Raw genomic sequence first — 113,576 nt, forward strand, 5'->3', positions numbered from 1 at the left:
GTGGTCGCGGTGGCGGTGATCGTCCTCATCGTCCGGGTCGTCACCTGACGCGGAGCGGCCCCGGAACGAGCGGGTCGTTCCAGGGCCGCGACCGGGGTCAGCGGGGGCCGGGGGAGCCGGGGCCCTTGTAGTCGTCCATGGCCTCCTTCGCGCGCTGCTGCTGGATGCCCAGCTCGTGGGCGAGGGTCCGCAGCTGCCCGGCGAAGCCGTTGGCGATCTTGTCGAGGGAGGCGAGGGCCTTGCCGGGGTCGAGGGCCTTCTCCGGGTCGTCCGGCATGTCGAACATGGCGGTGCTCGCCTCGCGGGCCTTCGTCTGGAAGTCCTGCGCGGCGGCGTTGACCGCGGTGCGGATCTCCTCGCTGAGCTCCACGGCCGGCAGCCGCAGCGCGCGGGGGTCGAGGTCCAGCTTGGTCAGGCCGCCCTCCGCCTGGTACTCGGCGACGACGCGCCCGTCGGCGGCCTCGCCGCGGCCGACGGCGGCCCGGATGGACTCCTGCATCTTGGCGAAGTCGCCCATCTGCTGCTGCATGTCGCGCTGGTAGCGCTCGAACTCCGGCCCGAGGCTGAACTCGGCCATCGGTTCCTCCTACTCCTGGTGTGCGGTCTGGATGAGGCGGGTGCCGTTGCGGCGGTTGATGAAGTAGCCGCGGCCGACCGGCAGCGAGTGCCCCTTGATGTTGCCGAGCACGACCCCCTCGTCCTTGTTACCGGACATCAGCAGGCCGGGTGAGCCCATCTCCTTGATCCGCTGCAGCACCGGGTCGTACATCGCGCGGCCGGCGCCGCCGAACGCGCGGGACACGATCACGTGCAGCCCGATGTCGCGGGCCTGCGGCAGCAGCTCGGCCAGCTGGACGACGGGGTTGTTGGACGTGGCGACCAGGTCGTAGTCGTCGATGATGAGGTAGAGGTCGGCGCCCGTCCACCACGACCGGTCCCGCAGCTGCTCGGGGGTGAGGTCGGCCGGTGGGAGCCGCGCCTGCAGCGCCCCGACGATGTCCTTGACGAGGCTCTGCGCGGCGGCCGAGGACGCGGCGTAGCCGATGCGGTGCTCGGTCTCGGCCGCGTCCAGCAGGGACCGCCGGTAGTCGATGAAGATCATCCGCGCCTGGTCGGGCGTGTACCGCTCGATGATCCCGCTGGTGATCATCCGCATCAGGTTCGACTTGCCGCACTCGGTGTCGCCGATGACGAGGAAGTGCGACTCGGACGCGAAGTCCAGGAAGACCGGCGACAGCGACTCCTCGTCGATGCCGATCGGGATCCGCGAGCCGCTCTCCTGCGCGCTCGGCAGCGACGAGACCGGCAGCACCGACGGGAGCATCCGCACCTTCGGCGCGGACGGCCCGCTCCAGTTCGCCGCGATCGCGTTCACCAGCTTCTTGACGCCCTCGGCGAGGGTGGAGTCGTCGGACTCCCCGTCCAGGCGCGGCAGCGCCGTCAGGCAGTGGTGGCCGTCCCGGGTCAGGCCGCGGCCCGGCTTGCCCTCCGGGACGTTCCCGGCGAGCTTCCGGTCGATCTCCGACTCGTACGGGTCGCCGAGCTTCAACTCCAGCTTCGTGCCGAAGAGGTCCCGGACGTTCATCCGGAACTCCGACCACTTGTTGACCGTCGCGACCACGTGGATGCCGTAGCCGAGGCCGCGCGCGACCAGGTCGGTGATGACGGGTTCGAGGTTCTCGTAGTCCTGCCGGAGCGTCATCCAGCCGTCCACGACGAGGAACACGTCGCCGTAGCCGTCCCCGGTGATCTCGCCGGACGCGCGCATCCGCCGGTAGGTGGGCATCGAGTCGATGCCGCGCTCGGCGAACTCGCGCTCGCGCTGCTCCAGCAGCGAGGTGACCTCGGCGACGGTGCGGCGGACGCGGTCGGCGTCCAGCCGGTTGGCGACGCCGCCGACGTGCGGCATGTCCGACAGCGCGGCGAGCGTGCCGCCGCCGAAGTCGAGGCAGTAGAACTGCACCTGCTGCGGCGTGTGCGTGATCGCGAGGGACGCGATGAGCGTCCGCAGCATCGTGGACTTGCCGGTCTGCGGGGAGCCCGCGATGCCGGCGTTGCCGGCCGCGCTGGACAGGTCGACGTACATGGGGTCGCGGCGCTGGTCGAACGGCTTGTCGACGACGCCGACGATCGCGTGCAGCCGGTTCCGCCAGCCGTCGTGCTGCGTCGTCAGGCCGAGGCCCTGGACGACGGCGAGGGACGGCAGCAGCTCGTCCAGCGTGGGCGGCGCGTCCAGCGGCGGCAGCCAGATCGGGTGCGCGGGCGGCCCGTGGTTCTCCAGCTGCCTGACCACGACGTCGAACAGCGTCGCCTGCGACTCGTTCTCCGGGCCCTGCTGCTGGTCCTGCTGGGACTCGATGACGTGCGGGCGGATGTAGTCCGGGATGTAGGGGACGATCTGCCGGACGACCTGCGGCCCGGCCTTCTCCTTGGGCTGCAGGTCCTCGCTGGCGGGCCCGGACACGTACGCGGCGCGGAACCGCGTCATCGACTCGGTGCCGAACTTCATGTAGCCGTGGCCGGGTGCGGACGGCAGCTCGTAGGCGTCCGGGACGCCCAGCACGACGCGGGACTCCTGCGCGGAGAACGTCCGGAGGCCGATCCGGTACGACAGGTGGGTGTCCAGGCCGCGCAGCTTGCCCTCCTCCAGGCGCTGCGAGGCGAGCAGGATGTGCACGCCCAGCGACCGCCCCAGCCGTCCGATCATGACGAACAGGTCGGCGAACTCGGGCTTGGCCGACAGCAGCTCGGAGAACTCGTCCAGCACCAGGAACAGCGTCGGCATCGGCTGCAGGTCGGCGCCCTGCTCGCGGGCCTTCTCGTAGTCGCGCAGCGAGGCGTAGTTTCCCTGCGCGCGCAGGTACTCCTGGCGGCGGACCATCTCGCCGTGCAGCGCGTCGTACATGCGGTCGACCAGGGGGAGCTCGTCCTCCAGGTTCGTGATGATCGCGGAGACGTGCCGGAGGTTCTCCATCCCGAGGAAGGTCGCGCCGCCCTTGAAGTCGACGAGGACGAAGTTGAGCACCTCCGACGAGTGCGTCAGCGCGAGGCCCAGCACCAGCGTCCGCAGCGCCTCCGACTTACCGGAGCCGGTGGCGCCGATGCACAGCCCGTGCGGTCCCATGCCGCCCTGCGCGGACTCCTTGATGTCGAGGTGGACGGGACGTCCCTCGGTGTCGACGCCGATGGGGACCCGCAGCCGGTTGCGCGGCGCCCGCGGCCGCCACGTCTCGGCGGGGTCGACGCGGAACGGGTTCTCGACGCCCAGCAGCGAGGTGACCGTGGTGGCGCCGGACAGGGCGTCCTCCATCGGGCCGGACGCGGCGCTGGCGCGCAGCGGGGCGAGCTGGCGGGCCAGCGCCTCGGCCTGCTGAAGGGTGATCGAGTCGGGCTTGCCGATGCGGGTGGCGACGTCCTTGCCCGTGCGGTCCTTACTGAGCCGGCCGACCTGCTCCTTGGTGACGGCCAGGCGGAGCATCGTCGGCTCCGGCGTCGGCGCGACGGAACCGGTCAGGTCGATGATGCAGACGCCCTCGACGCCGTCGGCGGCCAGCTGGGAGTCGTAGGACGCCTGGCCGCCGTCCATGATCACGATGTGGTAGGGCAGGTCGTCCTGGGAGAGGCCCGGCTGGAACCGGGGGCGGTCCTTCACCTGCTGGCCGAACATGGCCTCCAGCGTCGTCATGCTCTCGGCCATGAGCCGCACCGCGCCGGCCGCGTCGTGCTCGGTGGGGTGCAGGTTGTGCGGCAGCCACTTCACCCACTGCCACCACGGCATCCGCTCCCGCGACGCGCACACCGTGATGCGCACGTCGTCGGGGGAGTGGAACGTCGCGATCTGCGCGACGAGCGCGCGGACCATCCCGTACACGGCCTCCGGGTCGCCGGTCGGGACGATCCGGGAGAACGACCGCAGCGACAGCGAGATCGGCAGGTTCGGCACGTTCGCGTGGGTGCGCATGAAGCGGCGCAGCGCGCCGGCGGTCATGGGCTCCAGGTCCTCGATCGGCTTCGTCTCCGGCGCGATCAGCTGCACGGCGAGCTTCTGCGCGCCGCTCGCCACCCGGACCTGGATGAAGTCCTCGTCGGACGGCCGGCGCTCCCACAACCGGGCGCTCATCGCCAGCGACCAGAGCGACCCCGGATCGGGGCTGGCCCACTCCAGCGCCTCGCGCTGCTGCCGCGCCGCCTTCCGGACCTTCTTGCGGACCTGCCCCAGGTAGCGGAGGTAGTCGCGCCGCTCGTTGTTGAGCTTGACCTTGCGCTCGCCGCTGTTGCGCCCGACCTGGCCGAGCATCATGCCGAACATGGACACGGCGAACATGCCGCCCGCCACGTACTGCATCGTCCCGCCGCCGCGGCCCGCCATCATGAAGACCATGGCCCCCGACCCCGCCAGCATCGGCAGGTAGGTCAGGACCGCCTGGAATCCCTGCGGAATCAGCTCCGGCAGCTCCGGCGGCGACTCGAGCAGGATCTCCCCCCGCGGCATCGGCGGGGGCTTGCGCCGTTCTCTCCGCCGGACGATGTCCGTGCTCACGCTAACCGTCCTTCCATCGCGGCGGGCCCATCGTCCGGACCTGCCGCATCAGGCCATGGATCAGGCCGTCGCACCAGGCGGGGAGCGCGCCGGTCACCGGCGCCCTGCTGCGGGCCGCATCACGTGATCATGCCGTGACTGAACCGTACGAATCGTAGAGGCATCGGATGTGGCGTGCGAGCCGCATCTATCTCACCGGTGACACTTCCGGTACACGCCGGACGCACCAGACATTAGGGTTGGCGGGTTCACATGACCATGAGGCACGTGCATCACCCCGCGTCCGAGGCGACCGGCATGGCACCATGCTGGGTGCTTCCCCCCGTCCGCACACCGGAAGATTTGCGAGGAAGTCGTGAGTGCGCTCCCAGGAGCTGACCTGTGCCGGGTCACGGTCGTCGGACCGAGCCGCCGGGTCGACATCGCGCTGCCGTCCGACGCGACCTTCGCCGAGCTCTACCCCACGATGCTGCGCTACGCCGGCCAGAACCTCGCCGACTCCGGCCTGGCGCACGGCGGCTGGGTGCTGCAGAAGCTCGACGAGGCGCCGTTCGATCCCGCCAGCACGCCCTCCCAGGCGGGTCTCCGCGACGGCGACCTGATCTACCTGCGTCCCCGGATGGCGCAGATCCCCGACATGGTGTTCGACGACGTCCCGGACGTCGTCGCGACCGGAGTCAAGGAGCGGCCGGGACGCTGGCGCCAGGACGCCACCCGCAGGTTCGCCCTCGGCTGGGGCGTCGCCGGGCTCGTCGTCGGGGCGCTGACCCTGCTGCTGGCCGGCCCGTCCTGGATCGCCCCGGCCATCGCCGCCGGCGCGGTCGCGCTGCTGCTGCTCGTCGCCGCGGTCGCGCTGTCCCGGGCGCTCGGCGACGCCGGGGCCGGCGCGGCGCTCGGCTACGCGGCGCTGCCGTACGCGTTCCTCGCCGGGCTGCTCGGCCCGGCGGGCGACGACCCGCTGCGGGACGTCGGCGCGCTGCACCTCGTCGCCGGGTTCGGCGCGGTGGTGCTGGCCGCGACCATCGCCGGGTTCGCCATCGCGGACGGGCTGCCGGTCTTCTACGGCGTCGCGGTCGCCGCGCTGCTGGGCGCCGCGAACAGCGCCGTCTCGCTGGGCTTCGACATGGACGCCGCCGGGATCGCCGCCATCACCGTCACGGTGGCCCTCGCGCTGACCCCGCTGCTGCCGGGCGTCGCCTTCAAGATGGCGCGGGTGCAGTTGCCGCCGGTGCCGGGCAGCGCGGAGGACCTGCGCAGCGACACGCTGATGGTGGACGGGCAGGCCCTGCTGAGCCGGACGGCGGTCGCCGACCGGTTCGTGACCGGGGGCGTGTCGGCGATCGGCCTGGTCGTCCTCGGCGCGGTGGTCCCGCTTGCCTTCGACGGCGGCTGGGTGAGCCCGGTGATGTGCGTCGTCCTCGCGTTCACGGTGCTGCTGCGGGCGCGGATCTTCCGGTCCAGGGCGCAGAAGCTGTGGCTGCTCGTCCCGGGCGTGACGGCGCTCGCCGCGCTCGCCGCCGCGACCGCGCTGGACGCCGACTCGCAGGTCCTGCTGCTGACCGGCGTGCTGCTGCCGACGCTGGTGGTGTCGGGCATCGCGACCGGCGTCGGGATGTGGCTGCCCGGCAACCGGCTGACCCCGTTCTGGGGCCGGGCCGGCGACATCCTGGAGATCATCCTGGTGGTGGCGCTGGTGCCGCTCGCGCTCGGCGTCGCCGGGGTCTTCGAGTACGTCCGCGGCGTGGTGGGTTGACAGGGAAGGAGACGCGATGCAGACCAAGAGGGATCTGCTTCAGGCGCACCGCCTGATGACCCACCGGGCGTCCCAGGCGCTGATCCTGGCCGAGCCGGACTACCCCGAGCAGCCGCTCCGCAAGATCAACGTCGGGACCTTCGCGGGCGTGATGGTCGGGATACTGGTCGCCGCGGGCTTCGGCATCGCCGGGCTGCTCGTCGGCGGCGGCGGCAGCGGGCTGGCGGAGAAGGGCACCGTCCTCATCGAGAAGGACAGCGGCGCGCTCTACGTGTGGTGCACTCCGCAGGGCGCCCAGAAGGACGTGCTGTGCCCGGTCGCCAACTACACCTCGGCCAAGCTCGCCGCCTCGCTTGCGGGCGGCGGCAGCGGCGGCGCGCCCGCGCAGAAGTCCGTCTCCGCCAAGTCGCTGGCGAAGTTCCCGCGCGGCCCGATGATCGGCATCCCCGGCGCGCCGGACTCCGTGCCCGCCGCCGGCCGGCTGGTCGGCGGCCCGTGGTCGGTCTGCGTGCGGCAGAACCCGCAGGGCGGCACCGGGAGCTCCGTCGTGTCGCTGGTCGGCGGGCGCGACGTCGGCGGGGAGGTCCTCGACCCGTCCGTCGGCGTGGTCGTCAGCACGGGCGCGAACAGCAACTGGCTGATCTGGAAGAACCAGCGCATGCGGCTGTCGCCGGCCGGTCTCACCGTGCTCAGCGCGTCCGCGCCCGCGGCGGTGTCGCCCGGGTTCGTCAACGCGCTGCCCGCCGGTCCCGACTTCGCCCCGCCGAACATCCCCGGCGCCGGCGGCAAACCGCAGTTCGCCGGCGCGAACGGCCGGATCGGCCAGGTCTTCATGGTCAAGGGCGTCGGAGGCGGCGACCAGCCCTACGTCCTGATGGCGGACGGGTACGCGCCGATCAGCCCGCTGCAGGCCGCCCTCATCCAGAACTCGGCGGCGTACCGGCTGCCCAAGGACTCGCCCCTGGACGGCGCGGCGGTCACCACGCACCGGTCGAACCAGCGGGTCATCGACGAGGGCCTGCCCCAGTCGCAGATCAAGGTCCGCCCGTACGACGCGAAGGAGTCCCTCTGCGTCGTGTACCCGGACGCCGGCAAGGGCTCCAAGGATGCGCGGCTCACCGTCGGCGGCGGGACGGACCTGCCGATGCCCGCGCGGGCGTCCGGGGCGGGCGTCGACAACGTGGTGCTGCCGCCGGGGAGCGCGATCCTCGCCGGGGTGCTGCCGGCGTCGGGATCGGTCGACGCGATCAACACCTACGCCCTCGTGGCGGACGACGGCCGGAGGTACGCGCTGAAGTCGGCGGAGACCGCCAAGGCGCTCGGCTACACGATCTCCGCAGACGGCAACGACGCCGTTCCGGTCCCCGCGAATCTGCTCAACCTGGTGCCGAAGGGGCCGACCCTGGACCCGCAGCAGGCGCTGCAGCCCATTCAGCAGGGCGGTGCAGGCTCGTGATCAGCAAAAAGGTGCGAATTTCCCCTGCTGTCACACGATTTTGATACGATCACCGCTCGTCACAGTCAGCACGGGGAGGTGTCATGAGTCAGGCCTTCAGTACGGACTATGTCACGATGAAGCAGGCCCAGTCGCTGTTCCAGTCGAAGCATCGCGAGATGGTCGAACTGCTGGACGCGCTCGAGGCCGATCTGCAGAGTGGCCTGGGTCGCTGGGAGGACGACGCCCGCGACGCGTACTTCGAGGCCAAGGGAAGGTGGGACAAGGTCGCGCGCCAGCAGGCGCAGACCGTGAAGGAGTTCAGTGGCGCGGTCGGCACCGCCCACGACAACTACAAGTCCGCCGAGGGGTCCAACACCCAGATGTGGGCCTGATGACCTGCGGGTGAACCTTCGGTACACCCTTCGCTCCTGATCTCCAACGGCCCGATCATCGATCATGTCCGTTGCCAGTATCGGCTCCCTGTATCAGAATGTGACGAGCTTTACGAGGATGTGCGTTGTGCCCGACCATGGTGTTCAAAGTCGATTGGGTCGGCAGTGGAACCAACGGGGGCTCGCGCCGAGTCGAACCACAGGTAGTACCTAGTCGGGAAGGTGTGACTGATGAGCCAGAAGTCTTCGGTCGACAGAGCAGAAATGGCCCAGGCGGCCCAGCGCGTCGAGCAGGCCGCGCAGGACCTGCGCAAGATCCAGGGCGACCTCGGCCAGGAGCAGTCCCAGCTGTCCGGCCGCTGGATCGGTGAGGCCGGCAGTGCCTTCACCAAGGTCTACAACGAGTTCAACGGCGAGCTGGGCAAGGTCCTCGAGGTCCTGAACAACCTCCACGAGAAGCTCGTCCAGGTCAAGATCAACTACGAGGGCAGCGAGCAGCAGCAGACCGAAGCGGTCAACCGCGTCGCCGGCCTGCTCAACGGCTGATCGCCCCACCCGGATCTCAGGACGACACGGAGGAACAATGAGCTACAGCTCGATGGACTTCGGCGCGATGCAGCAGGCGTACGCCGCGTTCCAGCAGAAGTACAACCAGATGAACTCCGAGCTCGACGACCTCGCCAAGAGCGTCGAGAGCAAGCTCGGCCAGTGGGAGGACGGCGCCCGCGACGCCTACTTCGACGCCAAGCGCCAGTGGGAGGCCTCGGCCGCGGACATCGCCCGCATCGTGCAGCAACTCGGCGCGGTCATCCAGTCCTCGGGTGAGACGGGCCAGACCACGGTCAAGAACAACGTCAGCATCATCGGCGGCTGACGACCGGCCTGATCGGCCGGCCGCCGGGAGACGGGCGGCCGGCCGCGCCGCTCGTCATCTTCACCACCGTCCACACGAAAGCCGAAACGGGGAGCGGGCGCTTCCGGCCCGCCGGAGGCTCACATGGGTGATCAGAAGAGCGAGATCGACCGCGACGAGGTCAGAAGAATCCTCAAGATTCTCAAAGAGAACTACGACGACTTCAGCAAGGACAAGGGCACCGTCAACGACATTACGACGAACTGCGACATCACGAAGTCGGATCTGGGAAACTACCCGGCGGTGACCGGCTTGTCGATGTCGTCGTCGCAGGCCTACACGCAGATCAAGGGCCAGTACAACTCCTTCTTGCAGAGCTATCAGGGCGTGATCGAGGCGCTGGAGAGCATGGTCGGCAACCATGAGAAGAAGGAGCAGGAGAACACTGCCGCGGCCAACCGGGCGATGAACGGTTCCGGCGGCTCGCCGAACACGGGGAACACGGGCGCGTACTAGTCGGTGCGAGTAAGCAGGTGCGAGTAGGCAGGATCGATAACTCATGACTTATCCCCAGCAGGGTGGCGGGGGTTCCATCCCTTTCCAGGGCACCATTCGCTCCCAGGTCGGCGGTCCCACCGGTGAGTGGGACGGCGGCATCGACGAGATGAACGCGATCCTCGACGCCACCAACGCGCAGCGTGTCATCGACGCAGGTGGATATTACGAGGCGGCCGCGCAGAAGTTCCAGCACGCCGTGGGCGTGCTGCGGGCGCAGAAGTCCGCGCTGGCCGGCGTCTGGAAGGGCGACGACTCGGAGGCCACCATCAAGCAGATGGGGCGTCTGGAGACCAGTGCGCAGGACATCCAGCGTGTTGCCGACAAGACCGGCAAGGCGCTGACCGATCACGGTCAGAAGCTGGACTGGTACGTGAAGAACCGTCCCGGCAAGGGCTTCATGGGCAACATCTCCTACGACGACGCCGGTGTCGTCGCGGCGGGCACCGTGGTCGCGGGCCCGGCCGGCGGGGCGATCGCCCTCGGCGGCAAGAAGCTCGGTGAAGCCTTCGGGCTCATCGACAGCGCCGAGAAGAAGGCCGCCAAGCAGCACATGAACAAGCTTGGTGCCCGGACGGCGGAGGCCAACGACCAGTTCCCCGCGGACATCTCCACCAACCTGCCGCAGACGCAGGTCACGTCCAGGGTCCCTCAGAACGAATACCCGGGCGGCGGCGGGGCCAAAATTCCCGGTGGCGGCGGTGGCGGCGGCAGCATTCCCGGTGGCGGGAGCATTCCCGGCGGCGGAGGCGGCCATATCCCCGGCGGCGGAGGTGGCCACGTCCCCGGCGGTGGCGGCGGCCACGTCCCCGGCGGCGGGAACATTCCGGGCGGCGGTGGCGGCATCCCCGGCGGTGGCGGCGGCATCCCCGGTGGCGGCAGCATCCCCGGCGGGGGGAGCGACCTTGCCGGTCTGCCCGGACCGGGCGGTGGCGGCGGAGGCCTCGACCCGTTCGGGCGCAGCGGTCTCGGCGGCGGCGGCCTCCCCGGCGGTGGCGGCGGCAGCATTCCCGGCGGTGGCGGCGGTATCCCGGGTGGCGGTGCCGGCGGTCTCGCGGGCGGCATGCCCGGAGGGCTCGGCGCGGGTGCCGGCAAGGGCGGCCTCGCCGGCGGCGCGGGTGCGGGCAAGCCCGGTGCGGGCGGGCGCGGCATGATGGGCGGCGCGCCCATGTCGGGCCGCGGCGGAGGCGGCGGTGGCGAGGACGAGCACGATCGCACCACCTGGCTCATGGAAGACGAGGACGTGTGGGGCGGAAACGATGATGACACCGCCCCGCCCGTGATTGGCTGACCGAGACTCGGTCACCAGAAGATGCAGGAGACGGCGTGAGCAGATTCCAATCCTGGGAGCTGCTCACGCCGTGTTCGTGTAGTGAGGGTGCGTTGTGCGACGGATGACTCGATGGCTCGCCGCGATCGGAGCGACCTCGGCTCTGGTTTTGACGACGGCCGCTCCGGCCGGCGCGGTCCCAGGCCCGCGTACTGACCAGTGGTGGTTCTCGGCGTGGGAGATCCAGCAAAAAGTCTGGCCCGTCACCAAGGGGGCGGGTGTCACCGTCGCGGTCATCGACAACGGTGTCAACGGTCAGATTCCCGACCTGCGGGGCGCCTTGGTCCAGGGCACCAACCTGGTGTCGGGCGGTGGGGACGGCCAGGTCGGTCCCACCCAGGACCTAGAGGACTCGCACGGTACCGGGATGGCCGCCCTCATCGCGAGCAACGGCAGCGGCACGGGTTATGTCGGTGTGGCGCCCGAAGCGAAGATCATGTCGGTGGCGTCCAACCTGGTCAACTGGGACAAGGCGATTCGCTTCGCCGCCGACCACGGCGCCAAGGTCATCAATATTTCGCAGGCTTTCGCGGCCGTCAACGGCTGCCGTCCCGAAATGCAGCAGGCCGTCTCCTACGCCCTGCAGAAGGACGTCGTGGTCGTGGCGGGAGCCGGCAACAGCGGCACGGAGGGCAATCCGTCCATGGAGCCGGCGAACTGCGCGGGCGTCTTGGCGGTCGGTGCCGTGGACAACAAGAAGGCCGCCTGGGAGAAGACCGAGCGGCAGCCGTACGTCACCGTCGCGGCGCCCGGCTTCCTGGTGAACACGGTCCTCGCCAACGGCAGGGTCACCGACCACGTGGCGGGGACGAGCCAGGCATCGGCGCTGACCTCCGCGGTGGTGGCACTGATGAGGTCGAAGCACCCGCAGATGCCGGCGCGTGAGATCGTCCAGCGGATCATCAACACCACCAAGGACGCCGGCCCTCCCGGCAAGGACAACATGACCGGGTACGGGGTCGTCATTCCGGCGGCGGCGCTGACGGCGAAGGTGCCGCAGAACGCGCCGAATCCCGTGTTCGCGGCGTACGACAAGTGGGTGCAGGACAACCCGCAGGCGGCGCCGAAGGGCAAGCCCGGCGCGACCAAGGTGCCCAAGTCCGAGGCCACGAAGAAGGCCGACCAGGCCGATCGCGTCTTCCTGTACCTGCTGATCGGCGTCGCCGCGGTCGTGGTGATCGGCGGGATCGCGGTGTTCGCCCTCAGCAGGCGCAACAAGAAGAGGGGCGCCGGCCAGGGCCCGCCGCAGGGCGGGGGCTCGGGTCCGCCGCCCGGGTGGGGCGGCCACGAGGCGCCTCCGTACGGCGGGCAGCAGGTGCCCCCGCAGGGCGGTCCGTCGGGCCCGCCGGCCGGATGGGGCGGTCCGCAGGGGCCGCCGCCGGGCGGCCCGCAGGGCGGCCGGCCGTACCTGCCTCCGCAGGGCGGCCCCGGGGGTTCCCGCCCCCACAACTAGCTCGCTTCTCTCATCGCGGCCGTCCGCCTGCTCGACGTCGTGCGCGTGGACGGCCGTACCTCTGGTGTGCGACCAAGCCGACAGAAAGAACGGTCATGAAGAACCTCCTCGTCATTCCCGCCGCCATCGCGCTGACGCTGAGCCTCAGCGCCTGCGGCGACTCCAAGGACGACGCCGGCGGCGGTTCGGCGTCGCCGTCCGCCGGGACGAGCGCGCCCGCGACCCCCTCGGGCGGCGGTGGCGGCGGCACCATCACCGGCAACGGCGGCGGGACCGCCACGAACGGCGGCGGTGGCGGCGGCGGTGGCGGCAGCCTCACCCCGGCGCAGCGCGAGTCGCTGGGCAAGCTCCGCGCGTGCATGATCAAGAAGGGCTACGACATGCCCGAGATCGACCCGAACAACCCGGTCATGGCGCCGAAGAACACCAATGGCAAGAGCAACGAGCAGGTCAACAAGGACGCCGCCGAGTGCGCGACGCAGTCGCAGGGCGGGTGACGCGCGCCCGCTGACGGGCGGGCGGGCGCGGCCGGCGCCCCGGCCTCGTAAGCTGGCGTCGGACGAAAGGAGGCCGGGTGCCGGACTCGAGCTGGCAGCATTCGGTGTTGCGCGATCTGGGCGTGGCCCGGCGCGGCCTCGTGACGACAGGGCCCGTGCCGCCGGCCCGCGTCCCCGCCGGCTGGGGCACCGGACCGGCTCAGCAGCCCGCTGCGCTGCCGGGCATCCCGGAGGCTCCGGCACCCGCGCCGCCCGCTGCCGTCGCGGCAGAGGCCATGACACCGGCCCCCGTGCCCATCCCCGTCGTGCCCGCCCCGGACGCGCCGGAGCCCGTCGCGCCGGAGCCCGTCGCGCCGGAGCCGGCGGTCCCCGCGGAGGCCGACGAGTCCCAGCCGTACGACCCGTTCCCCGATCCGCCGCGACCGGCCCCCGCCGAGGCGGAGGAGCCGGAGGAGTCGCAGTCGTACGACCCGTTCCCCGACCCGCCGAAGCCGAGCGCGCCCGAACCCCAGAGCACCCCCGAACCCGCGAACGCGCCCGAGCCCGAGCCCGAGCCGGTGCAGGCCGTCCACGACACCGCCTCGCCCCCTGAGCACGAGGTGCCGCTCGTCAACGACGAGTTCAGCTGGGAGGCGGCGATCTCCCCGGTCGGGGGAACCGCGCCGCAGGCGCCCGGCCTTCCGCAGGCTCCGGGGGTCGAGGAGGCGCAGGGCGGCGCGGAACCGGAGAGCGCGGCGCCGTCCCCGGCGTCGGCCCCGGCACCGTCCGCCCCGGCTTGGCCGTCCCCCGCGCCGGCGCCGCCTCAGCAGCACGGCGCGGGCGCGGTCCCGGCGGCGGACGAGTTCCTCAGCAAGAACCAGCACGGCGACGCGCTGGTCCGCCGGATGGGGCGGGGCATGCGCAAGGCCGTCGGCGCGTCCGGCCAGATCCGCACCCGCGCGGAGATCTCCGACTACCTGCGCCGTCCCGTCAGCGGCTTCCGGCAGATCACGGTGGTCAGCGTGCGCGGCGGCGCCGGGAAGACCACCGTGGCGGCGCTGGTCGCCACCGAACTGGCGCGGCACCGTCCCGACCGGGTGCTCGCGATGGACGCCGACGCCGAGCTCGGGTCGCTGCCGCTGCGCCTCGGCGTCCGGTCCGAGCTGTCGCTGTTCGACCTCGCCGCGCAGCAGCCGCGGACGTTCGAGGAGGCCGCGCGGTACATGCAGCAGACCCGCGAGGGGCTGTGGGTGCTCGCCGCCACCCGGGGCGGCCGGATCACCGGCGAGTTCGACTTCGACACGTTCCAGGCGGCGTTCAGCGCGGTGAGCCGCTACATCTCCACCGCGGTGACGGACTGCAGCGCCGGCATCCTCACCGATCTGCACCGGGGCATCCTCGGGCAGTCGCACAGCGTGGTGCTGGTCACGCCCGGCACGGTCGACGGCGCGCTGAGCGCGCGCGGGGCGCTGGAGTGGTTCTCCCAGGGCGGCCAGCAGCGGCTGCTGCCCCGCACGGTCATCGCGATGGTGTCGCACGCCCCGCAGATCGGCGCGGACCTGAACCGCGCGACGCAGATGCTCACCGCGTGGGGGACGCCCGTCGTGCACGTCCCCTACGACCGGCATGTGGCCGCGGGGGCCGCGGTCGACATGTCGCGGCTCGGCGAGGGCACCCAGGCGGCCGTCGGCCGGATCGCCTACGAGGCGTTCGCCCGCTCGCTCGGCGACCCGGCGCCGGGCCACTGAGCCGCGGCGGCCCGGCGGCCCGGCGGCCCGGCGCGGACGCGGTGCCCTGGACGGCGGGTCAGCCGGTCCAGATGAGGGTGTTGGTGACCTCCACGCCGAGTTCGCCGGCGGTGGCGAAGACGCTGCCGGTGCGGCCGCCGGTGGCGGCGCCCGACGACCAGTAGGACTGGGCGTAGATGACGCGCGAGCCCTGCGACCACGACCGCGTCCAGTAGGCGGGGTCGGAGCGGGGCTGCGGCAGGCCGCTGGAGTCGGACGGGGTGAGCAGCAGCGGCCAGCCCTTGTCGGACGTGACCCGGTTGACGCTGCTCGCCGCCGACGGGCCGGACACCGTCAGGATCGACACCGACGTGATGATCTTCTTGGACGGGCTGGCGTACACCGCCGAGTACATCGGCCCGGTGCACGGGTGTGCGCGCAGCGCCGTGCGCAGCCGGTCGTTGGCGCGGCTGGTGCACGACTGGGTGCGGGTGCCGGCCCGGGTGAAGGTGTTGCCCTTCGCCGTCCGGATGGTCGCCGACAGAACCTCGGACGGGTTCCCCGGCGTCCCGGCCGCTGAGCTGGTCGGAGTGGGCTCGGGCGAGTAGGGGGAGTAGGCGGGCGTCGGGGGCGTGTACGAGGGGAGTGCGGTCGTCCGGCCCGGGTCGTCGTCGCCGCCGACGACGAGGAACGCGCCGACTCCGACCACGGCGAGAACCGCCACCACGCCGATGATCAGTAGCGGGACCAGGGCTCCGCCGCCGCCGCGCGGCGGCGGGGGGAAGCCGGGAGGACCGCCGTAGGGGCCGGGAGGTCCCGGCGGCGGCGGGAATCCGGGTCCGCCGGGCGGCCCGCCCGGCGGCTGAGGGGGATACATGATCGCTCCATGCCGATGCTCGTGCGGGGTGGCGGAAGGATCGCACCAGAGTAGCGGGCGGAACATGGCGGTATCACGGCGAATGGTAGGTATGTCGGGCCAGGCGGGATCGTCCCGTGGGCAGCGCGCGCGGATCTCTCCTAAAGTTGCGGGGGAGAGGGGAGGCAGGTGACCGATGAGCAGTGACCTCGTGGCGCTGGTGCGCCGCACCCCGGACGTGCACGCCGTGGCCGACGGAATGATCGCCATGGGCGAGCCGCTGGAGCTGCGCGGCGGGGAACCGGAGCCGACCTTGCTGTACGACGCCGAGGGGCGGCTGCTCGTCTCCATCGAGGACGCCGTGCAGGTCTCGGCGCAGAGCGAGATCCGGCGGCTGCTCGGCGCCGAGTTCGCCGACCGGGTCGGCGTGCCGGTGTGGTGGGTGGACGTCCGCGCGGTCGCCGACGTCCCGGAGGCGGCGCGGGTCGCCCGCGCGTTCGCCGACTCGCTCGTCCGCTGGCTCGGCGGGACCGTCTACCCGGACGGCGCGAGCGAGGCCCCGGCGCGCAGCTGGCGGGCGTCCGGCCAGGGCGACGACCCCGTCGGCAGCGCCCCGGCGCCGGGCGACGCCTACCAGGGCGGCGTGATCCGCTGATCCACCGCTGAGTCGCTGAGTCGCAGCTGGGCCGCAGCCGGGCCGCAGCCGGGCCGCCGGGCCGTCAGGCCCAGTCGCGGGTCAGGTCCAGGTCCCACGGGACGAGGTTCCACGGGCTGCGGGGCTCGTTGTGGAGCTCCTCGACGAGCCGTTCGTACTCGGCCTGCGCCTTCCCGCCGCCGCCCGACCAGAGCAGCCGCCCCTGCAGGTAGCAGGTGGACATGTCCCGCCAGGACGAGTACCGCCGCTGGATGTCGATCGCCAGCGGCAGCATCCGCTCCCAGCAGTACTCCTCGGTCAGCCACTCCACCATGCGGCCCCAGCGGTACAGCATCAGCGCGCGCCCGTAGTCCCAGATGAGGAAGCGGCCCACGTTGGCGCGCAGCGCCGGGTCGGCGAGGACCTTCAGCCGGTGCAGCTCCTCGGCCGCGTGGCTCCGGTCGTTGAACAGCTGGTGGAGGAACTGCGCCAGCTCGGCGCCCTCCTCGCTCGCGTCCGCGCCGGGCTCGTCGCGCAGCAGCGCCGGGACGAGCCGCGCGTACGAGCCGCCCTCGTCCCCGTACCGGACCCGGACCAGCTCGATGAGCCGCTCCACGAACGGCGGTTCGAGCTGGTCGCCGGCGATGAGGCCGTCGACCTCGCGCAGCAGCGTCCCGTACTCCTCCTGCGCGGCGGGGGGCCGGGCGGCGAGGTGGGCGTCCCGGCCGAAGTCGGCGCGGTGCCCGTCCTGGACGAGCCAGTTGACGGCGGCGAGCAGCTGTTCGAGGTCGTAGGCGCCCCACGGGTCGCGCAGCAGGTCCTGCGCGGCGCGGCGGTCCGCGGCCGCGGCGGACTCGCCCGGGGCGGTGCCGAGCCGGTCCACCCGGAACCCGTTGACGGCGCCGTAGGGGGCGCCCGCCGCGACGATCCAGCGCTGCACCGGGGTGAGGTCGCTGCCGTGGACGAGGACGGCCGGCAGGTCGGGCGCGGAGATCAGCTCCCAGAGCCGCCGCTGGAACTCCGCGGCCTGCCGCTCCTCGCCGCCGAAGAACCCGGCGAGCTGCTTGCGCAGCGACGGATGCCGGACGTAGAGCCGCCGGAAGAACGGCCCGGTCCGCCACACCAGGTGCTCGGGCCGCAGGTCGCCGAACGGTATCCGGGTCCGCCGGTGCACGATGGCCTGCTCGCCGAACCGGAGCTCCAGGTCCGACCACAGCCCGGCGAGGGGGGTGAAGCGCCACAGCAGCAGGAAGCAGGCGACGGCGCCGAGGAGCCCCGCGCCGGGTGCGAGCGCCCACCGCGCCTCGTCCGGCAGCCCGGCGAGGGACAGCACGGCGCCGGCGAGCAGCAGCACCACGCCGCCCGCGCCGAACCCGAGGAACCAGCCGGTGGTGTGGACGAGCGACCCCTCGATCCGCAGGACCGCCGCGTCGCCGTCGAACTCGAACGACCCCTCGGCGAGCGTCCCCTCGACGGCCCGCTCAAGCGCGTCGAGCTGACCGGCCATCCCCATGGGCAGGACCGTACATCATCCCTTCCGGGTAGATCATCCGGCCGAGTGGCGGCGTGCGGCGGGTCGTCCCGGCCTGTCCGGATCAGGGCGCCTGGAGGTGCTGCATGAGCATGCTGTGCCGCTGCCAGCCGTCCGGGGAGCGGCCGTCGCCGAGCTGGAAGAACGTCAGCGGGGCGCGCGGCGGCCCCACCTGCCGGCCGGGGATGGCCGGCGGGCCGGTCACGGTGCCCGTGACGGCCAGCGCGACGGGGGCGGGCGCGCCCGTCCAGCGCGGTTCGGTGGTGAGGTCTGCGCGGCCCGGGGTGAGCTGGACGAACAGCGACGCGATCGGCTGGTCGGCGCCGAACGCGCCGACGAGCGTCGGGAGGTGCTGGAGGGGCGGCGGGTCCTCGGGGGCGTAGCCGACGGTGACGGTGGTGGTCTCGGCGACGGCGCCGCCCTCGCCCGCCGCGTAGTCGCAGATGGCCTGGGCGGGGCGCGGCCCGTCCCCGCCGACGACGATCCGCACGGTGGAGCGTCCGCGCGCGTACTCGGTGAGCCGGTCGCGGCGCCACGGGTGCTCCAGCGGCTCGGCGGGGCCGAGCCCGGCCGGGTACTTGCCGGTGAGCAGCTGGAGGAGGCGCTCGGCCGGCCCGGCGATGTCGCCCTCGGCGCCGTGCCTGATCCGGTAGACGAGGGTGAGCTGCGAGCCGACCGGCGCGGCCGGGCGGGTGGTGAACCCGGGCGCGTAGTCGCGGGCCTCCGGGACGGGGACGAACGTCCGCCCGCCCCACTTCATCGGCCGTCCGGTCAGGCCCTCGTAGTAGCCGTCGCCGTGGCGCACGATCCACTGCACGGTGTCGCCGGCCGCGGCGGTGCGCAGCGGGAGCGTCAGCCGGGACTCCAGCGGCGTGACGAGCTGCAGGGTGCGGCCGGTCTCGGCGCAGTCGCCGAGGGCCCTGTTCAGCCAGGCGCTCAGCGGCACGACCGGCCGGTCCTGGAGGACGACCATCGCTTGGTCGGTCAGCGCGTCTACGGTGCTCATCTCGTCCGGGAGTCTAGTCACCGGGGACGGGCCCGCGGCCGGGCGGCCGGGCGGGGAGGAGGAGTTTCCGGTGGCCCCCGTGACCCATGTCCAATCTGTGCTGAAATGTTACGGATGCAGCGAGCCGCCGCGCCTCCCGGCGTGTACTACGCGGACAACGCCCCGCCGCCACCGGAGCCGCCGGTGCGGGGGCGTCTGTGGCGCGTGCTCGGCGTCCTGTCGGTCGTCCTGTCGGTCGTGCTGGTGGCCGGCAGCCTCACCGCCTACGGCTTCTGGCGGCGGCTGGACGGCCAGATCGACCGCGAGCACGTCGACGGCCGGCTCGGCGAGAACCGCCCGCCCAAGCTGAACGGCTCGCTGAACATCCTGCTGATGGGGTCCGACAGCCGCGCCGGGGAGAACGCCCGCTACGGCGTCGAGGCCGGGCAGCGCTCCGACACCACGATCCTGCTGCACATCTCGCCCGGCGGGGAGAGCGCCATCGGCATCAGCTTCCCGCGCGACTCGATGGTGCAGATGCCGCCGTGCAAGCGGAAGAACGGCACGGCCGTCCCGGCCCAGTTCGGAATGATCAACGCGGCGTTCTCCAACGGCGGCCCGGCCTGCACCTGGCGCACGATCGAGTCGCTCACCAAGATCCACATCGACCACTACGTCGAGGTCGACTTCGCCGGCTTCAAGCGCGTCGTGGACGCGCTCGGCGGCGTCGAGATCTGCGTGCCCAAGCGCATCGACGACCCGAAGGCCGAACTGCACCTGCGCGCGGGCAAGCAGGTCGTCCACGGCGACCAGGCGCTCGGCTACGTCCGCACCCGGTACGTGCTCGGCGACGGCTCCGACCTCGACCGGATCAAGCGGCAGCAGGCGTTCATGGCCTCGGTCGTCAAGAAGGCGACCGACAAGGGCATGCTGACCGACCCCGGCCGCACCTACGACTTCCTCTCCGCCGCCGCCAAGTCCATCAAGGCGGACGACCGGCTCACGCTGTCGGTGATGCAGAAGCTCGCCGCGTCGCTGCGCGGGATGAGCGCCGGGAAGGTCCGGTTCGTCACCGTCCCGGTGCAGGCGTACCCGCAGGACAAGAACCGGGTCCAGTTCAACCAGGTTCTCGCCGAGCCGCTGTTCCGGGCCGTCCGGGAGGACAACGAGCTCCCCGACCCCACCCCGGCGCCGGTGCCCGCGCAGAACAAGGTGCAGCCCGTCCCGCCCGCGCAGGTGAGGGTCGGCGTCTACAACGCGTCCTCCGCCCAGGGCCTCGCGGGGCGGACCGCCGGGCAACTCGCCGAACGCGGCTTCAAGGTCGTCAAGGTCGGCACCAGCAAGAAGAAGTACGCCCGCACCCAGATCCTGTACGGCGCGGGCGCCGAACGGCAGGCCGCGCGCCTCGCGATCGCGGTCCCGGGGCACCCGCCGCGCGCCTGGCGGTCCGCGAAGCCCGGCTACGTGTACCTCGTCATCGGCAACGACGGCGCCCGGCTGCGGGGGCTGACGCCGACGGTGCCCAAACTGGCGGGTGAGATCCGTGCCGACCGCGACATCTGCGCCCAGACCTGATGCGGCCGCGCAACACCGGTATCTTGTCCCGCGCAAACCAAAGACCGCCGCAAAGCGTCCCTAGTAGGACGGCCTAGATGACTCCCCCCCGACCTCGGCCCGACGAGCCGCCCCCCGCACAGGGCTCTGCCGGCCGCTTACGCTCCCCCTGGAACGGACGCATGCAGCCCGAACCCTTCACCCTGCTGATGACCGTCTACGGCGGTGACCAGGCGGAGCATGTCCGGGACGCGTTCCGCAGCGCCGTCCAGCTGCAGACCCTGCGCCCCGACCAGGTGGTCCTCGTCCAGGACGGCCCCGTCCCGCCCGCCATGGCGGACTGCCTGCGCGAACTCGTCGCGGGCAGCCCCGTCAAGGTCGAGTACGTCCACCTGGAGCACAACCGCGGCCTCGGCCCCGCCCTCGACGCCGGCCTGCACGCCGCCGGGCACGACATCGTCGCCCGCATGGACGCCGACGACGTCGCCATGCCGCACCGCTTCCAGACCCAGGTCCCGCTCGTCCGCGCCGGCGCCGACCTCGTGGGCGCCGGCCTCCTGGAGTTCGGCACCGACATCACCGACGTCGTCGGCCGCCGCATCCCGCCGAGCGACCCCGCCGACATCGCCCGCTACTCGCGCCTCCACGACCCGTTCAACCACCCCACGGTCGTCTACCGGCGCAGCGCCGTCGTCGCCGCGGGCGGCTACGGCGACCTGCCCCTCATGGAGGACTACTGGCTGTTCGTCCGCATGATCGCGAACGGCGCGCGGATGGTGAACGTCGCCGAACCCCTCGTCTACTACCGCGTCGGTGAGGGCGCCTACGAGCGCCGCGGCGGCCGCGACCTGCTCCGCTCCGAAATGCGGCTGCAGCGCGAGATGCTCCGCGAGGGCTTCATCTCCCAGCCGCAGTACTGGCGCAACGTCATGGTCCGCGGCGGCTACCGCCTCGTCCCCACCATGATCCGCAAGCCGTTCTACCGCGCCGTCGTCGCCAACTACGGCGCCCGCCGCAACCGCTTCCGCGACCGCGTCGACGACGGCACCCCGGCCGGCGCCCTCTCCTACATCCCCCGCCACGCCCGCCGCCCGGACGGCGGCGACGCGGTCAGCGCCGCCACAAAACGGGCTGCTCGCCGGACTCGCTGACGGTCGCGCCGACGCCGAGGACGGTGGTCTTGAACGGCGCCAGGCCGGTGATCTCCTGCTCCCCGGGGCCGGCGAGCGCGGCACCGCCGGGCGTCTTCGCCTCCCAGGTCGCGCCGTCCGCGGACGTCCACGAGACGACGTCGGACCCGGCGGTGCCGGCCACCACGAAGCCGTCGGGCGCCGCCGTCACGGCCGTGACCCGGACGATCGACTCCGAGTCGGGCGCCGGGAGCTTCGTCTCCCGCCACGTCTTGCCGCCGTCGGCGGAGACGTAGCCGAGCGTGACCAGCCCGCGCGTGCCCACGGCGTCGCCCGCCGCGACGAGAACGCCGCCCTTGGCGGCGACGTAGGTGAGCGATCCCTGCGACAGCCCGTTGGGCAGCTGGAGCTGCTGCAGCCGCCACTTCTTGCCGTCGGCCGACGTCCAGACCGCGGGCCGCCGGGCGCCGCCGGCCTTCGGGTCCAGCATGCCGCCGGCCGCGACGAAGCCGAACGACCCGCCGGCGGCCGAGCGGACCCAGCGGTTGCCGTTCCTCTCGGCGGTGAGGTCGTTGCGGTGCTCGCCGCCGCCCCGCTGCCACGTCCGCAGATCGGGGGAGAACCAGATCGCGCCGGACGGCCCGTCGTCGCCGACGACGACGTAGCCGGACGGTCCCGCCGCCGCGCCGTAGGTGGCGAGGGTCTGGTCGTCCTTCCGCTCGAACACGGGATCGGTGTCGGCGGGCTTCCAGACGTTGCCGTCCGCGGACGTCAGCACCAGCGGGCCGCGCAGCGGGCCGCCGCCGCCGTCGCCCACCACGAGCCAGCCGCCGCCACCGCTCGTCACCGAGGTGAGCCGCTGCAGTGCGGGACGGGAGATCCCGCCGGAGAAGCGCGCCCGGTTCCAGGCCGAGCCGTCCGACGACGTCCAGATCGCGGCGTCGCCGCCGGTGCTGCCGACCGCGACCGCCTGGGCGCCCTTCGCCGCCACGCCGGCGACCGCCTGGTCCTTGCGGAACGCGCCCGGGATCTTGAGCGGGTCGACCGGAACCTCGGTGCCGCCCTGGTCCAGGACGGTCAGCAGCGCGTTCAGGTCGCCGTTGCCCGGGTCCCTGCCGACCAGCACGGTCTGGCCGCCGCCGGCGGCGGCGCCGAGCAGGCTCCGGCCGGACGCGGTGGGGAGCGTGCCGGCCTCCTTCCACGACCGGCCGTCCGCCGAGCGGGAGACCAGCACGTCGCGGCCCCGCTGGACGATGCCCGCGTATCCGGCGTCGGTGCCGATCAGCTGCTGGACCTGCCGGTAGCCGGACGGCTGGATCCTGCCGCCCTTCGACCAGTCCGCGGCGTCCTTGGAGGTGTAGACCTGGCCGTAGGCGGACTTGCCGGACTTGACCTCGCGGACGGCCACCAGCCCGGACTGCCCGCCGCCGACCATCAGCCCGCGGGTGCCCTTCGGCGCGGGGATCTTCGCGGGTGACCAGGTGCGGCCACCGTCGGTGGAGCGCCAGGCGCGGCGGAACGACGCCTTGCCCGGCTTCGGGGTGTGGGCGCTCTCCATCAGGATCACGTTGCCGCTCGCCGCGACCTCCTCCAGCACGACCTTGCCGCGGATCTGGATGCCGACCTGCCCGCCGGTCAGCGCGTCCCACTGCCGGCCGTCGGACGACACCCAGGTGGCGGGCACCGAGTCGGTGAAGTCGCGCTTGCGGGAGTGCTCGCCGATGGCGAGGTACCCCTTGTCGGTGCGGATGACCCGGGTCACCCGGTTGCCGGGGCCGAAGACGTCGCCGGCCGCGTCGGGCTGCCGCTGCCAGCTCGCGCCGTCCTGGCTCGTCCACACGACGCCGCCGCCCGGCCGGGTGCCGATCGCGACCCAGCCGCCCTGGCCGCCGGCGACCACCCTCGGCACCTCGGTGGCGCCGGGCTCACCGCCGTCCGCCCCTTCGACGCGGGCGGCCTTGAACGTGCGGCCGCCGTCGGCGGACACCAGGAACACGCCGCGATAGTGGCCGGGATCGGCCTCGCCGCCCACGGCGACCACCGTGGAGCCGGACGCGGCGACCCCGGTCAGCTCCTGGTCGCGGCCGTCGGAGCGGGCAGCCGGGTCGGCCGGGAACAGCGCACCGGCGAGCTTCGCGCCCCCGCCGCCGGCATCGGAGCCGCCGCCGCGGCCGAGCAGCACGACGACGCCGCCCGCGACCAGCGCGGCTGCGGCCACGCCGCCGGCGACGCCGAAGAGGATCTTCTTGTTGACGCCCTTGCCCTTGCGCTTGGGCGCGGACGCGTTGCGCCACGGCTCGTCGACCGCAGGCGGCGGCACGGCGGGCGGCGGCGTGGCGGACAGGGCGCCGGGCGGCGGCGGGCCGCCGGCCGCTCCAGGGCCGGGGACCTCCTGCGCCCACGGGAACGGCGGGGGAGCCGGCGCCGGGGACGCGGCCGGGCTCTGCCCGGGGATCTCCTGCGCCCAGGGGAACGGTTCCGGGGCGGCGGGCTCCGGGGCGGCCGGTCTCGGCGTCTCCGGGATCTCCTGCGCCCACGGGAACGGCTCCGGCGCGGGCCGCGGCGCCGGAAGCTGCGGTGCCTGCGGTGCGGGCAGTTGGGGCGGTTGCGGTGCCGGGGGCTGGGGAGCGGGAGCTTGAGGTGCGGGAGGCTGCGGTGCGGGAGGCTGCGGTGCAGGAGGCTGGGGTGCGGGAAGCTGCGGGACGGGAGGCTGCGGCGCCTCGGGGACCTGCTGCGCCCACGGAGGCGGCGGAAGCGGCTGGAGCCGCGGGTCCGGTGCCGCGGAGGCGCTCGGAGCGGGCTGGACGCGGGTCCGGTCCGCGCCCCCGTCCTCGTCGTCCGAGTCGTCCGCCGGGTCGTCCGCCGGCTCGTCCTTCGCGGCACCGGCGGCGCCTTCGAGCGCCGTCGACCGCGAGAAGTCGGACATCGTCATGTCCGCGATCCCGCCGACGGGCTGCGCCGGCTGCGGCGCGTCCCGGGAGAAGATCTGCGTCCGGTCGGCCAGGTCCTCCTCTGACGGGTCGTCCCTGTGCTCGCCGTCCGGCGTCCCCTTCGGAGTCACACCCGCTCTCCCCTTGGCGTTCGCGTCGGCCCTGCGTGGTCTGCGTCGTCAGGGATCATATCGACGCATCGCGGCCGAAATGACTTCCTCGGTCGGGCGGGGCCGCCGCCGCAGGCCGTCCCGCACGCCCTCCCGCAGCCCCTTGCGCAGGGTGGCCCGGTCCTGCGAGCGGAGGTAGGTGCGCGCCCACCGCCGGGCGGACGATCCGGCGTACAGGACGCGTTCGGCCGGGGCGAGCCCGCGGCTGCGCGTGAACAGCCAGAGCTTGTTGCGGACCTCGTAGTAGAAGCGGTCGCCGGGGTCGGCGTCGGTGCCGCCGAACGTCCGGGTCTTGTGGACGACGACGCTCGCGGGGCAGTAGAGCCCGGTCCGCCCGCGCAGCAGCCGGGTGGTGAACTCGAAGTCGTCGTTCCACAGGAAGTAGTCGGCGACCGGCAGACCCCGCTCCCGCACCGCCGCCGCGTCGAGCAGCACGGACACGAACGACGCCGACCGGACGGGCCGGCATCCGATCTCCGCCGCGGCGGCCAGTTCGGCGCGGGACGCCCCGGGCTTGACGCGCGGGGTGTTCATCGGGTGGTCGCGGCCGTCGGTCCACACGACCCGGCTGGCGATGAGCGCGGGCTCCGCGGACGCCCGGTCGCGCGCGTCCAGCAGCGCGGCGAGCGCGCCGGGCTCGGGCACGGTGTCGTCGTCCATCAGCCAGAGCAGGCCGGTTCCCGGTGCGTCCAGCGCGCGGGCGATCCCGGCTGCGAAGCCGCCGGCGCCGCCGGTGTTGACGCCGAGGACGAGAAGCTCGGCGCCGGGGAACCGCTCGCGGACGAGGCCGGCGGTGCCGTCGGTGGAGGCGTTGTCCACGACGATCACCGCGTCCGGTGGCCGGGTCTGCGCGGCGAGCGCCGCCAGCGCCTCGGTCAGCAGCTCGCGCCGGTTGTGGGTGACGACGACGGCGGTGACCCGCGTGCCCGCGCTCATCGCGGCGCGGTCCGGCGGGACAGGACGGTGCCGGGCTCCTCGTTTTCGTCCTCGGTGACCCCGGCATCCGGCTCGGGTGGCGGTTCGATGCCCCTGAGCCGCTCGACCAGATGCCAGTAGCCCACCCGCACCTTCCATACGGCCTGGTTGCGTTCGCTGAGATGGCGGGCCATCAGCTTGGGAAGCGCCGTCTCGTGCTGCTCCTGGCGCTCCTCGCGCAGCGTCTCGATCTCTCCGCGGAGCATCTCGATCCGGTCCAGGAGGCCGAGGACGGTGTGCGCGGCGGCGTCCAGCAGCTCCGCCTCGCCGGGCGCGCCGCCGGGCGCCTCCTCGCGGGCCGGTTCCCGGGGGAGCAGCTCGTCCAGGTCCCCGGCCACGTCGTACCCGGCGGAACGGACCGCGTCCACCAGCTCGCCCGCCTTCTTCTCCGCCCATGCGCGGCGCTCGGGCGGCAGCGGCACCCGGCCGGGTTCGCCTCGGCCGGGGAGCACCTTCAGCGCGAGCACGTCGGTGACCAGCCGGTGGTACAGCCACATGGGGGCGTCCTCGTCGACGGCGTGGTTGACCCTGCGCAGCAGCTCGGTCTCCGTCCAGCTCAGCGAGGAGTTCGCGCGCGTCTCGGTGAGGTCCGCCACGGCGGGATCGACGCCGAGCAGCCCGGCGAAGCGCTCCCAGAGCAGGTCGCGCGGCGCGTCGCGGCCCGGCATGGTGAGCACGTGCACGCGCTCCGGCGGGACGTGCGGGGCCCACCGCCCGAGGACCTCGGGGATGTCGTGCACCCGCCAGAACCAGCGCGCGGCGCCGCCGCTGCGCGGGTCGTCGACCACCTCGCGCAGCCAGTGCTCGAAGCCGAAGTGGAACCGGTGCTTGACGTACTCCTGCCACTCCGAGGGCAGCAGCCCGGCGAGGTCGCGGGCGGAGTAGACGATGTGCACCTCACATGGTGCGAGCGACCGCACGGCCCGCTCGGCCCCCTCGGCGTCCACCGCGCAGAGCACCTCGTGGGAGACCACGGCGACGCGCTGCCGGGACGCCTTGATCTCGTCGACCAGGAGGTCCCAGGCGCCGTCCCAGCCCGGTCCGGGCTCGTCGTCCTCCGGTTCCACTCCGCGCAGGTCGCGGGTGGCGCGGACCTGCTCGGTGAACGACCCGCCGGGCAGGAGGACGCCGGCATCGGAAAGCGCCTCGGCGTTGCCCCACAGCAGGCCCTGCAGGAACGTCGTCCCGCTCTTGGGTGCGCCGATGTGGAGGTACACGGCCGGTGGGGGGCCGGGGGAGACGGCTTCCACCCGATGACTCCTCTGCGGTTCGCCTGGGGGACGCGCACGGCGCCGATCCGGATCACCGGAAGGGTACAACCGGCCAACGGGGGTCATTCCACACATCTCGGATGGCGGGTCCCGGTATCTTGGCCGCGCAGCACACGATCGTCTCGCAGCCCGCGCGCGCCTCGGGCCCGAACGCCGGGGCGGACGGCTCTCACGACGCGGCGGGGGACGTCGCAGGAAGATGGACCGTGAACGTTGACCTTGTAGTGGTGGGCTCGGGATTCTTCGGGCTCACGGTCGCCGAGCGCTGCGCGGAGGAGCTGGGGCTGCGGGTGCTGGTCCTCGACCGGCGCGACCACATCGGCGGCAACGCCTACAGCGAGGACGAGCCCGAGACCGGCATCGAGATCCACCGGTACGGCGCCCACCTGTTCCACACCTCCAACGAGCGGGTGTGGGAGTACGCCAACCGGTTCACCGCCTTCACCGGCTACCAGCACCGCGTCTACTCCACCTTCAAGGGCCGCGTCTACCCGCTGCCCATCAACCTCGGCACGATCTGCGCGTACTTCGGCCGCGCGTTCACGCCGGACGAGGCGCGGGCGCTCATCGCCGAGCAGGCCGCGGAGGTGACCGGCCCGGCCAACCTGGAGGAGAAGGCGGTCTCGCTCATCGGGCGGCCGCTGTACGAGGCGTTCATCCGCGGTTACACCGCCAAGCAGTGGCAGACCGACCCCCGCGAGCTGCCCGCCGAGATCATCACCCGGCTGCCGGTCCGGTACACGTTCGACAACCGCTACTTCAGCGACACCTACGAGGGCCTGCCCGTCGACGGCTACACCGCGTGGCTGGAGCGGATGGCCGACCACCCGAACATCGAGGTCCGGCTGAACACCGACTTCTTCGACCTGCGCGACGACCTCGTCGGCCGCGTCCCCGTCGTCTACACCGGACCGCTCGACCGCTACTTCGGGTTCGCCGAGGGCGAGCTCGGCTGGCGGACGCTCGACTTCGTGACGGAGGTCAGGCCGACCGGCGACTTCCAGGGGACGCCGGTGATGAACTACGCCGACGAGGACGTCCCCTACACCCGGATCCACGAGTTCCGGCACTTCCACCCCGAGCGGCGGCACTACCCGGACGACCGGACGGTCATCATGCGGGAGTTCTCGCGGTTCGCCGAACGCGGCGACGAGCCGTACTACCCGATCAACACCGCCGAGGACCGGGCGCGCCTGCTGCGCTACCGGGAGATGGCCGGCCGCGAGGACGGCGTCCTGTTCGGCGGGCGGCTAGGCACCTACCAGTACCTCGACATGCACATGGCGATCGCCAGCGCCCTGGGCATGGTCGGCAACCGGCTGCGGCCCCACTTCACCCGGGGCGAGCGGCTGATCAGCGGAGGAGTAGACCGATGACCGAGCGGGCCGTCCAGCCCCAGCTCCCCGAGGAGCCCGCGAAACACGACCCGGACCCGCGGGTCCTGCACCGGGTCGTGATGCCCGCCGAACGCGACTTCGACGTGCTGAAGCTCTACGTGGACGGCAACGCGGTGTTCGGCCGCCGCGCCGCCGACCTGGAGAGCGCGGCCGAGCAGGTGCGGGCCGAGCAGGACGGCGGGACGACCCGCGCGGCGGCGTACCGGCCGTCCTCCCAGGACGACAGCGCCGAGATCATCGGACGCCGCAGCATCGTCGTCCCGTCCGGGACGCGGGTGTCGTTCTGCAGCTACTTCAACGCGTTCCCCGCCGGGTACTGGCGCCGCTGGAGCACGGTGGAGAACGTCCGGCTGCGTCTGCGGGTGCGCGGCGAGGCGACGATCCTCGTCTACCGGTCCACCGGCAAGGGGCACCTGGAGCGCATCAAGTCGCTGCACGTCGACTCCGACTCGCCGGTCGAGGAGAACGTCGACCTGCCGCTCGCCCCGTTCATCGACGGCGGCTGGTACTGGTTCGACGTCGTCGCCGACGGCCGCACCGCCGTCCTCGACGCCGCGGACTGGTGCGCGGTCACCGAGCGGGCCCGGCCGGGCACCGCGACCATCGGCATCACCACCTTCAACCGGCCGAAGTTCTGCGTCGAGCAGCTCACCGCGCTCGCCGAGGCCGGCGACGTGCTGGACGTCGTCGACGAGATCCTGGTCGTCGACCAGGGCACCGACCGGATCGAGGACCACCCCGACTTCGCGGCGGCGAAGGAGGCGCTCGGCGACCGGCTGCGCGTCATCGACCAGGCCAACCTGGGCGGCTCCGGCGGCTTCTCCCGCGTCATGCACGAGACCGTCGAGTCGGGCCGCAGCACCTACGCGCTGCTGCTGGACGACGACGTCATCCTGGAGCCGGAGGGCATCCTGCGCGCGGTGACGTTCGCCGACCTCGCGCGCGGCCCGATGCTCGTCGGCGGCCACATGCTCGATCTCTACAACCGGTCGGTGCTGCACGTCTTCGGCGAGACCATCGCCCGCTACCGCTGGTGGATGGTCCCGGCCCCGCACACCGAGCTGTCGCACGACCTGGCCGCGAACCCGCTGCGCCACACGCCGTGGCTGCACCGCCGCGCGGACGTCGAGTACAACGCCTGGTGGATGTGCCTGATCCCGGTCGAGGTCATCAAGAAGATCGGGCTGTCGCTGCCGTTCTTCATCAAGTGGGACGACATCGAGTACGGGCTCCGCGCCAAGGCGGCGGGGTTCCCGACGGTGTCGCTCCCCGGCGCCGCGGTGTGGCATGTGCCGTGGCACTCCAAGGACGTCATGACCGACTGGCAGGCGTACTTCACCGAACGGAACAGGATCGTCACCGCGCTGCTGTACTCGCCGTACGAGCGCGGCGGCAACATGCTCAAGGAGAGCCTGTTCATCACCGTCAAGCACGCGCTGGCCATGCAGTACTCCACGGCCGAGCTGATGCTGACGGCGATCGAGGACGCGCTCAAGGGCCCCGAGGACCTGCACCCGTCGATCATCACGAAGATGGGCGAGCTGCGGGAACTGCGCGCCGGTTTCGTGGACGCGCAGGCCAAGCCGGACCTGGACGAGTTCCCCGCCGTCCGGCGCCGCAAGCCGCCGCGCAAGGGCCGCGACGTCGTCCCGCCGAAGAACCGGCGGGCGATGTTCCAGACGGCGATCCTCGGCGCGGCCCGGCAGGTGAAGCCGGTCGGCCCGTACCCGAAGACCCATCCGGAGGCCCTCGTCCCGCACGTCGACCAGACGTGGTGGCTGCTGACGAAGTTCAACAGCGCGCTCGTCTCGTCCGCGGACGGCACGAAGGTCTCCTGGTACCAGCGCGATCCGCAGCGGTTCTGGTCGCTGATCCGGCGCGCGTCGGCGCTGCACGCCCGGCTCGGCCGGGACTGGGCGGTGCTGAGCCGCCGGTACCGGGACGCGCTGCCGGGGCTCACGTCGCAGGAGGAGTGGCGGGACACGTTCGACAAGGCGCGGCGCTGACATGAGCACGGCTTCCGGGACGCCGGCGGACCTGGCCGATCCCGGCCTCGTCGAGCCGGGCCGCGGCGGCGGGCTCGGCGAGGTCCTCCGGCGCCGCTACCTGCTGAAGCTGATCGTGCGGCGGGAGTTGCGCGCGCGGTACCAGGGGTCGCTGCTCGGCCTCGGCTGGTCCTATGTGCGGCCCGCCGCGCACTTCGCGGTGTTCTACTTCGTGGCCGGCATCTTCCTCGGGATGAGCAAGCACCTGGAGCACTTCCCGATCTTCATGTTCTCCGCGCTGGTGCTCGTCTCCTTCTTCAACGAGACGCTGATCAACACCACGCACTCGGTACTCGGCAACGCGCCGCTCGTCCGCAAGGTGTACCTGCCGCGCGAGCTGTTCCCGGTGGCGTCGCTGCTGGTGTCGTGCGTCCACCTGCTGCCGGGCATCGCGATCGTGCTGGCCGTCGCGGTCGGCTGGGGCTGGACGCCGACGGCCGCGGCGCTCGGCTCGGCGCTGCTCGGCTTCGCGCTCGTCGCCACGCTCGGCATCGGGCTGGGGCTGATCTGCTCGGCCCTGCACGTCTTCTACCGCGACACCGACAAGGTGGTGGACATCGCGACGCTGTTCGTCACCTGGTCGGTGCCGATGATCTACCCGTGGACGCTGGTGCGGGACACCGCGCCCGGCTGGGCGCTCGACGCCTACCTCGCCAACCCCATGTCCGTCGGCGTCATGCTGTTCGAGCGGGCCTTCTGGTGGCCGACCACGGACGGCACGTTCGAGTTCCCGGTGCACCTCACCCGCGATGGCCTCGTCCTGCTGGCGGGGGCCGTCGTGCTGCTCGGGCTGGGCCAGCTCGTCTTCGCCCGGCTGCAGCGCCGTTTCGCGGAGGAGCTCTGATGGACGGGACCCGGCGCGCGGTCGTCGTCAACGCGGTGACCAAGAGGTTCACCCTGCGGCACGCCCGCTCGATCAAGAACATGACCGTGCGGGCGCTGCGCCGCGAGCGGCTCCGCGACCGGTTCACCGCGCTGGACGGCGTGTCCGTCGCCATCGACGTGGGCGAGGCCGTCGCGCTGGTCGGGGTGAACGGCTCCGGCAAGAGCACCCTCCTGAAGATCATTTCAGGGGTGATGCCGCCGGACGAGGGCACGGTCCGGGTGCGCGGGCGCGTCGCCGGGCTGATCGAGGTCGGCGCCGGCCTGCACCCCGACCTCACCGGCCGCGAGAACGTCTTCCTGAACGGCGCCATCCTCGGCATGGACCGTGCCGAGACGCTCCGCAAGTTCGACTCGATCGTGGAGTTCGCCGACATCGGGCAGTTCCTGGACCAGCCCGTCCGGTTCTACTCGTCCGGCATGTTCATGCGGCTGGCGTTCTCCATCGCCGTGCACACCGATCCCGACGTGTTCCTCATCGACGAGGTCCTCGCCGTCGGGGACCCGCTGTTCCGCACCAAGTGCATCGACCGCCTCCAGGAGTACCGCGCGAGCGGCCGCACCATGGTGATCGTCGCGCACGATGTCAAGCTGCTGCGGCAGCTCTGCACGCGCGGCGTCTTCCTGGAGGACGGCCGCGTCGTGTGGGACGGCGACATCGACACCGCCGCCGACCTGCTGCTGAAGAAGCGCAAGGAGCGCCGCCAGGCCCTCGCGGCTCCGGCCGCCAGACCACCCGCCGAGGCAGGCCGATGACCTCGGCACTTCCCTCACCGGCCCCCGCAGCCGTGCCGCCGCGGCTGCGGGAACTGGACCTGCTGCGCTTCATCGCGGCCGTCCTGGTGGTGCTGCACCACTATGTGGGACGCATTGGCGGGTGGGGTGTCGAGAACCACCACAACATGCCGGTCCTCGCGCCGATCGCGCATTTCGGGAACCTCGGCGTCGACCTGTTCTTCCTGATCAGCGGGTTCGTGATCCTGATGAGCGCGTGGGGGCGGGGCATCGGCGACTTCGCGGTCTCCCGCACCGTGCGCATCTTCCCCGCCTACTGGGTCGGCGTCTCGTTCTCGCTGCTGGTCTTCTTCGCCATCGGGCAGACGCCGATCCCTGAGCACAGCCCGCTCGTCGCGTACCTGCCGAACATGACAATGCTCCAGACCGGTCTCCACGTCGGGAACATGGATGTCGTCTACTGGACGCTCTGGATCGAACTGCACTTCTACGCGCTGATCGCCCTCCTCGTCTGGCGCGGCATCACCTACGAGCGCTGCGTGGCGTTCATGGTCGGCTGGGTTCTTCTCGCCGTGTTCGCGCAGGAGGCGGCCGTTCCGGCGCTCTTCACGGTGCTGATGCCGGACTGGGCGCCGTACTTCGTCGCCGGGATGGCGTTCTACCTCATCCACCGGTTCGGCCCGAACCTGCTCCTGTGGCTGATCAGCGCCGGCTGCTGGGCGCTCGCCGTCGACTACCGGCAGGCCACCGTGAACGATCTGCTGGCCTGGCCGCGGGTATGGGACGCCGCGGTCGCCGGCGGTGTCACGTTCTGCTTCCTGCTCATGGCGATGGTGGCCACCCGCCAGTTCGAGATGGTGCGCTGGCGCGGCTTCACCGTCCTCGGCGCCCTCACCTACCCGCTGTACCTCGTCCATGAGAGCATCGGGCGGGGACTGTACGAGCTGCTCCGCTCCCACCTCGGCCGCTGGACGCTCCTCGCCGTCTCCTGCGCCGCCGCGCTCACGGCCGCCTACCTGGTGCAGCGCTTCGTCGAAGACCCGCTGCAGCGGTGGGCGAAGCCGAACCTCAAGGAGGGGCTCACCCGGCTCCGCCGGGAACGGCTCCCGCTCGTCCCGACCAAGACCCCGCCTCGCAGCCCGGTGGAGGCCGCACGATGACCCGTCCCCCCGCCCTGCCCGCCCGCCCCGGCGGCGCCCTGCCGCGGCTGCGCGAACTCGACCTGCTGCGGTTCGTCGCCGTCGCGGCGATCGTGCTGCACCACTTCGCCGGGGTGCGGAGCACGGTCTGGGCCGGACGCGACGCCCAGAAGGTCTATCCGGAGCTGGCCCCGGTGGCGCACTTCGGCTACCTCGGCGTGCAGCTGGCCTTCATGATCAGCGGCTTCGTCATCCTGATGACCGTGTGGGACCGGAACGCCGGCGACTTCGCCGTCGCCAGGTTCGTGCGGATCTACCCGGCGTACTGGTTCAGCGTCCTGCTCAGCTTCGGGCTGTTCCTGGCCTGCGGGGCCGCGGTGCCTTACGGGGACGGAGACGGCCCCGTCCAGCGGGTCCTGCCCAACCTCACGATGCTCCAGGACGGCATGCACGTCGCGCCGCTCGAGGTCGTCTACTGGGTCCTGTGGGTGGAGCTCCACTTCTACGTGCTCATCGTGCTGCTGGCCCGTATCGGAATCACCTACGGCCGCTGCGTCACCTTCATGGTCTCGTGGCTCATCGTGGGCGCCTATGCCAAGGAATCGGGCAGCAGCCTGCTGCAAACCCTCTTCTTCCCTGACACGGCGCCCTACTTCATCGCCGGAATGGCGTTCCTCCTGATCTACCGGTTCGGGTCCAACATCGCGCTCTGGCTGCTCGTCGCGGCCTCCTGGGCGCTGTCGGTGCACTACCTCGTGGACGACATCAGCCCGCTGAACGCGTGGAAGGGCGTCCACGAGATCGTGGTCCCGGCCGTGCTCGCCGTCATGTACGCGCTGATGGCACTGGTCGCCCTGCGGAAGCTGACCTGGCTGAGCTGGCGGGGCTTCACCTTCCTCGGCGCCATCGCCTACCCGCTCTACCTGATGCACGAGACGATCGCGCGGGCGATCGTCAAGGTGTTCTTCCCGCACCCGATCCTGGACAGGCTGACGATCCTGCCGGTCATCATGGTGTCCGTGCTCGTGGCGGCGGTCCTCGTGCACCTGCTCGTGGAGCGTCCACTGCAATCCCTGATGCGCCCGCGGCTCGCGTCGGCGATGGCCCAGATCCGCCGTGGCGGGCCACCCGCCCCTGCTACCGAGCCCGTCGGCGCCGCGCCCCCGGACTCCGCGCAGGACGGCGGCGGTGACGCGAAGCGCGACGCCGCGGCGGCTCCGCCGGCGCCCGTCCCCTAACCTGATCATCATTGATCCGGGCCGCCGACCGGATCCGTTCTTCCACGAGGATGCCGTCCGAAGGGTGTGTGATGCTCGGCGCCAAGCCGCGACGACGAGGGCCGGCCGCGCCGCTCCCGGCGATGCTGCTGGCGGGTGCGCTGGTGCTGGCCGGGTGTGCGCAGGCCGCGTCGGACGACGGCAAGAACGGCAAGGACGCCAAGGTGTCGGCGTCGCCCCAGGCCAAGCGGCCGAACATCGTGTACGTCTTGACCGACGACCTGTCCTGGGACCTCGTCGACTACATGCCGAACGTCAAGGCCCTGCGGAAGCGAGGCATGACGTTCTCGAACTACTTCGTCGCCGACACGCTGTGCTGCCCGTCCCGCGCGACGATCCTGACCGGCAAGTACCCGCACAACACCGGGGTCCGCAGCAATGACCCGCCGACGGGCGGGTTCGACATCTTCAACGCGCGCGGCAATGAGAAGGACGCGTTCGCCGTCGCGCTGCAGAAGGCCGGCTACCGCACGGCGCTGATGGGCAAGTACCTCAACGGCTACGAGAGCACGAAGAGGCAGGGCTCGTCCCGCGCCTACGTGCCGCCCGGCTGGACGGAGTGGCAGGTCACCGGGCTCGGGTACGCGAACTACAACTACAACCTGAACGGCAACGGCACCCTCACCCACTATGGGCGCGCGCCGAAGGACTACCTCAACACAGTGCTCACCGGGAAGGGCGTCGACTTCGTCAACCGGTCCGCCGACGCCAAGCAGCCGTTCATGCTGGAGATGTCGACGTTCTCGCCGCACGCCCCGGCGACGCCCGCGCCGCAGGACGCCCGCAAGTTCGCCGGGATCAAGGCGCCCCGCACGCCCGGCTTCAACGAGCCCGACATCAGCGACAAGCCCGGCTGGCTGCGCAAGTACCCGAGAATGCGGCCCCGGCAGGTCCGCGCGGTCGACAACGCGTTCCGCAAGCGGGTGCGGGCTGTCCAGTCGGTCGACAGGATGATCGGCGCGCTGCAGGCCGCGGTGAACGCCAAGGGGCTCGGCGGCGACACCTACTTCGTGTTCAACTCCGACAACGGCTACCACCTCGGGCAGCACCGGCTCGTCGAGGGCAAGCTGACCGCCTACGACACCGACATCCGCGTCCCGCTGGTCGTCGCGGGCCCCGGCGTCCCGGCCGGGAAGACCGAGGGCAGGTTCGCGCAGAACACCGACATCTGCCCGACGTTCCAGGAGCTCGCCGGGCTGAAGCCGGCGGACTCGGCGGACGGGCGGTCCCTGGTGCCGCTGCTGCACGGACGGCCGGTGCCCGGCTGGCGGACCACCGCGTTCATCGAGCACCTCGGCCCGAACTACCGCCACGACGATCCCGACCTGCCGAAGAAGTACGGCGGCAACCCGCCGACGTACTACGCCGTCCGCACCGCGAACGAGCTGTACGTCGAGTACGAGAACGGCGACCGCGAGTACTACGACCTCGCGCGGGACCCCTGGGAGCTGGGGAACCTGTGGACGCGGGCGCCCGAGGCGCGCAAGGCCGAGCTGAAGTCGCTCGTGGCCTCGTACCGCGGCTGCGCCGGGGCCGACTGCCGCGACCTGTGACGGCGGACTATCCGGCGGGAACCCATGCGGACGCGGCGACATGGACGCGGCACGTCCCGTCCTCGTCGCGCTTGGTCGCCGCCTCCAGTAGACCCTTGCCGTCCCCTACCGTGAGCAGCGATGAACTGTAATTGCTGCAGACGATGTCGTCGTGCTCCGGATGCGCTGGGAACGGGACACGGACCGGTGCGGGCACCTCGCTCCAGACCCCGTCACCGTTCGCCGGGCCGGCGAAGAGCGTCGCGCCGCTCGCCGTCCGCACCAGCTTCCCCCTCGCGTCGCGGACGACGCCGCCGACCAGCAGCACCGTCCCCTGCGGTCCGCCGCCGGGAACCCAGGTGAGGGTGGGCGCGTGGTAGAGGTTCCGGCCGTCGGCGGTGCGCGCGCCGGTGCCGCGCCCGCCAGGGTCGCCCCACGTCCAGCCGTCGGCCGACCGGCGGTAGTACACCTTGCAGGACGCCGACGCGCCGCACACCTCGTACACCATGAGGTAGGAGCCGTCAGGCAGCCGCCGCACCACCGGCATGCCCGGCCGGTCGTGCCGCCCCGGGGCGACGATCACCGTGCCGGGTCCCCAGGTCGCACCGCCGTCCGGCGACGCCGCCTCCACGATGACCTGGTCGTGGCCGGGCCGGGTCTCGTCGGAGTAGTAGCAGACCAGCCGCCCCTGCCCGTCGACGGCCAGCTCGGGCTCCCACAGGCCCTCGTCCCATGCGGTGTCCTCCGCGCCGATGTCGCAGCTCGACAGATAGGACCAGTGCCGGCCGCCGTCCGTGCTGCGCCATACGCGCAGCTCCGGGCGCCGCTTCGGCGCGCGGTTCTTCATGCCGGCCGTCCCCGCCCACAGCAGCGTCCCGGCGGGCTGGCCGCCGATCCGCCGGGGGAGCTCGAGCAGGCTCCCGCAGCAGGCTCCTCGTCCCTTGGCAGCGGCCGGATCGAGGATCTCCGACAGCGTCCGGAACGTGCGGCCCCCGTCGGTGCTCTCGTAGAACCGGGCCATGTCGGTGACGCCGTCGCCCGTGGCGGACGAGACGGCGAGGATGATCCGCCCGTCCCGCAGCCGGACGAGCCGCGGGTACATCGCCTGACGATCGTCCACCAGCCGCTCGCCGAATGGTGCGAAGGTTTCCGGGACCTTCTTATCCGCCTGCTGGCCCCCGGCCCGGTCCTTCTCCGTGGCCGCATTCGCGGCGCAGCCGCTCAACGCGAGGACGGCTACGAGCAGCGCGCACGCCAGTGGCCGTCCGGTCAGCGACACGCGGCTCCTCACCTCCGGCCGACGACTGGGACACCACCGGACATTAACGCAGTCATGGATCAGCGACCCGCCCCCCCCAGAGCGCCCCGTTCACCGGCGGGCCGCCGGGTGGGTCGGCGTGGCCGGGTGTGGTCACGATGAGTGGTGGGGGCTGTCTGATCTTGTCGCAGGTGGGCGCAGTGTCCGAAATGTCGGAGGTAGCCGGTCTTCGGGGGAACTGTTCTGTTGAACGAGGCGCGACGAGGCCGGAAGGTCTTTACCCTGGGTTCTGCAGGTAACCGACCGTAGGAAACCGAACCCGGCAACCCCGAGGCGTTCCCTCCATATCCCGCGACTCCCAGGGGTCTCTCGACGTGACGGACATGGCGAGCGGGTCCGCGATGGCGCGGCTCACACAGGCCGACCGCGTCCATGTGGGCTGGCGCTACGCGCAGGTGCACCCCGATCCCGGGCCGCCCCCGGCCCCGCCTGAGCAGCCCGAACGGGCGCCGCTGCCGACCCCGGCGCGGCGGCCCGGCGAGCACATGGCCGGACGGCCGCTGCGGATCATGGTCGGCGGCACCGTCGCGTTCATCCTCCTGTTCCTGGTGTGCGGCCTGCTGGGCATCATCCCGTGGGCGTTCGTCGGCGTGGCGTTGCTCGCGTTCCTCCTCATCCTCGGCATCACGGGCGGCGGGCTGTGGCGGGACGAGCGGGGCGTCCGGGAACGGCTCGCGCAGGAGCGCGACGAGGAGGAGCGCCGCCGGGCCGCGCGGGAACGGGAACGCGAGGCGGCCGAGCGGGCCTACGCGAAGGCGCGGGCCGAGTGGGAGCGCCGGCAGGCCGCGTACGAGAGCCAGCGCGAGTGGTATCCGGTCGCCGTGCCGCCCGGAGTCGACCGGGTGGACGTCGTGGGCGGCACGCTGGCGGGATGGTCCGCGGCCGTCACGACCATGGGAGCGGCGCGGCTCGCGGTGGGCGCGCGGCTCACCGTCATCGACCTGTCCGAGGGCGCGGTCGCCCATGACCTGCTCCGGCTCGCCGCCGACCGGGGCGACGACCCCCTCGTGTGGGTGCTGCCGGCCGACCTGCCCCGGCTGGACGTCACGCGGGGCCTGAACCCCGAAGCGCTCGCGGACGTGCTCTCGCTGGTCGTCAGCGCGGGCGAGGAGGAGGGCGGCACCCGGGACCTGTCGTTCGACAACTCGATCCTGGAGCGGCTCATCGACGTGCTCGGGCCGGACGCGACGATCCCGCGCATCACGGCGGCGCTGCGCGTCCTCGCCCAGGTCGGCGACCCGCGCGACGACCTCCGCAAGGGCCTGCTCACCGACGAGCAACTCGAACGCATCGCCACGCTGTTCGGGCGGGACGCCACCGACCGGATCGTCGTCCGGCGGGCGTGGGCGCTGGAGGCGCAGCTCCGCAAGCTGGAGAAGCTTGCGACCGAGCCCGTCCGCCTGCCGCCGTCCAGGCTCCACGTCGTGTCCATGGACCGACGGGCGGGCGTCCTCACCAACCGCATCCTCGGCACGTACGTCACGACCGCGCTCACCCACCGCATCCGCGAGGCCCCTCCTGGCGGACGCTGGGACCACACGCTCTTCCTCTGCGGTGCGGAGAAGCTGCGCGGGGACGTCCTCGACCGCCTCATCGACGCCTGCGAGGCGACCGGGACCGGCCTCGTCCTGATGTACCGGTCGATCCCGAACCACGTACGGGAACGCCTCGGCCGCCGCGGGCACGCCGCCGTCGGTTTCATGCGGCTCGGCAACCCCGAGGACGCCCGCGTCGCCGCCGAGCACATCGGCGCCGGGCAGCCGCTCCTCGTCGCCGAGATCACCGACGCGGCGGGGGAGACCCTCTTCGACGTCGCGGGGGAGAGCTACGCCAGCACGGTCGCGTTCGCGCGCCCGCGCGGCGACGGCCTCACCGACCCGGTCTGGTCGCCGCTGCCCGCGCCCGCCGCCGACGACTCCGTCCTGGTGGAGGGCATCAGCTCCGCGACCGCGTGGGGCCGGACGGTCGCCGACCGCCGCACCGACAAGCAGCGGTTCCGGGAACTGCTCATCGAGCCGCCGCAGCTGCAGGAGCTCCCGCCGACCGCGATGGTGTTCACGCACTCGGGCGCCACCGGCCGCCGCACCCTTCTCGTGGACGCCAACCCCGGCATCATCACCCTGCCGACCGCGCACTCGATGGAGATCCAGGAGACGCCGGATGAGCAGCCGGAGCCGCTCGTCCAGCCGGAAGATGACGCGGGAGAGAGCCCCCAGACGGAACCGCCGGACGTCCCCGCACCGCGCCGCGCCCGGCACGCTCTGCCGCGTGGCGCGTCACGCCCGGTGCGGATCGTCCCGCCACTGAAGCCCAATGGCAGGCACAAGGCCGATCCGCCGTCCTCGCCCTGATAATCGTCCCCGTACTCCTTGGTTTATGTCGCGTCAAGTGTGTCTTATCTGGCCATGGGGATACGGGCGGTTGTGGCCACTGGACGCTCTTGAAAAGCCTGATCTGATCGGCTAAAGCGACGCGGCTATTCGACCAAAAGATGGCCGCTCTGGAAGCATCGAGTCGCCCAGTGTCACGTACCTGGGTATGGGGATTAGAAGACGACGCCCGGCTCGGTGGTAGCGGTTTACCGAGTTCGCTGTGATCTAGATCACTCGGTATGCATTGATCTTGCCCCTTCCACAGAGTTGATCAGCGGGTTACCTTAAGGCCGCCTTAACATCCCTTTATGCCTTTGGGGTCCATATGGGTCGTCGTGCGGCATCTCGTGGTAAGCCGGCTGTGGTTCGGTTGTCGTGGCGGCGTCCGGCGTGGACGGCCCGTCTTGCGGTGCTGGCAATGGTCGCGGGATTGGTGCAAGTACCGGCGGTAGCCGCCTTACCACAAGCGGTCGCGCGCGCCGATGAACCCAAGGCCGAGCCGAAGACGGCGGCGACTGAGCAGCAGGCCGTCGCGGCGGCGCGCAAGTCCGGGGATCCGGTGGAGATCACCTCGCGGCGTGGGGAGACCCGCACGGTGCGGGCGCTGCCCAACGGCCGGATCGAGGTCGAGCAGCACATCCAGCCGATCCGCACCCGGCAGGGCGGCAGGTGGGTCGATATCGATACCGGGTTGCATCGTTCCGGCGGGGCGGTGGTGCCGGCCGCGACGACGGTGGGGCTGAAGTTCTCCGGTGGCGGGGACGGCCCGATGGTGCGGATGACCCGGGCCGGGCACAAGCTGGCGCTGTCGTGGCCGCAGCCGCTGCCCGAGCCGACCCTGGACGGTGACACCGCGGTGTATGCGGGGGTGGCGGGCCCGGACGTGGATCTGCGGCTGCGGGCCCGGTCGGACGGGTTCGCGCACGTCCTGGTGGTCAAGACCGCACAGGCGGCCAAGGATCCGCGCGTGGCCAAGTTGGCGTTGGCGCTGTCGACCAGCGATCTCGCCATTCGCCAGGAGCAGGGCGGTGTGCTGACCGCCTCCGCTACCGGGTCGGGCGCCGGGGTATTCGAGGCACCGGCCCCGCGCATGTGGGACTCCTCCCACACCCGGCCGGCGCAAGCCCACGCCCGTGCCGCCGACCCGGAGACCGATCCGGCCAAGGGCCCGGCTGAGGGTGCCAAGACGGCGCGGCTGGCGGTGGCGGTGGGGAAGGGGAAACTCACTCTGACCCCCGATCAGGGGTTGCTGACCGCGCCGGACACCGAGTTCCCGGTGTACATCGACCCGGTATGGACGACCAGCAAGGCGACCAGCTGGGGAATGGTGTCCTCGGGCTGGCCGAGCGAGTCGTATTACAAGTTCGACGGCAAGTCGACCGAGGGCGTGGGCCGCTGCGAGGTGGCCAAGGACCCCAACTGTGTGAAGGACCAGACCAAGCGGCTGTTCTTCAGGATGCCGCTGCCGTCGATCAAGGGCCGCTACATCCAGGACGTGGAGTTCATCGCGTACGAGACCAGTGCCTACAACTGCAGCAATCCCACCTCGGTGCAGTTGTGGCGGACCTCGACGCTGCAATCGTATGCGACGTGGAACAACACCAACTCATCGTCGGTGTGGAAGGAGCAGTTGACCTCGCGGGATGTGGCGTACTGCTCCAAGACGCCGGTGGAGTTCGGCGGGTCCACGCTGCGGGCGCACGTGCAGGACGCCGTCAACAAGGGCTACGGCACGATCACGTTCGGGTTGAAGGCCCACAGCGAATCGACGATGGACTGGTGGAAGCGGTTCGCCGACGACGCCTATCTGAAGGTGCAGTACAACAACCCGCCGTTGCAGCCCGTCACCGACTCGATGTACGCCAACCCGGGCACCAAGTGCCTGCCGTCGGGGCAGGCTAAGACGGTCAACGACATCTCCACCGTGTACGCCTATCTGAAGGACCCCGACGACGAGGACAAGAACAAGGTGCAGGGCCAGTTCACCCTGCACTGGGCCAACAACGCTGACGGTTCGGACTGGGGCCCCAAGTGGACCTCCTCGCTGACCCCGGCCAAGACCACGGGCAGCAGGTTCTCGGTCACGTTGCCGTCCACCATCCCGCAGAAGACCAAGATCGGCTGGGGTGTGCGGGCCTGGGACGGCGAGCAGTGGGGCCCCTGGTCCTACGCCGGCGCCCAGACCGGCTGCTACTTCTACTACGACCCCGCCGTACCCGGTGAGCCGACCATCACCTCCAGCGAGTATCCGAACGACGACACCTGGCACGGCGGCGTGGGAGAGGGCGGTCTGTTCCACATCTCCGACTCCGAAGGTGTCGCGAACCGGTACGAGGTCACGCTGAACGGTGCACATGCGGCCACCGTCAATACCACCAATGGCGCCGAACAGATCGTGGCGCTCGCCCCGACCCGCTCCGGCCCCAACATCATGGAGGTGCAGGCATTCGCGCCTTCGGGCCAGAACGGTGCCAGCATCTCCTATGAGTTCCGCGCCAATGCGGGCGCCGACCCGGTCGCGCGGTTCGACATGAACGAAGGAGCCGGATCGACCGAGGTGACCGCGACGGGGCCGGGACGGGCCGCATGGCTGCGCGGAAGCGCCGCACTTGGCGGAGTCGGCAAGAACGGCACCGCGCTGGCCATGGACGGCGTGTACGGGTTCGCCGAGAGTGGCATGTCGGTGGTCGACAGCACCGAAAGCTTCACGGCATCGGCATGGGTCAACCCTGATCGCCTGCAGGTCGGTGACGTCCTGGCCCAGCTCGGGACCTTCCAAGCCGGTTTCATCCTGGGCATGGAGGCCGACGGTAAGCCGGTGTTCAAGAAGGCCGCCACCGACACCAATGACGGCGGCGGCGCCTGGCAGGTGGCGATCGATGACGCGCCGCTTCCCACCGGTACCTGGAGCCATCTGATCGGCGTGTACGACAAGAGCGCGGCGCAGATGCGGCTGTATGTGAACGGGCAGCTGCAGGCGACGGTGAACGGTGTGACGCCGCTGGCATCCGGGGGCGCGTTCCAGATCGGCCGGAGCTTCTACAATCACGGATTCCTGCACTACTGGCCGGGCGCGATCGACGACGTCCAGGTGTTCTCGTCACCGCTGTCGGACGCGCAGGCCGGCGACTTGGCGGCAGGAACCACGCCCTCCGGGGGAGACCTCGTCGCGCACTGGACGATGGACGAACCGCAGGGCGAGCCCCGCGTCTACAGCCCGGTCGATCCGTTGAAGGCGACCCTGTACGGCGGGGCGACATTGGGAACTGAGGGCCCATCCGGAAACGCGCTGCAGTTGAACAGCGGAGCGCAGGGCTACGCCGAGACCGACCGTCCCGCAATCAACACGCTGCGCAGTTTCGCGGTGTCGGCGTGGGTGAAGGTGGACGCGACCGCCCCGGGCAATGACTTCACGGCCCTTTCGGCCGAGGGAGACTACAACAGCGCCTTCTACCTGAAGTACGTCAAGGACACGCAGAAGTGGGTGTTCGCCCGAGCGGCCCACGATGAGGATCGGGCCGGCTGGTTCCAGGCGACCTCCGCCAAACCGGCGCAGTCCGGTGCCTGGACCCATCTGGTCGGCGTCTGGGACGCACGGACCAAACAACTGCGGATCTTCGTCAACGGTGAACAAGGGAACGACAGTCCCGAAGTGACCGGGAACTGGCAGGCCACGGGCGGCCTTCAGATCGGACGCGCTAAGTACCGCGGCGTCCAGGTCGATTACTGGCCTGGCCAGATCGACGAGGTACGCGTCTACGACCGCGTTCTCGGCGACACGGAGGCCGAGGAGATGGTCGCCCAGCATCCCGTCCTCAAAGCCCGCTGGATCTTGAATGAAAACGGTTCGGCCGACGACGCGTCGGGAGTCGAAGGCGCGGGACCCGCGCTGGTGTTCCACAATGGTGCGGCGATTGACCCAACGGCGGGATTCAAAGACTGGGGATCGGCGGCCGGGTTGAAGCTGGATCCGGTGCAGAAGGCGTTTGCCGAGACCGCGTCTCCGGTGGTGGACACCGCGGAGAGCTTCACCATCACCGGATGGGTCCGCAACGATGGACGGCCGCAGCAGCCGGCCACCGTGTTCTCCCAACCCGGCGCCGATACCAACGCATTCGCGCTGCGGTATGTGCCGGGTGCGGATCCCGAGGAGCAGGGCGGCTGGCAGGTCGTGATGCACAACTCCGACGACGCGGCCGCCCCGGCGTTGACGGCGGCGCATTCGGGGTTCACCGCGCAGGACTGGTCACACGTGGCGGTGGTCTACGACGCCCTGCGCGACAAGGTCAGCCTGTACGTCGACGGGCAACTGGAGCAGACCGCCGAAAGCGTCTCCCAAGAAGACCAGGTCACGTCCTTCGAAGCGATCGGCAATGGCGGCCTGCAGGTGGGCCGCACCAAGTTCGGCGCGACCGACGGCACCGAGTTCTGGACCGATGCGGTCGATGACCTGTGGGCCTACCAGGGGGCGCTGACCACCGAACAGGTCCAGATGCTGGCCGGCGGCGTCGAGTTGCCCACCGAGGACGGCCCCTGACAACCGTTCCGGTCCGCCGCTGCCCTGCGCGCAGCGGCGGACCAGAACCGACCCCTTGCCGATTTCTCTTCAGCTGATCGTGTGACGCTCCCCGTCCCGGCGGGGTGTGGCGATGGAGGACGCCGTGAACGCAGGCCGCAAGAGGCTGGTGCTGGGATCGCGCCGCGCGGTGACCATGGTCGCCGCCATCACGGCGCTCGTGATGCCGGCCGGACTGCTGTCGGTGCCACCGGCGCTGGCCGACCCACCCAACTCCCACCGCCCCAAGGTCGCCTCCCACGAGAAGCCGGTGCCGGGCCATGACCTGAAGGTCCGGCCCCGTGAGAAGGATCCGGCACAACCGGCGGTCGAGGCCGAGGCGGCATGGCCGAACCCCGGCGCCGCCGAGGTCAGCGTCCCCACCACCGGCACGGACACCAGGGCGCGTGCAGGGAAGCTGCCGATTCAGGTGCTGCCACCCGGCAAACCACTCCGCGCGGCGCGAGCGGTGCCACCGGCTGACCGAGTGCGAGTGCAACTCCTCGACCGGCAGACCACACGGCGACTCGGGGTCGAGGGTCTGGCGTTCACCGTGGCGCGCACCGACGCCGATACTCCGGGCCGGGCGAAAGTACGGCTCGACTACTCCAAGTTCGCGCAGGCGTTCGGCGGCGCCTACGGCGCGCGACTGCGCCTCACACAACTGCCGCGATGCGCCCTGACCACACCCGACAAGCCCGAATGCCGCGCCGGTGAGCCGGTTACCACCGACAACGACGCGGCCGAGAAGACACTGACCGCCGAAGTGAAGGTCGCCCCGGCCGCAACCTCGGCAGCCTCTTCCGATGCGCGGACGGCGGTGGCCGAGCAGAACGCCACGCTGCTGGTCGCCGCCGCCGGCTCCGACAGCTCCCAGGGCGACTACAAGGCCACCTCCCTCGATGCGTCGGCGACCTGGAGCGCCGGGGGCAACACGGGTGACTTCACGTGGTCGTATCCCATGCGGGTACCGCCCGTCCCGAGCGGGCTGACGCCCGAGGTCGCGATCTCCTATTCCTCCGCGAGCGTGGACGGGAAGACGGCCAATAGCAATGGCCAGCCGTCGTGGGTGGGTGAGGGCTTCTCGCTGTGGCCCGGATTCATCGAGCGGCGTTACAAGTCTTGCGAGGACGACGGCGCGCCCAAGGACGAGTGGGGCAACTCGCCTGCTGACCAGTGCTGGGGGTATGACAACGCGACCGTCACCTGGAACGGCAAGGGCGGGGAGCTGATCAACGCTTCCGACGGCACCTGGCGGATGAAAGGCGACGACGGCACCAAGTTCGAGAAGCTCACAAGTTCGTCCAACGGCAACGGTGACGACAACGGTGAGTACTGGAAGGTCACGACCTCCGACGGCACCCAGTACTTCTTCGGATTGAACCGGCTCCCCGGTTGGACGAGCGGGAAACCGGAAACGAACTCGACCTGGACGGAGCCGGTGTTCGGTGACGACTCCGGAGAGCCCTGCCATGATTCGACGTTCGCGGGCTCGTGGTGCCAGCAGGCATACCGGTGGAACCTGGACTACGTCGTCGACCCGTCCGGCAACGCCATCAACTACACCTACGCCAAGGAGATCAACCACTACGGCCGCAACCTCAAGCCCGAGGACGAGACCCCTTACGTACGCGGCGGCTACCTGAAGACGATCTCCTACGGGTTGCGCAAGGACGCGCTGTTCGCCAAGGCTCCGGCGCAGGTCACCTTCACCACCTCTGAGCGCTGCCTCCCGGACGCGAGCTTCGATTGCGACCCGTCCAAGATCGGCGACAACCCCGATAAATGGTGGGACGTCCCCTGGGACCTGAACTGCAACTCCGGACAGGAATGCAAGGACACCCATGGCGGCCTGTCGCCTACGTTCTGGTCGCGTAAGCGGCTGAGCAAGGTCGCCACCCAGATCATCAAGCCGGACGGGGCGGGGTACCGGCCGGTGGACTCATGGTCGATGGACCACTCCTGGGGGCTGGCCGACGTCGAAAGGGACCTGCGGCTGGACGAGATCCAGCACACTGGATACGCCTCCGACGGCACGGCGACGACCTTGCCGAAGGTCACCTTCAACCACGTCCAACTGCCGAACCGGCTGGACAAGACCGGCGACGACATCCTGCCCTACATCCGCTACCGGCTCGGCGCCATCTACGACGAGTCCGGCGGGCAGATCGACATCGCCTACTCCGACCCCGACTGCTCCCTGTCGAACCTGCCGACCCCGGAAACCAACACCACCCGCTGCATGCCGGTGATCTGGACGCCACCCGGCCGGGAAGATCCGATCACCGACTGGTTCCACAAGTACGTCGTCACGTCCGTCATCCGGACCGATCGCACCGGGCTGTCCCCCGACATGGCGACCAAGTACCAGTACCTGGGCGGTGCCGCGTGGCACTTCGACGACGATGACGGGCTTACCAAGGAGAAGGAGAAGACGTGGTCGCAGTGGCGCGGCTACGGTCGGGTCCGCACGCTCACCGGTGACTTCGATGCTCCGGCCACCCAGTCCGACACCTACTTCATGCGCGGCATGGACGGGGACCGCAAGGCCGAGGACGGCGGGGAGAAGAGTGTCACAGTCTCCGACGGAGAGGGCGGCACCTACACCGACCATGACGCCCTGGCCGGGTTCAGCCTCAAGACCGTCCAGTACACCGGGCCCGGCGGCAGCGTCCACGCCAAGACCGTGAACACGCCGTGGCGTGTGCAGACCGCCTCCCGCACCCGCTCTTGGGGGACCACCACGGCGAACGTCGTCGCGGTCGACACCACACACACATGGACGGCCAAGGACGGCGGCGGCTGGACCGAGACCAAGACCGACAACGCCTACACCGGATCCGGTCCGGGCATCGGTCGCGTCACCGCGGTCAGTGACCTTGGGGATACCGGTACCAGCACCGACGACACGTGCACACGGACCACCTATGCCGACAACGCCGATGCGTGGATGGTGTCGTTCCCGTCCCGTGTGGAAATCGTCTCCGTCGCGTGCACGGTCACTCCGGACCGGCCGGCTCAAGTGGTGTCCGACATGCGGACCTACTACGACAACGGCGGCTTCGGCGACGCACCGTCCAAGGGCGACATCACCAAGGTCGGAAAGCTCGCCGGCTACGACGGCGGCACCGCGAACTATGTGACGCAGGCCGAAACCATCTACGACAGCTACGGCCGTGTCACCAAGGTGAAGGACGCACTGGAGCAGGCGACCACCACCGCCTACACCGACACGCAAGGTCTGATGACAAAGAAGCAGACGACCACGCCGCCGGCCACGCCGGGTGACGCCTCCACGGCGTTGACGACCACCGAAGAGCTGGATCCGGCGTGGGGTCAGCCGACGCGCACCACCGATGCCAACGCGTTGAACACCGACCTGGTGTACGACGGGCTGGGCCGGTTGACGCAGGTGTGGCTGCCCAACCGGTCCAAGGGCAGCAACCCGCACCCGAACTACGAGTTCGAGTACCAGCTCGCCGAAGGGCAGATCGTCGCGGTCACCACCAAGGCACTGAACGCGACCGGTGGGCAGCGGGTAGAGAAGATCGAGCTGCTGGACGGATGGCTGCGCCCCCGCCAGACCCAGGAACCCGCCCCCGACGGTCGCTTGGTCAGCGACACCTTCTATGACACCCGCGACCAAGTGGCCAAGACCTACGCCGCCTACCCGGCCGTCGGCGCCCCGGAGACCACTCTATTCGGGGTCGGCACCCCCGGCAACGTGGAGTCCCAGACCCGGACCGAGTACGACGGGCTGGGCCGCAAGACCGTCGAAAAGGTCATGAAGGGGAACGGGTCACAGCCCGAGCAGGAGCTATGGCGCACCGTCTACTCCTACGGTGGCGGCAACCGGACCTCGGTTACCCCACCTGACGGCGGCACCCCCACCGCCGAAATCACCAATGCCCGTGGCCAGGTTATCGAGCGTCGTCAGTACAAGGCGTCGACCCCCACCGGTGAGTTTGAGGCCACCACCTATACATACACGCCGACCGGGGAGATCGGGTCGGTCACCGACCCGTCCGGCAATGCTTTCACCACCACCTACGACCTACGCGGCCGCGAGACCCAGACAACCGACCCCGACAAGGGCACCACCACCTTCACCTACGACGACCTCGACCGCGTCACCTCCACCACCGACGCACGCGACAAGAAGGTCTTCACCACCTACGACGGCCTGGGCCGTAAGACCGCCACCCACCAAGGCAGCGCGGACGGGCCGCTGCTGACCTCCTTCACCTACGACACCGTCACGCGCGGCAAGGGCGAACTCGCCACCGCGACCCGCCACGTCGATGGCACGGCCTACACCACCCAGATCCGCCAGTACGACACCCTCGGACGAGTCGAGGCTTCTACCGTCACCATCCCCTCCCAGCAGGGTGCGCTGGCCGGGGCCTATACGTTGTCCACGGCCTACAACCTCGATGGCACGGTGCGGAGCAGCAGCCTGCCCGGCGTCGGTGGACTGCCCGTGGAAACCGTCGTCAACACCTACGACACCTGGCTGCGGCCCACCCGCCTGGCCAGCACCAAGGGCACCTACGTCAACGACACCGTCTACACCCCCATCGGCAAACCCTCCATCCTCGAACTGGGGGTCGAACCGAAGCGCGCGTGGCAGACGTTCACCTACCAGTACGGCACCCAGCGCCTGGACACCGCTAAGACGCTGCGCGAGGGAATCGACGGCAACGACCGGTACGCCGCCTATCACTACACCGACTCCGGCACCATCACCTCCATCACCGACGACTCCCGCGACGGCGTCGACAACCAGTGCTTCACCTACGACCACCTCCAGCGCCTCACCCAAGCCTGGACGCAAGGCACCACCGACGCCTGCGCCACCGAACCCTCCGCATTGCTGGTCGGCGGCCCGGCACCGTACTGGCAGTCTTTCGCCTACGACAAGGCCGGCAACCGCACCGCCGAGACCCGTCACGGCATCGGCGGCACCGTTGACACCACCTACACCTACACCTACGCCGCCCCCGGCCAGGGCAACCGCCTCACCCAGCTCACCCAGGTCGGCCCCGCCGGGAATCGCACCGACACCTACGGCTACGACGCGACAGGCAACACCGCCACCGTCCAAACCAGCGACGGCGGCCCCACCAGCACGACCAGAACCTTCGACTGGAACACCGAAGGCGAACTGGCCAAGGTCACCGAGAACGGCAACGACGAGTCCTACATCTACGACGCCGACGGCAACCGCCTCATCCGCAAGGATCCCGCTGGGGCGACCCTCTACCTGCCCGACGGCACGGAGCTGCGGGCCCTCAACGGCGCCACCACTGCCACCGGCACCCGCTACTACACCTTCGCCGGCCAGACCGTCGCCATGAGAACCTCCGACGGCACCATCACCTATCTGTCCGCCGACCACCAGGACAGCGTCGAGGTCGCCGTCAACGCCGCCACGCAGGCCGGTACCGTCCGCCGCTTCACCCCGTTCGGGTCCATCCGGGGCTTCGACGAGAACGCCACCTGGCCGAACGACAAGGGCTTTGTCGGCGGCACTCAGGACACCACCGGCCTCACCCACCTCGGTGCCCGCGAATACAACCCGGACACCGGCCGCTTCATCTCCGTCGACCCCCTCATGGACCAGGCCGACCCGCAGCAGATGAACGGCTACACCTACGCCAACAACAATCCCGTCACCCACGCCGATCCGGATGGCCTCTGCCCACCCGACATCTGCGGTGCCGGTTACGTTCCGGTCGGTCACAAGAAGCCATTGATGACCGGCGGGTGCGGGCACGACTGCGGTAAGCCGCCCTCTGGGTTCACCTCCTCACCGAACAGATCGGTTCACGTCCGCTGGGGCGACACCACCGTCCACGCACGCAATTCCATGGTCTACACCGCAGCCCGGCTGCGGATGATGGAACTCGTCTACACCAAGTACGCGGGAACGAACGGGCCGCTGGATCCCCTGCTCATACCGGCCTGCGGCACGGGAGGCACCGCCTGCTTCCCGGGAGACCTCGGAAGGCTCGGCAACTTCGCCAACCTCCTCTGCAAGATCGGCGGCTTCACGTGCGAACGCATGTCGGGGCTGGAATTTTTCGGCGCCGGGATGCACAGCTTCGTCGACCTCGGCGGCTTCGGCGGAAAGGACGGAGGCATCACCGGCGTCGGCGGTGGCCGGCGGCCGGGCCGAGCACCGGGCGGTTCGAAGCTACGAGGCTGTAGCAGTTTCGTCCCCGGAACGTCGGTACGCATGGCCGACGGCAGTGACAAGCACATCGAAGATGTCGAGGTCGGCGACAAGGTCCTGGCCACCGACCCGGAAACCGGTGAAACCAGCGCGCAGCCCGTCCTGGGCACTGTTACCAGCAAGGGCGACAAGAACCTCATTCAGATCACCGTCAACACCAGCGTTCCAGCCTTCGGGTGGCTGGCCGACGAAGATTCCAAGCCCGCCACCGCCAAGTTTCTCAATCACAAGGCGGGCAAGACCGGGGTGATCATCGCTACCGACAATCACCCCTTCTGGGTCGCGGGCGACATCAACACCTGGGTCGAGGCCGCCGACCTCAAGCCCGGCATGTGGCTCCGTACCAGCGCCGGCACCTACATCCAGGTAAGCGCCACCAAACCCCGGAGCATCCACCACCAACGCGTCCACAACCTCACCATCGCCAACACCCCCACGTACTATGTAGGTGCTGGCAACGCGTCGACCCTTGTCCACAATACGGGGGGATGCGGCAACTTCTCGTCGCCGCAAAATGCCCTTAATCACTGGAATAAGCACAAGGGAGAGTTCCCTGAGCTGCGCAACTCACTCGAATATCTTAAGGCGGCAAGAGGGTTCACCAGCAAGCCGCCGACAGGGACGCTGGTGCGGATACGCGGGAATGGAGACCGAGTGTTCTTCAACCCGAGAAGCAATGAATTCGCGGTGCGCACGAGAGGTGGAGTGATCCGGACCTATTTCCGCCCCAATCCGGCTCAGCATGGATACCGTAACAACCTGGAGTACTTCCGTGCCCAGGCATCATGACCAGCTCTACAAGTGTCGCGTGTGTGGATTTCCGCAGGCAGACCCGCCGTGGGGACTGGATGGCCGAACGCCGTCCTTTGATATTTGCGCGTGCTGCGGGGTGGAGTTCGGCTATGAAGACGCCACGGCGGAAGGAGTCGAACGGTATCGGCAAGAATGGCTGGACTCCAGAGGTTCATGTAAAGGGCTGAATATTCAGGTGCCGCCCGATGTGTGATGAGTAGAATGAAACCGGCCGCCGGATTGCTCCCCCGTCAGGGTGCTGAAGGCGGCCATGGCACGCGCCCACGTCGATCTGCGTGGGGGCGCCGTGCCGCGCGTCCGGGTGCCTCCGGCACTGACAGTGGCAGCGAACGGTGTTTCTCTCAGAGATCGCATTGGCGCGGGGCGTGGGGGCGCGTCAGGATGCTGGGGTGACTTCGTCGTCTGGGATGCCGTCCATGCCGCCGTACCGTGGGGCGGCTGGTGTTCCGCCTGCTGGGCCGCCGGGGGCCATGCGTGGCGGGGAGCGGTTCGTTGTGCCTGGGCCCTGGTATCGGATTCAGGCCATACCGGCACCGCAGCGGGAGTCTTCGGCCGAGTGGGACTTCGTGAGTGTGCTGCCTGCGGCGTTGTCGGCGGCGCGGTTGCGGCGGCCGTTCGTTGTGGGGTGGTTGTCGGCCGGGGGTGGGGCGCCGCTGCAGCTCATCACCAACGCTGGGCCGATAGGTAGCCCGGAGGTCGGGCTTGAGACCTATGGGTTGCTGTTTCCCAGTGGGGCTCGTGGGGTGCCGGTCGGGGACGGGTGGTTGCGGCAGGCGGAGCGGATGGTCTGGACGCGGTGTCCGGGGAGGCTGGCGCCGCAGGGCGCTGGGGGCGGGCCTGGCCTGTTCGAGGCGACGCTTGTCACGTTGATGGAGCGGCCGTTCGGATGGTTCGTGGTCGCCGACCCGTGCGACGAGCGGATGATCGACGACGAAGTGCGGGAGTTGCAGCATGAGTTGCGGATGCTGCGTCGGGGGGAGGACGAGCAGTCGAGGCTGGCGGTCTCCCGCGCCGATCAGCGGCTTGCCGAGCTGGACGCGTTCCGCGAGGCCGGGCTGTGGCAGGTCAGGGTCGTGGCGGGCGCGGCTTCGCAGGAGGAACTCGGGCAGATCGCCCCGGTGCTCGTCGGGTCGATGGAGCTGGGGCACCATCCGTACCGGCTGCGGTCGGGGCAGGGCAGCGGGTCGTTCGCCGAGATGCTGAGCCCCGGAATGGCACCGGTGCCGGTGCGGCCGATGGGGGAGTCGGAGCAGCGGTTCCCGTTCGTCGCGACGGCCGGGGCGCTGGCCGCGCTTGCCGGGCTGCCGCGCCGCGAGGTTCCGGGGCTGCGCGTACTGGAGGCCGGATACTTCGATGTCACGTCCGAGACCGCGCCGCAGGGCGGGGAGGCGCAGATCGAGCTCGGCGCCATCCTGGACGGGCAGGACCGGGAGGTCGGACGGTTCACCGTGCCCCGGTCGACCATCAACCGGCACGTGTTCGTCACGGGGGCCACGGGAGCCGGTAAGTCGCAGACCGTCCGGCATCTGCTGGAGCAGTTGACGCGGGCGGGCATTCCGTGGCTGGCGATCGAGCCGGCGAAGTCGGAGTACGCGGCGATGGCCGGGCGCATCCAGGATCTCGGCGGTCCGGTCACGGTCGTCAACCCGTCCGACCCTGATTCGGTGCCGCTGTCGGTGAACCCGCTCGCGCCCGAGCCCGGCTACCCCGTGCAGGCGCACATCGACATGGTTCGTGCGCTGTTCCAGGCCGCGTTCGATGCCGAGGAGCCGTTCCCGCAGATCATGGCGCAGGCCCTCCAGCGGGTGTATGAGAACAACGGGTGGGACGTCGTGACGGGCGCGGGCGTGCCCGGTTCGCTCATCGAGCCGGCCGTCCCGACCCTGGAGCAGCTCCAGAACGCGGCGCTCCAGGTCATCCAGGACGTCGGCTACGGGCGCGAGCTGATGGCCGACGTGCAGGGGTTCGTCGACGTCCGGCTCCGCTCCCTGCGCATTGGTTCAGCTGGGCGGTTCTTCGAGGGCGGGCATCCGGCCGACATCGGCGGGATGCTTCGCGACAACATCGTGCTCGCGATCGAGGACGTCGCCAACGACGAGGACAAGGCGTTCCTCATGGGGACGCTCATCATCCGCATCACCGAGCACTTGCGGATGCGCGAGCGTAAGCGCGACCGCGCGACGGGTTCGGTGCTGCGGCACGTCATCGTCATCGAGGAGGCGCACCGGCTGCTGCGCAACCGCGGCCCGGAACGCGGCAGCTCCCACGCGGTGGAGCTGTTCGCCGGGCTGCTCGCCGAGATCCGCGCCTACGGCGAGGGCATCATCGTCGCCGAGCAGATCCCGACGAAGCTCGTCCCGGACGTCATCAAGAACACCGCGCTGAAGGTCGTCCACCGGCTGCCCGCCTACGACGACCGGCATCAGGTCGGCGCGGCCATGAACCTGGACGGCGACCAGTCCCGCGAGGTGGTGTCGCTGCGGCCCGGCGTCGCGGCGGTGTTCGCGGACGGCATGGACCGCCCCCTGCGCGTCCGCGTCCCGCTGGGCGAGGGCCGCGAGGCGGAGATGCCCGGCCCGCCGCCGCCCGTGGACGGACGGCGGTCCGCCGCCTGCGGGTGCGAATGCCGTTCGGGACGCGCCTGCACCCTGTTCGAGCTGCGCGAAGCCGACCTCATCGCCGGCGGCGACGACTGGGCGTGGCTGCGGCTGTGGGCGGACACGCTCGTCCTCGCGCATGTGGTGAACCGGCCGCTGCCCGCCGTGCCGCCCGAGCTGGGGCGCGCCTGGTCGCGGCTGGTGCCGCGGCTCCGCGAGTGCGCGCTGGCGACCGTCGTCGAGCGGGCCGTGACCCGGCGGTCCCGGTCGCTGCGCGCCGCGTACCCGCCGGCCGAGCTGACCGCGGCCGTGGCGGAGGTCGCCGGACGCCTGCTCGGCGGCGCCGCATCCGGCGCGGCACCCGGGCCGCAGTGGATGATCCCGCAGGTCAAGTGGCTGCATGAACTCGACCGGCTGTTCCCCTACGGCGGCGGCGTCCCCGACAAGCACACCGCTGCGCCGCCGCTCGACTATCCGCTCGCCGGTCTCAAGCAGCCGCCGGACGCCAAGCTCGGCCACCGACTCCGCGCCCTGCGCCGCCACCCGCTGTCGATGGAGCTGGCCCGCAACCGCCCCATCGCGCTCACCGCCCTCTACGGGGACGACGACCAGGGCTTCTACCAGGACCTCGCCGTTGTGGCGCTCGGCTTCGAGGAGGACGAGCAGATCGACCACGTCGCGGAGACGATGCGGGTCACCGAATGGCTCGAACCCGTCCTGAGATGGTTCGACCGCTTCGTGGAGCCCTTCGAAGACCCTTCCAAGGGCCTCCCCTTCCTCGGTCACCCCCGCACCCCCGAGTGAGTCATTCGAAATTCCGTCAATTACTCACTCGCTCCCCGCTTCTGCCGCTATTCTCTGCCATCGCGCGATCCGGCCCTCGCACATCGATAGTGGAGGAACAGGCGTTGGACGTGAAGATCAGTGACAGCTCCCCGACCGTCCGGTTCTTCCACCACGGGACCGGCCGAGGGCCGCGGACCGGTCCGATGCAGAACCTCACCCGGTACCTGTGCGCGGCGATGTACTTGGACAAGGGCCTGTGCGACGCGGTCATCAAGGAGTACGTCTACGTGCAGCACCGGGCGATCGTCCCGTCCCACGGGTTCGACCTGGAACCGGTGATCCGGCACGCCCGCCACGCCCGTATGATGCGCCTCGGCCGCGACGCAGTCCTCATGGCGTTATGGCTTGGCCTATTTCTTGTGGTGCCCTTTCTCGCGGGCGTTCTCCTCATCCTCTGCGGTCTTTTCGCAGCGCTCCACCGCTTTCCCTGGCACCGGTTCCCCGATCCGGTGCGTTACTTGGCCCGCGTCGCCGCTGTGGGCTTCTCCGTGGCGCTGCTGTGGTCGACGGCCCCGCTGCTGGCTTTGATGGCGACTGTCCTCAAAGGTTTCGGGTTCGTCTTGCTGTTGTTCGTCGTTGTCCCGATCCTGACCGGATTCCCGACCGCGGTCGTCGGCCATCTCTATCTGGTGCTGCGGCGTCTCGGCCGGGATCTCGGGCCGGGCGCGCCCGGGCCTGGGCCCGATCCCGGCGGCACCCGGTTCCGCAGGGCGCTCGAACATGTCCGGGCGTCGCAGGACGGCAACGTGACCATGTACGCGGGCGACAACCCGTTCATCGGCACGGGGCACCCGCATTCACCGGACGCGCGAGTCTGGGCCATCGCCCTCGAACTGGACAGGGAGGCGTCCGGTCTGCTCGACAAGCCAGAGAACGCCGCGCCCGTCGACCCGGTCGTGATGTACGAACGGATACGCGCCAAGCTGCACGAGATGCGCGACGAGCTTCCCGCCGCCGGCGGCGGACGCCCGCTTCCGCCCAACGAGCGCATCAACGGCCTCGTCACCGGCTGGCACGTCACCGCCCATGGCCGATGCGTGCAGCGCCCGCGCCCGGTGGACGAAGCGACGGGCGAGACCCGCTCCGGCCACCCGCTGATCGACCCCGTTGGGCGCGTTCCCTACTCGATGGCGTCCGAGCAGGCGATCGATGCGGCCGTCCGGCATCCGCAGGCCGGTATCCGCTGTTTCCAGCGCGTGACGATCGGTGTCGGGGGCCAGGCGATCATCACCCAGGACGGTGTCATCGCCCCCGCCGAGGACCAGGAGATCGGCCTCTCTGCGTTCGTCCACCTCGCCGTGGAGGGGCGGATGCTCTACGGGCAGTTCGTCGCCACCGTGCTACCGCCCGTCCGCCCCGCCTTCAAGATCGTGGATGAGCTACCCGGCTGGGACCGGATGAAGCTGCTGGGCAAGGCGGTCGTGGCGGCGCTGCCGGGTCTGTTCACCGCGCCGCTGCTCGCCCCGTCCCGGCACGCCGCCGCGGTCTGGCGCATCGCCCGTGAGACGTTCGCCGCCGAGGTCGCACCGGACCCGGCGGCGCAGCTCGTCCAGGACTACGGGGCGCGGATCAGTGTCCGGGAGCTGGCGGCGGACGACGGCTTCCGCGACTTCGTCCAGGAGACGGACGCCGACAAGTACACGCGGCTGATCGAGCGACGCGTCAATGAAGCCCTGCTCGACTACCTGGGCGACGAGTGCGGGATCGACGTGTCGGCGTACCGGGCCCAAGCCGGCGTCATCATGAACGACGGCATCATCATGACGGGCGGGACGGTCAACGGCCAGGTTGCCGCGGGCAGGCGCGTTGACCAGCGGCAGAGCGGCCCCGGACGGACAGGCCGCGCCGACCACAGCACCCGTATCAACCCATGAACCACGCGGAGGCGGCATGAGCGGGCACGGTGACCGGGGCATCAGGATCGGCGGCAACGCCAACGTCTCCGGGCAGGTCGCGTCGGGCGACCAGGTCACGCAGAACCAGCAGATCAACACCGGTCCGGCACGGGAGATCGAGGAGGCCCTGGCGCGCGTGGAGCGGCTGCTGGAGACGCGAGCCGGCGACCTCGACGAGCCCGCACGGGCACGCCGCGACCTCGCCGACGTCCGCGAGGAGGCCGGCTCCGACGACCCCGACACCGAGCGCATGGAGGGCGCGCTCGAACGGCTGGGACGCCGCGTCGCTGGCGTGGCGGTGCTGGCCGAGGCCGTGCGCGGCCTTGCCGGGGCCCTCGGCGTGGGCTGACGCCGGTCAGATGTCGCTCTCGGTGCGGGACGGGAGGCCGGCCTGGTCGGCGATCGGTGACCAGTAGCCGATGAACTCGCTCTTGGCGCTGCTCGCCCGCTGGTTGACGTCCGCGACCTCGTCGTCGGACGGGCAGCCGGGCGCGATGTCCAGGTAGCGCTGGTTCGACTCGGCCGACGCCTCCAGCGCGCGGACGAGCGCGTCCTTCATCTGGGCGCCGCCGTCCAGCGCGCCCACCTCCAGCGCCCGCGCCTTCTCCAACTGCCCGCGCCGCTCGTCCAGGATGCGCTGCAGGCCGCTCGTCGTGCAGCCCTCCTCGACGACCGTGCCGAGGTCCGAGCGGGTCGAGCCCATGGCGTCCAGCAGCGAGTTCACGGCTCCCGCCTGCGCGTCGACGTCGCCGGTGCCAGCCGTCTCCCCGGTCTCGGACGCGGTGCCCTGGCTGGGCGGCGCGGACGGCTGCACCGCCGCGGGCGGGGTCTGGGGAGTGCCCGACCCGCTCGGCCAGAACACGATCCCGAGCGCCACCCCGATGAGGAGGACGGCGCCCGCCGCGCCCAGGAAGTACGGAAGCCTGCTCTTGCCCGGCGGCGCGGGCGGCTGCCAGATCGCCGGCTCGGCCGCCCACGGCTCGGGGGACAGCGGGATCGACCGCTCGTCCGACGGCGGCATCGGCGTCGTGTAGTCGGCCTGCGACTGCCACGGGGTGGGGCCCTGCCCGGCCCACGGCGGCGGCAGCGGGTCGCGGCCGGCGGGCGCGTCCCCGCCGAACGGGTCGCGGGCCGTCGCGTCGCCGTCCGGGGGCAGCGGCGCGTTGCACCGCATGCATGCGGGCGAGGACGACGACGTGTCGGTCCCGCAGTTCGGACACAGCATGACGGTCCCCCTGCCCCCGTGAGTTCGACCGGTCACAACATAACGCGCGACTACGGGGTTGGGGTGGTTCGTCCGGAGGCGAGCCCCGGCCGTAATCGGCCTCTACACCCGCTTCCAGCTGCGCTGCGGCTGGTCGGTCTTCTTCGCGACGGGGTTCCACAGGACGACGAACTGCTTCTTCGCCGTCGTCGCACGCCGCTCCTGCGCCGCCCGTCCGGGCACCTGGGCCGCGCTCGGCTTCGGCTTGCCGTGGCAGTTGCGCTGGTTGGCCTGCGCCCACTTCAGCAGCACCACGTCGACCTGCAGCGACGCCGTCAGCGCCTCGGACAGCGTGCCGCGCAGCTGCTCGCCCTTCGCCAGCTTGTCGACCTTGAGGTTCTTGGTGCGGCTCAGCTGGTTCTGGCGGCGCTGCGCGACCGTCTGGAACCCCTGGATCGCCTGCGGCAGCGTCTTGCACTTGCCCGCCCGGCCGAGCGCCCCGGCGAGGATCCGGCGGGTGTCGACGCTGTCGTTGAGGATCTTGTTGAGGACCGCGGCCTGCTGCTTGGTCTCCGGCGGAATCGCGTTCTTCTGCGCGACCTGTTTGCTCGACGGCGTCGTGCTCGGCGTCGCGCCGCCGGTCGAGCCGTCACCGGACGGCCACGCGACGAACACCACGGCCCCGACCGCCACCGTGACGAGCGCGGCGACGGCGGCGATGAGCGGCTTGCTCGGGCCGCCGCTCTTCGGGCCCTGTGGCTGGTGCGGCGGGAAGCCGCCGTAGCCGGGCCCGCCGGACCCCATCGCGCCCATGGGCGCCATGCCGGGCTGCCCCATCGAACCCATCGGACCCATCGGGGCGCCCATCGGGGGAGCGCCCATGGGGACCATGCCGGGGTCCATCCGCGTCTGGTCGACGTTCCCGCCGAATCCCTGCGGGCCGGGGCCGGGGTTCATCGGACCGGGGGCGATCTGCGTCGCGTCCATGTTCGGCATTGCGGGCGGCTGGGCGGGCTGCATCCCAGGCTGCATGCCCGGCTGCATGTTCGGCTGCAGGGCGGTGCCGCCCTGCCCGCCCCACACCTGGGTGGCGTCCGCGTCCGCGCCTTCGGGCTTGCGCGGCTGCGCGAACCACGACTCCGGGACGATCGACTCCGTCGGCGGGGGCTGGTCGCCGAGGCCGAACCGGTTCGGCTCGGCGCCCCCGGCCGCGGGCAGCGCGGGCTTCTCGTTCGCGGGCAGCGCCGGCTGGCCGTTCCCCCAGCCGGGTGCCGGCGGGACGGCCCCGTAGGCGCCCGAATCCTCGTCCGGGACGAACGTCCAGGCGGCGGTGTCCTCCGGGTCCACGGGCTGCAGGGGGGACGCGGGCGTCGCCGCCGACGGCTCCACCGACAGGCGCAGCGGCGGCTGCCCCGGCGGCTCGGGCGCCGTGGACAGCGGCGACGGCGGCTGCTGGGGCGGCGTCGGGAGGTCCGGCATCGCGGGCGGCTGCGGGCTCGGGGCCCAGGACGGCGTGGGCGGCGGCACCATCATCGTGCGGTCGCCGAGCGCGTCGGCGGTGCCGGCGCCCGGCGACGCGTCCGCGACGGGCGCCGCCAGCGGGACGGCGGGCCCGACCGAGTACACGTCGATCGGCGCCGCGCAGTGCGAACACTTGCCGAGCGTCCCGGGCGTGTCATTACCGCACGTCGGACACTGCATCGCTCAGACCTCGCCTTATCGCCGCTTTGCCACGCTTTGCGGTCTCGGCCCGCCGGCCGGGACGGGCACCGCTTCCCCGCGAAACCAGCAGGGCTCCCGACAAAAGTAGTGGGTGCGGCCGTTCTCGGATGCATGGACGGAAATCTGGCGCACCGCAGTCGGAGGTCGCACCGAATCACGACATGTCGGTACTGGTCAAGATTGTCCCGAGTGGTTTACCCGGCCACCTGTGATGATGCTCACATTGTGCACCCTCGCGCCCGGGTACGCCCCCGAACCCGCCGGTACGCCCCCAACTCGCCCGGAGGGGTGCCCCCAGCGGCTAGGCTCGGAGCGGTTTCCCGGCGCATCCAGAGAAGACGGAGTCCATGAGCGATCTTCCGCTGCGTTCGCAGCTGGCCGTCGCGCTCGGTCGTACGGCCGCCAAGATGTCCCGTATGGCGGGCCGCGGGGACGGCTCGGTGATCGGCGGAAAGGTCGGCCTCCGCCTCGATCCCGAGCTGCTGACCAGGCTCGCCAAGGACCGCAAGCTCGTCCTCGTCAGCGCCACCAACGGCAAGACGACGACGACCCGGCTGATCACCTCGGCGATGACGCCGCTCGGGGAGGTCGCCACGAACGCGTTCGGCGCGAACATGCCGACCGGGCACGTGTCGGCGCTCGCGTCCGCGCCGTCCGCCCGCTACGGCGTGCTGGAATGTGACGAGAAGTACGTCCCGATGGTCCTGAAGGAGACCGGGGCGAACCTCGTCGCGCTGATGAACCTGAGCCGCGACCAGATGGACCGCGCCGCCGAGATCTGGCTGCTGGCCGGCAAGTGGCGCCGCGCGCTGGAGGCGTCCCCGACCAGCCACGTCATCGCCAACTGCGACGACCCGCTCGTCACCTGGGGCGCGTCCAACGCCAAGAGCGTCACGTGGGTCGCCGCCGGGCAGCACTGGCGCGAGGACTCCTGGTGCTGCCCCGAGTGCGGCGGCCCCCTCGACCGGCAGGACACCGACGAGGACAGCGACTGGGCCTGCCGCCAGTGCCACTTCCGCCGCCCCCGCCCCGACTGGGCGCTGAAGGGCGACACGATCACCGCCCCCGACGGCCGGGCGTACTCGCTCACCGGCCTGTCCCTGCCGGGTCGTGCGAACCGCTCGAACGCGCTGATCGCGCTGGCGGTCGTCGCGCAGTTCGGCGTCCCGCCCGAGCAGGCCCTCCCGCTGCTGTCGCAGGTCACGTCCGTCGCCGGCCGCTACACGACGGTCGAGCACGAGGGCCGGTCGATCAGGCTGCTGCTGTCGAAGAACCCGGCCGGCTGGCTGGAGGCGTTCGACGTCCTGCAGCCCGCGCCCGGCCCGGTCGCCCTGTCGATCAACGCGCAGGGGCCGGACGGCCGCGACACGTCCTGGCTGTGGGACGTCGACTACCGCATCCTGCGCGGCCGTCCCGTCTGGGTCACCGGCGAGCGCCGCGTCGACCTCGCCGCCCGGCTGGAGGCCGCCGAGGTGTCCTTCACCGTCGTGGACGACATCGACCAGGCCGTCATGGCCGTCCCGCCCGGGCACCTCGACGTGATCGCCAACTACACCGCCTTCCAGAACATCCGAACGAGGTACGGCCGTGTCGTCTGACCGAATCAAGATCGTCTGGATCTACCCGGACCTGCTCAGCACCTACGGCGACCAGGGCAACACCCTCGTCCTGGAGCGGCGTGCGGCGCTGCGCGGCATCCCGACCGAGACCGTGAACCTGCGCTCGGACGAGCCCGTCCCCGCCGACGGCGACATCTACCTGCTCGGCGGCGGCGAGGACCGTCCGCAGATCCTCGCGGCGCAGCGGCTGCGGGGCGACGGCGGCCTCGCCCGCGCCGTCCAGTCGGGCGCGGTGGTCTTCGCGGTCTGCGCCGGGTACCAGCTGCTCGGCCACGAGTTCGGCGGCGAGGAGGGCCAGCCCGTCGCCGGTCTCGGCTTGCTCGACATCCGCTCCGGCCGCGGCGAGCAGCGCGCCGTCGGCGAGATCGTCGGGGACGTGGCGGGCGAGCTGAACGTCCCGCGCATCACCGGCTTCGAGAACCACCAGGGCGTCACGCACCTCGGGCCGAACGCGCACCCGTTCGCGAAGGTCGTGCACGGCATCGGCAACGGCGACGGCTTCGAGGGCGCCTACAGCGGGCGCGTCCTCGGCACCTACATGCACGGGCCCGCCCTCGTCCGGAATCCGGGTCTCGCCGACCTGCTGCTCCGCTGGGCGGTCGGCCGCGAGCTGCCGCCGCTGGACGACTCGTGGGCGGGCCGCCTCCGCGAGGAGCGCCTGAAGGCCGTCGCCGGCTGAGTTTGGGCCTGGCCGGACGGCGGCGCGGGTGCCACCGTTACGGCCATGATCTGCTGCCGTCCGAGCCGCCGTGCCCTGCTCCGCTGGAGCGCCGTCGTCGCCGGTGCGTCGCTGCTGCCGGCCGAGCCCGCGCGGGCGGCGGAGGGCGTCCAGCCGGCGAACCTGGAACTGGTCACCGTCACCGAGACGACCGCCGTCCTGACCTGGTACACGGGGATTCCGGGGACGGACGACGGGCTGGGCCGCATGGTGCCGGCTCCGTCCGACGCCGAGGTGGCTTACGGGACGCACCCGTCCAGGCTGACGTCCGTGGCCCACGGGCCGTCGGACACCCCGTACCACTACGTCGAACTGACCGGCCTGGAGCCGGGCCGCACGTACTACTACCGGGCGCGCTCGGCCGGACGCCCGGCGACGTCGACCTGGCTGTCCTTCGGATCGGCGGCGGGCCGTCCCGAGGGCGACGTGTACGCGTTCACGACCCCGCTGCCGCCGCCGGGCCGCCACCTCTTCTCCGTCGCCCTGTGCAACGACCTTCACCTCGGCGAAACGGTCGCGGGACTGGTCGGCCAGCTCCCGTGGATCAAAGGCATTGAGCAAGTGCCCGGCCACCCGCCCTATCCCGAGGTAATGGCGAAGGCCCTGATAGCGGATGCCCGCAGCCGCGGCGCCTCGTATCTCCTGGCGGCCGGAGACGTCTCCAGCGAAGCGGCCCCGGCCGACCTGCAGAGCGCCAAAGGCATCCTCGACACATTCGGCGCTCTGGGGGCCGACTATCTGGTGGCGCGCGGCAACCACGACCGCGCGCACTCGGGAGCCCCCCATGCGTCGTGCAGCCCCGGCACTTGGCAGGGGAACGACTGCTTCAAGGACGCCTTCTTCCCGTCCGGCCGCACGTACTTCTCGCATGACCTGCAGGGGCTCCGCGTCATCGGTCTCGACACCTACGACAAGCCGGGCGACGGCGGCGACTCCGGCGGCCTGTCCGCCGACCAGCAGGCATGGTTCGAGGCCGAATTGAAGAAGGACCCCGACCGTCCCACCCTCGTCTTCGGCCACCACCCGCTCTTCACGGAGAACGACCCGCTCGCGATAACCGGTGCCCATTCCCTGGACGCGGGCCAATCCCTGAACATCCTCGCGGCCTACAACCGCACCCCCGGCGTGTTCTTGCACCACGCAGGCCACACCCACCGCAACCAGCGCTCGACGTTCCCTCTCGCTCCCCGCGTCGTCCAGCAGGAAGTGGGGGCGGTCAAGGAATACCCGGGCGGTTTCACGCTCCTCCGCGTCCACACCGGCGGATACGCGCTCAACTTCTACAAGACCCGCAGCGACGAAGCCCGAGCCTGGAGCGAACGCAGCCGCCAGGAACTCGCCGGCCAATGGCCGCAGCTCTCCCTGGGCAACAGCCCCACCGACCGCAACACCGTCGTCACCCGCGACCTCTCCGGGCTGGAAGGTGTCCGGCGGCGATGAGTTCGGGCGGCGTCCGCGGTCAGTACCCCCTAACTGGCCGAAGGAGACGACCGTGGACATCCCGCAAGGCGACGTGCGCCTGCTCAAGACCGATATCGCTCAGCGCCTGCTGCACTCGACCATCCCGGCGCGGCTCGCCTACACGGCGCTGGACGGCACGCCCCGCGTGATGTCGACCTGGTTCACCTGGACGGGCGACGAAGTGGTGATGGCCACCTATTTCTTCTGCCCGCCCATGGGGATGACGCGCCCGGCCCGCCGCCTGAGCGCCCTCCGCGCCCGCCCGGACGTCGCCATCACGATCGACACCGAGAAGCAGCCGCCGGAAGTCCTGCTCCTGCGCGGCCGTGTCTCGATCACCGAGGTGGACGGCATGGTGTACGAGCAGGCTCAGGCCGCCCGCCGCTACCTGGGCGAGGAAGGCGGCATCGGCTACGTCCGGCAGGCCGACCATCCCGAGACCCGCATGGCCCGCATCGCCCTGCGTCCCTCCTGGGTCGGCGTCCTGGACTTCCAGACGCACTTCCCGAGCATCATCACTCCCGGCTGAAGGACGCCGCACGGCCACCTCGCCAACACACGGCCGTGGCGCGGCGGCCGGGGCCGCCGCGCCACGGGTGCGGGGTGTGCGTGCCGGTCAGGTCAGGCGCTGCAGGAGACCGCCGGCCAGGTCCAGTTGCCGTTGGCCATGATGGTGACGCCGAAGTTGTTGCCGTTGCCGTTCGGCCGCGCGGTCATGATCTGGCCGCTGGAGTCCCAGCTCGCGCTGGTGTTCCAGGTGGCGCTGATCTTCTCGGGCGACGGGACGTTCATCGTCACGGTCCAGTTGCTGGAGCCGGACACCGAGACGTTGAGGTTGTACCGGTCGCCCCACTGCTGTCCGGCGGACAGGGTCGCGGAGCAGCCGCCGCCGCCGCCACCGCCGCCGCCGCCACCGCCGCCGGTGCCGCCCAGCGTGATGTTGGAGTTACCGCTGCTCTGGTAACCCTCGGTGGCGAGGATCATGTAGTAGTTGAAGCTGCCCAGGTTCATGCCCTTGCTGGCCCAGGCGTCGAAGTGGTTGCCGGTGGTGATGGTCCCGCCGGTGCGCTTCGACTGCCGGACGCTCCAGTACTGCTGGAACGTCTTGGTGCCTTCGACGGACGGGGCGTTCGTCCGGGTGGTCTCGTAAATGTCGTAGGTGCCGCCGTCGCTGGTGACGGTGCCCTTGTACGACCCGGTCGGCCGGTAGGTGCCCCAGTTGTCGACGATGTAGTACTCGACGAGCGGGTTGGACGTCCACCCGTAGAGGGCCAGGTAGGCGTTGCCGGACGGGTTGAAGCTGCCCGAGTAGTTCACGGCCCGGCGGCCGCCGTTGCTCCAGCCCTTGCCCGCGACGAAGTTGCCGACGTTGCTCCAGTTGGTGCTGTAGCTGCCACCGCCCTTCAGGGTCATGGAGGACTGTCCGCCGCCGTCCGACCAGAAGGAGTAGTAGTAGCCGCCGTCGCTGCCGGTCTGGTTCGAGCTGACGGTCGTGTCGGCGTGGGCGGTGCCCGGCAGGAGCGCCGTGGCCGTCGCCAGCGCCACCGCACAGGCGGCGATGACGGGCTTGGTGCGGAGGAACGGCCTCGGCCGGCGGCGTCTGCGGATCTCGGGGGTGCTGTGCATGGGGGGTTCCTCACTCTCGTGAGCGCTGGCGGGGACGGCCAGGCGGCGTGCTGCGACCCGGCGGGTCGCCGGCGGCCGGGGTGACGGCCGCCGAGCGCCGGCGTCGCACAACGTGGCGGGGGGTCGGTCGGCGGGATGAGGTGCGGAGGACGGTCACGGATAGGGAGCGGGGTGCCCGGCCGCCCGGGTGAACGGACGGCCGGAGGTCCGGGCCGCCGGGCGGGGTGGCCCGGATCGACGGGGGATCGAGGTGGTCGAGTCCGTCGATGGCGACAGTGTTGGTCCGCCCTCATTGGCGTGTCAATACTTTCGGAAATCTTTCGAAAAGGCTGATCTTTTGTGGCAGACATTTCGCCTGCTCAACGAGGGGGCTATGCGGCAAAGCCCAATACCGACGAGGGTTGCGCCGTTTGATGGATCAAGATCCAAGCATCAATCTCCGAAACTTTCTGCTCCCTGGGATCAGGTTTCGGAGCTGTCCGACCGCGGCGGAGAGGCGGATGGCGGTGTTCCGCGAAGGGACCGTGCCGGACTGGCCGCTCGCCGGGTGATCCGGGACGCGGTGGGGGCGACGCTGGGCGGGTGCGGCCGGAGTGGCGGTCCAGGTGCCGTCCGGTCGGCGGGCGGACGGCCGTGAATCACGGGTGATGCGCCCGGCCCCAGCCCTGGCGCGCGGACGGTGCGGGGTGAGGGCGGCGTGAAGTTGCCGGGCGAGATCGGCCGATGTCTTCGCCTCGACCAGGCGGTCCGGCAGGAGAGCCCAGAGGGATCCGCACCATGCGCCGTGCCAGATGCACAGGCCGGGGAAGGCGCGGCGCAGGCCGTCGAGCGCTTGGTCGATGTCGACGTCCAGTTCGAGCGCTGTAGCCGGACGGGCGGCGGGCGCGGCGCCGTCCGTCCGGCCTGAACCGCTTTCGGGGATGCGGGTCATCGGGATGCCTCCGGTGGCTTGCGGCGCTGCCAGGTGGACGGGAACATGCGGTGCTTGAGGAGCGAGTCCACCTCGTCGGCGGCGTGCTTGGCGTCGCCGCACGGGGACAGGTAGCCGTGCCGTCCGCGCCCGGCCTCGTAATAGGCCCAGCCTCCGCCGGGCACGGCCTCGACGCGGGTCCGCCACCGCAGCAGGTGACGGCCCGCCTGGACGCTCAGCGGGCGCATCTCGCCCATACGATCTTTCCTTCCTCGTTGATCGGCCGGACGCCCCAGTCGTGGACGAGTTCGGACATCAGCAGCAGCCCGCGCCCGTTCATCGCGCCGAGGTCCTCGTCCCGGACGACGGGCAGGGCGGTGCCCTGGTCCCAGACCTCGATGACGGTGAGCGGCTCGCGCACGTCCGGCACGATCCGGACGACGATGTGCCCGATCCCGACGTGCTTGCAGCTGTTGGTCACCAACTCGGTGACCACGAGCCGCCCGACGAAGTCGTCGGCGTGCCCGAACTCGCGGAACCGGTCGGTCAGGTAGCGGCGCGCTTTGGCCGGCGCCTCGTCGGACGGCTCCAGCACCAGAGGCGGCGCCTCGGGCGCGAGCAGTACTGCCGGCATCGGTGAACCCCTCCAGCCTGGACGGCGGGCGACCCCGAACGGGCTCTCCGTCCCAAACCGGAAGTACCCGCTGTTATCACCCTCTGTGATCGAACAACCACTATGAAGACACAGGAAGACGTACGATTCCTGGGCAGCCGCAGAGCAGTACCAAAAGACTCACAAATGGTGCCGCGAGGAGTACCGCGACCGGAGGTGTCGTGTCGATGCAGAGAATCAAGCCTGAATTCCAGAGCTTCGGTGCCGAGGTGCGGCGTCTTCGCAAAGCCGCGGGACTCAACCAGCAGCGTCTCGCTGACCTGGTGAACGTGACGCGCAGCTACATCACGCAGATAGAGGCCGGCCGGACGCGTTGCCGCCGGGAGACCGCGCTACGGCTCGACCGGGCACTCAAGTCCGGTACGACCCTCGCCGAAGCATGGGATGAACTACTAGAATCGATCAAGTCCGACAAGTACCCGGAGTTCTTCGCCAACTTCCCGAAGGCGGAGCAGTCGGCCAGCATGCTCCGCGCCTACGAGGAGAGAGTCGTCCACGGCCTGTTTCAGACAGAGGATTACGCGCGGGTTCTGCTGAACGATGAAGACGCCGTCAAGAACAGAATGCGGCGCCAAGAGATACTCGATCACGCCCCCGCGCCAGCGGTGACGGTCGTCATGGACGAGACCGTCCTCTATCGCGAAATCGGCGGTAAGGAGGTGATGAGGCAGCAACTAGAGCACCTCATTGAGCTGTCTCACCGAGAGAAGATAAACATCCAGATAGCGCCGATCAAATATATTCGGAACGTCTGGTCCACCTTCGTGATCGCCACTCTTCCGGATCAGCGGCAGGTCGTCTACACGGCGAAAGCGTATGGCGGTGAGACTTCTACCTCCCCGGCTGAAATAGCTCTAGTGAACGAGACCATGGCTACGCTTCGAGCTGAAGCTCTGAACGCGTCGGACTCGAGAGCTCTGATCAAGAAGGTGATTGAAGAAAGATGGACATGAGTGCGGCGGTGTGGAAAAAGTCCTCCCGGAGTAATGAGTCGGGGGATGCTTGTGTTGAGGTCGCCTCAATTGGCGAGCTTGTCGCAGTTCGGGACAGCAAGGATCCGAACGGCTCGGTGCTCGCGATGAGTCGCCAAGAGTTCCGGTGCTTCGCTCGGGTACTCAAGGACCTCTGACGGACGTCATCGAGTGTGCTGATCAGCGGAAGACGGCGGCGGTGTCACGAGCCCATTCGGCATACGTGCGGGGTGCTCGGCCCAGCACCTTCTCCACATCTGGGCTGACCCTCCGCTCGGCCGGGGTGGGCGCGCCCAAGATGGCCAGGGTCGTCTCCACTACGTCCGCCGGCATGAAGTTCAGCATCTGGGCCCGCGCCTGGTCGCGGGTCTGCTCCACGAACCGGATCGGCTCGCCCAGCGCGGCGCCGATCGCCTCGGCCTGCTCCCGGGGCGTCACCGGGGCGGGGCCGGTCAGCTCGTAGATCTGCCCGGCGTGGCCGTCCTCCCGCAGCACCGCGGCCGCCACCCCGGCGATGTCGCCCGGGTCGACGGCCGGCAGCCCGACGTCGGCGAACGGCGCGGCGACGGTCCGCTCGGCACGCACCGACGCTGCCCAGGCGTAGGTGTTGGAGTCGAAGTTGCCGGGCCGCAGAATCGTCCAATCCAGGCCCGACCCTCGCACGGCCTCCTCGATGGACAATCCCAGCACTCCGTGCGAGGCCGACTCCGGCCGGGTCGCCACTCCCAGCGAGGACAGCAGCACCACCCGCTCGACACCGCCGGCCTTCGCCACATCGAGGATGTCGCTGACTTTCAGGGTGTGAGCACTGGCGCCGCCGTTCTGCAGGAACAGGGCGTCGGCGCCGTCGAACACCGGGCGCAGGCTCTCGGCGTCGGCCAGGTCCGCTCGCCGGAACCCGACACTCTCGGGCACGTCTGCCTTTGCGATGTTCCGGGACGTGGCTGTCACCTTCTCGCCCGCCGCCGCGAGCGCCCGCACGAGCGCGCTGCCGACGTTCCCGGTCGCTCCGGTCACCATGATCATGTCGTTCTCCTGTCGTTTCCCGGCCGCCCGTTTCGGGCGGTCCGTTGGTGGACGCAGGCGACGCTAACATCCTGGATATAGTAGGTACCTACAGGATAGTGACTATCTAGAAGGAGCCTTCCATGGCCGACACGGTGTGGAACGCGGAGACGGCCGCGGCCGGCCCGGAGCAGGCGTGCCCGATCGCCCCGGTGGTCGACATCGTGTTCAGCCGGTGGACCACCCCCATTCTGTGGACGCTCCACCAGGACGGTCGGCAGCGCTTCGTCGAGCTGCAACGGCGGATCGCCACGATCACCCCGAAGGTGCTGACCCAGCGCCTGCGGCAGCTCGAACGCGACGGCCTGGTCGTGCGCACCTACCACCCCGAGGTCCCGCCCCGGGTCGAGTACGAGATCAGCGACCTAGGCCGCAGCCTCGCCCCGCTGTTCGCTCACCTCGCCGAATGGGCCGCCGACAACCTCGACCAGGTCGATCAGGCCCGGCGCGACTACGACAACGCCTTGACCCACTAGTTCGCTCGCACGCCCTTGCACTGCGCGTCGTCCGGTTGGGGGATCGTCAGTCGGTCCGGGCGCGGAGGCTCCGCACCAGGACAGGGATCATCACCGTCGCGGGGACGAGGTGCAGCCCGAGGAGGGCGATGGTGGTGGCGGTGTTCGCCCCGGAGAGGAAGGGCGGGATCAACGAGATCGCGGTCAGCGACACCGCCGTCCACACGAATCGCGCGGCGGGGCGAGCGCTCCAGCGGAGAAGCGCGGCGGCGATGGCGATGCCCACGACCGAGAAGAAGCCGGTCACCACGGCGAACCCCGGCAACGGGATCGACTCGCCGCCGTCGGGGATCTCGAAGTCGACGCCGGCGGCCTGGACGAGCGCAGCGGCGAGGGTGGTGGCCGCCACCGCCGCGAGCGCGGCGGCCAAGCCGGTGCCGGCGAGCCCGCGGAACCGGTAGGGGCGGCTGGTCCGGCCCGATGCCGGGCCTGCGACGACCCCGGTGTCATTCATGCTGTTCAAGGTGTCCTCCATCGTTCGGTGACTGGCGTGGGGGTGTGTGGAGTGGCGTGTGCGGGTTCTGGCCGTGGGGGTGATCATGCGCACCGTCGCCGTGCGGCGGCCGGGGTTGCGCAGGGCGCGGACGCCGGTGCCGCGGAGCCAGAACCCGGCGTCGCGTCCCAGGACCGGCCCGGGTTCGCCGCCGCGCAGCTCCAGCTGCACCCGCCCGCGGGTGACGACGCCGAACGCGTCGTGCCACTCGTCCGCGTCCACCGCGACCCGCGCGCCGCCGCGCAGCGCGAGCGTCCGCACCGGGACTACTCCGTGCCGTCCGCCGGCAGGCGCTCCGGCAGCCCGAGCCGGGGGAACTGGTCGTCGTGGAAGATGACGATCTCGGTGATCGCGCCGCCGGTGACACGCAGGACGTCGATCGTCAGCGGCAGGTACGCGCCCTCCCGCTCCCGCCAGAGGTAGAAGGCGACGGCGGGCTGCCGGTTCACGGAGGTCGGGACGGCGCGCAGGCCCGTCATGCCCTCGAAGCCGTCCTCGACCCAGTCGTTCACCACAGCGTCGCGGCCCACGCACAGGCCCGGCGTGGGCGGCATCGAGCAGCGGACGTCGTCGCGCAGCATCGCGGCGAGCCTGCCGATGTCGGTGGCCACGCTGGCGTCGGTGAAGCGGCGCACCAGCTCGCGGGTCCCGGCGTCGTCCTCGCCGCCGGTCCAGTCCTGCCGCTCGGCGGGCAGGTGCTCCCGCATGCCGGCGCGGGCTCGCTGCAGCGCGCTGTTCACCGAGTTGACCGAGTCCCCGAGGAGCTCCGCGACGTCCTTCGCCGGCCAGCCGAGCACGTCCCGCAGGATCAGCACGGCCCGCGGGCGCGGCGCGAGGTGCTGGACCGCGACCAGGTAGGCCAGCTCGATCGTCTCCCGCGCGACGGCGACGCTCTCCGGCTCGTCCGCGTCGCCCGCGGGCAACTCGTCCAGCAGCCGGTCCGGGTAGGGCTGCAGCCACGGCACCTCGCCGCCGGTCGCGGGCTCCGGGCGGCGCTTGGCGAGCAGGTCCAGGCAGGCGTTGGTGGCGATCCGGTACAGCCAGGCCCGCAACGTCGACCGCCCCTCGAAGGTCTCCCGCCGCCGCCAGGCGCGCAGGAACGTCTCCTGCACGGTGTCCTCGGCGTCCTCGAACGACCCGAGCATCCGGTAGCAGTGCACGTGCAGCTCCCGCCGGTGCCGCTCCGCCAGCCCCGAGAACGCCGGCTCGTCGACCTCGCCCAGCCCGCTTCCGCCCAGACCGCTCACGCCCAGCTCCTCCAGCCGCGTGTCCGCACCCATCACGTCATCCCTTCCCTCTCGTCGCGTCCCGTCGTAGGTGTGACGGCTGCGGGCGCGAGAACTCATCACCAGGGCCCGTCGGCAGGCTGAGCGGTCACGGGGTCGGCGCCGCCGAGGGCAGCGCGTAGACGCTGCTGAGAATGTCGGTGCCGTTGCCTAACCTCGTCCACGGAAGGGAGACAGGATGGCCACCTGGACCTGCTCGTCCTGGTCGCGCCCATGATTCCCGCACCGGGCGAGGCGCCCGCCGACTACTGGGCCCATACGGGATACGAGGAGGAGGCGGGGGATGGCTACGACGGTACCGTCGCCCTCTTCTACCAGGACGTCCCGCCGGAGCTGGCCGCCGAGGCGCTGAAGCGGGGACGCGCGCAGTCCGAGGCCCGGCTGGGGGAACCGGCGCCGCTTGCGGCCTGGCCCGACGTCCCCACGCGGGTCCTGATCTGTCGCGACGACCGCCTCTTTCCCACGGCGTACTTGCGCCGCGTCAGCCGGGAGCGCCTCGGCATCGTCCCGGACGAGATCGACGGCGGGCACACCCCGGCGTTGAGCCGCCCGCACGAGCTGGCGGACCGCCTGGAGGCGTATGCCGCCGAGCAAGGGCTGTCCGGTGACCGCTAGCGTCGCGGCGCTCCGTGGAAATGGACGTCCGCATGCCGCCGCTCCGTCATGGCGGGACCCGCTGGCCGACCGGTCACCGGCCGGGGGCGCCGGCAGGGCGGTTCACCTGGTCCTTGGACGCTCCGGAGAGCCGGGCGTAGCTGTTGACGATGGCCTCCATCTCGGCGGGGTCGATGACGTCTTCGATGCGGGAGAACCGTCGGGGGCGCGGCGTTCGACCTCGTCGATCACGTTCTCCGGCCCGCCCTTCCGGTTGCGGAGCACGACCTCGCCGGTGACGGGCAGGCGATCGTCCTGGTAGGCGCGCAGCGCATCGGCGGGGTCGGCGTGGCGGGCCAGGTGGTCGCTGAGGTTGGCGGCGTCCAGGATGGCCTGGCCTGCGCCGTTGGACCCCATGGGATACATGGGGTGGGCCGCGTCTCCCAGTAGCGTCACCCGTCCCCGCGTCCAGGAGGGCAGGGGATCGCGGTCGCACATCGGGAACTCGAAGCACTCCTCGGTGGCCTTGACGAGTCCGGCGTGGTCGAGGAGGGGCGTCCGGATCTGGGCGATCTGCTCGTCCAGTCGTGCCGTGTCGGCACGGCGGGACCAGTCCTGGCGCTGCGGCGCCGGGTCACCGGGCCGCCCGGTCCGCATGCAGATCGCCCAGTTGGTGAGCCTGGTGACCGGACGCGTTCCCGCCGCGATGACCATCGAATTTCCAGAACCGAACTCCGGCCATTCGGTGGCTGCCCGCCACATCATCACGCCGTTCCAAAGCGGTGGGCCCTCGTCCGGAAAGAGGACGGCCCGCACCGCCGAGTGGATTCCGTCGGCGCCCACCAGCACATCACCGCGCACCGATGGCCTCGTCCCGCCCGCACTATCGCTGAATTGCGCGCGCACACCGCGGGCGTCCTGCTCGAATCCGACCAGCCGGTGCCCGGTCCGCACGGCGTCGGGGCCGAGCCGCTCGCGCACCGCGCGGAGCAGCACACCGTGCAGCCGCCCGCGATGGATGCTGATCTGCGGAATATATTTCGCAGTCGACGCCTTTGTGGTGCAGCCGGAGAGCCGTTGCCAGGCCGCCGATTCCGGCGCCCACGATGATCACTCTCATGCACGGTCCCCTCGTCCTGCGGGGTGACTGAGTTCAGCATGAGCTTGTCATCTCGGCGGGGATACCGAAAGGGCCGGAGAGCGGCCGAAGTGGCGCCCGGCGGGCCTATTGCAAGGCGGCGAGGCCCTTTTCCAGGTCCTCCCTGTTCATGACCGGGTGGACGTCGATTTTCGCGCCGAGTTCCTGGAACAGCGGCTCGGCGATGGACGGGATCGTCGAAACGTCCTGCATGTCGAAGACCATGACGCAGGAGCGTCCGCCCTGGCCGGGACCGAAGTAGGCGGCCTCCGGATCGAGCCGATCGATCAGCGACCGGACGATGTCGGGGAGTCTGCCGCTCTTGACGGCCTCGTTCGAGACCTGGGTGTCCATCACTGCCGTGAGCATGACTCTCATCGCACTGCTCCTCTCGCGTCCGGGCCGGCGCGTCCCCCCTGGCCCGCGCTCAGTGGAGCCCGTTGCGATCCCTTCCAATCTCCTGCGGTCGCCCCGCAGGAACAACCGCGGGTGCGTCTCTTCCGAGCACATTTGCGGGAGATCGCTCCGGCCGTCTCGCGTGATCTTCCCCGCCTCCGCGCCAGTAGAGTGACCCGCGCCCACCTGGCCTTACGTCCGGCGTGGGTCAGGCGCGGGTGAAGCGGGCCGACCAGGAGCGGAGCCGCGTGCGTAGTTCGGCGGGCTCGACCACCTGGAAGTCGGCCTCAAGCACCCCCAGGGCCAGGATGGACCACTCCAGGGATTGGGCGGTCATGCGGACGCGGCAATGGTCGGCGTCCACCTCCTCGACGGTGCACCAGCGGCCGATGCGCTCGCGGACGGTGGCGGCCGGGGCGTCCGCCAGGACCTCGATCCGGTAGGGGCGGGGCATCTCCTTCAGGCCGCGGCGGACGAACTCGGCGGCGTCGGCGGCGGGCAGTTCGCGGGGGCGGAACCGGGCGCCGGTGGCGGACGGCGCGGTGAGCCGGTCGAGCCGGAAGGTGCGCCAGTCCTGCCGGTCGAGGTCGTAGGCGACCAGGTACCAGCGGTGCCCCAGCGGGACGAGGCGGTGCGGTTCGACGTGCCGGCCGGCCCGGTCGCCGCCGGCGGCGGCGTAGGAGAAGCGGAGGCGCTCGGCGTCCCGGCAGGCGAGCGCGATCGCGGTGAGGACGGCCGGCGCGACGGCCGTCTCCGGCGAGCCTCCCCACGTGGTGGGCACGGTCATCGCCCGGAGCGCGTCCACCTGGCGCCGCAGCCGGGCCGGCATCACCTGCGTCACCTTCGCCAGGACCCGCACCGAAGCCTCGGCGATGCCCTCCACCTGCGTCGCGGCCTGCAGGCCGACGGCCAGCGCGACGGCCTCCTCGTCGTCGATCACCAGCGGGGGCAGGGCCGCGCCGGCCGCCAGCTGGTAGCCGCCGTCGACGCCGCGCGACGCCTCGACCGGGTAGCCCAGCGCGCGGAGCCGGTCGATGTCCCGGCGCAGGGTGCGGACGGACACGTCCAGCCGGTCGGCCAGTTCCATGCCCGGCCAGTACCGGTGCGTCTGCAGCAGCGACAGGAGACGCAGGGTCCGGGAGCTGGTGTTCGCCATGTTCCCGATTCTCTCCTTGATTCAGGACAGAAAGTGGCCGCTATGGCTCCTAGCGTGGTTCTTGCACCAAGGGGAACAGCGAAAGGCGGAGGGACATGACCATGACTGAGCAGACCACTGGTGAGCGGGCCGACCTGCTGGCGATGCTGGCCAAGCACCGGCACTTCCTGCGCTTCACCACCCGGGACCTCACCGACGAGCAGGCCGGGCTGCGGACCACGGCGAGCGAGCTGTGCCTGGGCGGCCTCATCAAGCACGTCACCTCGTGCGAGCGGGGGTGGGGGGACTTCATCGTGGACGGCCCGTCCGCGATGGGCGACTTCACCCAGATGACCGAGGACGACTGGCAGAAGCGGGTGGACGAGTTCCGCATGCTGCCCGGCGAGACCCTCTCCGGCCTGCTCGACGCCTACGCCGAGGTCGCCCGCCGGACGGACGAGCTGGTCGCGACCCTGCCCGACCTGGACGCCGTCCAGCCGCTGCCGAAGGCGCCGTGGTTCACCGACACGCACTGGTCGGCCCGCCGGGTGCTCATCCACGTCATCGCCGAGACCGCCCAGCACGCCGGGCACGCCGACATCATCCGCGAGTCCCTGGACGGCGCGAAGAGCATGGGCTGACCGCGACCGCCGACGGGCCCGCCGGACGAACCTCCAGGTCAGCCGCGGGCCGGCTCCTTCTCCTCGCGCGGCTCCTTCTTGCGGCGCTTGCGGAGGGAGCCGGCCTTGGCCTTCTCCTCCGGATGGGCGTGGACGCGGATCAGGCTGGCGCCGGTGGTGAAGAGCAGGATCGCCAGGATCACGCCCAGTGAGAGCGGGGTCGGGACCGCCGGGATCGACTCGGTGACGTCCTCGTGCAGGAACTGCATGATCAGCTTCGCGCCGATGAACGCGAGGATCACCGACAGGCCGATCGACAGGTAGACGAGCCGTTCCAGCAGGCCCTCGATGAGGAAGTACAGGGCGCGCAGGCCGAGCAGCGCGAACGCGTTGGCGGAGAAGACGAGGAACGGGTCCTTGGTGACGCCGAACACGGCGGGGATGGAGTCCAGCGCGAACAGGACGTCCGTGCTGCCGATGGCGATGAACACCAGCAGCAGCGGCGTCATGACGCGCTGGCCGTCCTCGTGGGCGAGCATCCGCCCGCCGTGGAAGCTGTCGCTCACCGGGAGGATCTTGCGTGCGCGGCGGACGAAGAAGGTGTCCTCGACGTCGGGCTCCTCGTTGCGGTGCCGGATGAGCTGGACCGCCGTCCAGATCAGGATCAGCCCGAAGATCAGGAAGGTGAAGGAGAACAGATTGATCGCTGCGGCGCCGACCACGATCAGGACGGCGCGCAGGACGAGCGCGGCGGCGATGCCGAACAGCAGCGTCTTCTGCTGGTACTCGTCGGGGACCGCGAACCGGCCCATGATGATCACGAAGACGAAGAGGTTGTCGACCGACAGGCTCTTCTCGACGATCCACCCGGAGAAGTACTCGGTGCCCGCCGTCGGCCCGCCGAGCGCCCACACGGCGAGTCCGAACAGGACCGCGAGGCCGATGTAGAACACCGACCAGAACGTCGCCTCCTTGATGTGCACCGCGTGCGGGCGGCGGACGGCGACGAAGAAGTCGAGCACGAACAGCGCCACGATCAGTCCGATCGTGGCGGCCCAGGCCCATAGGGGTACATCGAGCATTCCGGCCGGCTCCTCCTGAAGGGGGCGTCCGCTGACCTATATCCGTTCTCCGGCACTTCTACCGCGCGGGGCGAAGCACTCAGGGGGATCTGAGTACTCGCACCGATGTGGGCGGGGCGCAGGGAAAGCCATCATGTCGGGCATGGACACTTCCCGCTGGCGCCCGCTCGCACTCGCCGCCAAGGCGGCCCTGGCCGTTCTCCTCGCGCTCGCCGTCGCCTTCCCCGAGTGGGACCGGTTCGCGGACAAGGCGATGGGCGTCCGCGTGGCCGCCTACCCCGCGGCCGTCATGCTCGTCACCCTCATCTGGGCGCTGCGCGGACGTGGCCGGCCCTTCCCGTGGGACATCGACCTGCTCCTGACGCTCCCGTTCCTCGTGGACGTCGCCGGGAACGCCGCCGACCTCTACGACACGGTCACCTGGTTCGACGACGCCTGCCACTTCGGCAACTGGGCCCTGCTGAGCGCCGCCGCCGGCGTCGCCCTCCGCCGCTGGGGCGGCCTCAAGCCATGGGCGCTGGCGCTGAGCTGCGCCGGAGTGGGCGCCGTCGCGGCGATCCTGTGGGAGTTCTTCGAGTACGGCGTCTTCATCCTCGACACCCCCGAAACCGTCACGATCTACCGCGACACGATCGGCGACCTCATGCTCGGCCTCGCCGGCTCCACCGTCGCCGGTCTGCTCGTCGCCGCCCTGGCCCGCCGCGCCGGTACCCGCGCTGTGCCCCGCCCGGCCGCTCACGGCCGCGGCGTCATGCGGGGGCTGAGCCTGGACACGACCGTCTACCTCGCCTGGGACGGGTCAGTAGACGAGCGCCTGGACGCCGTCGAGCGTGATCTCCTCGACGAAGGTCGGGGCGCCGGCGATGCGGATGCCGGGCAGGACGTCGTCCGGGCCGATGTCGCGGCGGGCCGCGCACTGGGTGCAGAGGGTGACGCGTCCCGCGGCGAGGACGACGGCGAGAAGGTCGTCCAGGGGAGTGGAGTGCGCCAGTGAGAACTCGGCGGCCCGGCCCGGCAGCGCGAACCACGCCGACTCCCCGGTCAGCCACAGCGAGACCGGGACGTCGCTCGCCGCGGCGGCCGCCGCCACCGTGAACGCCTGGTTGCAGCGCTCGGGGGCGTCCGCCCCCGCGGTCACCTTGATCACCAGTGGTCTCGCCATAACCGCACTCTAGTGCGGGCGTCCCGCATAGCATCCTGGGGTGGGTGGCATGGTGAACGCGGGGATCCTCGTCCTCGCCCTCGCGGTCATGGCGGTCGCCGCCGTCCTCCTCGTGATCCGGCTGGGCCGGCTGAAGTAGCCGGGCGGGTCAGTCGAAGTAGAGGTAGTCGATGGCGACGACGGCGCAGCAGATGAGGAAGATGGCCGCGCCGCCGCCGTAGCCGATGCCCATGAACATCACGGCGCGGCGCCGGTACTCGCGGCGCGTCCGCGTGGTGATGGCGTACTGGCCGGTCTCCCGGTCCTTGCCGATGGAGCCGCCCGTCGAGGTCCCGAGGACGTACAGGGGCTGATCGGCCGGCAGGATCCACTCCTCGTACCGGTACTCGGTGACCTCTTCGTCCAGGCCCGGTAGTGACCCGCTGCGGGGACGCCGCTCGTCCATCGTCCGGACGGCCCCGTCCACGGCGGCGGTCTCGGGGTCGATGAGGAGATGTCCCGTTTCGTCCCGCAGGTAGAAGGGCGCCTTCGACTCCTCCTGGACGAACACCCGCTTGCCGCTCGTCTTCGTCCTCGCGGTGGCCTTCGTCCGGTACCAGGCGCAGGGACGTCCGGAGAAGGGGGCGGGCTGGACGGCGAGGGCCGTCCCGCTGACCTGGCAGGGGACGCCGCTGTTCAGGGCGGCGGCCCCGGCGCAGCTCGTCGCGGCGGCGCGGTGCAGGTTGCGGAAGCGGATCCGCCAGACCCAGCCGGCGGCGAGCAGGGCGGCCGCGATGAGCAGCGGGATGAACATCGCGATGGTGAGGATGGACACGCTCCCATGATCGGAGCGGCTCGCGGCTCCGGACAGGGACGACAGTCCCGGATCGGGGAGGACGAGCGGTGGCGGGCGCCGCTACGCTCGGTGTCCATGGATGTCCCTGAGCTGCACCCGGACCTTGAGCCCTTGAAGTTCCTGCTCGGCACCTGGGAGGGCGCCGGCGTGGGCGGCTACCCCACGATCGAGTCGTTCAACTTCGGCCAGGAGCTGTCCTTCACCCACATCGGGAAGCCCTTCCTGAGCTACGCGAGCCGCACCTGGATGATCGAGGCGGACGGCACGCTGGGGCGTCCGCTCGCCGTGGAGACCGGCTACTGGCGGCCGCGTCCCGACCACCGGGTGGAGGTGACGCTGGCCCACCCCACCGGGATCATCGAGATCTACGTCGGGACCGTCGCGTTCAACCGGGTGGAGCTGCAGACCGACGTGGTCGCGCGGACGGAGTCGGCCAAGGAGGTCACCGGCGGCCACCGCCTCTACGGGCTGATCGGCGAGGACCTCGGCTGGGCGTACGACATGGCGGCCGTCGGCCAGCCGCTCCAGTCGCACCTGTCGGCGCAGCTCAAGAAGGTGTCCTAGACAAAACGATCCCCGGACCTTCCCGCCGGGTGGCGGGACGACGGACAGGACGGGTCCATCGGTCCGGGGATCGGGTAACTGCCTGGTATTCGCCGGTCACCGTCGCGACCGGCTCCACCGCCCAGGGGACGGTGGTCCGAGGCTGAACGGCGACTAGCGGACAGTCACCTCGCGAGTCCTACAATCAACCATTGCTTGGACCACCTCCTTTCGCGCGTACCCCGCACGTTATGTGAGCCCGTCCGGCGAGGCAAACAGGTTTTCCGTGAGCTGAATCGGTGCGGACGGGCGGACGCCGGCGGGTTCTACACTCGGGGCATGGTCGAGTCCTGGCAGGAGGAACTGCGGGCCAAGGGGTACCGGGTCACCCCTCAGCGCCAGCTGGTCCTCGAGGCCGTCACGAACCTGGAGCACGGGACCCCCGAGGAGATCTGCACCGAGGTGCAGCGCACCGCCCGCGGCGTGAACATCTCCACCGTGTACCGGACGCTCGAACTCCTCGAAGAGCTCGGGCTCGTCAAGCACGCCCATCTCGGACACGGCCCGCCGAACTACCACCTGGCGGCCGAGGCCGAGCACATCCACCTGGTCTGCCGGGGCTGCCACACGGTGGAGGACGTCGATCCGCGCGCGGCGGCGGGCCTGGCGGACGTCCTGCAGCGCGACTTCGGCTTCGAGACGGACGTGCACCACCTCACCGTGTACGGGCGGTGCAAGGACTGCCGCGCGACATAGTCCGGACGGCGCGACATAGTCTGGACGGCGCGACATAGTCTGGACGCCATGGAGAGCCCGCTGCTGCAGTCGCCCGGAGCCGTCGCCGCCGATGCGCCCGATCAGGAGGTCGCCGCGCACTACGGCGACCCGACGCGGGAGCAACGCACGCTCGAACAGGGGACGGCGTTCGTCGACCGGAGCAACCGGGGCGTCGTCAAGGTCTCCGGCCCGGACCGGCTGAAGTGGCTGCACAGCCTCCTCAGCCAGCATCTGGACGCGCTGAAGCCGTTCGAGCCGACCGAGGCGCTGCTGCTCGGGCCGAAGGGCCACATCGAGCACCATCTCTTCGTGATCGATGACGGCGAGGCGACCTGGGCGCACGTCGAGCCCGGGGCGGCCCCGTCGCTGGTGGAGTTCCTCGACCGGATGCGGTTCATGCTGCGGGTCGAGGTCGCCGACGTGTCGGACGAGTACATGGTCGTCACCGGGCCGTCCGGACCCGACGGCGGCGGCCTGGCCTGGCCGGACGTCGCCGGGACGACGACGCGGATCGTCCCGCGGGGCGAGTTCCCGGACGGGAGCAAGCCGTCCGGTATGTGGGCGTATGAGGCGCTGCGGATCGCCGAGCACCGTCCCCGCTTCGGCCTCGACACCGACGAGCGGACCATCCCGCACGAGGCGGGCTACGTCGAGACGGCCGTCCACCTGAACAAGGGCTGCTACCGGGGGCAGGAGACCGTGGCGCGCGTCCACAACCTGGGGCGGCCGCCGCGCCGCCTGGTGTTCCTGCACCTGGACGGCAGCGTCGACCGGCTGCCCGCGCACGGCGACCCGGTGGAGATCCCTGGCGGCAGGACGGTCGGCTTCGTCGGATCGGCGGCCCGGCACCACGAACTGGGCCCGGTCGCGCTGGCGATGGTGAAGCGGAACGTCCCGGTCGACGCGGAACTGCTGGCCGGCGGGGTCGCGGCGGCGCAGGAGGTCGTCGTCTCGCCGGACACCGGGGCGAACGCGCAGATCGCGTTGCGCCGCCGTCCGGCGAAACACGGCTAGCAGCCTGCGCCCTGGGCGAATATCGTCAGCTATAGACGATTTTTAACGGACGTCGCCCAGGAAGGGTGGAATCCTGCCCATGGTCGTGAACCTCGGGAAGCGGGAGCCGCCGGCGGCCAGACGGGGGACCCGGCGCCGCCCGCGCCGGGAGTCCGCCCTGGTGTGGTGGGCCCTGTTCGCGGCGTTCGCCGGGTTCGCGTGGTGGCTGCAGTCGTGGCGGGTCGCGCTGCTCGGCCTGCTGGCCTGGTGCCTGTACCAGTTCATGCTCGTCCCGACCATGTGCCGGATCCTGAGCCAGCAGGGCGCCGCCTGCACCGAGCGCACCCGGGGACGGCTGTTCGCCTGCGGGCCCGCCCATCAGCGGCTCCGCAACGACGCGCTGTGGCGGCTCGCCGGTCTCCGCAACCCGTTCCAGAAGGAGCCGCCGCAGCCCGCCCCGGACGAGGGCGAGACCGGGGTCGTGGTCGTCTCCTCGGACGTCCGCGGGCGGCTCACGCTGCTCGACCGCGCCCTCATCCTGCTGGCCGCCGCCGGCACGATCGCGGTGGTGGTCGGCACGATCTACGGCTTCCGCTGACGCCTCACACGTCGATGATCAGGGTGATCGGGCCGTCGTTGACGAGCGAGACCTTCATGTCGGCGCCGAACTCGCCCGTCTCGACCTCGGCTCCGAGATCGCGCAGTTCGCGGACGACGGCGTCGACGAGGGGCTCGGCGACGTCGCCGGGCGCGGCGGCCGTCCAGGACGGCCGGCGGCCCTTCCGCGCGTCCCCGTAGAGGGTGAATTGGCTCACGACGAGGAGCGGCGCGTTCAGGTCCGAGCACGACTTCTCGTCCTGCAGGATCCGCAGGCCCCACAGCTTCGAGGCCAGCCTGCGGGCCTTTTCGGGGCCGTCGTCATGGGTCACGCCGACGAGCACGAGGAGCCCCGGCCCCTCGATCTCGCCGACGATCCGCCCGTCCACGGACACGCCCGCCCGGCTCACCCTCTGGACTACAGCACGCATGACCATGCATTCTGCCGCCTATGGGAGCAATGACGCTCATCACGGTGGCGCCCACGGGTGCGGAGTCCGCTAAGTCGGACGTCCCGGCCCTGCCCGTCACCCTGGATGAACTGGTTCAGACGGCCAAGGAGTGCGAGGCGGCCGGCGCGGCCGTGATCCACGTGCACATCCGCGACGACGACGCGCGGCCCACGCTCGACCCGTCCCAGCTGCGGGACACGGTGTCGGCGCTACGGGAGAGCACGGGACTGATCGTCCAGCTGTCGACGGGGGGTGCGGTCACCGACCCGTATGAGGACCGCCTCCGCGTCCTGGACGCCGAGCCGGACATGTGCTCGCTCACCTGCGGGACGGTCAACTTCGGCGACGACGTCTTCATGAACCCCTGGCCGTTCATGGTGGAGCTGTACCAGCGCACCCAGGAACTGGAGGTCGTCCCAGAGTTCGAGCTGTTCGACCTGGGTCAGGTGGCGGCGCTGCATCGGTTGCTGGACAAGTACGGGCTTCCCTATGGCGGCCACGTCCACTGCGATCTGGTGATGGGTGTGCCAGGCGGCATGCCGGGGGACGCGCGGACGCTGGTCGCCGCCGTTGAGGCGCTCCCGTCCGGTGCGACATGGTCGGCGACCGGCATCGGACGGACGTCCCTCCCCGTGCTGTTCGCGGCGCTGTCGGCGGGCGGCCACCTGCGCGTGGGCCTGGAGGACACGGTCACGTTGGCCAAGGGCCGGCCGGTGACGGCGAACGTCCAGCTGGTGGAACGTGCGGCGCAGGCGGCGTCGCTGGCGCAGCGTCCGCCGATGCCCGCAGCGGACGCGCGTGCGCTGCTCAGCCTCAAACTCCGCTGATCTTGGGGTTATCCACAGGAAGTGATGTCGCTTCCGTGGGGTGGGGCGGGTACTTGACCATGGAGTTAGCGGGTCCGCCCCCGGGTGGGTGGGGCCTGTTCTTCTGGGACCTGGCGATGTCCGGGTCGGTGTGTCGGTGTCCTGTCGGTGGTCGGACCGGTGTGCTCGGACCGGTGTGCCGGGGGCCGGTCCGTGGCTTGAGGGAGAGTGCGGTGGACGTCAATCCTGTGCTGGTCGAGGTGGAGCGCTCCGGGTTCGTGGAGTCGCGCCACCGGGGCACGGCCGTCGGGCTCGACGCGGACGGCGGCGTCGCCTTCCGTGCGGGACGGCCCGACGTGCCGATCTTCCCCCGGTCGGCCAACAAGCCGATGCAGGCGGTCGCGATGCTGCGGTGCGGCCTCGGGCTGGACGATGAGCTGCTCGCGCTGGCCTCCGGCAGCCATTCGGGGGAGGACTTCCACGTCGAAGGCGCGGAGAAGATCCTCGCGGGCGCCGGGCTGGTGGCCGGTGACCTGCGCTGCCCGGAGAGCTGGCCCATCGACCCGGAGGCGCAGCAGGCGCTGGTCCGGGCCGGCGGCGGGCCGTCGCGGATGCGGATGAACTGCTCCGGCAAGCACGCCGCGATGCTCGCGACGTGCGTCGCCGCCGGGTGGCCCACCGAGACCTATCTGGATCCCGACCACCCGCTGCAGCTCGCCGTGCGGGGCGCCGTCGAGGAGCTGACCGGTGAGACGGCCGCGGCCGTCGGCGTCGACGGGTGCGGGGCGCCGCTGTTCGCGGTGTCCACGGCCGGGGTCGCCCGGGCGTACCGCGCGCTGGTGCTGGCCCGGCCGGGCACGCCCGAGCGGCGCGTCGCCGACGCCATGCGCACACACCCGCAGTGGACGTCCGGCACCCGGCGCGAGGAGCGGCAGCTGATGGAGGCCGTCCCCGGGCTGCTCGTCAAGTGCGGCGCCGAGGGCGTGGACGCGTTCGCGTTCACCGACGGGCGGGCCGGCGCCGTCAAGATCGACGATGGGGCGATGCGGGCGCGGACACCCGTCACCGTGGCGCTGCTGCGCGCGCTCGGGCTCGGCGGGACGGCGCTGGACGAGCCGGCCGTCGTCGAGGTGCGGGGCGGGGACCGTGTCGTCGGCGCCGTCCGTCCCGCACCCGACGTGTTCTAGCGGCTCTCGGTCTTTTAGCGGGTCGGTCTTTCTAGCGGCTCTGGGTCTGCCGCTTGAGTTCGTCGAACTCTTCCTTGAAGACCGTCTGCTCGTACAGGACGCCGTCCGGCCACGGTCTCCTCGGCTCACGGCCCGGCTGCGGGTTGTCCTTGCGGAACTCCTCCCACTGGCCGTCCCGGGCCGGCGGGTAGCTGTGCGAGAACATCCCGGGGCGGTAGGTGTACATGCCGCCCTGCTCCATGCCGCGGTGGTTCATCTGGTCGTTCCGCTTGCCCGGGTGGATCTGCCTGGTCGAGGCCGCCCGCAACACCCAGGCCCGGGCGATCAGCAGCACCACGGCCACCACAACGATGATCCACAGCCATCCGAGCGCGACCGTGGGCGATGCTGCGGCCAGGATCGTGGCCTCCATTGTCGGTCCACCTCCCCATGGTGTAGCGGCCCCAGCTGGGGGTCAATTAGGGATGTGTCCGCTAATTTCCGAGTTAATCTCGCCCGGGGGCGGGGCGGCGGGCGCGCCGACCGTGCGGAGGCGTCCCGCGGCGAGGCCGGGCACCGTCATGAGGGCGCAGACGGCCAGTACCCCGGCCATCGGAACGCTCCAGCCGCCGGTGGCGTCGTGCAGCGCGCCGAGCGCGAGCGGGCCGAGCGCGGCGATGAGGTAGCCGATGCCCTGCGCCATCCCGGACAGTTGCGCCGCGATCTGCGCGTCGTGGGCGCGGAGCCCGATGAACGACAGCGCGCTCGCGAACCCGAGCCCCTGTCCGAAGCCGAGGACCACCGCCCACCCCCACACCGACCCGATCGGCGCCCAGGTGACCCCGACGAAACCGATCATGGTCAGCGCCGCGGTGAGGATCACCAGCGGGCGCTGGTCGCGGGTCCGGCGCGCGAGCACCGGGACGGCCAGCGACCCGACCGCCTGCATCGCCGCCGACAGGGCCAGGACGTAGCCGGCGGGCGCCTCGTCCATCCCGCGGTCCTGGCAGATCGTCGGGAGCCAGCCGAGGACGACATAGGCGAGCAGCGACTGCAGGCCCATGAAGACCGTGACGTGCCAGGCGAGGCCCGACCGCCACACCCGGGCGGCGACGCCGCGCGGGGCCGCCGCGGGCGGCGCCGACCGCGCCGCGTGCGCCGCCCGCCGCGCCCGCGGCACCCACAGCAGCCCGGCGAGCGCCGCCGGGATCGCGAGCAGGCCGAGCGGCAGCCGCCAGGTCGCGTCGAAGAGGTGCTCGACCGGCACGGCGAGCCCGGACGACAGCGACGCCCCGGCCGTCACCGCGACCGTGTAGATCGCCGTCGCCGTCGTGATCCTCGTCGGGTGGTCCCGCTTGATGATCCCGGGCATCGCGATGTTGCCGATGCTGATCGCGATGCCGGCGACCAGCGACCCGGCGAACAGCGCCGCCGGGGCGTCCACCAGCCGCAGTACCAGCCCGCCGACGAGCAGCGCCATCGCGCTGACCAGCAGCGTCTCGCCGCGCGGTGCGCGCGGCAGGAACGCGGCGACCAGGCCGTAGGAGCCGAAGAAGACGAGCGGGAGCGTGGTGAGCGCGCCCGCCGCCGCGCCCGACAGCCCGAACTCGTCGCTGATCTCGGTCAGCAGCGGCCCGACCGCCGCGATCGCCGGCCGCAGGTTGACCGCCATGAAGACGATCATGAGGAGGGAGGCGGCCAGGCCCGCGCGCCGCGCCGTCATCGCGCGTCCCCGCCGAGCAGGTCCTCCAGGGCGGCGAGGGTCGGCTCCACGACCGCCGCCGCGGCCGACGCCGCCGCCTGCGGGTCGCCCGCCGCGATCGCGTCCAGCACGGCGCGGTGCCGGGCCGGGCCCGCCTCGGGGACCTCGCGGTCCAGCCGGATCGCGCGCATCGACTCGTGCAGCCGGTCGATGAAGTACCGCATCGCCTCGATCAGGACCGGGTTGCGGGACGCCTCCGCCACGCCGAGGTGGAACCGCGCGTCGGCGGCGCCGAACGCGTCCGGCTCGGTCGCCTCGTCCCGGCCGCGGAGCAGCTCCTCCAGCCGCGCCAGGTCGGCGGCGGTGCGCCGGCGGGCCGCGAGCCGGGCCGCCTGGACGTCGTAGGCCAGCTGCACTTCGAACACGTCCCGGGCGGACGCCCGCGCCACCCGGCGCAGCAGCGGGCGCGGGTCGGCGCTGCTGCGGACGTACGTCCCGTCGCCGCGCCGCACCTCCAGCACCCCGACGTGCGACAGCGCCCGGATCGCCTCCCGCACGGCCGGACGGCTCACGCCGAGCTGCGCGGCGAGGTCCAGCTCCGCCGGAATCCGCCCGCCGACCGGCCACGAACCGCCGCTGACCTGCGCCTGGAGCTGTTCGAGGACGGCATCGACCGTCGATCCGCCCGCAACAGGACTCAACCCCACCGGAACCCCTCCCAACGTAAGACGTCAGACATCTTACGAGAGGCGATCAAAACGGACCCGCGGTGGCCGCCGGGAGGGGTCTCGGCGGCCACCGCGGGCTCGGACAACGTCCGCCGGGTGGTGGTGTGGGGACATGGGAACCGTCCCGGCGGGCGTCGCGTTCGCGGGCGCGGTCGCTCAGCGGCGCCTGCGCGCGCCGAACAGGCCCGGCCGCTTCCGTTTCGGTCTCCGGCCCGCCCGGACCGGGGCCTTGCCCAGCCTCTCGGCCCTGCTCTTGCCGGCCTCGGCCTGCTCCTTCTCCCGCACGGCCTGCTCGCCGAGGCGCCCGTACTCGACGCGTGCCGTGACCTCGCGGTGCGTCACCGACGGCGCCGGGTCGCGGCGCGTCCGCTGGGACGGGCTGCCCTTGATGATCCCGCCCTGCACGGGCCCGCGGTTCGGCAGGCCGCCCATCGGGTGCCGGCTGCGCGGCCGGTGCCGGGACGCCGTCAGCGTGATGACGACCCAGAAGATGACGGCCAGGAAGATGACGGCAGGGCCGATGTAGAGGAACCAGCGGTCCCCGACGCCGCCGGGCGCGACGCTCGGGTCCGGGTAGCCGGCGAGCATGAGGCGACACCTCCTCGCCCCACCCTCTACCCGGCGTCAGGCGGTTAACCGTCCGGTAACCGCGGTGCGGGTCACATGCCTCGCGACTGGGAGATGGACCCCGACGTGGCCAGCGTGAACGTCCGCATCGACTCGGCGAAATTCGACAGGTCCCACTCGGCCGGACCCTCGTACCAGTAGAGGTTGTCGGCGCCTTCGGCCCGCTCGCCCGCGTCCTTGACCGTCTCCGCCCACTTCGGGACGGTGTCGAACACGACCGCGTACGGCAGGAACCGGGAGAACAGCGCGATCCGCTGCCGGGACGCGGCGGCGTCGCCGTCCGGGACGGCGCCGCGCTCCAGGAACGCGCGGAAGCCGATGGTGTGCGCGAGCACCGTCGCGCCACGCGCGGTCTTCGCCGGCATGTACTGGCCGCCATAGGCCAGCGCCGCGCCCGCGATGATCAGCGCGAGGCCGGCGAGGGCCCATTCGGTGGTGATGGCCAGCGCGACGGTCGCCGCGATGCCGAGCAGCGTCACGGCGATGCCCGCGATCGTCCAGCGGGACCGGACGGTGTCCGGGCGCCGCGCGAACCAGCCCTGCTTCACCACGTCGTCGTACATCGCGGACCTGACCTGCGCCAGCTTCGTCGCGAACGTGCCGCCCAGCTCCGACAGCTTGACGGCGTCGCGGCCGGACCCGTCCGGCGCGGTCAGCAGGGCGTCCAGCAGGATCCGCTCGTAGGGGAGGAGGTCGACCTGCGGACGGTCGAGGCGGCGCAGCGTCCAGTCGAGGCGGCCGGTCCGGGCTCTGTCCTCCTCTTCGATCAGCAGGTAGCCGCGGACGGCGAGGTCGACGATCGTCGCGGTCACGTCGATCACGTCGGCCTGCTCGTCGATCAGTGTCCCGATCTGGCCGGGGCGCACCCCGTCCGGCGGCTCGAACTCCGACCCGGCGAGCGGCGCCTGGTCGCCCTCGGCGGCCTTCCTGCCGACGACCCGCGCGTCCCGCCCGCGCAGCAGGTAGAGGGCGATGACGCCGCCGACCAGCAGCGCCAGCAGGCCGGCGAGCGCGCCGCCGGTCACGGCGTTCACGGAGAACGCGGTCGCGAGCGTGTGCCGGCGCTCGTAGATCGCGCGGCCCCCGGTCGTGCCGGCGGGCAGGCCCGCGACGACCGTCAGGTACTCGCCGGGCAGCATCCCCTGCTGCGCGTAGACGCCCTGCGTACGGGTGTGGTTCGTGTAGTACTGCGTGCAGCCGATCGTGCTGCCGATCGGCCCGGTGAAGCAGTTGACGTTGCGGATCATCGCGCCGCCGTCGACGGTCGCCTTCGCCTCGTCCAGCGGGACCTTCCAGCCGCCGATCACCGGCCAGCGCAGCTCCTCCGCCGCGCCCATCGGGGTGATCGCGCCGCGCAGGTCGTACTCCAGCACGACCGTGCGGTCTCCGGTCAGGTCCTTGGCGCCGCTCACCTTGACGGTCGTCTTCAGGCCCGCGCTGGACTCGCTGACCCGCGTCGGCCCGCCGTCGGGGCTGCTCGCCCGCAGGTTGCCGATCTTCCAGACGCGGTCCTCGCTGAGGCTCTCGTGGCTGCGGGTGCGGAACGTCCGCTCGAAGCCACCGCGACCGGCGAACCGGTAGACGATCGTCTCCTTGACCCTGGTGACACCGCCCTTCCCGGCGGTGAGGACGACCTCGTCCTTCAGCACCCGCTCCGCCGCGGCGATCGTCCCGGACGCGGTCCCCGTGCCCTCGGCCGCCGCGGACGGGGAGGTCAGCACGGGGATCAGTGCCGCGGCCGACACCGCGGCCGACACCGTCAGGACGACTGGCCGGAACCGGAACAACGCCGCAAGAGCAGACATGGCCGCAAATAGTATCGGCAACGCGTGCGATGATTCTGCGCTATGGCAGGTCATTACCCCCCGCCGCCCCCTCCGCCGCGGCCACCGGCACCGCCCTACGGCCGGCCTCCGTACGGCGGACCTCCGTACGGAGGGCCGCCCTATGGCGCGCCGCCCCCGCACGGGCCGGGCTACGGGCCTCCTGCCTACGGGCGGCCGCAGTACCGGTACGCCCCGCTGCGCCCGCCTCCACGCCGCAGCGCCGGCGGGACGATCGCGGGCATCTTCGGCGGGCTGACGGCCCTCGTCGTCCTCATGATCCTGGGGTTCTCGGTGCTCGGCGGGACGCAGAGCGCCGCCAGCGGCACGCGGGCGCCGATCTCGTCCGGCGGCGGCGACGCGCTGTCGCCGAAGGAGAAGGCCGCCGCCAGCCCGCTGTACAAGACCGGCGCGCTGACGCCGGTGAGCTGCCGGCTGCCGCGCATCCTGCCGTCCGCCGAGTCCATGCGGCAGTTCATGAACACGCTGAGCGACTGCCTGGACGCCGCGTGGGCCAAGCAGTTCCAGAAGGCCCGGATCTCGTTCGACAGGCCCCACCGAGTGTTCTGGGTCGAGCCGGGGCGCAGCCCGTGCGGCAGCTACCCGGCCCCCGGCGCGTCCGCGTTCTACTGCCCCGCGAACAACACGATGTACGTCGGGCTCAAGCACGTCGTGGAGACGTCGGGCGGCGAGTCGCTGTCCCACTACTCGGTGTTCGCCCGGGTGATCGCGCACGAGTACGGCCACCACGTCCAGGACCGCGCCGGGATCCTCCTCTACGGGGACCGGCAGATCGAGAGCGGCGACACCGCGACCGGCAACGCCGCGAGCCGCCGCATCGAGCTGCAGGCGCAGTGCTTCGCCGGCGCGTTCCTCGGCAGCGAGCGGTCCACGCTGCCGATGACGCGCGAGCAGTACGTCGCGATGATCATCGACGTCCGGGGCCGCGGCGAGGACCGCAAGCCGCCGGACGAGCGCGACCACGGGTCGGGCCGGCACTACGCGGGCTGGGTGGTCACCGGCTTCGACGGCCGCGACCTGACCGTCTGCAACACCTGGATCGCTCCGCCCTCCAAGGTGAGCTGACCCCGTTTGCGCGTCTCCCCGGCGTGGGCCTGAGTCCTTCACCCACGGCCGTCTGAGCATCGGTACTCATGCCGGCGTGCGGGGCGGGCCGGAGACTCGTGGCATGACGACCACGAACCCGCCCGCGCCCGCCGGCACCACCGCGTTCTTCCTCCAGGCCGTGATCTCGTTCGCCGTGTCCAGCACCGCCGTCGCCGTCGGCGTCGCGTACCTGCCCGTCAGCACGTGGGTCCGCGCGTTCCTCGCGATGGGCCTGCTGTACGTGATCACGTCCACGTTCACGCTGGCGAAGTGCGTCCGCGACAAGCAGGAGAACCAGGCCATCACGAGCCGCGTCGACCAGGCCCGCCTCGACAAGCTGCTCGCCGAGCACGACCCCTACTCGACCCCCACTCTGTGACGCTCCGCCCAGCCCGGCGCCATCCCCCGGTGGCGCCGGGCTCTGACTTTTCCGACCTTTCCGGCATGTGACTCGATTCACCACGAAGTGCTAGCTAGACCGCTTGCAATTGCAAGCACCATGACGCAGTGTGGAGGCATGGCAAGTTCGAAGGTCGGCTCCATCGGGGAGTACATCCGGGAACAGCGGACGCGCGCGAGGATCTCGCTGCGCCAGCTCGCGGACGTCTCCGGCATCTCCAACCCGTACCTGAGCCAGATCGAGCGCGGCCTGCGCAAGCCGAGCGCCGAGATCCTGCAGCAGATCGCCAAGGGGCTGCGGATCTCCGCCGAGGCGCTGTACGTGCAGGCGGGCATCCTTGAGGACCGCGAGGCCGACACCGATGTCCAGGCCGCCGTCCGGGCCGACCGGCTGCTCACCGAACGCCAGAAGCAGGTCCTGCTCGACATCTACGCGTCGTTCCTCAAGGAGAACGAGGCCACGGGCGTGCTCGGCGCCGAGTTCGCCGACGGGTTCGCCGACGCGGCCGCGCCGGATCGAGCAGCACCCGAAACAGCAGACCACACACTGAACGGAAAGGAAGAGGTCGGATGACGCTTGCCAGCAACCTCCGAGAGAACAAGGCCGTCTACGCCGTGGCCGGCGCCGGCGACTTCGCGGTGGAGAAGCTCCGTGAGGTCCCCGGTCAGGTGGACCGCTACCGCGAGCAGGTCCGCGACACCATGGGCCGCTACCGCGGCGAGGTCTCCCGGTACCAGGAGCGCGTGGACGCCAAGGACCTGCCCGGCGCGGCGGTCGCGTACGCCACGCACTTCGGCACCCGTGCCGCCGAGATCATCGACGAGCTCGCCGAGCGCGGCAAGAAGGTCGTGAACCGCGAGGCCGTCGAGGTCGCGGAGATCACCGAGGCCGACGCCAAGCCGGGCACGAAGACCCGCACCACGCAGCCGCGCCGGACCACCGGCACCGGCACCGGCGCCGCGCGGCAGACCCGCTCCACCACGAAGAAGTAACGGCATCGCCGTGCGGGACCCGGCCGGGAACACCCGGCCGGGTTCCTTCGTCTGTTCCAACAGGCCGCCGTCCGTTCCGCCAGGCTGCCCGGGTGGGCGGTGCGCATAGGGTTGGGCCGAGGGACGCCGTGTGCGCGACGAGGAGTCGCCGTCCGAGACGAGCAGGAGCGCTGATCGCCGATGTCGGGCTTCAATGTGCTGGACTACTTCTTCTGGCTACTGCTGATCATCGCCTTCGTGATGGAGGCGTGGGCGCTGATCGACTCGCTGACCGTGCCCACCGGCGCCTTCTCCGCGGCGAGCAAGCAGAGCAAGAAGCTCTGGATGATCATCCTGATCGTCGCGACCGTCGTCGGCGGCGCCTACGCGGTCGCGCCCGCCGCGCTCGGCGCCAGCCCCATCGCGCTGCTGCTCGGCATCCTCCCCGTCGCCGCGTTCATCGGCGCCGCGATCTACCTGGCGGACGTCCGTCCCGCCGTGGCGCCGTTCAAGAAGAACAACGGCGGCCGGGGCGGTTCCCGCTCGGGCCCCTACGGCCCCTGGTGACCTTCCTGCCGTGAGGCCGTGAGCGCGCGCTCCTCGACCGTTCGGGCCCGGCGGTCTACGGGGACGGGCTGGACAGTGCGTCGACCGAGACCAGGCCGTGCTCGACGATGTCCACGGCGCGGTCGAGGGCCGTCCGCATGGAGAGCGGGTCGTAGCCCTCGCGGCGGCAGTGCGCGACGACGGCCTGCATGCCGCCGATCGCTATGCCGGACGCGGCCACCGCGTCGATCTCCGAGATGCCGGGGCACAGGTCGCGCAGCAGGGCCTCGATCGCCTCCTGGGCGTCCGTCATGCGCTGCAGCGCGCGGGCCCGCAGGGCGGGGCGCCCCAGCACCAGGGCGACCTGGACCGCCCCGTAGTCGGCGTGCTCGGAGACGACCGCGTTGAGGACGTCCACGATGCTGCGCCGTATCGTCTCCATCGGCGTCTCGCCGGGGGTGCGGCGCAGCCGCTCGGCGACCTCGGCGAGCCGGTCGTCGATCTCGGCGAAGACGACGTCCTCCTTGGACGGGAAGTAGCTGAAGAACGTGCGGGGCGCGATGTCGGCGGCGGCGGCGATGTCGGCGATCGTCGTCTCCTCGTAGCCGCGCTCGGCGAACAGGCGCAGCGCGGCGGTCGCGATGGCCTGCCGGGTGCGCAGCTTCTTGCGCTCCCGCAGGCCCGGCCGGGCCCGCTCCTCGTCCATGTGACGGACGTTACCATGACTGCAAAGTTGCATCTATTGCAAATCTGCAGCGATAGGTGTTCTCTGCCAGCATGGCGGGTTTCCTGGAGGCGCTCGGGCGGCTCTGCGTGCGGCGGCGGCGTACCGTCTTCGAGCTGTGGGTCGCCGTCATGCTGGGCACCGGCGTCCTCGGCCTCATGCACGGGGGCATGTTCGTCCAGCAGAGCACGCTGCCCGGCACCGAGACGCAGCGCGCCATCGACACCCTCGCCCAGGACTTCCCCGCGATGACCGGGCCGACCGCGACGGTCGTCTTCCACGAGACGCGCCAGGCGAGCCCCGCCGACTGGCGGGTCGCGCTGACGATCGGCCAGTCGATCGACGCCATCGGCGGGCTGAGGCGGGTCGCGTTCGTCGAGAACCCCTACGTCCCCGGCATGGGCGGGCTGAAGGACGACAACGCGGTCGTCGTCCGGCTCAACTTCACCGGGACGATGAGCGAGGTCGGCCACGCCGACCTCGACGCCCTGAACCGCGCCGTCGAGCCCGCCCGGCTGGCCGGGCTGGACGTGAAGTTCGGCGGCATCGTCGCGATGATCCTCAACCAGCCGAAGGGCGGGCCGCAGGAGGGCGTCGGGATCGTCCTGGCGCTCGGCGTGCTGCTGCTCGCGTTCGGGTCGTACTTCGCGGCGGGCATCCCGATCCTGGTGTCGCTGTGCGGGATGATCGTCGCGTACTCGCTGATCCATTTCTCGGCGTCGTTCTTCCAGATCGCGCCGACCGCGCCGATGTGCGCGGCGATGCTCGGCATCGGCGCCGGAATCGACTACGCGTTGTTCATCGTCACGCGCTACCGGCAGCAGCTCGCCGAAGGCGACGACGTCGAGACCGCGGTCGGACGGGCCATGGCGCACTCCGGGCACGCCGTCGTCTTCGCCGGCGGCACCGTCGTGTTCGCGATCTGCGGGCTGTTCCTGTCCGGGATCGAGTTCGTCGGAACCATCGGGATCTTCACCGCGCTCGCCGTCGCCATCATGGTCGTCGCCGCGCTGACGCTGCTGCCCGCCGTCCTAGGGGCGCTCGGGCACCGCATCGACCGGTACAGGCTGCCGCGCGTCCGCCCCGACCGGAGTTCCCGCCGCTGGACGGCCTGGGGACGCCACGTCGACCGGCACGCCTGGCCGTACGCCATCGTCGCGACGCTCGTCCTGCTCACGCTGTCCATCCCGACGCTCAGCCTGCGGTTCGGTGTGATGGCGGACAGCATGTCGTCCCCGAAGATGGAGGCGCGGCAGGCCTACGACATCGTCGCCCGCGAGTTCGGCGCCGGCCATTACAGCCCCTTCGTCGTCGTCGCGCGGGTGCCCGGCGAGGAGAAGCGCGTCGTGCCGAAGCGGGTGGTCCCCACGGTGGACGGCCGCGAAGGGCTCAGCGGCTTGACGCAACCGGCGGCGCCCGCGCCGAGCCCGTCAGCGGAGCCCGCCCGTCCGAAGGGCGCGCCGGACACCGGCAAGAAGCCCGACAAGGACGCGATCCTCATCGCCCAGGAACTGCGGAAGCGGCTTTCCGAGGCGCCCGGCGTCGTGTTCGTCGGCGAGCCCGTGGTGGCGGGGAAGACTGCGATCCTGCTGGTCACTCCGCGGGACGCCCCGCACGCCCGGTCGACCACCGACCTCGTCCACCATCTGCGGAACGTGGAGCTAGCCGCGGTCCGGGACGCCCATCCGGGCACCGAGATCTACCTGGGCGGCGAGAACCCGGCGATCATCGACATCGCCGGGACGGTCGGCGACCGGATGCTGATCGTCGTCGTCGCGGTCGTCGCCGTGGCGCTGGTGCTGCTCGTCATCGCCTTCCGCTCGATCGTCGTCCCGGTGAAGGCGGCGCTCATGAACCTGCTGTCGATCGGCGCCTCGTTCGGCGTCGTCACGGCCGTGTTCCAGTGGGGCTGGGGGATCCGGCTGCTCGGCGTCGACCAGGCCATCCCGATCATGTCGTTCATCCCGCTGTTCATGTTCGCCCTGATCTTCGGGCTGTCCATGGACTACGAGGTGTTCCTGCTGTCGCGGATCAAGGAGGAGTACGAGCGGACGGGCGACCCGCACGAGTCCGTGGTGACCGGGATCGGGGCCACCGCCCGGCTCATCACCTCCGCCGCGCTCATCATGATCTTCGTGTTCGCGAGCTTCGTGCCGCAACCCGACCCGATGATCAAGATGATGGCGCTCGGCCTCGCCGTCGCCGTCGCGATGGACGCCACGATCGTCCGGCTCGTCCTCGTCCCGGCGCTGATGAGCCTGCTCGGCCACGCCAACTGGTGGTGGCCCGGCCGGTCCCGCCCGTCCCCGCCCTCGCCCCCGCCGCCCGCGCGGCCGGCCGCCGAGCAGCTGGAACTGGAGCTGACCGGCTGACTGTTCCCCGGAGGGCCGGGTAAGTGCGTGGACGGACACACTTGGGGGGCCCATGCGCGTTGCCGCAGTACGGACGGTGGTGCCAGACCATCACTACGACCAGGACCAGATCACCCGGGCCGTCGTGCAGCGCACGGAGGCCAAGGAGGATCTCGTCCGCCGCTTCCATGCCGCGACCCAGGTCACCGGCCGCAACCTGGCGCTGCCGATCGACGAGTACGTGAAGCTCGGCGGCTTCACGGGCGCCAACGACGTCTACATCGAGACGGCCGTCGAGCTGGCGGCGCGGGCCGTGCGGGACGCGCTCGACAAGTCCGGACACGCCCCGCACGACGTGGACCACCTGATCTTCTGCTCCTCGACCGGGGTGGCGACGCCCTCGCTGGACGCCCGCGTGGCCCAGCGCGTCGGCCTCCGGGAGGACGTCACGCGCGTGCCGATGTTCGGGCTGGGATGCGCGGCGGGCGCCGCCGGGCTGTCCCGGCTGCACGACCATCTGCGCGGCTGGCCCGACCGGGTCGCGGTGCTGGTCTGCGTCGAGCTGTGCTCGCTGACCGTCCAGCGCGAGGACACCTCGGTCGCCAACCTCGTCGCCAGCGGCCTGTTCGGGGACGGATCCGCGGCCGTCGTGGCGGTGGGGGACCAGCGCGACACCGGCTCCCTCCCCGGACCGCGGGTGGTCGCGTCCCGCAGCCGGCTCTACCCCGGCACCGAGCGGCTCATGGGCTGGGACGTCGGCGACCACGGCCTCCGCGTCGTCCTGGCCGCCGACCTGGTCGACCACGTCGAGGCGACCCTGGCCGGCGACGTGGCGTCCTTCCTGGGCGACCACGGACTCTCCGTGGACGAGGTCGGCTCGTGGGTCTGCCACCCCGGCGGCCCCAAGGTGATCGACATCATCCAGCGGGAACTCGGCCTGGAACCGGGCGCCCTGGACGTCACCTGGAACTCGCTGCGCACCATGGGGAACCTGTCCTCGGTGTCGGTGCTGAACGTCCTGGAGGAGACGATCGCGCACCGCCGCCCGCCGGACGGCGAACCCGGCCTGCTCATGGCGCTCGGCCCGGGCTTCTCCGCCGAACTCGTCCTGCTGCGCTGGTGAGCCGGTACCCGGCGCTGATCGCGCTCGTCGCGGCCGAGCGGCTTGCCGAGCTGGCCGTGGCGCGCCGCAACCGCGCCTGGGCGCGGCGGCACGGCGGGATCGAGTACGGCGCCCGGCACTATCCGCTGATCGCCGCCGCCCATGCCGGGATGCTGGGCGGCGCGCTGCTGGAGGCGCGGAAGACCCCGTTCGTCCCGGCACTGGCGTGGCCGATGCTGGCGGTGGCGGCCTCGGCCCAGGCGCTGCGCTGGTGGTGCATCGCCAGCCTGGGGAAACGGTGGAACACCCGGGTCATCGTCGTGCCCGGCATGCCGCTCGTCGCTCGCGGCCCCTACCGCCGTCTGCGGCACCCCAACTACGCGGCCGTCGTCGCGGAGGGCGTCGCCCTGCCGCTCGTGCACGGCGCGTGGCGCACCGCGCTGCTGTTCACGGCGGCCGACCTCTGCCTGCTCAGGACCCGCATCAGGGTCGAGAACGACGCGCTGAGCCGAGGCCGGCGCTGAGGACGGCCTCGGCCGGCCGGACGCCTCGTGCCCGATCACGGCGACACGGCTGTCTCCGTCCGTTCCGCCTGCTCCGTCCCCGTCTCGCGGAACGCCGTGTCGGTGGCCTTCGCGTGCAGTTGCTCCAGGAGCTCGATCTGGGCGGCGGCGCGGTCCAGCAGGGTGCGCAACTGCCCGGCGTCCAGGCCCGGCTCCCGGTCGGCGACGGCGAGCAGGGTGCGCCACCCGGCCGCCTTGCCCTCCACGGCCAGGCGGAGCGCCTCGACCTCCACGAGATCGCTGAGCGGGGAGCGGGTGACCGCCCGGCCGTTGAGTTTCAGCCGGCCGGCCTTCTCGGCCGCCCATACCGCCATGCTCTTGTACCGGCGGGCCGGCATCCCCAGCGAACGCAGGATGGCCAGCAGCGCCCCCCGGTCGGCGGCGATGTCGGCGGCGAGCCTCGTCAGCCGCTCCGCGTCGTCGGCGTCCCGGTGCGAGCGCGCGGCCCGGCGGGCCAGGGCCACCCCGCCGGCGGCCGCGGCCAGGTGATCGGTCAGATAGATGTGCAGCAATCCTCGGCTGCCACGTGTCGGCATGCGGGGCCCGTACCCCCCTCTCGCCCGGCAAACAGCGCGGGCGGCGGGGGCGGCGGACTCAGGGGATCTGCTCGACGCGGACGCCGGGGACGGCCTCGTAGATCCCCGGGTCGGCGGTGATCAGCGGCCAGCGCCGCCAGCGCGCGGACCACGCCGCCTGCGCGGCGTCCATCCCGAGGTTGGGGATCGTGGTGACGAGCAGGCCGGTCTGCTGGGCGATCACGTCGTCGAGGTCGTCGACGTGCACGACCTGCATGCCGGGCAGCCGCTCCAGGACGGTGCGGCCGTGGTCGGGGACGATCTGCCACGCGCGGGCGAGCGCGGTGGCCGGGATCACGATGGTGGCGTGCTGGGCGATGGACGCGCGGAGCCGGGCGCGAACGTAGATCGTCTTGCCGGTGGCGAGGTCAAGGAGGGCGGTCGCGTCGAAGACGTGACCGGTGATCACGCGACGTCCCGGCGGTCCGGCGCGCCGCGTTCGACGAGCCGGTCCACCATGGCCTGCTCGTCGGGGCTCGGCGGGCCGAACAGGTCGTCGATGGTCGAGGAGTCCCGCAGGAAGGCCAGCTTCAGCCGCGCCCCGTCCGCGAGGAACCCGGACACCGAGGCGATCTTCTTGTCCTCGGCGAGCCCTTGCAACGTGGCGGCAAGCTCGTCCGGAAGCGTGATGTTGAGTCTCGCCATGGGCGACACAATACACACTCAAGAGCCTTCCAGTGTGTACTGGCCGCCTTTCCGGGATTCGCCGCGGGCGTGCTGTCGATCCGGGCGCCGGCCGTTCGTGTAGGGGCTGGGCACCCCCGCCGGAGAGAGAGGAACACGCGATGGACAAGATTCGGACGCTGCTGGCCGGCCGCGGCCACATCTACGTGAACGCCAGCTGTTCATCGCCGCCGCCGAATGGCAGGGCATGACCGAACCCGACATGGTCGCACCGGGCTCCGGCCGCATCCTCGCCACCGAAGTGGACGTCCCGGGCGCCGGCCGGCCCTGAACTGTAAAGTCTCACACCGGTGATCACCTTCCGTCCGACCGACCTTGCGCGCGAGCACGGCATCTCGGCCCAGGCCGTCCGCAACTACGAGCGGGACGGGTTCGTCCCCCGCGCGGAGCGCACCCGCAGCGGCTACCGGATCTACACCGAGGTCCACGCCGCGGCACTGCGCGCCTACCTCTCGCTCGTCCCGGCGTACGGGTACTCCGCCGCCGGCCAGGTCATGAACGCGGTCCACGACGGCCGGCTCGACGAGGCCCTCACGCTCATCGACCGAGGGCACGGCCGGCTGCTCCGCGACCGGGACACCCTCAACGCGGTGCGGCAGGCGGTGGACCATCTGATGACGGACGCCGAGGCCGTCCCGGAGCACTCGGCGGGCCCCGGCGCCCGCACCATCGGCGAACTCGCGCACCGGCTCGGCGTCACCCCGGCGACCCTGCGCAACTGGGAGAACGCCGGCATCATCGTCCCGGAACGGGACCGCGCCACCGGATACCGCGTCTTCGGCGCGGCCGACGTCCGCGACGCGGAACTGGCCCATCTCCTCCGGCGCGGCGGATACCCGCTCGACCACATCTCCGCCGTCGTCCAGCAGATCCGGACGGCCGGCGGCACGGAAGAACTCTCCCGCGCCCTCGACGACTGGCAGCGAAAGCTCACCGCGCAGGGCCTGGCCATGCTCACAGCGGCAGCGCGGCTCGGCGACTATCTGGCCCTGCTCGATCCCGGACAGCCGGACGCCCCAGCGCGGCCGCCCGGCTCCGCGCGATAAGGCGGCGCCGGCCGCCGACCACGCGGGCCGGTCATCGCCGGGTGGCCCACTCCTGCGGTCAGCCGGTGGGTGCGCCGAACCACGTGGGGATCTGGCCGAGCAGGTCCGCCTGGTCTTCGCCGACCCAGGCCACGTGGCCGTCCGGCCGCAGGAGCACCGCGGGGACGTCCAGTTCCTCGCCGACCTCGGCCACGTGGTCGACGCGGTCCGCCCAGCCCGCCACCGAGAGCCGGCCGGTCTGGTCGAGCAGCAGGCCGCGGCCGCCGCGCATCACCTCGTAGAGGCGACCGTGCTTCAGCCGCACGTCCCGCAGCCGGCGGCCCAGCAGCTCGTGGCCGGCACCGAAGTCGTAGCGCACCCCGATCGCGGTGATCTTCTCGATCAGGTACCGGTTCACGTCCTCGAACTCCATCAGCTGCGCCAGCACCCGCCGCACCGCCCGCGGACCCGGCTCGCGGGACAGCAGCTCGGACTGCGCGCGGGTGCTGTCCAGCACGTCCGCGGCCACCGGGCGCCGTTCGGTGTGGTAGCTGTCCAGCAGCCCCTCCGGGGCCCGGCCGCCGACCTCGGCGGCCAGCTTCCAGCCGAGGTTGAACGCGTCCTGGATGCCGAGGTTGAGCCCCTGCCCGCCCAGCGGCGGGTGGACGTGCGCGGCGTCGCCGGCCAGCAGCACCCGGCCGACCCGGTACCGCTCGGCCAGCCGGGTCGCGTCGCCGAAACGGGAGAGCCAGCGCGGCGAGTGCACGCCGAAGTCGGTGCCGGCGCATGCCCGCAGCCGCTGCCTGACCTGCTCAAGGGTCGGCGGCGCCGCGCGGTCCGCCGCCACCCCCTCGGCGGGAACGACGACGCGGTACAGCCCGTCCCCGATGGGGCCGGCGCCGCACCCATGGCGGGTCTTGCGGACTTCGGCCACCACGGCGGCCAGTTCCTCCGCCGGCACGGACACCCGCATCTCGCCCAGCAGCCACTCGTTCGCGGCGGGCTCGCCGGGGAAGCCGACGCCGAGCAGCTTGCGGACCGTGCTGCGGCCGCCGTCGCAGCCGACGAGGTAGCGCGAGCGCAGCCGCGTGCCGTCGGCGAGGACGGCGGTCACCCCGTCCTCGTCCTGGCTCAGCCCGACCAGTTCGGTGCCGCGCCGGACCTCGGCGCCGAGCCCGGTGGCATGCTCGGCGAGCAGGCGGTCGGTGACGGTCTGCGGGATGCCGAGGATGTACGAGTGCGCGGTGTCCATTCGGTCGGGCCAGGGCTTGTCGATACCGGCGAAATAGCCGCCGATCCTGTACTTCTTGCCGTCCGCGAGGAATCGCTCCAGCAGGCCGCGCTGGTCCATCACCTCGATGCTCCGCACGTGCAGCCCGAGCGCTCGGACGATCTTGGTCGGCTGCGCGTCCCGCTCCAGCACGACTACGCGCACACCGCGCAGCCGCAGCTCACCGGCCAGCATCATGCCGGTCGGCCCGCCGCCGGCGACGATCACGTCGATCACGAAATTCCCCCGTTGCTTCTCGGCCGGCCGCCCGGCGCACTCAATTTCCGAGATCCGGACGACCAGGCGTCATAAAGAACCCGCACTTCGTGAACCCTTTGATTTCGGCGGGTCCCGGCCTCGGCCGACGATTCTGCAACATGCCACGGGTCTTGCCGCAAGCCCCCCTCTGTGCTATATATTGGAAATGGCAAGGAGAACGAATCTCCTTGCCATTTGCTTTTGCCGCCCGCGTTAGATGTCGCCGGCGCTCCGGAGTGGTGTCGCCGCCCAGGACGGGAGCCAGGCCGGCTCGGGGAGCGGGGCCAGGCTCGCGAAGTGTTCGATGACCGCCCGAAGTCCCGGGTGCGGATTCGTTCTGGGGAACATGAGGGAGATCGGGTAGGCGAGCGCCGGGTCCACGATCGGGATACGGCGCAGATCGTGGTTCGTCGGCCAGATGTACCGGTCACGGGCGCCGACGAGGGTGGCCACGTCGCCGGATTCCGCGAGGGCGTCCAGGAGAACCTCGTCCCCGAAGTGCGGGCCCGCCGCGTCGATGCGCAGGTCGAACACGGTGGCGAGCTGATCGTAGAACTCCGCCCACTCACTTCCGGGCACGATGCCCGGCACCCAGATCCGAAGCTTGCGAAGCTGGGCCGGTGTCAGTGTTCGTGCGGAGGCGAGCGGATGCCTGGGGCCGACCAGGAGTTCCAGCGGGGAGGAGAAGGCGTGGATCATCCGCACCTCGGGCGGCAGCGCGGCCGAGTCCGTCACGGTGCGGAAAGTGGCGTCGATGTCGCCCGCCTGGACGGCGGCCGCCGCCGCGTGAGGGTCGTTGACCCTGAGGGTCACCACGTCGAGGTCGGTCCCGGGATGCGACCGCCAATAGTCGTGCAGGACGACGGCCTGTGCGCTTCGCAGGCCCAGGACGTCGATCCGCAGGGCTCGCGAGCCCGGCCTGACCGCGGCGACGGCGCGGTCGGCGCCCGCGACGATGCTCCGCGCGTGCGGAAGGAACGCCTGGCCGTCGAGTGTCAGTTCGACCCCTCGGGCGGTGCGGGCGAACAGGCGGGCCTCCACCTCGCGCTCGAGCGCGGCGATCCGCTTCGAGACCGCCTGCTGCGTGACGCCCAGTTCGTCGGCCGCGTGTCGCAGTTGCCCGAGCTCCGCCGCCCGGACGAACGATCGCACCGCTTCGGTGTCCATTGATCCAGCCTATGGGCGCCCAACCAACCGTTGTGGCTCGCCCGGAGGCGGTTGTTTGAACCTGCCCCCACGCGGCTGCTGTGCTTGCTCACCCAACCATCGGTTGTCATGAAGGAGTCCTGTGCGCCCGAAATCGGGGGACGGTTTCGGCCGGCTGTGGTCGGCCTACGCGGTCAGCACGTACGGCACGTGGATCGCCTTCGGCGCGTTCCCCCTGATCGCGGTCCGGGTGCTGCACTCGCCGGCCTTCGCGGTCTCGCTCCTCGGAGCCGCCGGGCCCGCCGTCGCGGCGCTCCTCGCGGTCCCGCTCGGGCCGTGGGTGGAGCACCGGGCCAAGCGTCCGGTGATGGTCGCGATGGACCTGATCCGCTTCCTGGCGATGGCGAGCGTTCCGGTCGCGCACTTCCTCGGCCTGCTGTCCTTCGGCCTGCTGCTGGTCGTCTCGGTCATCTCCGGAACCGCGGGCATCGCCTTCACCGCCGCGTCCGGCGCGTACTTGAAGCACCTCGTCCGCAGCGATCGCCTCCTGACCGCGAACGGGAGGTTCGAGGGCACGAACTGGGTGGCGACCGCCGCCGGACCGCCCCTCGGCGGCGCGCTCATCGGGCTCCTCGGCCCGGTCGTCACCATCATGGCCGACGCCCTCAGCTACCTGCTGTCCGCGCTCGCCGTCCTCCGCATCCGCGGCGGCGACGTGGCGGCTCCGCGCGACCCGGCCGCCGGGTCGCGCGGAGCCGGCCTTCTCGGCGGCTGGCGGTTCATCCTCCACGACCGCGTCCTGCGGCGCCTGTTCCTCAACTCGGTCCTGGTCGGCGCTCTGATCATGGCCACGGCCCCGCTCATGGCCGTCCTCCTGCTGGGCGAGTACCACTTCCCGGCCTGGCAGTACGGTCTCGCCTTCGGCGTCCCGGCGCTCGGCGGCTTCGCGGGAGCCCGCCTCTCCGGCCGCCTCGTGCGGCGCTACGGCCGGCACCGGGTCATGACGGTCTCCGGCTGGCTGAGATCGCTCTTCCCGCTCGGTCTCGCGTTCGTCCACCCCGGCGTCACCGGACTCCTCACCGTGATCATCGTCGAAGGTCTCCTGATCACGTGCATGGGCGTCTTCAACCCGATCTACGCCACGGAACGCCTGCAACTGACATCCGCGGACCACACCGCCCAAGTCCTCAGCGCATGGAGCGTCAGCGGCAGACTCGCGCAGGCAACCCTCACGGTGATCTGGGGCGTCCTCGCCACACTCACCACCCCCCTCGCCGCAATCACCCTCTCCGGCGTACTCCTGCTCGCCACCCCGCTCTTTCTGCCCAAACGAACACACTTCCTTGGTGAACGCGGCCGTCCAGCACGACCGGTGATGAGAAGGGCGGCCATGTGGATGAGGAAGAGGACGCCGACCAGCAGGTAGCAGTTCGCGACGGGGGTCAGGACCGGGTGGAGACCGTATTCGAGTGGGTGGCCGTTGTGGGGCGTCCACCAGAGAGGTGACAGTGCTAAGAGGAGGTAGGCGGCCAGGGCGGTCCTGTGGTTCTTGTTGCGGAGCAGGACGGCCAAGGCCGGGACGATCCATTGTGGCGCTGAGCCAGTCGCCTCGTCTCGCCCATAGGGCGGCGACCGTGAGGCCGAAGGCGCCGATCGTCAGTGGAATGGCGGTGTACCAGTCGCCCACTTCGGTCGTCCTCCACAGGATGCGGGTCAGCGCGCCGTACGGGGATTGGTTGCTGATGTACGGCACGCCTACGCGGGACGTGTCGTAGAAGGTGTGCAGCCAATACACGCGGGACGCTTCCGGGGCGATGGCGTAGGCGAGCAGAGTGCAGGCGGCGAAGGTCGCCATGGCTGTGACGGCGTCCTTCGCTCGCCGTGTCACCAGGAGAAGGACGACGAAGATGGCCGGGGTCAGTTTGATCGCCGCCGCTGCGCCGATCCCTATTCCCGTCAAGGACATGGCGCTGGAGGAGATCCTCGCGGCGATCCGCGTCGTCGCCGGCGGGGACGCCCTGATCGCCCCGAGCGTCACCAGGAGGCTGATCGAGGAGTTCGCGGCCCGTCCCGAGCGGGCCGCTCCCGGACGCGGGCGCCCCGTGGACGGCATCACCGACCGGGAGCGTGAGGTCCTCACCCTGATCGGGCGCGGCATGTCCAACCGGGAGATCGCCGATGATCTCTGCATCAGCGTGGCGACCGCCAAGGCGCACGTCGCCCGCCTGCTCGCCAAGCTGGACGCCCGCGACCGCGTCCAGCTGGTCATCATCGCCTACGAGCTGGGCCTCGTCGCGCCCCCTACAGGCGGTAGTACTACCTGACGTGGTGGCCTTCGTCCCGGTCGGATAACCTTGAAGCCGTGAAGGGTCTGGGAGAGCTTGAACGCACGGTCATGGAGGTCCTGTGGGCGCGGGAGGACGCCGGCCACCAGGCGGCGACCGCCCGTGACGTGAGCCGTGCGCTCGCCGGCGACCGGGACCTCGCGCACACTACTGTCATGACCGTGCTGGACAGGCTCGCCAAGAAGGGCTTCCTCGAGCGCGAGCGGGACGGCCGCGCCTGGCGCTACCACCCGGTCGCGAGCCGGGAGATGTACGTGACCGAGCTGATGCTGGGCGCCCTGAACGAGACCGGTGACCGGGACGCCGCGCTCGCGCACTTCGTCCGGTCCGTCTCGCGGGACGAGGTCGACGTGATCCGGCAGACCCTCGCGGGCCTCATGAGCAAGGAACCGCCCGCATGACCGGCGCCGCCCTGCTCGCGCTGATCTCACTGGGGACGGTCGGCGGGGCGCACTACCTGTCCCGTGCCCGGTGGACGTGGCGGGCGCCGCGCATCGGGATCGCCCTCTGGCAGGCCCTCGGGCTGTGCTGGGGCGTCGCCACGATCGGCGCGCTCCTCGGCCTCGCCCTCCTCCCGTACCGCAAGGGCGTCCTCGGCGGGCTGCCCGGCCTGTACGACGACCAGGCCGCCCGGCTCGGCGCCGCCCAGGTCGCGTCGCTGCTCGGCGCGGTCAGCCTCACCGCGGTGCTGCTGGTCATGCTGATGTTCGCGGTGGTCCGGGTCTTCCGGGCCCGGCGGCGGCACCGGGCGCTGCTCGCGCTGGTGTCGCGCAGCGACTCGTCCGTGCCCGGCACCCTCGTCCTCGACCATCCCGGCGCCGCCGCGTACTGCGTGCCGGGCGTCCGCTCGCACAAGGTCGTCGTCAGCGCCGGGACGCTGGAACTGCTCGACCGCGCCGAGCTGGCCGCGGTCCTCGCGCACGAGCGCGCGCACGCCCGCGAGCGCCATGACCTGGTGCTGCTGCCGTTCGCGTCGCTGCGCCAGGTGTTCCCGCAGTTCCGGCTGGTCGGACGGTGCCTGGACGCGGTGGAGCTGCTGATCGAGATGGCCGCCGACGACCGGGCCCGGCACGGCCGCCCGGCCCGCGAGCTGGCGACCGCGCTGCTGCGCTTCGCCGCCGCCCGCCCGGCCGCCGCCCCGTCCGGCACCCTCGGCGTCGCGCACGGCGACATCCCGGTGATGGTGCGGGTGAACCGGCTGCTGGAGCCGCAGCGGGCGTCCCGGAAGACCCGCGCCGCCGCGTGCGCCGCGGTTCCGGTCATCGCCGGGCTGCCGCTGCTGCTCCTCCTCCTGCCGCACTAGCGGGTCTCCCTCAGATCCCGGCGGGGACGTTCTCGGCCGGTGCGGACGCGCCGACCGGGGGCCGCGGGCGGCGCAGGACGAACAGCGCCACGGCCAGTGCGGCGACCAGGAGGCCGGCGGAGACGCCGAAGGCCAGGTGGTAGCCGCCGGTCAGCGCGGTGGCGGTGTTCCGCCCGTCCGCGCGGAGGGTCTCGGTGCGGGACGCGGCGAGTGTGGTCAGGACCGCGACGCCCAGCGCCATCCCCACCTGCTGGACGGTGTTGAACAGCCCCGACGCGAGACCCGCGTCCTCCGGGCGGGCGCTCGACATGCCGAGCCCGGTGAGGGACGGCAGGACCAGCCCGGCCCCGGCGACCAGGAGGAAGACGGGGAGCAGGTCGGTGACGTAGCCGGCGTCCACCGGGACGGTCGTGAGCCGCACCATCGCGCCGATCAGGAACACCAGCCCGGTCATCAGCACGAACCGTTCCCCGAGCCGGTTCGACAGGCGCGCCGACACCAGCAGCGAGACCGCGCCGATCGCCACGGCGGCCGGGAGCATCGCCAGGCCCGTGTCGAGCGCGCTGTAACCCAGGACCTGCTGCATGTAGAGGGCGACGATCACCTGGAACGAGAACATCGCCGACAGGGTGAGCAACTGGACGGCGTACGCGCCTGACACGTTGCGGGACCGCAGGATCCGCAGCGGCATCAGCGGGGTCGCGGCACGCGCCTGCCGGACGGCGAACCCGGCGAGCAGCAGCACCGACACCGCGCCCAGGCCCAGCGTGTGCGGGGAGAGCCAGCCGTGGCCCTCGACCTTGACGACCGTGTAGATGCCGAGCATCAGCCCGGACGTGACGAGCAGCGCGCCCGGGACGTCCGCGCCGGCGGCCAGGCCGATGCCGCGGTCGCGCGGCAGCGCCGGGAGGGCGAGCAGGATGGTGGCGAGGCCGATCGGCAGGTTGATCAGGAAGATCCAGTGCCAGCTCAGCGCGTCGGTGAGCACACCGCCGAGCACCTGCCCGGTGGACGCGCCCGCCGCGCCGGTGAAGCTGAAGATGCCGATGGCCTTGGCCCGCTCGCGCGCGTCGGTGAACAGCGTCACGAGGATGCCGAGCACGACGGCCGAGGCCAGCGCGCTGCCGACGCCCTGGAGGAAGCGGGCCGCGATCAGCAGGCCGGACGTGGTGGCCGCGCCCGCCAGCAGGGACGCCGCCGTGAACACCGCGTTGCCGGTGAGGAACAGCGTCCTGCGGCCGACGAGGTCGCCGAGCCGCCCGGCGAGGAGCAGCAGGCCGCCGAGCGGGATCAGGTAGGCGTTCATGATCCAGCTGAGCCCGGCGGGGGAGAAGCCGAGATCGTCCTGGATGGCGGGGGCCGCGACGGTCACGATCGAGCCGTCCAGGATCGTCATCATCATCGTCGCGGACAGCACGCCGAGCGCCGCCCAGCGGGAGCGGAGCAGCGCGGGAAGGGTCGTCTCCTCGTTCATAGGAGAGACCGTAACAGATGGTTTTGTTAGAGACGATCCTTAACGGACTTATTTTTGGCGCTGCCGGACGCGGCGGGCCGGCTGCGGGCTCTCGACCGGAGTACTCAGATGGCCGGTGACCAGCATGTCCAGGGCGCGCAGGAGAGCGTCGCGCTCGGCCGGGGGGAGGGATGCGAGGGCCGCCCCGTGGACGCCGTCCACGATCTCCTGGCTGCGGGCGGCGACCCGCGCGCCCTCCTCGGTGACCGCGATGATCCGGGCCCGCCGGTCCGCCGGCGACGGGCGGCGCTCGGCGAGACCGGCCTTCTCCAGGGCGTCCACGGTCACGACCATGGTCGTCTTGTCCATGTCGCCGATCTCGGCGAGCTGGATCTGGGTGCGCTCCTCCGCCAGGGCGTGGACGAGGACGCAGTGCATGCGCGGCGTCAGCCCGATCTCGGCGAGCGCCGCGGTCATCCGGGTGCGCAGGACGTGGCCGGTGTGGTCGAGCAGGAACGACAGGTCTGGTTTCGTCCGTCCGGGCGCCATCGAGGTCATGCGCCCAGCGTACCCAACTGGTTCCGTTCTAGATTATCTATGAGCCTCCGCATCTCTCGTCGTCTATGCTGGTGCCGTGAACCGCACCGTGTGTCTGGGCTGGTGGCCGTCCTAGGACGGCCGACATCCACGCATGCCGAGGGCCGTCCGCTGGACGGCCCTCTCTCCTCCCCGGCGGAGGGCCGTCCGATGGGACGGCCGGACCGAACCGAGGAGAGAGACCATGGAGACCACCCCCGAAGCCCGCAGCCGCGAGCTGGAAGAACGCATCGCCGCCGATCCGGGCGCGTTCCGCATCCTGACCGGTGACCGCCCCACCGGGCCGCTGCATCTCGGCCACTACTTCGGCACCCTCGCGAACCGCGTGCGGCTGCAGCGGGCGGGCGTCGAGCTGTTCGTCCTCGTCGCCGACTACCAGGTGCTCACCGACCGGGACGTCGCCGACCGCCTGTCCGAGCACGTCGACGGGCTGGTCGCCGACTACCTCGCCGCCGGGATCGACCCGGCCGCGGCGACGATCTTCCGGCACAGCGCCGTCCCCGCCCTGAACCAGCTCATGCTGCCGTTCCTGTCGCTGGTGTCGGTCGCCGAGCTGAGCCGCAACCCGACCGTGAAGGACGAGATCGCGGCGTCGCGGCAGGCGGCGGTCAGCGGGCTGATGTTCACCTACCCCGTCCACCAGGCCGCCGACATCCTGTTCTGCAAGTCGAACCTCGTCCCCGTCGGCAAGGACCAGCTCCCGCACCAGGAGATCACCCGGACGATCGCGCGCCGCTTCAACGAACGCTACGCGCCGGTCTTCCCGGTGCCGGACGCGCTGCTGTCCGCGGCGCCGAGCCTGCTCGGGACGGACGGCCAGAAGATGAGCAAGAGCCGCGGCAACGCCATCGCCCTGTCCGCCGGACCGGACGCCACCGCCCGGCTGATCAAGCGCGCGGTCACCGACGACGACCGGCACATCACCTACGAGCCCGCGACCCGTCCCCAGGTGTCGAACCTGGTGCTGCTCGCCGCGCTCTGCCAGGGCCGCGACCCGCACGCCGTCGCCGCCGGGATCGGCTCCGGCGGGGCGGCGGCGCTCAAGAAGGTCGTCACGGACTCGGTCAACGAGTTCCTCCGCCCGATCCGCGCCCGCCGCACCGAACTCATCGCCGACCGGGCCTACCTGCGCCGCGTCCTCGCCGAGGGCGATGACCGGGCCAACGCCGTCGCCGACCGGACCCTGGAGGAGGTCAGGGCGGCGATGGACTCCTAGCGCGGAGCGATGCCCCGCAGGACGACGGCGACCAACTCGTCCACGGCGTCCGGGGACGCGTGGTGCGCGAGTCGCCCGCCCTGGAACAGCGTCGACAGGACGGGCTCATGGCACGCGCCGACGATCATGGAGGTGGCGGCGTCGACCGGCGCGTCCCGCGCGAGCCGGCCGAGGTCGCGTTCGGCCCGCAGGTAGCGGGCGAGCCGGGAGCGCCAGTCCTCCTCGCCGCCGCTCAGCGCCGAGAACCGGGTGAGGACCTCGGGCCGCGCGACCAGCCCGGCCAGCGCGGGCAGCAGCCCCTCGTGCAGGGTCAGGCCGTACGCGACGTAGGCCCGCAGGTTCTCCTCCACCGTGCCGGTGCCGGCCTCGGGCAGCGGGCCGAGCGTGCGCGCCACCGACTCGGCGCGTGCGCGCAGCGCGTGGGCGAGCAGCTCCTCCTTGTCGGCGAAGTGGTTGTAGAGGACGCCGTCGGCGACGCCGGCCTCACGCGCGATCGCCCGGACGGTCAGCCCCGCCGTTCCGCGCTCGGCCATCATCCGCTCGGCCGTGTCGATCAGGTGCTCGCGCAGGGTCCGGTCGCCGGCGCGCAGCGCGGCCGCTTTTCGAGGTGCCATCACCCTGGATCGTATTCGCCGGGATCGAACCCGCGGGCGGCCCGGCCGGCCGCGACTCGACCACCGCGCCCCGGGAGCCGAGGGGGCCGGTTCACCGGCGGGCCGCCACCAGGCGGGCGACGCTGCGCAGGCGTACGGCGCCGTCCCGCTCGAACCGGCCCATCACCTCGGTGAGCGCGCCGACCAGCTCGCCGCTCTCGCCGTAGTTGAAGCGGATCGGGCCCCAGCCGGCGAAGAACTCCGCCGCGTCGCGCGCGTCCCGCCCCCAGATCTGCTCGGCGTCCACCAGGCGCGTGTGGACGTCCTTGAACCCGGCGCCCTCCAGCACCTCGTGGACGCGCTCGGGGTCGGCCAGCGACAGCGGCCCCCGGTGCCCGATCGGCGGTTCCGCTCGCGGCGGCAGCGCGCCGAACACCGTCCCGAGGTCGGCCGTCCCGGGCGGCGTCATCACGAGGAACGCCAGCCTGCCGCCGTCCCGCAGCGCCCGCCGGACGTTCCCGAACGCGGCGACCGGGTCGGCGAAGAACATGACCCCGAACCGGCTGATCGCCACGTCGAAGGCGCCGTCCCGGAACGGGTGGACCTGGGCGTCGCCCTGCTCGAACGCCACGTTCGCGACGTCCTCCGCCGCGGCGAGCGAGCGGGCGCGCGCGAGCATCGGCGCGGACAGGTCCACGCCCGTCGCGCCGCCGAGCCGCGCCCGCCGCGCAGCCAGCCGCGTGACCTGCCCGTTCCCGCACCCGACGTCGAGAACGCGATCGCGCGCCCCGACGGCCGCCGCGTCCAGCAGCACGTCGTTGAACCCGCCGTTGACCGCGTCGTACCGGTCGTAGTGCCCGGCCCAGTGCTCTCCCTCGTACCCGTTCCACGCCTCGGCCTGATGGGTGTTGACGATGTCCGCCATGCCGCCTCCTCGATATGAACCTACGTTCATGAACGTACGTTCACGCGTTGCCGCCCGTCAAGGCCGCCACGAAGGCCGTACCCGCCGGATCGGCCGTGCGCGGATGGAGGAGCTCGGTGCGGTGGACGATCCGGGGCGCGCGGACGGGCACCTCGGCCAGCCCGGGGTGCTCGGCGAGACCGGCGGGCAGGAGCGCCAGGCCGTGCCCTGCCGCGACCAGCGCGGCCACCAGCGCCACGTCACCGCCCGCGCAGGCGAGGGACGCGCGGAACCCGTCCCGCGTGCCCGTCGCCCGGCGCAGGGACGGCAAGGGAACGGCGGCGTCCGGGGCGTCGAGCCACAGTGCGTCCACGAGATCGTGCAGGTCGAGCCCGGTCCGGGACGCCAGCGGATGCGCGGCGGGAAGCGCGGCCACGAGCGGGCGCTCCGCCACCGCGACCGCGGTGACCGGGACGTCGGCGTCCAGCCGCAGCGGGTCGCTGGGCGCGGCGATGCCGTCCACGAGCCCGATGTCCAGGTCGCCGGTCGCGACGGCCGCGTCGATGCCGGCGCGCGGCAGGACGCGGACGGCGGCGTCCAGGCGGGGATGCGTCCGGCGGGCCTCGGCCAGCGCGTCCGCGACATGGACGGCGGCGAGCGGCGAGGCGCCGACGCGCAGGCGCGTGCGGGGCGCCGCGCTCAGCCGCGTGATCTCGGACCGCGCCGCCTGGAGCCGCAGCAGGATCGGCCCGGCGTGGTCGAGCAGCCGTGCCCCCGCCTCCGTCGTCCGTACGGGACGGCGATGCAGAAGCCGCACCTTGAGGTCGTTCTCCAGCGACGCGATCTGCTGGGAGACGGCGGCCTGCGTATACCCCAGTTCATCGGCGGCGGCCGAGAACGAGCCCGTCCGGACGACGGTGACGAACGTGCGCAACAGATGCGGATCCACGAAGGATAAGCATTGCTTATCGACGCATCGGAAACCATCGTTGGCCCTTAACCACGGGTCGAGCCAGGATCGATGGCATGACCTTCACCGCACGCATCGCTCTGGTAGGGGAGCGATCCCCCAACGTCCAGTCACATGTCCGGATACCCGGCCTGCTGAAGGCGCTCCGCGAACGGGACGGACTCCTCGTCGAGGCGTACTGGGTCCCGACCGGCGAAGTGGGGGACGGCCTGGCGGGCTTCGACGGGGCATGGCTGCTGCCGGGCAGCCCCTACGAGAGCGAGTCCGGCGCGGTGGCCGCCGTACGGTCCGCCAGAGAGCAGGGGATTCCCGTCCTCGGGACGTGCGGCGGGTTCCAGCACATGCTGCTGGAGTACGCGCGCCACGTCTGCGGCCTGAAGGAGGCCAAGCACGCCGAGAACGAGCCCGCCTGGGACGAGCCCGCCGGCGACGCGCTGATCATGCCGTTGGCCTGCTCACTGGCCGGGCACGAGGCGGAGGTCACCGTGACGCCCGGCTCGTTCGCCGAGCGCCTCATGGGCACCACGCGCAGCGTCGAGCGGTTCAACTGCGCCTTCGGCCCGAACCCGGCGTATCTCGACGTCCTCCAGCGGAACGGCCTGCGCTTCACCGGCCATGACGCCGATGGCCAGGTGCGCATCGCGGAACTCCCGGGGCATCCGTTCTACTTCGCCACGCTCTTCCAGCCGGAACTGGCCGGCGACGGCACCCGCCCCCATCCGGTCATCGCGGCCTTCGCCGCCGCAGTAGCAGAACGGAATGCTCTGTTCCGGTAGTATGGCCGCATGGAGACGACGGGGTCGCCGCCGAAGGGCGGGCGCAAGGCGCAGGCCGCGCGGAACGATGGGTTGATCCGGGAGGCGGCGCGGGCGGTGTTCACCGCCGATCCGGGCGCGCCGATCTCGGCGGTGGCCGAGCGCGCGGGTGTCGGGATCAGCGCGCTCTACCGCCGCTATGAGAGCAAGGAGGGCCTGCTCCAGAAGCTCGCCGACGAGGGGATGGACCGCTACCTCGCCGAGGTCGAGCGGGCGCTGGACGACGACGGCGACGCGTGGGAGGCGTTCGCCGGGTTCATGCGGCGCTGCCTCGATATCGGTGCGGGCTCGCTCACCATGCGGCTCGCGGGCGGCTTCCCCGTCACCGAGGACATGAGCCGCAAGGGCCGCGACCTCCACCGCGCCACGGAACGGCTGCTGGAGCGCACCCGGGCGGCGGGCGCGCTGCGCCCGGGGATCGAGGTCGGCGACATCTCGGTCGTCCTCGAGTACCTGCACGGCATCCGGATCGGCGACGACGAGCGGATGAACCGGCTGCGGCACCGCTATCTCGCCCTGATGCTGGACGCCCTGCACCTGGCCGACGAGGACGAGCCTCCGGGCCCGCCGCCCACCTGGCAGGAGATGCGAGGCCGCTATGAGGGTTAGCACGAGGGCGCTGAACCGGGCGCTGCTCGCTCGGCAGATGCTGCTGGAGCGGCACGACATGCCCGTCCTGGACGCCATCGAGCATCTGGTCGGCATGCAGTCGCAGGCGCCGAACCCGCCGCACGTCGGCCTGTGGAGCCGGCTCGCGGGCTTCGCGTTCGACGAGGTCGGCCCGCTGATGACCGAGCGCCGCGCGCTGCGGATCGTGCTGATGCGCGGGACGCTCCACCTGGTCAGCGCACGCGACGCCCGCGCGCTGCGCCCGCTCACCCAGCCGCTCCTCGACAACTACCTGAAGGGGCGGGCCCGCGACCTCGGCGGCATCGATCTCGACGCGATCACGGCGCACGCACGGGAGCTGCTGGAGGACGAGCCGCGCTCCGACAAGGAGCTCCGTGCCCTGCTGGCCGAGCGGTGGCCCGATCACGACGCCGAGCTGCTCGGCTGGGCGGTCCGGTGCCGGCTGCCGCTGGTGCAGGTACCGCCGCGCGGCATCTGGGGCGCCTCGGGGCTCGCCCGGCACACGACGCTCGACGCGTGGCTGGACGGGCACCCGGCGTCCGAGACCTCGCTGGACGAGGTGGTGCTGCGCTATCTGGCCGCGTTCGGGCCGGCGAGCGTCCGGGACGTCCAGCAGTGGTCGGGGCTGACGCGCCTCGGCGAGGTCGTCGAGCGGCTGCGGCCGGGGCTGCTGGAGTTCCGGGACGAGAACGGCCGCGTGCTCTACGACGTGCCGGACGCGCCGCGGCCCGGCCCGGACACGCCCGCGCCCGTCCGGTTCGTCCCGGACTTCGACAACCTGCTGCTGTCCCATGCCGACCGCACCCGGATCATCGGCGAGGAGCACCGCAAGCGCGTCTTCACCGTCAACGGCATCATCCGCGCGACGTTCCTCGTGGACGGCTTCGTGCACGGCATGTGGAAGATCGAAAAGAAGCGGGGCGAGGCGACGCTGCGCATCGACGCGTTCGAACCGATCCCGGAGCGGGAGCGCGCCGCGCTTGAGGAGGAGGGAATGCGGCTCCTGGCCGCCGCCCATCCCGCTGCCAAGTCGCACGCGGTCGAGTTCCTCTAGCCCGCGCAGGGCGCCTCGTGGTCGGGGTCCAGCGACGACAGGAGGGCGTGGAGCGTCTCGCGGAATCCGAGCACCTGCTCGCGCGTCAGCGGCTCGAACAGGTGGCGCCTGACCTCGGCGACATGGCCGGGAGCCGCCTCGCGCAGGACGGCGAAGCCCTCGTCGGTGAGCCGCGCGATCGTGGTGCGGCGGTCGTTGTCGTGCTTGCACCGGCTCACCCAGCCGGCCTCCTCCAGCCGGTTCACGGCGTGCGAGAGGCGGCTCGGGGACGAGTGGACGATCTCGGCGAGGGCGGTCATCGTCAGCGCGCGGCCGGGCGCCTCCGACAGCATCGCGAGGATCATGTAGTAGGCGTGCGGCATGCCGGAGTCGCGCTGCAACTGCCGGTCGAGGGCCTCGTTGAGCAGCCGCGACGTCCACAGGAAGGCACGCCAGGTCTCCTGCTCCTCGTCGTCCAGCCAGCGCGTCTCGGTCATGTCCCCAGTCTACCCAAAAGCTTGAACCCTCAAGACTTGAAGATTCAAGCACTTGCGGGCTATAGTTGAATTCTCAAATAAAGGGGGACGTCATGACCCGGATGCCCGTGCTCTACCTCAGCCACGGCGCGCCGCCGCTCGCCGACGACGCCTTGTGGACCGAGCAGCTCGCACGCTGGTCGGCCGACCTGCCGAAGCCCGAGGCGGTCCTCATGGTGTCGGCGCACTGGGAGGAGGCGCCGCTGAGTATCGGCGCCACCCGGCAGGTGCCGCTCGTGTACGACTTCTGGGGATTTCCCGAGCACTACTACCGCGTCCGGTACGACGCGCCTGGTGCCCCCGAGCTGGCCGCTGATGTGGGCAAACTCATCCCCGGCGTGCACCAGGACGAGACGCGGGGCCTGGACCACGGGGCTTACGTCCCGCTCGTGGAGATGTATCCGGACGCCGACGTCCCCGTGTTGCAGATGTCGATGCCGACGCTGGAGCCCGAGCGGCTCTTCGAGGTCGGGCGGAGCCTCGCGCCGCTGCGCGACCAGGGCGTCCTGATCATCGGGAGCGGTTTCACCACGCACAACCTGCGGGAGATGCGCCCCGAGCCGGACGCCGCGCCGCCCGCGTGGTCGGCGGAGTTCGACGAGTGGGCGGACCGCGCCGTGCGGGGCGGCGACATCGACGCCCTGCTCGACTTCCGCGCCAAGGCGCCCGCGGCGCGCATCGCGCACCCCCGGACGGAGCATTTCGCGCCGCTGTTCGTGGCGCTGGGAGCGGACGCCGACCGGCCGTCGGGCCGCCGGTCCGTGATCGACGGCTACTGGCTCGGGCTGGCGAAGCGCTCGTTCCAGTTCGGGTGAATTGTCACGTTCCG

Annotated in this window: 103 protein-coding genes and 2 pseudogenes (1 of these 105 running past the window's edge); 62 read left to right on the forward strand and 43 right to left on the reverse strand. The window is 71.3% G+C overall.

The window, feature by feature from the left end:
• Window positions 1–48, forward strand: the end of a protein-coding gene (locus AL2_RS15255) for a hypothetical protein (RefSeq protein ID WP_067634357.1). The gene continues 822 nt to the left of window position 1, outside the view; the window shows 48 of its 870 coding nt (coding positions 823–870); its start codon lies beyond the left edge, outside the window; the stop codon is at window positions 46–48.
• Window positions 49–97: 49 nt separating this feature from the next.
• Here AL2_RS15255 and AL2_RS15260 read toward each other — a convergent pair whose 3' ends face one another.
• Both AL2_RS15260 and eccCa read right to left on the reverse strand, forming a co-directional pair.
• Complete coding sequence (locus tag AL2_RS15260) at window positions 98–577, reverse strand: YbaB/EbfC family nucleoid-associated protein (RefSeq protein WP_067634358.1); 480 nt, start codon at window positions 575–577, stop codon at window positions 98–100.
• Between the two features lie 9 nt (window positions 578–586).
• Complete coding sequence (gene eccCa / locus AL2_RS15265; protein WP_067634359.1) at window positions 587–4,540, reverse strand: type VII secretion protein EccCa; 3,954 nt, start codon at window positions 4,538–4,540, stop codon at window positions 587–589.
• 355 nt (window positions 4,541–4,895) lie between these two features.
• Here eccCa and eccD point away from each other — a divergent pair, with 355 nt between their 5' ends.
• The 10 genes from eccD to AL2_RS15315 all read left to right on the forward strand — a co-directional run bounded on the left by eccD (window position 4,896) and on the right by AL2_RS15315 (window position 14,538).
• Window positions 4,896–6,293, forward strand: a complete 1,398-nt coding sequence (gene eccD, locus AL2_RS15270) for a type VII secretion integral membrane protein EccD (protein ID WP_067634360.1) — start codon at window positions 4,896–4,898, stop codon at window positions 6,291–6,293.
• A 16-nt stretch (window positions 6,294–6,309) separates the two neighbouring features.
• Window positions 6,310–7,749 (forward strand): type VII secretion protein EccB, encoded by a 1,440-nt coding sequence (gene eccB, locus AL2_RS15275; RefSeq protein WP_067634361.1) that lies wholly within the window; start codon window positions 6,310–6,312, stop codon window positions 7,747–7,749.
• Between the two features lie 83 nt (window positions 7,750–7,832).
• A complete protein-coding gene (locus AL2_RS15280; protein ID WP_067634362.1) occupies window positions 7,833–8,123 on the forward strand; it encodes a WXG100 family type VII secretion target in 291 nt (96 codons plus the stop codon).
• Between the two features lie 231 nt (window positions 8,124–8,354).
• Entirely contained in the window at window positions 8,355–8,669 is a 315-nt protein-coding gene (locus AL2_RS15285; RefSeq protein ID WP_083946535.1) for a WXG100 family type VII secretion target, read from the forward strand.
• 37 nt (window positions 8,670–8,706) lie between these two features.
• The gene (locus tag AL2_RS15290; RefSeq protein WP_067634364.1) at window positions 8,707–8,997 is read left to right on the forward strand and encodes a WXG100 family type VII secretion target; all 291 of its coding nucleotides are present in this window, start codon (window positions 8,707–8,709) and stop codon (window positions 8,995–8,997) included.
• Between the two features lie 123 nt (window positions 8,998–9,120).
• Window positions 9,121–9,492 (forward strand): hypothetical protein, encoded by a 372-nt coding sequence (locus AL2_RS15295; protein WP_067634365.1) that lies wholly within the window; start codon window positions 9,121–9,123, stop codon window positions 9,490–9,492.
• Between the two features lie 148 nt (window positions 9,493–9,640).
• Window positions 9,641–10,822 carry a WXG100 family type VII secretion target gene (locus AL2_RS37440; protein ID WP_157438173.1) on the forward strand — a complete coding sequence of 394 codons (1,182 nt, stop codon included), beginning with the start codon at window positions 9,641–9,643 and terminating at the stop codon, window positions 10,820–10,822.
• Between the two features lie 148 nt (window positions 10,823–10,970).
• Window positions 10,971–12,314 (forward strand): S8 family serine peptidase, encoded by a 1,344-nt coding sequence (locus AL2_RS15305; protein ID WP_245666667.1) that lies wholly within the window; start codon window positions 10,971–10,973, stop codon window positions 12,312–12,314.
• A 95-nt stretch (window positions 12,315–12,409) separates the two neighbouring features.
• On the forward strand, window positions 12,410–12,811 hold the full coding sequence (locus AL2_RS37445; RefSeq protein WP_067634373.1) for a hypothetical protein: 402 nt from the start codon (window positions 12,410–12,412) through the stop codon (window positions 12,809–12,811).
• Between the two features lie 77 nt (window positions 12,812–12,888).
• A complete protein-coding gene (locus tag AL2_RS15315) occupies window positions 12,889–14,538 on the forward strand; it encodes a MinD/ParA family ATP-binding protein (RefSeq protein ID WP_067634375.1) in 1,650 nt (549 codons plus the stop codon).
• A gap of 58 nt (window positions 14,539–14,596) precedes the next feature.
• Here the strand turns inward: AL2_RS15315 and AL2_RS15320 are convergent, their stop codons facing one another.
• Window positions 14,597–15,394 carry a hypothetical protein gene (locus tag AL2_RS15320; RefSeq protein ID WP_174550851.1) on the reverse strand — a complete coding sequence of 266 codons (798 nt, stop codon included), beginning with the start codon at window positions 15,392–15,394 and terminating at the stop codon, window positions 14,597–14,599.
• 175 nt (window positions 15,395–15,569) lie between these two features.
• On the opposite strand from AL2_RS15320, the gene AL2_RS15325 reads away from it, so the two are divergent.
• Entirely contained in the window at window positions 15,570–16,028 is a 459-nt protein-coding gene (locus tag AL2_RS15325) for a hypothetical protein (RefSeq protein ID WP_245666668.1), read from the forward strand.
• 64 nt (window positions 16,029–16,092) lie between these two features.
• Here the strand turns inward: AL2_RS15325 and AL2_RS15330 are convergent, their stop codons facing one another.
• Window positions 16,093–17,520, reverse strand: a complete 1,428-nt coding sequence (locus AL2_RS15330; protein WP_067634377.1) for a DUF1266 domain-containing protein — start codon at window positions 17,518–17,520, stop codon at window positions 16,093–16,095.
• Between the two features lie 82 nt (window positions 17,521–17,602).
• A complete protein-coding gene (locus tag AL2_RS15335; protein ID WP_245666669.1) occupies window positions 17,603–18,544 on the reverse strand; it encodes a DUF6177 family protein in 942 nt (313 codons plus the stop codon).
• Between the two features lie 114 nt (window positions 18,545–18,658).
• On the opposite strand from AL2_RS15335, the gene AL2_RS15340 reads away from it, so the two are divergent.
• Window positions 18,659–20,098, forward strand: coding sequence for an LCP family protein (locus tag AL2_RS15340; RefSeq protein WP_067634378.1), 1,440 nt, complete (start codon window positions 18,659–18,661; stop codon window positions 20,096–20,098).
• Between the two features lie 161 nt (window positions 20,099–20,259).
• Window positions 20,260–21,228, forward strand: coding sequence for a glycosyltransferase (locus AL2_RS15345; protein ID WP_083946538.1), 969 nt, complete (start codon window positions 20,260–20,262; stop codon window positions 21,226–21,228).
• Here AL2_RS15345 and AL2_RS15350 read toward each other — a convergent pair.
• From AL2_RS15350 to AL2_RS15360, 3 genes are read right to left on the reverse strand one after another with little or no spacing between them, the layout of a single operon-like run.
• A complete protein-coding gene (locus AL2_RS15350) occupies window positions 21,188–24,268 on the reverse strand; it encodes a sialidase family protein (RefSeq protein ID WP_067634379.1) in 3,081 nt (1,026 codons plus the stop codon). The two genes, AL2_RS15345 and AL2_RS15350, sit on opposite strands and share 41 nt — an antisense overlap.
• 48 nt (window positions 24,269–24,316) lie before the next feature.
• On the reverse strand, window positions 24,317–25,243 hold the full coding sequence (locus AL2_RS15355; protein WP_067634381.1) for a glycosyltransferase: 927 nt from the start codon (window positions 25,241–25,243) through the stop codon (window positions 24,317–24,319).
• The gene (locus AL2_RS15360) at window positions 25,240–26,532 is read right to left on the reverse strand and encodes a hypothetical protein (RefSeq protein WP_157438175.1); all 1,293 of its coding nucleotides are present in this window, start codon (window positions 26,530–26,532) and stop codon (window positions 25,240–25,242) included. Before AL2_RS15360 ends, AL2_RS15355 begins: the two co-directional genes overlap by 4 nt.
• A gap of 227 nt (window positions 26,533–26,759) precedes the next feature.
• Between AL2_RS15360 and glf the strand changes: the two genes are divergently transcribed.
• The 7 genes from glf (at window position 26,760) to AL2_RS15395 (ending at window position 35,581) form a co-directional block, all read left to right on the forward strand.
• On the forward strand, window positions 26,760–27,929 hold the full coding sequence (gene glf / locus AL2_RS15365; RefSeq protein WP_067634385.1) for a UDP-galactopyranose mutase: 1,170 nt from the start codon (window positions 26,760–26,762) through the stop codon (window positions 27,927–27,929).
• Window positions 27,926–29,956, forward strand: coding sequence for a glycosyltransferase (locus AL2_RS15370; RefSeq protein ID WP_083946542.1), 2,031 nt, complete (start codon window positions 27,926–27,928; stop codon window positions 29,954–29,956). The genes glf and AL2_RS15370 overlap by 4 nt, the downstream gene beginning before the upstream one ends.
• Window position 29,957: 1 nt before the next feature.
• Window positions 29,958–30,839 carry an ABC transporter permease gene (locus AL2_RS15375; protein WP_067634389.1) on the forward strand — a complete coding sequence of 294 codons (882 nt, stop codon included), beginning with the start codon at window positions 29,958–29,960 and terminating at the stop codon, window positions 30,837–30,839.
• Window positions 30,839–31,633 (forward strand): ABC transporter ATP-binding protein, encoded by a 795-nt coding sequence (locus AL2_RS15380; protein ID WP_067634391.1) that lies wholly within the window; start codon window positions 30,839–30,841, stop codon window positions 31,631–31,633. The genes AL2_RS15375 and AL2_RS15380 overlap by 1 nt, the downstream gene beginning before the upstream one ends.
• The gene (locus tag AL2_RS15385; RefSeq protein ID WP_083946543.1) at window positions 31,630–32,772 is read left to right on the forward strand and encodes an acyltransferase family protein; all 1,143 of its coding nucleotides are present in this window, start codon (window positions 31,630–31,632) and stop codon (window positions 32,770–32,772) included. Before AL2_RS15380 ends, AL2_RS15385 begins: the two co-directional genes overlap by 4 nt.
• A complete protein-coding gene (locus AL2_RS15390; RefSeq protein ID WP_067634395.1) occupies window positions 32,769–33,989 on the forward strand; it encodes an acyltransferase family protein in 1,221 nt (406 codons plus the stop codon). The genes AL2_RS15385 and AL2_RS15390 overlap by 4 nt, the downstream gene beginning before the upstream one ends.
• A gap of 71 nt (window positions 33,990–34,060) precedes the next feature.
• The gene (locus AL2_RS15395; RefSeq protein WP_067634397.1) at window positions 34,061–35,581 is read left to right on the forward strand and encodes a sulfatase family protein; all 1,521 of its coding nucleotides are present in this window, start codon (window positions 34,061–34,063) and stop codon (window positions 35,579–35,581) included.
• A gap of 7 nt (window positions 35,582–35,588) precedes the next feature.
• On the opposite strand, the gene AL2_RS15400 is transcribed toward AL2_RS15395, so the two are convergent.
• Window positions 35,589–36,839, reverse strand: coding sequence for a sialidase family protein (locus AL2_RS15400; RefSeq protein ID WP_083946545.1), 1,251 nt, complete (start codon window positions 36,837–36,839; stop codon window positions 35,589–35,591).
• Between the two features lie 362 nt (window positions 36,840–37,201).
• On the opposite strand from AL2_RS15400, the gene AL2_RS15405 reads away from it, so the two are divergent.
• The 6 genes from AL2_RS15405 to AL2_RS15430 all read left to right on the forward strand — a co-directional run bounded on the left by AL2_RS15405 (window position 37,202) and on the right by AL2_RS15430 (window position 56,540).
• Window positions 37,202–39,229: a hypothetical protein gene (locus tag AL2_RS15405; protein WP_067634401.1), complete on the forward strand. Its 2,028-nt coding sequence runs from the start codon at window positions 37,202–37,204 to the stop codon at window positions 39,227–39,229.
• A 439-nt stretch (window positions 39,230–39,668) separates the two neighbouring features.
• Window positions 39,669–43,787: a LamG-like jellyroll fold domain-containing protein gene (locus tag AL2_RS15410; RefSeq protein ID WP_168444523.1), complete on the forward strand. Its 4,119-nt coding sequence runs from the start codon at window positions 39,669–39,671 to the stop codon at window positions 43,785–43,787.
• 112 nt (window positions 43,788–43,899) lie between these two features.
• Window positions 43,900–50,829 (forward strand): RHS repeat-associated core domain-containing protein, encoded by a 6,930-nt coding sequence (locus tag AL2_RS15415; protein ID WP_067634405.1) that lies wholly within the window; start codon window positions 43,900–43,902, stop codon window positions 50,827–50,829.
• 893 nt (window positions 50,830–51,722) lie between these two features.
• Complete coding sequence (locus AL2_RS15420; protein ID WP_245666670.1) at window positions 51,723–54,254, forward strand: ATP-binding protein; 2,532 nt, start codon at window positions 51,723–51,725, stop codon at window positions 54,252–54,254.
• Between the two features lie 110 nt (window positions 54,255–54,364).
• A complete protein-coding gene (locus tag AL2_RS15425) occupies window positions 54,365–56,170 on the forward strand; it encodes a YwiC-like family protein (protein WP_501162029.1) in 1,806 nt (601 codons plus the stop codon).
• 16 nt (window positions 56,171–56,186) lie between these two features.
• Window positions 56,187–56,540 carry a hypothetical protein gene (locus tag AL2_RS15430; protein ID WP_067634410.1) on the forward strand — a complete coding sequence of 118 codons (354 nt, stop codon included), beginning with the start codon at window positions 56,187–56,189 and terminating at the stop codon, window positions 56,538–56,540.
• A gap of 6 nt (window positions 56,541–56,546) precedes the next feature.
• On the opposite strand, the gene AL2_RS15435 is transcribed toward AL2_RS15430, so the two are convergent.
• Both AL2_RS15435 and AL2_RS15440 read right to left on the reverse strand, forming a co-directional pair.
• Window positions 56,547–57,365, reverse strand: a complete 819-nt coding sequence (locus AL2_RS15435; RefSeq protein WP_067634412.1) for a hypothetical protein — start codon at window positions 57,363–57,365, stop codon at window positions 56,547–56,549.
• Between the two features lie 153 nt (window positions 57,366–57,518).
• Window positions 57,519–59,096 (reverse strand): hypothetical protein, encoded by a 1,578-nt coding sequence (locus tag AL2_RS15440; protein WP_157438178.1) that lies wholly within the window; start codon window positions 59,094–59,096, stop codon window positions 57,519–57,521.
• A 368-nt stretch (window positions 59,097–59,464) separates the two neighbouring features.
• Here AL2_RS15440 and AL2_RS15445 point away from each other — a divergent pair, with 368 nt between their 5' ends.
• From AL2_RS15445 to AL2_RS15460, 4 genes are read left to right on the forward strand one after another with little or no spacing between them, the layout of a single operon-like run.
• Window positions 59,465–60,715, forward strand: a complete 1,251-nt coding sequence (locus AL2_RS15445) for a Mur ligase family protein (RefSeq protein ID WP_067634416.1) — start codon at window positions 59,465–59,467, stop codon at window positions 60,713–60,715.
• Entirely contained in the window at window positions 60,705–61,415 is a 711-nt protein-coding gene (locus AL2_RS15450; protein WP_067634418.1) for a type 1 glutamine amidotransferase, read from the forward strand. Before AL2_RS15445 ends, AL2_RS15450 begins: the two co-directional genes overlap by 11 nt.
• A gap of 45 nt (window positions 61,416–61,460) precedes the next feature.
• Window positions 61,461–62,894: a purple acid phosphatase family protein gene (locus AL2_RS15455; protein WP_067634420.1), complete on the forward strand. Its 1,434-nt coding sequence runs from the start codon at window positions 61,461–61,463 to the stop codon at window positions 62,892–62,894.
• Between the two features lie 52 nt (window positions 62,895–62,946).
• The gene (locus AL2_RS15460; protein ID WP_067634422.1) at window positions 62,947–63,444 is read left to right on the forward strand and encodes a pyridoxamine 5'-phosphate oxidase family protein; all 498 of its coding nucleotides are present in this window, start codon (window positions 62,947–62,949) and stop codon (window positions 63,442–63,444) included.
• Between the two features lie 92 nt (window positions 63,445–63,536).
• Here the strand turns inward: AL2_RS15460 and xynA are convergent, their stop codons facing one another.
• Window positions 63,537–64,541: an endo-1,4-beta-xylanase XynA gene (gene xynA, locus AL2_RS15465; protein ID WP_067634424.1), complete on the reverse strand. Its 1,005-nt coding sequence runs from the start codon at window positions 64,539–64,541 to the stop codon at window positions 63,537–63,539.
• Between the two features lie 784 nt (window positions 64,542–65,325).
• On the opposite strand from xynA, the gene AL2_RS39755 reads away from it, so the two are divergent.
• Window positions 65,326–65,448, forward strand: coding sequence for a hypothetical protein (locus tag AL2_RS39755; RefSeq protein WP_281181589.1), 123 nt, complete (start codon window positions 65,326–65,328; stop codon window positions 65,446–65,448).
• A gap of 20 nt (window positions 65,449–65,468) precedes the next feature.
• Here the strand turns inward: AL2_RS39755 and AL2_RS15470 are convergent, their stop codons facing one another.
• The gene (locus tag AL2_RS15470; protein ID WP_067634427.1) at window positions 65,469–65,708 is read right to left on the reverse strand and encodes a hypothetical protein; all 240 of its coding nucleotides are present in this window, start codon (window positions 65,706–65,708) and stop codon (window positions 65,469–65,471) included.
• Window positions 65,687–66,085, reverse strand: a complete 399-nt coding sequence (locus tag AL2_RS15475; protein ID WP_067634429.1) for an ATP-binding protein — start codon at window positions 66,083–66,085, stop codon at window positions 65,687–65,689. The genes AL2_RS15470 and AL2_RS15475 overlap by 22 nt, the downstream gene beginning before the upstream one ends.
• Window positions 66,086–66,291: 206 nt before the next feature.
• Between AL2_RS15475 and AL2_RS15480 the strand changes: the two genes are divergently transcribed.
• Window positions 66,292–67,077, forward strand: coding sequence for a helix-turn-helix domain-containing protein (locus AL2_RS15480; RefSeq protein WP_157438179.1), 786 nt, complete (start codon window positions 66,292–66,294; stop codon window positions 67,075–67,077).
• The gene (locus AL2_RS36330; RefSeq protein WP_245666679.1) at window positions 67,074–67,253 is read left to right on the forward strand and encodes a DUF397 domain-containing protein; all 180 of its coding nucleotides are present in this window, start codon (window positions 67,074–67,076) and stop codon (window positions 67,251–67,253) included. Before AL2_RS15480 ends, AL2_RS36330 begins: the two co-directional genes overlap by 4 nt.
• A 22-nt stretch (window positions 67,254–67,275) precedes the next feature.
• On the opposite strand, the gene AL2_RS15485 is transcribed toward AL2_RS36330, so the two are convergent.
• A complete protein-coding gene (locus tag AL2_RS15485; protein WP_067634432.1) occupies window positions 67,276–68,121 on the reverse strand; it encodes an NAD(P)H-binding protein in 846 nt (281 codons plus the stop codon).
• Between the two features lie 122 nt (window positions 68,122–68,243).
• On the opposite strand from AL2_RS15485, the gene AL2_RS15490 reads away from it, so the two are divergent.
• Complete coding sequence (locus AL2_RS15490) at window positions 68,244–68,636, forward strand: winged helix-turn-helix transcriptional regulator (protein WP_067634434.1); 393 nt, start codon at window positions 68,244–68,246, stop codon at window positions 68,634–68,636.
• Between the two features lie 46 nt (window positions 68,637–68,682).
• On the opposite strand, the gene AL2_RS15495 is transcribed toward AL2_RS15490, so the two are convergent.
• Both AL2_RS15495 and AL2_RS15500 read right to left on the reverse strand, forming a co-directional pair.
• Window positions 68,683–69,429, reverse strand: a complete 747-nt coding sequence (locus tag AL2_RS15495; RefSeq protein WP_067634436.1) for a DUF6069 family protein — start codon at window positions 69,427–69,429, stop codon at window positions 68,683–68,685.
• A 5-nt stretch (window positions 69,430–69,434) separates the two neighbouring features.
• Window positions 69,435–70,448, reverse strand: a complete 1,014-nt coding sequence (locus AL2_RS15500; RefSeq protein ID WP_067634437.1) for an RNA polymerase subunit sigma-70 — start codon at window positions 70,446–70,448, stop codon at window positions 69,435–69,437.
• 207 nt (window positions 70,449–70,655) lie between these two features.
• On the opposite strand from AL2_RS15500, the gene AL2_RS15505 reads away from it, so the two are divergent.
• Window positions 70,656–71,069 carry an alpha/beta fold hydrolase gene (locus AL2_RS15505; RefSeq protein ID WP_281181590.1) on the forward strand — a complete coding sequence of 138 codons (414 nt, stop codon included), beginning with the start codon at window positions 70,656–70,658 and terminating at the stop codon, window positions 71,067–71,069.
• Window positions 71,070–71,171: 102 nt separating this feature from the next.
• Here the strand turns inward: AL2_RS15505 and AL2_RS15510 are convergent, their stop codons facing one another.
• From AL2_RS15510 to AL2_RS15520, 4 genes are all read right to left on the reverse strand, one after another.
• Entirely contained in the window at window positions 71,172–72,044 is an 873-nt protein-coding gene (locus tag AL2_RS15510; protein WP_245666671.1) for an FAD-dependent monooxygenase, read from the reverse strand.
• Window positions 71,932–72,168 (reverse strand): NAD(P)-binding protein, encoded by a 237-nt coding sequence (locus tag AL2_RS40085; protein ID WP_210747609.1) that lies wholly within the window; start codon window positions 72,166–72,168, stop codon window positions 71,932–71,934. Before AL2_RS40085 ends, AL2_RS15510 begins: the two co-directional genes overlap by 113 nt.
• A 105-nt stretch (window positions 72,169–72,273) precedes the next feature.
• Complete coding sequence (locus AL2_RS15515; RefSeq protein ID WP_168444524.1) at window positions 72,274–72,564, reverse strand: hypothetical protein; 291 nt, start codon at window positions 72,562–72,564, stop codon at window positions 72,274–72,276.
• 226 nt (window positions 72,565–72,790) lie between these two features.
• A complete protein-coding gene (locus AL2_RS15520; RefSeq protein WP_067634441.1) occupies window positions 72,791–73,738 on the reverse strand; it encodes a helix-turn-helix transcriptional regulator in 948 nt (315 codons plus the stop codon).
• A gap of 101 nt (window positions 73,739–73,839) precedes the next feature.
• Here AL2_RS15520 and AL2_RS15525 point away from each other — a divergent pair, with 101 nt between their 5' ends.
• Window positions 73,840–74,358 (forward strand): DinB family protein, encoded by a 519-nt coding sequence (locus AL2_RS15525; protein WP_245666672.1) that lies wholly within the window; start codon window positions 73,840–73,842, stop codon window positions 74,356–74,358.
• A gap of 38 nt (window positions 74,359–74,396) precedes the next feature.
• Here the strand turns inward: AL2_RS15525 and AL2_RS15530 are convergent, their stop codons facing one another.
• On the reverse strand, window positions 74,397–75,419 hold the full coding sequence (locus AL2_RS15530) for a TerC family protein (protein ID WP_067634445.1): 1,023 nt from the start codon (window positions 75,417–75,419) through the stop codon (window positions 74,397–74,399).
• Window positions 75,420–75,561: 142 nt separating this feature from the next.
• On the opposite strand from AL2_RS15530, the pseudogene AL2_RS40305 reads away from it, so the two are divergent.
• Window positions 75,562–76,104, forward strand: a pseudogene (locus AL2_RS40305) (DUF2238 domain-containing protein); the annotation flags it as partial.
• 114 nt (window positions 76,105–76,218) lie between these two features.
• Here the strand turns inward: AL2_RS40305 and AL2_RS36335 are convergent.
• Together AL2_RS36335 and AL2_RS15545 are read right to left on the reverse strand one after the other, a co-directional pair.
• Complete coding sequence (locus AL2_RS36335; protein ID WP_083946549.1) at window positions 76,219–76,581, reverse strand: DsrE family protein; 363 nt, start codon at window positions 76,579–76,581, stop codon at window positions 76,219–76,221.
• A 148-nt stretch (window positions 76,582–76,729) separates the two neighbouring features.
• Window positions 76,730–77,395, reverse strand: a complete 666-nt coding sequence (locus AL2_RS15545) for a GIDE domain-containing protein (RefSeq protein WP_067634450.1) — start codon at window positions 77,393–77,395, stop codon at window positions 76,730–76,732.
• Between the two features lie 96 nt (window positions 77,396–77,491).
• On the opposite strand from AL2_RS15545, the gene AL2_RS15550 reads away from it, so the two are divergent.
• The 4 genes from AL2_RS15550 to AL2_RS15565 all read left to right on the forward strand — a co-directional run bounded on the left by AL2_RS15550 (window position 77,492) and on the right by AL2_RS15565 (window position 80,327).
• Window positions 77,492–77,980, forward strand: coding sequence for a heme-binding beta-barrel domain-containing protein (locus tag AL2_RS15550; protein WP_067634452.1), 489 nt, complete (start codon window positions 77,492–77,494; stop codon window positions 77,978–77,980).
• 318 nt (window positions 77,981–78,298) lie between these two features.
• Entirely contained in the window at window positions 78,299–78,715 is a 417-nt protein-coding gene (locus AL2_RS15555) for a Fur family transcriptional regulator (protein ID WP_067634454.1), read from the forward strand.
• Between the two features lie 48 nt (window positions 78,716–78,763).
• Window positions 78,764–79,750, forward strand: a complete 987-nt coding sequence (ygfZ, locus tag AL2_RS15560; protein ID WP_067634456.1) for a CAF17-like 4Fe-4S cluster assembly/insertion protein YgfZ — start codon at window positions 78,764–78,766, stop codon at window positions 79,748–79,750.
• Between the two features lie 79 nt (window positions 79,751–79,829).
• Window positions 79,830–80,327 carry a hypothetical protein gene (locus AL2_RS15565; protein ID WP_067634458.1) on the forward strand — a complete coding sequence of 166 codons (498 nt, stop codon included), beginning with the start codon at window positions 79,830–79,832 and terminating at the stop codon, window positions 80,325–80,327.
• Window positions 80,328–80,331: 4 nt separating this feature from the next.
• Here the strand turns inward: AL2_RS15565 and dtd are convergent, their stop codons facing one another.
• The gene (dtd, locus tag AL2_RS15570; protein ID WP_067634613.1) at window positions 80,332–80,757 is read right to left on the reverse strand and encodes a D-aminoacyl-tRNA deacylase; all 426 of its coding nucleotides are present in this window, start codon (window positions 80,755–80,757) and stop codon (window positions 80,332–80,334) included.
• 29 nt (window positions 80,758–80,786) lie between these two features.
• Between dtd and AL2_RS15575 the strand changes: the two genes are divergently transcribed.
• Together AL2_RS15575 and AL2_RS15580 are read left to right on the forward strand one after the other, a co-directional pair.
• Window positions 80,787–81,605: a beta-keto acid cleavage family enzyme gene (locus AL2_RS15575; protein ID WP_245666673.1), complete on the forward strand. Its 819-nt coding sequence runs from the start codon at window positions 80,787–80,789 to the stop codon at window positions 81,603–81,605.
• 212 nt (window positions 81,606–81,817) lie between these two features.
• Window positions 81,818–82,771: an asparaginase gene (locus AL2_RS15580; RefSeq protein WP_067634462.1), complete on the forward strand. Its 954-nt coding sequence runs from the start codon at window positions 81,818–81,820 to the stop codon at window positions 82,769–82,771.
• A 31-nt stretch (window positions 82,772–82,802) separates the two neighbouring features.
• Here AL2_RS15580 and AL2_RS15585 read toward each other — a convergent pair whose 3' ends face one another.
• From AL2_RS15585 to AL2_RS15605, 5 genes are all read right to left on the reverse strand, one after another.
• Window positions 82,803–83,183, reverse strand: coding sequence for a hypothetical protein (locus tag AL2_RS15585; protein ID WP_067634464.1), 381 nt, complete (start codon window positions 83,181–83,183; stop codon window positions 82,803–82,805).
• A gap of 42 nt (window positions 83,184–83,225) precedes the next feature.
• Window positions 83,226–84,473 carry a CynX/NimT family MFS transporter gene (locus AL2_RS15590; protein WP_067634466.1) on the reverse strand — a complete coding sequence of 416 codons (1,248 nt, stop codon included), beginning with the start codon at window positions 84,471–84,473 and terminating at the stop codon, window positions 83,226–83,228.
• Window positions 84,470–85,153: a FadR/GntR family transcriptional regulator gene (locus tag AL2_RS15595; RefSeq protein WP_067634468.1), complete on the reverse strand. Its 684-nt coding sequence runs from the start codon at window positions 85,151–85,153 to the stop codon at window positions 84,470–84,472. The genes AL2_RS15590 and AL2_RS15595 overlap by 4 nt, the downstream gene beginning before the upstream one ends.
• A gap of 183 nt (window positions 85,154–85,336) precedes the next feature.
• Window positions 85,337–85,768, reverse strand: a complete 432-nt coding sequence (locus tag AL2_RS15600; RefSeq protein ID WP_067634470.1) for a hypothetical protein — start codon at window positions 85,766–85,768, stop codon at window positions 85,337–85,339.
• A gap of 71 nt (window positions 85,769–85,839) precedes the next feature.
• Window positions 85,840–87,612: a DUF2207 domain-containing protein gene (locus AL2_RS15605; RefSeq protein ID WP_067634472.1), complete on the reverse strand. Its 1,773-nt coding sequence runs from the start codon at window positions 87,610–87,612 to the stop codon at window positions 85,840–85,842.
• A 42-nt stretch (window positions 87,613–87,654) separates the two neighbouring features.
• Between AL2_RS15605 and AL2_RS15610 the strand changes: the two genes are divergently transcribed.
• The 5 genes from AL2_RS15610 (at window position 87,655) to AL2_RS15630 (ending at window position 90,675) form a co-directional block, all read left to right on the forward strand.
• Window positions 87,655–88,716, forward strand: a complete 1,062-nt coding sequence (locus AL2_RS15610) for a neutral zinc metallopeptidase (RefSeq protein WP_083946550.1) — start codon at window positions 87,655–87,657, stop codon at window positions 88,714–88,716.
• 103 nt (window positions 88,717–88,819) lie between these two features.
• Window positions 88,820–89,116 (forward strand): YiaA/YiaB family inner membrane protein, encoded by a 297-nt coding sequence (locus tag AL2_RS15615; protein WP_067634474.1) that lies wholly within the window; start codon window positions 88,820–88,822, stop codon window positions 89,114–89,116.
• Window positions 89,117–89,254: 138 nt separating this feature from the next.
• The gene (locus tag AL2_RS15620) at window positions 89,255–89,710 is read left to right on the forward strand and encodes a helix-turn-helix domain-containing protein (protein ID WP_067634476.1); all 456 of its coding nucleotides are present in this window, start codon (window positions 89,255–89,257) and stop codon (window positions 89,708–89,710) included.
• Window positions 89,707–90,129, forward strand: coding sequence for a hypothetical protein (locus AL2_RS15625; protein ID WP_067634478.1), 423 nt, complete (start codon window positions 89,707–89,709; stop codon window positions 90,127–90,129). Before AL2_RS15620 ends, AL2_RS15625 begins: the two co-directional genes overlap by 4 nt.
• Window positions 90,130–90,309: 180 nt before the next feature.
• Complete coding sequence (locus AL2_RS15630) at window positions 90,310–90,675, forward strand: DUF2516 family protein (protein WP_067634480.1); 366 nt, start codon at window positions 90,310–90,312, stop codon at window positions 90,673–90,675.
• Window positions 90,676–90,730: 55 nt separating this feature from the next.
• On the opposite strand, the gene AL2_RS15635 is transcribed toward AL2_RS15630, so the two are convergent.
• On the reverse strand, window positions 90,731–91,360 hold the full coding sequence (locus AL2_RS15635; protein WP_067634481.1) for a TetR family transcriptional regulator: 630 nt from the start codon (window positions 91,358–91,360) through the stop codon (window positions 90,731–90,733).
• A gap of 71 nt (window positions 91,361–91,431) precedes the next feature.
• On the opposite strand from AL2_RS15635, the gene AL2_RS15640 reads away from it, so the two are divergent.
• From AL2_RS15640 to AL2_RS39165, 3 genes are read left to right on the forward strand one after another with little or no spacing between them, the layout of a single operon-like run.
• Window positions 91,432–93,750 carry an MMPL family transporter gene (locus tag AL2_RS15640; protein WP_067634483.1) on the forward strand — a complete coding sequence of 773 codons (2,319 nt, stop codon included), beginning with the start codon at window positions 91,432–91,434 and terminating at the stop codon, window positions 93,748–93,750.
• 52 nt (window positions 93,751–93,802) lie between these two features.
• Window positions 93,803–94,852 (forward strand): type III polyketide synthase, encoded by a 1,050-nt coding sequence (locus tag AL2_RS39160; RefSeq protein ID WP_067634485.1) that lies wholly within the window; start codon window positions 93,803–93,805, stop codon window positions 94,850–94,852.
• The gene (locus AL2_RS39165) at window positions 94,849–95,355 is read left to right on the forward strand and encodes an isoprenylcysteine carboxyl methyltransferase family protein (RefSeq protein WP_067634487.1); all 507 of its coding nucleotides are present in this window, start codon (window positions 94,849–94,851) and stop codon (window positions 95,353–95,355) included. The genes AL2_RS39160 and AL2_RS39165 overlap by 4 nt, the downstream gene beginning before the upstream one ends.
• A gap of 35 nt (window positions 95,356–95,390) precedes the next feature.
• On the opposite strand, the gene AL2_RS15655 is transcribed toward AL2_RS39165, so the two are convergent.
• Genes AL2_RS15655 through AL2_RS15665 form a run of 3 tightly spaced genes read right to left on the reverse strand, consistent with a single transcriptional unit; the run spans window position 95,391 to window position 96,614 of the window.
• The gene (locus AL2_RS15655) at window positions 95,391–95,930 is read right to left on the reverse strand and encodes a hypothetical protein (RefSeq protein WP_067634489.1); all 540 of its coding nucleotides are present in this window, start codon (window positions 95,928–95,930) and stop codon (window positions 95,391–95,393) included.
• 58 nt (window positions 95,931–95,988) lie between these two features.
• A complete protein-coding gene (locus tag AL2_RS15660; protein ID WP_067634491.1) occupies window positions 95,989–96,378 on the reverse strand; it encodes a hypothetical protein in 390 nt (129 codons plus the stop codon).
• On the reverse strand, window positions 96,375–96,614 hold the full coding sequence (locus tag AL2_RS15665; RefSeq protein WP_067634493.1) for a ribbon-helix-helix domain-containing protein: 240 nt from the start codon (window positions 96,612–96,614) through the stop codon (window positions 96,375–96,377). The genes AL2_RS15660 and AL2_RS15665 overlap by 4 nt, the downstream gene beginning before the upstream one ends.
• 329 nt (window positions 96,615–96,943) lie before the next feature.
• Here AL2_RS15665 and AL2_RS15670 point away from each other — a divergent pair, with 329 nt between their 5' ends.
• On the forward strand, window positions 96,944–97,699 hold the full coding sequence (locus AL2_RS15670; RefSeq protein WP_067634495.1) for a TioE family transcriptional regulator: 756 nt from the start codon (window positions 96,944–96,946) through the stop codon (window positions 97,697–97,699).
• 58 nt (window positions 97,700–97,757) lie between these two features.
• On the opposite strand, the gene rox is transcribed toward AL2_RS15670, so the two are convergent.
• Window positions 97,758–99,185, reverse strand: coding sequence for a rifampin monooxygenase (gene rox, locus AL2_RS15675; RefSeq protein WP_067634497.1), 1,428 nt, complete (start codon window positions 99,183–99,185; stop codon window positions 97,758–97,760).
• A 234-nt stretch (window positions 99,186–99,419) separates the two neighbouring features.
• Window positions 99,420–100,373, reverse strand: coding sequence for a LysR family transcriptional regulator (locus tag AL2_RS15680; RefSeq protein WP_067634499.1), 954 nt, complete (start codon window positions 100,371–100,373; stop codon window positions 99,420–99,422).
• 121 nt (window positions 100,374–100,494) lie between these two features.
• Here AL2_RS15680 and AL2_RS15685 point away from each other — a divergent pair, with 121 nt between their 5' ends.
• A complete protein-coding gene (locus AL2_RS15685; protein ID WP_067634501.1) occupies window positions 100,495–101,778 on the forward strand; it encodes an MFS transporter in 1,284 nt (427 codons plus the stop codon).
• A 234-nt stretch (window positions 101,779–102,012) separates the two neighbouring features.
• On the opposite strand, the pseudogene AL2_RS40090 reads toward AL2_RS15685, so the two are convergent.
• Window positions 102,013–102,318, reverse strand: a pseudogene (locus tag AL2_RS40090) (glycosyltransferase family 87 protein); the annotation flags it as partial.
• Here AL2_RS40090 and AL2_RS15695 point away from each other — a divergent pair.
• The 3 genes from AL2_RS15695 to AL2_RS15705 are packed head-to-tail and all read left to right on the forward strand — an operon-like array spanning window position 102,260 to window position 104,000.
• Complete coding sequence (locus AL2_RS15695; RefSeq protein WP_245666675.1) at window positions 102,260–102,676, forward strand: response regulator transcription factor; 417 nt, start codon at window positions 102,260–102,262, stop codon at window positions 102,674–102,676. The pseudogene AL2_RS40090 and the gene AL2_RS15695 overlap by 59 nt on opposite strands.
• A gap of 38 nt (window positions 102,677–102,714) precedes the next feature.
• Complete coding sequence (locus tag AL2_RS15700) at window positions 102,715–103,098, forward strand: BlaI/MecI/CopY family transcriptional regulator (RefSeq protein WP_083946553.1); 384 nt, start codon at window positions 102,715–102,717, stop codon at window positions 103,096–103,098.
• A complete protein-coding gene (locus AL2_RS15705) occupies window positions 103,095–104,000 on the forward strand; it encodes a M56 family metallopeptidase (protein WP_067634507.1) in 906 nt (301 codons plus the stop codon). The genes AL2_RS15700 and AL2_RS15705 overlap by 4 nt, the downstream gene beginning before the upstream one ends.
• A gap of 10 nt (window positions 104,001–104,010) precedes the next feature.
• Here AL2_RS15705 and AL2_RS15710 read toward each other — a convergent pair whose 3' ends face one another.
• Window positions 104,011–105,474, reverse strand: a complete 1,464-nt coding sequence (locus tag AL2_RS15710; protein WP_067634509.1) for an MFS transporter — start codon at window positions 105,472–105,474, stop codon at window positions 104,011–104,013.
• 48 nt (window positions 105,475–105,522) lie between these two features.
• Window positions 105,523–106,011, reverse strand: coding sequence for a MarR family winged helix-turn-helix transcriptional regulator (locus AL2_RS15715; RefSeq protein ID WP_067634511.1), 489 nt, complete (start codon window positions 106,009–106,011; stop codon window positions 105,523–105,525).
• A 223-nt stretch (window positions 106,012–106,234) separates the two neighbouring features.
• On the opposite strand from AL2_RS15715, the gene trpS reads away from it, so the two are divergent.
• Window positions 106,235–107,266: a tryptophan--tRNA ligase gene (gene trpS, locus AL2_RS15720; RefSeq protein WP_067634513.1), complete on the forward strand. Its 1,032-nt coding sequence runs from the start codon at window positions 106,235–106,237 to the stop codon at window positions 107,264–107,266.
• Here the strand turns inward: trpS and AL2_RS15725 are convergent.
• The 3 genes from AL2_RS15725 to AL2_RS15735 form a co-directional block, all read right to left on the reverse strand.
• On the reverse strand, window positions 107,263–107,880 hold the full coding sequence (locus tag AL2_RS15725; protein ID WP_067634515.1) for a TetR/AcrR family transcriptional regulator: 618 nt from the start codon (window positions 107,878–107,880) through the stop codon (window positions 107,263–107,265). The genes trpS and AL2_RS15725 overlap by 4 nt on opposite strands.
• A gap of 91 nt (window positions 107,881–107,971) precedes the next feature.
• On the reverse strand, window positions 107,972–108,784 hold the full coding sequence (locus tag AL2_RS15730; protein ID WP_067634517.1) for a class I SAM-dependent methyltransferase: 813 nt from the start codon (window positions 108,782–108,784) through the stop codon (window positions 107,972–107,974).
• Window positions 108,785–108,824: 40 nt separating this feature from the next.
• Entirely contained in the window at window positions 108,825–109,712 is an 888-nt protein-coding gene (locus tag AL2_RS15735; RefSeq protein WP_067634519.1) for a LysR family transcriptional regulator, read from the reverse strand.
• A 77-nt stretch (window positions 109,713–109,789) separates the two neighbouring features.
• Between AL2_RS15735 and AL2_RS15740 the strand changes: the two genes are divergently transcribed.
• The 3 genes from AL2_RS15740 to AL2_RS15750 are packed head-to-tail and all read left to right on the forward strand — an operon-like array spanning window position 109,790 to window position 112,232.
• Window positions 109,790–110,509, forward strand: coding sequence for a CTP synthase C-terminal region-related (seleno)protein (locus AL2_RS15740; protein ID WP_067634521.1), 720 nt, complete (start codon window positions 109,790–109,792; stop codon window positions 110,507–110,509).
• A 9-nt stretch (window positions 110,510–110,518) separates the two neighbouring features.
• The gene (locus AL2_RS15745; protein WP_067634523.1) at window positions 110,519–111,157 is read left to right on the forward strand and encodes a TetR/AcrR family transcriptional regulator; all 639 of its coding nucleotides are present in this window, start codon (window positions 110,519–110,521) and stop codon (window positions 111,155–111,157) included.
• Window positions 111,147–112,232 (forward strand): winged helix DNA-binding domain-containing protein, encoded by a 1,086-nt coding sequence (locus AL2_RS15750; protein WP_067634525.1) that lies wholly within the window; start codon window positions 111,147–111,149, stop codon window positions 112,230–112,232. The genes AL2_RS15745 and AL2_RS15750 overlap by 11 nt, the downstream gene beginning before the upstream one ends.
• Here AL2_RS15750 and AL2_RS15755 read toward each other — a convergent pair.
• Window positions 112,229–112,708, reverse strand: coding sequence for a MarR family winged helix-turn-helix transcriptional regulator (locus AL2_RS15755; protein ID WP_067634527.1), 480 nt, complete (start codon window positions 112,706–112,708; stop codon window positions 112,229–112,231). The two genes, AL2_RS15750 and AL2_RS15755, sit on opposite strands and share 4 nt — an antisense overlap.
• 92 nt (window positions 112,709–112,800) lie before the next feature.
• Between AL2_RS15755 and AL2_RS15760 the strand changes: the two genes are divergently transcribed.
• Complete coding sequence (locus AL2_RS15760) at window positions 112,801–113,562, forward strand: dioxygenase family protein (protein WP_067634529.1); 762 nt, start codon at window positions 112,801–112,803, stop codon at window positions 113,560–113,562.
• Window positions 113,563–113,576: the final 14 nt, after the last annotated feature.

The organism is Actinomadura latina NBRC 106108, from assembly GCF_001552195.1.
In the GTDB taxonomy this organism is placed as follows: domain Bacteria; phylum Actinomycetota; class Actinomycetes; order Streptosporangiales; family Streptosporangiaceae; genus Spirillospora; species Spirillospora latina.

Bases quoted from the DNA above. Each gene is read 5' to 3' on its own strand.
- AL2_RS15260 (WP_067634358.1), bottom strand. From the start codon at position 577: ATGGCCGAGTTCAGCCTCGGGCCGGAGTTCGAGCGCTACCAGCGCGAC.
- eccB (WP_067634361.1), top strand. From the start codon at position 6,310: ATGCAGACCAAGAGGGATCTGCTTCAGGCGCACCGCCTGATGACCCAC.
- AL2_RS15280 (WP_067634362.1), top strand. From the start codon at position 7,833: ATGAGTCAGGCCTTCAGTACGGACTATGTCACGATGAAGCAGGCCCAG.
- AL2_RS15285 (WP_083946535.1), top strand. From the start codon at position 8,355: ATGAGCCAGAAGTCTTCGGTCGACAGAGCAGAAATGGCCCAGGCGGCC.
- AL2_RS15290 (WP_067634364.1), top strand. From the start codon at position 8,707: ATGAGCTACAGCTCGATGGACTTCGGCGCGATGCAGCAGGCGTACGCC.
- AL2_RS15295 (WP_067634365.1), top strand. From the start codon at position 9,121: ATGGGTGATCAGAAGAGCGAGATCGACCGCGACGAGGTCAGAAGAATC.
- AL2_RS37440 (WP_157438173.1), top strand. From the start codon at position 9,641: ATGAACGCGATCCTCGACGCCACCAACGCGCAGCGTGTCATCGACGCA.
- AL2_RS37445 (WP_067634373.1), top strand. From the start codon at position 12,410: ATGAAGAACCTCCTCGTCATTCCCGCCGCCATCGCGCTGACGCTGAGC.
- AL2_RS15320 (WP_174550851.1), bottom strand. From the start codon at position 15,394: ATGTATCCCCCTCAGCCGCCGGGCGGGCCGCCCGGCGGACCCGGATTC.
- AL2_RS15325 (WP_245666668.1), top strand. From the start codon at position 15,570: ATGAGCAGTGACCTCGTGGCGCTGGTGCGCCGCACCCCGGACGTGCAC.
- AL2_RS15330 (WP_067634377.1), bottom strand. From the start codon at position 17,520: ATGGGGATGGCCGGTCAGCTCGACGCGCTTGAGCGGGCCGTCGAGGGG.
- AL2_RS15335 (WP_245666669.1), bottom strand. From the start codon at position 18,544: ATGAGCACCGTAGACGCGCTGACCGACCAAGCGATGGTCGTCCTCCAG.
- AL2_RS15340 (WP_067634378.1), top strand. From the start codon at position 18,659: ATGCAGCGAGCCGCCGCGCCTCCCGGCGTGTACTACGCGGACAACGCC.
- AL2_RS15345 (WP_083946538.1), top strand. From the start codon at position 20,260: ATGCAGCCCGAACCCTTCACCCTGCTGATGACCGTCTACGGCGGTGAC.
- AL2_RS15355 (WP_067634381.1), bottom strand. From the start codon at position 25,243: ATGAGCGCGGGCACGCGGGTCACCGCCGTCGTCGTCACCCACAACCGG.
- AL2_RS15370 (WP_083946542.1), top strand. From the start codon at position 27,926: ATGACCGAGCGGGCCGTCCAGCCCCAGCTCCCCGAGGAGCCCGCGAAA.
- AL2_RS15375 (WP_067634389.1), top strand. From the start codon at position 29,958: ATGAGCACGGCTTCCGGGACGCCGGCGGACCTGGCCGATCCCGGCCTC.
- AL2_RS15380 (WP_067634391.1), top strand. From the start codon at position 30,839: ATGGACGGGACCCGGCGCGCGGTCGTCGTCAACGCGGTGACCAAGAGG.
- AL2_RS15385 (WP_083946543.1), top strand. From the start codon at position 31,630: ATGACCTCGGCACTTCCCTCACCGGCCCCCGCAGCCGTGCCGCCGCGG.
- AL2_RS15390 (WP_067634395.1), top strand. From the start codon at position 32,769: ATGACCCGTCCCCCCGCCCTGCCCGCCCGCCCCGGCGGCGCCCTGCCG.
- AL2_RS15395 (WP_067634397.1), top strand. From the start codon at position 34,061: ATGCTCGGCGCCAAGCCGCGACGACGAGGGCCGGCCGCGCCGCTCCCG.
- AL2_RS15405 (WP_067634401.1), top strand. From the start codon at position 37,202: ATGGCGAGCGGGTCCGCGATGGCGCGGCTCACACAGGCCGACCGCGTC.
- AL2_RS15410 (WP_168444523.1), top strand. From the start codon at position 39,669: ATGGTCGCGGGATTGGTGCAAGTACCGGCGGTAGCCGCCTTACCACAA.
- AL2_RS15415 (WP_067634405.1), top strand. From the start codon at position 43,900: ATGGAGGACGCCGTGAACGCAGGCCGCAAGAGGCTGGTGCTGGGATCG.
- AL2_RS15420 (WP_245666670.1), top strand. From the start codon at position 51,723: ATGGAGCGGCCGTTCGGATGGTTCGTGGTCGCCGACCCGTGCGACGAG.
- AL2_RS15430 (WP_067634410.1), top strand. From the start codon at position 56,187: ATGAGCGGGCACGGTGACCGGGGCATCAGGATCGGCGGCAACGCCAAC.
- AL2_RS15435 (WP_067634412.1), bottom strand. From the start codon at position 57,365: ATGCGGTGCAACGCGCCGCTGCCCCCGGACGGCGACGCGACGGCCCGC.
- AL2_RS15440 (WP_157438178.1), bottom strand. From the start codon at position 59,096: ATGCAGTGTCCGACGTGCGGTAATGACACGCCCGGGACGCTCGGCAAG.
- AL2_RS15445 (WP_067634416.1), top strand. From the start codon at position 59,465: ATGAGCGATCTTCCGCTGCGTTCGCAGCTGGCCGTCGCGCTCGGTCGT.
- AL2_RS15455 (WP_067634420.1), top strand. From the start codon at position 61,461: ATGATCTGCTGCCGTCCGAGCCGCCGTGCCCTGCTCCGCTGGAGCGCC.
- xynA (WP_067634424.1), bottom strand. From the start codon at position 64,541: ATGCACAGCACCCCCGAGATCCGCAGACGCCGCCGGCCGAGGCCGTTC.
- AL2_RS15470 (WP_067634427.1), bottom strand. From the start codon at position 65,708: ATGGGCGAGATGCGCCCGCTGAGCGTCCAGGCGGGCCGTCACCTGCTG.
- AL2_RS15475 (WP_067634429.1), bottom strand. From the start codon at position 66,085: ATGCCGGCAGTACTGCTCGCGCCCGAGGCGCCGCCTCTGGTGCTGGAG.
- AL2_RS15480 (WP_157438179.1), top strand. From the start codon at position 66,292: ATGCAGAGAATCAAGCCTGAATTCCAGAGCTTCGGTGCCGAGGTGCGG.
- AL2_RS36330 (WP_245666679.1), top strand. From the start codon at position 67,074: ATGAGTGCGGCGGTGTGGAAAAAGTCCTCCCGGAGTAATGAGTCGGGG.
- AL2_RS15485 (WP_067634432.1), bottom strand. From the start codon at position 68,121: ATGATCATGGTGACCGGAGCGACCGGGAACGTCGGCAGCGCGCTCGTG.
- AL2_RS15490 (WP_067634434.1), top strand. From the start codon at position 68,244: ATGGCCGACACGGTGTGGAACGCGGAGACGGCCGCGGCCGGCCCGGAG.
- AL2_RS15500 (WP_067634437.1), bottom strand. From the start codon at position 70,448: ATGGGTGCGGACACGCGGCTGGAGGAGCTGGGCGTGAGCGGTCTGGGC.
- AL2_RS40085 (WP_210747609.1), bottom strand. From the start codon at position 72,168: ATGAGAGTGATCATCGTGGGCGCCGGAATCGGCGGCCTGGCAACGGCT.
- AL2_RS15515 (WP_168444524.1), bottom strand. From the start codon at position 72,564: ATGAGAGTCATGCTCACGGCAGTGATGGACACCCAGGTCTCGAACGAG.
- AL2_RS15520 (WP_067634441.1), bottom strand. From the start codon at position 73,738: ATGGCGAACACCAGCTCCCGGACCCTGCGTCTCCTGTCGCTGCTGCAG.
- AL2_RS15525 (WP_245666672.1), top strand. From the start codon at position 73,840: ATGACTGAGCAGACCACTGGTGAGCGGGCCGACCTGCTGGCGATGCTG.
- AL2_RS15530 (WP_067634445.1), bottom strand. From the start codon at position 75,419: ATGCTCGATGTACCCCTATGGGCCTGGGCCGCCACGATCGGACTGATC.
- AL2_RS36335 (WP_083946549.1), bottom strand. From the start codon at position 76,581: ATGGCGAGACCACTGGTGATCAAGGTGACCGCGGGGGCGGACGCCCCC.
- AL2_RS15550 (WP_067634452.1), top strand. From the start codon at position 77,492: ATGGATGTCCCTGAGCTGCACCCGGACCTTGAGCCCTTGAAGTTCCTG.
- AL2_RS15555 (WP_067634454.1), top strand. From the start codon at position 78,299: ATGGTCGAGTCCTGGCAGGAGGAACTGCGGGCCAAGGGGTACCGGGTC.
- ygfZ (WP_067634456.1), top strand. From the start codon at position 78,764: ATGGAGAGCCCGCTGCTGCAGTCGCCCGGAGCCGTCGCCGCCGATGCG.
- AL2_RS15565 (WP_067634458.1), top strand. From the start codon at position 79,830: ATGGTCGTGAACCTCGGGAAGCGGGAGCCGCCGGCGGCCAGACGGGGG.
- dtd (WP_067634613.1), bottom strand. From the start codon at position 80,757: ATGCGTGCTGTAGTCCAGAGGGTGAGCCGGGCGGGCGTGTCCGTGGAC.
- AL2_RS15575 (WP_245666673.1), top strand. From the start codon at position 80,787: ATGACGCTCATCACGGTGGCGCCCACGGGTGCGGAGTCCGCTAAGTCG.
- AL2_RS15585 (WP_067634464.1), bottom strand. From the start codon at position 83,183: ATGGAGGCCACGATCCTGGCCGCAGCATCGCCCACGGTCGCGCTCGGA.
- AL2_RS15590 (WP_067634466.1), bottom strand. From the start codon at position 84,473: ATGACGGCGCGGCGCGCGGGCCTGGCCGCCTCCCTCCTCATGATCGTC.
- AL2_RS15600 (WP_067634470.1), bottom strand. From the start codon at position 85,768: ATGCTCGCCGGCTACCCGGACCCGAGCGTCGCGCCCGGCGGCGTCGGG.
- AL2_RS15605 (WP_067634472.1), bottom strand. From the start codon at position 87,612: ATGTCTGCTCTTGCGGCGTTGTTCCGGTTCCGGCCAGTCGTCCTGACG.
- AL2_RS15610 (WP_083946550.1), top strand. From the start codon at position 87,655: ATGGCAGGTCATTACCCCCCGCCGCCCCCTCCGCCGCGGCCACCGGCA.
- AL2_RS15615 (WP_067634474.1), top strand. From the start codon at position 88,820: ATGACGACCACGAACCCGCCCGCGCCCGCCGGCACCACCGCGTTCTTC.
- AL2_RS15620 (WP_067634476.1), top strand. From the start codon at position 89,255: ATGGCAAGTTCGAAGGTCGGCTCCATCGGGGAGTACATCCGGGAACAG.
- AL2_RS15625 (WP_067634478.1), top strand. From the start codon at position 89,707: ATGACGCTTGCCAGCAACCTCCGAGAGAACAAGGCCGTCTACGCCGTG.
- AL2_RS15630 (WP_067634480.1), top strand. From the start codon at position 90,310: ATGTCGGGCTTCAATGTGCTGGACTACTTCTTCTGGCTACTGCTGATC.
- AL2_RS15635 (WP_067634481.1), bottom strand. From the start codon at position 91,360: ATGGACGAGGAGCGGGCCCGGCCGGGCCTGCGGGAGCGCAAGAAGCTG.
- AL2_RS15640 (WP_067634483.1), top strand. From the start codon at position 91,432: ATGGCGGGTTTCCTGGAGGCGCTCGGGCGGCTCTGCGTGCGGCGGCGG.
- AL2_RS39160 (WP_067634485.1), top strand. From the start codon at position 93,803: ATGCGCGTTGCCGCAGTACGGACGGTGGTGCCAGACCATCACTACGAC.
- AL2_RS15655 (WP_067634489.1), bottom strand. From the start codon at position 95,930: ATGCCGACACGTGGCAGCCGAGGATTGCTGCACATCTATCTGACCGAT.
- AL2_RS15665 (WP_067634493.1), bottom strand. From the start codon at position 96,614: ATGGCGAGACTCAACATCACGCTTCCGGACGAGCTTGCCGCCACGTTG.
- AL2_RS15680 (WP_067634499.1), bottom strand. From the start codon at position 100,373: ATGGACACCGAAGCGGTGCGATCGTTCGTCCGGGCGGCGGAGCTCGGG.
- AL2_RS15695 (WP_245666675.1), top strand. From the start codon at position 102,260: ATGGCCGGGGTCAGTTTGATCGCCGCCGCTGCGCCGATCCCTATTCCC.
- AL2_RS15705 (WP_067634507.1), top strand. From the start codon at position 103,095: ATGACCGGCGCCGCCCTGCTCGCGCTGATCTCACTGGGGACGGTCGGC.
- AL2_RS15710 (WP_067634509.1), bottom strand. From the start codon at position 105,474: ATGAACGAGGAGACGACCCTTCCCGCGCTGCTCCGCTCCCGCTGGGCG.
- AL2_RS15715 (WP_067634511.1), bottom strand. From the start codon at position 106,011: ATGACCTCGATGGCGCCCGGACGGACGAAACCAGACCTGTCGTTCCTG.
- trpS (WP_067634513.1), top strand. From the start codon at position 106,235: ATGGAGACCACCCCCGAAGCCCGCAGCCGCGAGCTGGAAGAACGCATC.
- AL2_RS15725 (WP_067634515.1), bottom strand. From the start codon at position 107,880: ATGGCACCTCGAAAAGCGGCCGCGCTGCGCGCCGGCGACCGGACCCTG.
- AL2_RS15730 (WP_067634517.1), bottom strand. From the start codon at position 108,784: ATGGCGGACATCGTCAACACCCATCAGGCCGAGGCGTGGAACGGGTAC.
- AL2_RS15740 (WP_067634521.1), top strand. From the start codon at position 109,790: ATGACCTTCACCGCACGCATCGCTCTGGTAGGGGAGCGATCCCCCAAC.
- AL2_RS15745 (WP_067634523.1), top strand. From the start codon at position 110,519: ATGGAGACGACGGGGTCGCCGCCGAAGGGCGGGCGCAAGGCGCAGGCC.
- AL2_RS15750 (WP_067634525.1), top strand. From the start codon at position 111,147: ATGAGGGTTAGCACGAGGGCGCTGAACCGGGCGCTGCTCGCTCGGCAG.
- AL2_RS15755 (WP_067634527.1), bottom strand. From the start codon at position 112,708: ATGACCGAGACGCGCTGGCTGGACGACGAGGAGCAGGAGACCTGGCGT.
- AL2_RS15760 (WP_067634529.1), top strand. From the start codon at position 112,801: ATGACCCGGATGCCCGTGCTCTACCTCAGCCACGGCGCGCCGCCGCTC.